At 35.8% G+C, this 115,343-nt stretch carries 115 protein-coding genes, 2 riboswitches and 1 other annotated feature (2 of these 118 running past the window's edge); of the genes, 47 read left to right on the forward strand and 68 right to left on the reverse strand.

Translation table 11 applies throughout. The annotated features are described in order from the left end of the window. Together opp3b and ABWU86_RS02015 are read right to left on the reverse strand one after the other, a co-directional pair. Positions 1–625, reverse strand: the 5' portion of a protein-coding gene (gene opp3b, locus ABWU86_RS02010) for an oligopeptide ABC transporter permease (RefSeq protein ID WP_293793236.1). The gene continues 305 nt to the left of window position 1, outside the view; the window shows 625 of its 930 coding nt (coding positions 1–625); its start codon is at positions 623–625; its stop codon lies off the left edge, out of view. A gap of 133 nt (positions 626–758) precedes the next feature. Further along, a complete protein-coding gene (locus ABWU86_RS02015; RefSeq protein WP_293793238.1) occupies positions 759–2,384 on the reverse strand; it encodes a peptide ABC transporter substrate-binding protein in 1,626 nt (541 codons plus the stop codon). 319 nt (positions 2,385–2,703) lie between these two features. Between ABWU86_RS02015 and hflX the strand changes: the two genes are divergently transcribed. From hflX to ABWU86_RS02030, 3 genes are all read left to right on the forward strand, one after another. Beyond that, positions 2,704–3,978 (forward strand): GTPase HflX, encoded by a 1,275-nt coding sequence (hflX, locus tag ABWU86_RS02020; protein ID WP_353321138.1) that lies wholly within the window; start codon positions 2,704–2,706, stop codon positions 3,976–3,978. Between the two features lie 72 nt (positions 3,979–4,050). Further along, positions 4,051–4,707, forward strand: coding sequence for an AzlC family ABC transporter permease (locus ABWU86_RS02025; protein WP_435370529.1), 657 nt, complete (start codon positions 4,051–4,053; stop codon positions 4,705–4,707). Further along, positions 4,694–5,017 carry an AzlD domain-containing protein gene (locus ABWU86_RS02030; RefSeq protein ID WP_353321140.1) on the forward strand — a complete coding sequence of 108 codons (324 nt, stop codon included), beginning with the start codon at positions 4,694–4,696 and terminating at the stop codon, positions 5,015–5,017. Before ABWU86_RS02025 ends, ABWU86_RS02030 begins: the two co-directional genes overlap by 14 nt. A gap of 33 nt (positions 5,018–5,050) precedes the next feature. Here the strand turns inward: ABWU86_RS02030 and ABWU86_RS02035 are convergent, their stop codons facing one another. Beyond that, complete coding sequence (locus ABWU86_RS02035; RefSeq protein ID WP_353321142.1) at positions 5,051–5,596, reverse strand: guanylate kinase; 546 nt, start codon at positions 5,594–5,596, stop codon at positions 5,051–5,053. A gap of 3 nt (positions 5,597–5,599) precedes the next feature. Beyond that, positions 5,600–6,016 carry a bis(5'-nucleosyl)-tetraphosphatase gene (locus ABWU86_RS02040; RefSeq protein WP_053950374.1) on the reverse strand — a complete coding sequence of 139 codons (417 nt, stop codon included), beginning with the start codon at positions 6,014–6,016 and terminating at the stop codon, positions 5,600–5,602. A gap of 135 nt (positions 6,017–6,151) precedes the next feature. Here ABWU86_RS02040 and ABWU86_RS02045 point away from each other — a divergent pair, with 135 nt between their 5' ends. The 3 genes from ABWU86_RS02045 to ABWU86_RS02055 all read left to right on the forward strand — a co-directional run bounded on the left by ABWU86_RS02045 (position 6,152) and on the right by ABWU86_RS02055 (position 10,433). Continuing rightward, positions 6,152–8,569 (forward strand): Xaa-Pro dipeptidyl-peptidase, encoded by a 2,418-nt coding sequence (locus ABWU86_RS02045; protein WP_353321145.1) that lies wholly within the window; start codon positions 6,152–6,154, stop codon positions 8,567–8,569. A gap of 36 nt (positions 8,570–8,605) precedes the next feature. Further along, positions 8,606–9,517 carry a proline iminopeptidase-family hydrolase gene (locus ABWU86_RS02050; RefSeq protein WP_353321147.1) on the forward strand — a complete coding sequence of 304 codons (912 nt, stop codon included), beginning with the start codon at positions 8,606–8,608 and terminating at the stop codon, positions 9,515–9,517. Between the two features lie 106 nt (positions 9,518–9,623). Next, positions 9,624–10,433: a hypothetical protein gene (locus ABWU86_RS02055; protein WP_293793248.1), complete on the forward strand. Its 810-nt coding sequence runs from the start codon at positions 9,624–9,626 to the stop codon at positions 10,431–10,433. 40 nt (positions 10,434–10,473) lie between these two features. On the opposite strand, the gene ABWU86_RS02060 is transcribed toward ABWU86_RS02055, so the two are convergent. Further along, positions 10,474–12,027: an ABC-F family ATP-binding cassette domain-containing protein gene (locus ABWU86_RS02060; protein ID WP_053950668.1), complete on the reverse strand. Its 1,554-nt coding sequence runs from the start codon at positions 12,025–12,027 to the stop codon at positions 10,474–10,476. 191 nt (positions 12,028–12,218) lie between these two features. Between ABWU86_RS02060 and ABWU86_RS02065 the strand changes: the two genes are divergently transcribed. The 5 genes from ABWU86_RS02065 to ABWU86_RS02085 all read left to right on the forward strand — a co-directional run bounded on the left by ABWU86_RS02065 (position 12,219) and on the right by ABWU86_RS02085 (position 17,416). Beyond that, positions 12,219–12,593, forward strand: a complete 375-nt coding sequence (locus ABWU86_RS02065; protein WP_353321150.1) for a VOC family protein — start codon at positions 12,219–12,221, stop codon at positions 12,591–12,593. Between the two features lie 166 nt (positions 12,594–12,759). Beyond that, positions 12,760–14,400 carry an APC family permease gene (locus tag ABWU86_RS02070; protein ID WP_053950379.1) on the forward strand — a complete coding sequence of 547 codons (1,641 nt, stop codon included), beginning with the start codon at positions 12,760–12,762 and terminating at the stop codon, positions 14,398–14,400. Positions 14,401–14,764: 364 nt separating this feature from the next. After that, positions 14,765–15,760, forward strand: coding sequence for a tryptophan ABC transporter substrate-binding protein (trpX, locus tag ABWU86_RS02075; protein WP_353321152.1), 996 nt, complete (start codon positions 14,765–14,767; stop codon positions 15,758–15,760). Continuing rightward, positions 15,757–16,653 carry an ABC transporter permease gene (locus ABWU86_RS02080; protein ID WP_053950381.1) on the forward strand — a complete coding sequence of 299 codons (897 nt, stop codon included), beginning with the start codon at positions 15,757–15,759 and terminating at the stop codon, positions 16,651–16,653. The genes trpX and ABWU86_RS02080 overlap by 4 nt, the downstream gene beginning before the upstream one ends. Then, positions 16,646–17,416: an ABC transporter ATP-binding protein gene (locus ABWU86_RS02085; protein ID WP_353321154.1), complete on the forward strand. Its 771-nt coding sequence runs from the start codon at positions 16,646–16,648 to the stop codon at positions 17,414–17,416. Before ABWU86_RS02080 ends, ABWU86_RS02085 begins: the two co-directional genes overlap by 8 nt. A 39-nt stretch (positions 17,417–17,455) precedes the next feature. On the opposite strand, the gene ABWU86_RS02090 is transcribed toward ABWU86_RS02085, so the two are convergent. Continuing rightward, complete coding sequence (locus tag ABWU86_RS02090; protein WP_353321156.1) at positions 17,456–18,319, reverse strand: NAD(P)-dependent oxidoreductase; 864 nt, start codon at positions 18,317–18,319, stop codon at positions 17,456–17,458. Between the two features lie 133 nt (positions 18,320–18,452). Here ABWU86_RS02090 and ABWU86_RS02095 point away from each other — a divergent pair, with 133 nt between their 5' ends. Both ABWU86_RS02095 and ABWU86_RS02100 read left to right on the forward strand, forming a co-directional pair. Continuing rightward, positions 18,453–18,905 carry a hypothetical protein gene (locus ABWU86_RS02095; protein ID WP_293793256.1) on the forward strand — a complete coding sequence of 151 codons (453 nt, stop codon included), beginning with the start codon at positions 18,453–18,455 and terminating at the stop codon, positions 18,903–18,905. Between the two features lie 12 nt (positions 18,906–18,917). Beyond that, positions 18,918–19,430 carry a YbhB/YbcL family Raf kinase inhibitor-like protein gene (locus ABWU86_RS02100; RefSeq protein ID WP_353321159.1) on the forward strand — a complete coding sequence of 171 codons (513 nt, stop codon included), beginning with the start codon at positions 18,918–18,920 and terminating at the stop codon, positions 19,428–19,430. Positions 19,431–19,459: 29 nt separating this feature from the next. On the opposite strand, the gene ABWU86_RS02105 is transcribed toward ABWU86_RS02100, so the two are convergent. Beyond that, positions 19,460–19,783, reverse strand: coding sequence for a hypothetical protein (locus tag ABWU86_RS02105; protein ID WP_053950389.1), 324 nt, complete (start codon positions 19,781–19,783; stop codon positions 19,460–19,462). A gap of 122 nt (positions 19,784–19,905) precedes the next feature. Between ABWU86_RS02105 and ABWU86_RS02110 the strand changes: the two genes are divergently transcribed. After that, positions 19,906–21,762 (forward strand): FAD/NAD(P)-binding protein, encoded by a 1,857-nt coding sequence (locus tag ABWU86_RS02110; RefSeq protein ID WP_353321161.1) that lies wholly within the window; start codon positions 19,906–19,908, stop codon positions 21,760–21,762. A gap of 46 nt (positions 21,763–21,808) precedes the next feature. Here the strand turns inward: ABWU86_RS02110 and ABWU86_RS02115 are convergent, their stop codons facing one another. Further along, positions 21,809–22,678 (reverse strand): LysR family transcriptional regulator, encoded by an 870-nt coding sequence (locus ABWU86_RS02115; protein ID WP_353321163.1) that lies wholly within the window; start codon positions 22,676–22,678, stop codon positions 21,809–21,811. Positions 22,679–22,776: 98 nt separating this feature from the next. Between ABWU86_RS02115 and ABWU86_RS02120 the strand changes: the two genes are divergently transcribed. Beyond that, on the forward strand, positions 22,777–24,186 hold the full coding sequence (locus ABWU86_RS02120) for an APC family permease (protein ID WP_353321165.1): 1,410 nt from the start codon (positions 22,777–22,779) through the stop codon (positions 24,184–24,186). Positions 24,187–24,219: 33 nt separating this feature from the next. Here the strand turns inward: ABWU86_RS02120 and ABWU86_RS02125 are convergent, their stop codons facing one another. From ABWU86_RS02125 to ABWU86_RS02135, 3 genes are all read right to left on the reverse strand, one after another. After that, positions 24,220–25,587, reverse strand: coding sequence for an MFS transporter (locus ABWU86_RS02125; protein ID WP_353321167.1), 1,368 nt, complete (start codon positions 25,585–25,587; stop codon positions 24,220–24,222). A 130-nt stretch (positions 25,588–25,717) separates the two neighbouring features. Further along, a complete protein-coding gene (locus ABWU86_RS02130) occupies positions 25,718–26,344 on the reverse strand; it encodes an LVIS_2131 family protein (protein WP_237756934.1) in 627 nt (208 codons plus the stop codon). An 83-nt stretch (positions 26,345–26,427) separates the two neighbouring features. Continuing rightward, a complete protein-coding gene (locus tag ABWU86_RS02135) occupies positions 26,428–27,438 on the reverse strand; it encodes a D-alanyl-D-alanine carboxypeptidase family protein (RefSeq protein WP_353321170.1) in 1,011 nt (336 codons plus the stop codon). Positions 27,439–27,562: 124 nt separating this feature from the next. After that, a riboswitch (TPP riboswitch) is annotated at positions 27,563–27,654 on the forward strand. Positions 27,655–27,720: 66 nt separating this feature from the next. Here ABWU86_RS02135 and ABWU86_RS02140 point away from each other — a divergent pair. The 4 genes from ABWU86_RS02140 to ABWU86_RS02155 all read left to right on the forward strand — a co-directional run bounded on the left by ABWU86_RS02140 (position 27,721) and on the right by ABWU86_RS02155 (position 30,597). Continuing rightward, entirely contained in the window at positions 27,721–28,275 is a 555-nt protein-coding gene (locus ABWU86_RS02140; protein ID WP_353321172.1) for an ECF transporter S component, read from the forward strand. 18 nt (positions 28,276–28,293) lie between these two features. Next, the gene (locus ABWU86_RS02145; RefSeq protein ID WP_353321174.1) at positions 28,294–29,706 is read left to right on the forward strand and encodes an ABC transporter ATP-binding protein; all 1,413 of its coding nucleotides are present in this window, start codon (positions 28,294–28,296) and stop codon (positions 29,704–29,706) included. After that, complete coding sequence (locus tag ABWU86_RS02150) at positions 29,706–30,341, forward strand: energy-coupling factor transporter transmembrane component T family protein (protein WP_353321176.1); 636 nt, start codon at positions 29,706–29,708, stop codon at positions 30,339–30,341. The genes ABWU86_RS02145 and ABWU86_RS02150 overlap by 1 nt, the downstream gene beginning before the upstream one ends. 73 nt (positions 30,342–30,414) lie before the next feature. Next, the gene (locus ABWU86_RS02155) at positions 30,415–30,597 is read left to right on the forward strand and encodes an LBP_cg2779 family protein (protein ID WP_293793271.1); all 183 of its coding nucleotides are present in this window, start codon (positions 30,415–30,417) and stop codon (positions 30,595–30,597) included. Positions 30,598–30,633: 36 nt separating this feature from the next. Here ABWU86_RS02155 and ABWU86_RS02160 read toward each other — a convergent pair whose 3' ends face one another. Next, positions 30,634–31,794 carry a hypothetical protein gene (locus ABWU86_RS02160; RefSeq protein WP_353321178.1) on the reverse strand — a complete coding sequence of 387 codons (1,161 nt, stop codon included), beginning with the start codon at positions 31,792–31,794 and terminating at the stop codon, positions 30,634–30,636. Between the two features lie 14 nt (positions 31,795–31,808). Continuing rightward, positions 31,809–32,789 (reverse strand): asparaginase, encoded by a 981-nt coding sequence (locus ABWU86_RS02165; protein WP_353321292.1) that lies wholly within the window; start codon positions 32,787–32,789, stop codon positions 31,809–31,811. A 120-nt stretch (positions 32,790–32,909) separates the two neighbouring features. Further along, positions 32,910–33,009, forward strand: a riboswitch (purine riboswitch). Positions 33,010–33,077: 68 nt separating this feature from the next. Between ABWU86_RS02165 and ABWU86_RS02170 the strand changes: the two genes are divergently transcribed. Then, positions 33,078–34,385, forward strand: coding sequence for a nucleobase:cation symporter-2 family protein (locus tag ABWU86_RS02170; protein WP_353321180.1), 1,308 nt, complete (start codon positions 33,078–33,080; stop codon positions 34,383–34,385). Positions 34,386–34,447: 62 nt separating this feature from the next. Next, positions 34,448–34,819 carry a hypothetical protein gene (locus ABWU86_RS02175; protein WP_293793275.1) on the forward strand — a complete coding sequence of 124 codons (372 nt, stop codon included), beginning with the start codon at positions 34,448–34,450 and terminating at the stop codon, positions 34,817–34,819. A 27-nt stretch (positions 34,820–34,846) separates the two neighbouring features. Here ABWU86_RS02175 and ABWU86_RS02180 read toward each other — a convergent pair whose 3' ends face one another. After that, the gene (locus ABWU86_RS02180) at positions 34,847–36,343 is read right to left on the reverse strand and encodes an MFS transporter (protein WP_293793276.1); all 1,497 of its coding nucleotides are present in this window, start codon (positions 36,341–36,343) and stop codon (positions 34,847–34,849) included. A gap of 215 nt (positions 36,344–36,558) precedes the next feature. Here ABWU86_RS02180 and ABWU86_RS02185 point away from each other — a divergent pair, with 215 nt between their 5' ends. Continuing rightward, entirely contained in the window at positions 36,559–36,819 is a 261-nt protein-coding gene (locus ABWU86_RS02185) for a hypothetical protein (RefSeq protein ID WP_293793277.1), read from the forward strand. A 101-nt stretch (positions 36,820–36,920) separates the two neighbouring features. Beyond that, positions 36,921–37,631, forward strand: a complete 711-nt coding sequence (locus ABWU86_RS02190) for an MIP/aquaporin family protein (RefSeq protein WP_293793279.1) — start codon at positions 36,921–36,923, stop codon at positions 37,629–37,631. On the opposite strand, the gene ABWU86_RS02195 is transcribed toward ABWU86_RS02190, so the two are convergent. After that, entirely contained in the window at positions 37,606–38,454 is an 849-nt protein-coding gene (locus ABWU86_RS02195) for a DegV family protein (protein WP_293793281.1), read from the reverse strand. The genes ABWU86_RS02190 and ABWU86_RS02195 overlap by 26 nt on opposite strands. 137 nt (positions 38,455–38,591) lie before the next feature. After that, the gene (locus tag ABWU86_RS02200) at positions 38,592–39,062 is read right to left on the reverse strand and encodes a DUF2798 domain-containing protein (protein ID WP_293793282.1); all 471 of its coding nucleotides are present in this window, start codon (positions 39,060–39,062) and stop codon (positions 38,592–38,594) included. A 70-nt stretch (positions 39,063–39,132) separates the two neighbouring features. On the opposite strand from ABWU86_RS02200, the gene ABWU86_RS02205 reads away from it, so the two are divergent. Next, complete coding sequence (locus tag ABWU86_RS02205; protein WP_353321185.1) at positions 39,133–41,532, forward strand: ATP-dependent DNA helicase; 2,400 nt, start codon at positions 39,133–39,135, stop codon at positions 41,530–41,532. A 23-nt stretch (positions 41,533–41,555) separates the two neighbouring features. On the opposite strand, the gene ABWU86_RS02210 is transcribed toward ABWU86_RS02205, so the two are convergent. From ABWU86_RS02210 to ABWU86_RS02220, 3 genes are all read right to left on the reverse strand, one after another. Continuing rightward, positions 41,556–41,846, reverse strand: coding sequence for a hypothetical protein (locus ABWU86_RS02210; protein WP_293793284.1), 291 nt, complete (start codon positions 41,844–41,846; stop codon positions 41,556–41,558). A gap of 15 nt (positions 41,847–41,861) precedes the next feature. Continuing rightward, entirely contained in the window at positions 41,862–43,430 is a 1,569-nt protein-coding gene (locus ABWU86_RS02215) for an ABC transporter ATP-binding protein (RefSeq protein WP_353321187.1), read from the reverse strand. Between the two features lie 131 nt (positions 43,431–43,561). After that, the gene (locus ABWU86_RS02220; RefSeq protein WP_353321294.1) at positions 43,562–44,596 is read right to left on the reverse strand and encodes a lactonase family protein; all 1,035 of its coding nucleotides are present in this window, start codon (positions 44,594–44,596) and stop codon (positions 43,562–43,564) included. 141 nt (positions 44,597–44,737) lie between these two features. After that, positions 44,738–44,979, forward strand: a binding site (T-box leader). 48 nt (positions 44,980–45,027) lie between these two features. On the opposite strand from ABWU86_RS02220, the gene ABWU86_RS02225 reads away from it, so the two are divergent. From ABWU86_RS02225 to ABWU86_RS02240, 4 genes are all read left to right on the forward strand, one after another. Continuing rightward, a complete protein-coding gene (locus ABWU86_RS02225) occupies positions 45,028–46,392 on the forward strand; it encodes an amino acid permease (RefSeq protein WP_293793288.1) in 1,365 nt (454 codons plus the stop codon). A gap of 1 nt (position 46,393) precedes the next feature. Then, the gene (mmuM, locus tag ABWU86_RS02230) at positions 46,394–47,320 is read left to right on the forward strand and encodes a homocysteine S-methyltransferase (protein WP_293793289.1); all 927 of its coding nucleotides are present in this window, start codon (positions 46,394–46,396) and stop codon (positions 47,318–47,320) included. A 68-nt stretch (positions 47,321–47,388) separates the two neighbouring features. Beyond that, positions 47,389–47,814, forward strand: coding sequence for a hypothetical protein (locus tag ABWU86_RS02235; RefSeq protein ID WP_293793290.1), 426 nt, complete (start codon positions 47,389–47,391; stop codon positions 47,812–47,814). A gap of 75 nt (positions 47,815–47,889) precedes the next feature. Further along, the gene (locus ABWU86_RS02240; RefSeq protein ID WP_237756936.1) at positions 47,890–48,348 is read left to right on the forward strand and encodes a Fur family transcriptional regulator; all 459 of its coding nucleotides are present in this window, start codon (positions 47,890–47,892) and stop codon (positions 48,346–48,348) included. Between the two features lie 26 nt (positions 48,349–48,374). Here ABWU86_RS02240 and ABWU86_RS02245 read toward each other — a convergent pair whose 3' ends face one another. Beyond that, the gene (locus tag ABWU86_RS02245; RefSeq protein WP_053950414.1) at positions 48,375–48,950 is read right to left on the reverse strand and encodes a hypothetical protein; all 576 of its coding nucleotides are present in this window, start codon (positions 48,948–48,950) and stop codon (positions 48,375–48,377) included. Positions 48,951–49,060: 110 nt separating this feature from the next. Between ABWU86_RS02245 and ABWU86_RS02250 the strand changes: the two genes are divergently transcribed. Further along, complete coding sequence (locus ABWU86_RS02250; protein WP_353321191.1) at positions 49,061–50,458, forward strand: MFS transporter; 1,398 nt, start codon at positions 49,061–49,063, stop codon at positions 50,456–50,458. A gap of 36 nt (positions 50,459–50,494) precedes the next feature. Here the strand turns inward: ABWU86_RS02250 and ppcA are convergent, their stop codons facing one another. Further along, positions 50,495–52,006, reverse strand: coding sequence for a phosphoenolpyruvate carboxylase (gene ppcA, locus ABWU86_RS02255; protein WP_053950416.1), 1,512 nt, complete (start codon positions 52,004–52,006; stop codon positions 50,495–50,497). A 13-nt stretch (positions 52,007–52,019) separates the two neighbouring features. Further along, the gene (locus ABWU86_RS02260; protein ID WP_293793295.1) at positions 52,020–53,195 is read right to left on the reverse strand and encodes an aminotransferase class I/II-fold pyridoxal phosphate-dependent enzyme; all 1,176 of its coding nucleotides are present in this window, start codon (positions 53,193–53,195) and stop codon (positions 52,020–52,022) included. A 299-nt stretch (positions 53,196–53,494) separates the two neighbouring features. On the opposite strand from ABWU86_RS02260, the gene ABWU86_RS02265 reads away from it, so the two are divergent. Both ABWU86_RS02265 and ABWU86_RS02270 read left to right on the forward strand, forming a co-directional pair. Continuing rightward, complete coding sequence (locus ABWU86_RS02265) at positions 53,495–54,181, forward strand: VIT1/CCC1 transporter family protein (RefSeq protein WP_353321296.1); 687 nt, start codon at positions 53,495–53,497, stop codon at positions 54,179–54,181. 11 nt (positions 54,182–54,192) lie between these two features. Beyond that, positions 54,193–54,885: a VIT1/CCC1 transporter family protein gene (locus ABWU86_RS02270; RefSeq protein WP_053950419.1), complete on the forward strand. Its 693-nt coding sequence runs from the start codon at positions 54,193–54,195 to the stop codon at positions 54,883–54,885. A gap of 25 nt (positions 54,886–54,910) precedes the next feature. On the opposite strand, the gene ABWU86_RS02275 is transcribed toward ABWU86_RS02270, so the two are convergent. The 5 genes from ABWU86_RS02275 to ABWU86_RS02295 form a co-directional block, all read right to left on the reverse strand. Further along, positions 54,911–56,074: an ArgE/DapE family deacylase gene (locus ABWU86_RS02275; RefSeq protein WP_353321196.1), complete on the reverse strand. Its 1,164-nt coding sequence runs from the start codon at positions 56,072–56,074 to the stop codon at positions 54,911–54,913. Positions 56,075–56,137: 63 nt separating this feature from the next. Then, positions 56,138–56,629, reverse strand: coding sequence for a hypothetical protein (locus ABWU86_RS02280; protein WP_353321198.1), 492 nt, complete (start codon positions 56,627–56,629; stop codon positions 56,138–56,140). A 93-nt stretch (positions 56,630–56,722) separates the two neighbouring features. Beyond that, positions 56,723–58,648: an alpha/beta hydrolase family protein gene (locus ABWU86_RS02285; protein WP_353321200.1), complete on the reverse strand. Its 1,926-nt coding sequence runs from the start codon at positions 58,646–58,648 to the stop codon at positions 56,723–56,725. Positions 58,649–58,720: 72 nt separating this feature from the next. Further along, positions 58,721–59,485, reverse strand: a complete 765-nt coding sequence (locus ABWU86_RS02290) for a YibE/F family protein (RefSeq protein ID WP_293793304.1) — start codon at positions 59,483–59,485, stop codon at positions 58,721–58,723. Then, the gene (locus ABWU86_RS02295; RefSeq protein ID WP_435370527.1) at positions 59,485–60,591 is read right to left on the reverse strand and encodes a YibE/F family protein; all 1,107 of its coding nucleotides are present in this window, start codon (positions 60,589–60,591) and stop codon (positions 59,485–59,487) included. Before ABWU86_RS02295 ends, ABWU86_RS02290 begins: the two co-directional genes overlap by 1 nt. 222 nt (positions 60,592–60,813) lie before the next feature. Here ABWU86_RS02295 and ABWU86_RS02300 point away from each other — a divergent pair, with 222 nt between their 5' ends. From ABWU86_RS02300 to ABWU86_RS02315, 4 genes are all read left to right on the forward strand, one after another. Beyond that, on the forward strand, positions 60,814–62,013 hold the full coding sequence (locus ABWU86_RS02300; RefSeq protein WP_053950425.1) for a quaternary amine ABC transporter ATP-binding protein: 1,200 nt from the start codon (positions 60,814–60,816) through the stop codon (positions 62,011–62,013). Further along, positions 62,006–62,866 carry an ABC transporter permease gene (locus ABWU86_RS02305; protein ID WP_293793305.1) on the forward strand — a complete coding sequence of 287 codons (861 nt, stop codon included), beginning with the start codon at positions 62,006–62,008 and terminating at the stop codon, positions 62,864–62,866. Before ABWU86_RS02300 ends, ABWU86_RS02305 begins: the two co-directional genes overlap by 8 nt. A 14-nt stretch (positions 62,867–62,880) precedes the next feature. Further along, positions 62,881–63,789, forward strand: a complete 909-nt coding sequence (locus ABWU86_RS02310; protein WP_293793306.1) for a glycine betaine ABC transporter substrate-binding protein — start codon at positions 62,881–62,883, stop codon at positions 63,787–63,789. An 88-nt stretch (positions 63,790–63,877) separates the two neighbouring features. Beyond that, positions 63,878–65,800 carry a M13 family metallopeptidase gene (locus ABWU86_RS02315; RefSeq protein WP_293793307.1) on the forward strand — a complete coding sequence of 641 codons (1,923 nt, stop codon included), beginning with the start codon at positions 63,878–63,880 and terminating at the stop codon, positions 65,798–65,800. A gap of 21 nt (positions 65,801–65,821) precedes the next feature. On the opposite strand, the gene ABWU86_RS02320 is transcribed toward ABWU86_RS02315, so the two are convergent. Further along, entirely contained in the window at positions 65,822–66,244 is a 423-nt protein-coding gene (locus ABWU86_RS02320) for a MerR family transcriptional regulator (protein WP_293793308.1), read from the reverse strand. 157 nt (positions 66,245–66,401) lie between these two features. On the opposite strand from ABWU86_RS02320, the gene ABWU86_RS02325 reads away from it, so the two are divergent. Beyond that, positions 66,402–66,935 (forward strand): NAD(P)H-dependent oxidoreductase, encoded by a 534-nt coding sequence (locus ABWU86_RS02325; protein WP_293793310.1) that lies wholly within the window; start codon positions 66,402–66,404, stop codon positions 66,933–66,935. A 4-nt stretch (positions 66,936–66,939) separates the two neighbouring features. Next, entirely contained in the window at positions 66,940–67,224 is a 285-nt protein-coding gene (locus ABWU86_RS02330; protein ID WP_293793312.1) for a YciI family protein, read from the forward strand. Positions 67,225–67,263: 39 nt separating this feature from the next. On the opposite strand, the gene ABWU86_RS02335 is transcribed toward ABWU86_RS02330, so the two are convergent. Together ABWU86_RS02335 and ABWU86_RS02340 are read right to left on the reverse strand one after the other, a co-directional pair. Then, a complete protein-coding gene (locus tag ABWU86_RS02335) occupies positions 67,264–68,673 on the reverse strand; it encodes an MFS transporter (RefSeq protein ID WP_353321205.1) in 1,410 nt (469 codons plus the stop codon). A gap of 80 nt (positions 68,674–68,753) precedes the next feature. Next, the gene (locus ABWU86_RS02340) at positions 68,754–69,629 is read right to left on the reverse strand and encodes an alpha/beta hydrolase (protein WP_353321207.1); all 876 of its coding nucleotides are present in this window, start codon (positions 69,627–69,629) and stop codon (positions 68,754–68,756) included. 153 nt (positions 69,630–69,782) lie between these two features. On the opposite strand from ABWU86_RS02340, the gene map reads away from it, so the two are divergent. Further along, positions 69,783–70,577, forward strand: a complete 795-nt coding sequence (map, locus tag ABWU86_RS02345; protein WP_293793315.1) for a type I methionyl aminopeptidase — start codon at positions 69,783–69,785, stop codon at positions 70,575–70,577. A 46-nt stretch (positions 70,578–70,623) separates the two neighbouring features. On the opposite strand, the gene ABWU86_RS02350 is transcribed toward map, so the two are convergent. From ABWU86_RS02350 to ABWU86_RS02370, 5 genes are all read right to left on the reverse strand, one after another. After that, positions 70,624–71,559: a 2-hydroxyacid dehydrogenase gene (locus ABWU86_RS02350; protein ID WP_353321210.1), complete on the reverse strand. Its 936-nt coding sequence runs from the start codon at positions 71,557–71,559 to the stop codon at positions 70,624–70,626. A 94-nt stretch (positions 71,560–71,653) separates the two neighbouring features. Beyond that, a complete protein-coding gene (locus ABWU86_RS02355; RefSeq protein ID WP_353321298.1) occupies positions 71,654–73,243 on the reverse strand; it encodes a BCCT family transporter in 1,590 nt (529 codons plus the stop codon). Positions 73,244–73,466: 223 nt separating this feature from the next. Continuing rightward, the gene (locus ABWU86_RS02360) at positions 73,467–74,021 is read right to left on the reverse strand and encodes a sugar O-acetyltransferase (protein ID WP_293794241.1); all 555 of its coding nucleotides are present in this window, start codon (positions 74,019–74,021) and stop codon (positions 73,467–73,469) included. 46 nt (positions 74,022–74,067) lie between these two features. Beyond that, entirely contained in the window at positions 74,068–74,967 is a 900-nt protein-coding gene (locus ABWU86_RS02365; RefSeq protein WP_353321212.1) for a ribonuclease H family protein, read from the reverse strand. 54 nt (positions 74,968–75,021) lie between these two features. Continuing rightward, the gene (locus ABWU86_RS02370) at positions 75,022–75,144 is read right to left on the reverse strand and encodes a hypothetical protein (RefSeq protein WP_263505221.1); all 123 of its coding nucleotides are present in this window, start codon (positions 75,142–75,144) and stop codon (positions 75,022–75,024) included. Positions 75,145–75,311: 167 nt separating this feature from the next. Here ABWU86_RS02370 and thiD point away from each other — a divergent pair, with 167 nt between their 5' ends. Next, on the forward strand, positions 75,312–76,112 hold the full coding sequence (gene thiD / locus ABWU86_RS02375; protein WP_293794190.1) for a bifunctional hydroxymethylpyrimidine kinase/phosphomethylpyrimidine kinase: 801 nt from the start codon (positions 75,312–75,314) through the stop codon (positions 76,110–76,112). A gap of 33 nt (positions 76,113–76,145) precedes the next feature. Here the strand turns inward: thiD and ABWU86_RS02380 are convergent, their stop codons facing one another. The 7 genes from ABWU86_RS02380 to ABWU86_RS02410 form a co-directional block, all read right to left on the reverse strand. Continuing rightward, positions 76,146–76,325 (reverse strand): hypothetical protein, encoded by a 180-nt coding sequence (locus tag ABWU86_RS02380; protein WP_293794191.1) that lies wholly within the window; start codon positions 76,323–76,325, stop codon positions 76,146–76,148. Beyond that, positions 76,325–77,029 (reverse strand): NAD(P)H-dependent oxidoreductase, encoded by a 705-nt coding sequence (locus ABWU86_RS02385; RefSeq protein WP_353321215.1) that lies wholly within the window; start codon positions 77,027–77,029, stop codon positions 76,325–76,327. Before ABWU86_RS02385 ends, ABWU86_RS02380 begins: the two co-directional genes overlap by 1 nt. Before the next feature lie 174 nt (positions 77,030–77,203). Beyond that, positions 77,204–78,994, reverse strand: a complete 1,791-nt coding sequence (locus ABWU86_RS02390; RefSeq protein ID WP_353321217.1) for an oligopeptide ABC transporter substrate-binding protein — start codon at positions 78,992–78,994, stop codon at positions 77,204–77,206. Positions 78,995–79,067: 73 nt separating this feature from the next. Further along, positions 79,068–79,991, reverse strand: coding sequence for an ABC transporter permease (locus ABWU86_RS02395; RefSeq protein WP_293794196.1), 924 nt, complete (start codon positions 79,989–79,991; stop codon positions 79,068–79,070). 11 nt (positions 79,992–80,002) lie between these two features. Further along, complete coding sequence (locus tag ABWU86_RS02400) at positions 80,003–80,962, reverse strand: ABC transporter permease (RefSeq protein ID WP_293794198.1); 960 nt, start codon at positions 80,960–80,962, stop codon at positions 80,003–80,005. A gap of 1 nt (position 80,963) precedes the next feature. Next, the gene (locus tag ABWU86_RS02405; protein WP_293794199.1) at positions 80,964–81,929 is read right to left on the reverse strand and encodes an ATP-binding cassette domain-containing protein; all 966 of its coding nucleotides are present in this window, start codon (positions 81,927–81,929) and stop codon (positions 80,964–80,966) included. Then, on the reverse strand, positions 81,919–82,938 hold the full coding sequence (locus tag ABWU86_RS02410; RefSeq protein ID WP_293794200.1) for an ABC transporter ATP-binding protein: 1,020 nt from the start codon (positions 82,936–82,938) through the stop codon (positions 81,919–81,921). The genes ABWU86_RS02405 and ABWU86_RS02410 overlap by 11 nt, the downstream gene beginning before the upstream one ends. 390 nt (positions 82,939–83,328) lie before the next feature. On the opposite strand from ABWU86_RS02410, the gene ABWU86_RS02415 reads away from it, so the two are divergent. Further along, positions 83,329–83,526 (forward strand): cold-shock protein, encoded by a 198-nt coding sequence (locus ABWU86_RS02415; RefSeq protein ID WP_034530568.1) that lies wholly within the window; start codon positions 83,329–83,331, stop codon positions 83,524–83,526. 82 nt (positions 83,527–83,608) lie between these two features. On the opposite strand, the gene ABWU86_RS02420 is transcribed toward ABWU86_RS02415, so the two are convergent. Next, the gene (locus ABWU86_RS02420; protein ID WP_053950444.1) at positions 83,609–84,133 is read right to left on the reverse strand and encodes a TetR/AcrR family transcriptional regulator; all 525 of its coding nucleotides are present in this window, start codon (positions 84,131–84,133) and stop codon (positions 83,609–83,611) included. Positions 84,134–84,820: 687 nt separating this feature from the next. Here ABWU86_RS02420 and ABWU86_RS02425 point away from each other — a divergent pair. Together ABWU86_RS02425 and ABWU86_RS02430 are read left to right on the forward strand one after the other, a co-directional pair. Beyond that, complete coding sequence (locus ABWU86_RS02425) at positions 84,821–85,099, forward strand: hypothetical protein (RefSeq protein ID WP_353321221.1); 279 nt, start codon at positions 84,821–84,823, stop codon at positions 85,097–85,099. 126 nt (positions 85,100–85,225) lie between these two features. Continuing rightward, positions 85,226–85,459 carry a P8 family protein gene (locus ABWU86_RS02430; protein WP_293794235.1) on the forward strand — a complete coding sequence of 78 codons (234 nt, stop codon included), beginning with the start codon at positions 85,226–85,228 and terminating at the stop codon, positions 85,457–85,459. Positions 85,460–85,548: 89 nt separating this feature from the next. Here ABWU86_RS02430 and ABWU86_RS02435 read toward each other — a convergent pair whose 3' ends face one another. Next, positions 85,549–85,860 carry a DUF7671 family protein gene (locus tag ABWU86_RS02435; protein WP_293794236.1) on the reverse strand — a complete coding sequence of 104 codons (312 nt, stop codon included), beginning with the start codon at positions 85,858–85,860 and terminating at the stop codon, positions 85,549–85,551. Positions 85,861–85,946: 86 nt separating this feature from the next. Here ABWU86_RS02435 and ABWU86_RS02440 point away from each other — a divergent pair, with 86 nt between their 5' ends. After that, complete coding sequence (locus ABWU86_RS02440) at positions 85,947–86,639, forward strand: hypothetical protein (protein ID WP_293794237.1); 693 nt, start codon at positions 85,947–85,949, stop codon at positions 86,637–86,639. Position 86,640: 1 nt separating this feature from the next. Here the strand turns inward: ABWU86_RS02440 and ABWU86_RS02445 are convergent, their stop codons facing one another. The 24 genes from ABWU86_RS02445 to ABWU86_RS02560 all read right to left on the reverse strand — a co-directional run bounded on the left by ABWU86_RS02445 (position 86,641) and on the right by ABWU86_RS02560 (position 110,950). Continuing rightward, entirely contained in the window at positions 86,641–88,365 is a 1,725-nt protein-coding gene (locus ABWU86_RS02445) for a hypothetical protein (protein ID WP_353321224.1), read from the reverse strand. Positions 88,366–88,456: 91 nt separating this feature from the next. After that, the gene (locus ABWU86_RS02450; RefSeq protein WP_053950448.1) at positions 88,457–89,398 is read right to left on the reverse strand and encodes a DMT family transporter; all 942 of its coding nucleotides are present in this window, start codon (positions 89,396–89,398) and stop codon (positions 88,457–88,459) included. Between the two features lie 144 nt (positions 89,399–89,542). Next, a complete protein-coding gene (locus tag ABWU86_RS02455) occupies positions 89,543–90,481 on the reverse strand; it encodes a DMT family transporter (RefSeq protein ID WP_053950449.1) in 939 nt (312 codons plus the stop codon). A gap of 40 nt (positions 90,482–90,521) precedes the next feature. Further along, positions 90,522–91,910: an amino acid permease gene (locus ABWU86_RS02460; RefSeq protein WP_353321226.1), complete on the reverse strand. Its 1,389-nt coding sequence runs from the start codon at positions 91,908–91,910 to the stop codon at positions 90,522–90,524. A gap of 301 nt (positions 91,911–92,211) precedes the next feature. Then, positions 92,212–93,135, reverse strand: a complete 924-nt coding sequence (locus ABWU86_RS02465) for a YczE/YyaS/YitT family protein (protein ID WP_353321228.1) — start codon at positions 93,133–93,135, stop codon at positions 92,212–92,214. 103 nt (positions 93,136–93,238) lie between these two features. Then, positions 93,239–95,941 (reverse strand): MMPL family transporter, encoded by a 2,703-nt coding sequence (locus tag ABWU86_RS02470; RefSeq protein WP_293794375.1) that lies wholly within the window; start codon positions 95,939–95,941, stop codon positions 93,239–93,241. Positions 95,942–95,953: 12 nt separating this feature from the next. Then, the gene (locus tag ABWU86_RS02475; RefSeq protein WP_353321231.1) at positions 95,954–96,565 is read right to left on the reverse strand and encodes a TetR/AcrR family transcriptional regulator; all 612 of its coding nucleotides are present in this window, start codon (positions 96,563–96,565) and stop codon (positions 95,954–95,956) included. A 98-nt stretch (positions 96,566–96,663) separates the two neighbouring features. Then, the gene (locus ABWU86_RS02480) at positions 96,664–97,578 is read right to left on the reverse strand and encodes a DMT family transporter (protein WP_353321233.1); all 915 of its coding nucleotides are present in this window, start codon (positions 97,576–97,578) and stop codon (positions 96,664–96,666) included. An 81-nt stretch (positions 97,579–97,659) separates the two neighbouring features. Then, the gene (locus ABWU86_RS02485) at positions 97,660–98,568 is read right to left on the reverse strand and encodes an aldo/keto reductase (protein WP_293794382.1); all 909 of its coding nucleotides are present in this window, start codon (positions 98,566–98,568) and stop codon (positions 97,660–97,662) included. 92 nt (positions 98,569–98,660) lie between these two features. Then, positions 98,661–99,650, reverse strand: a complete 990-nt coding sequence (galE, locus tag ABWU86_RS02490) for a UDP-glucose 4-epimerase GalE (protein ID WP_293794383.1) — start codon at positions 99,648–99,650, stop codon at positions 98,661–98,663. Between the two features lie 139 nt (positions 99,651–99,789). After that, the gene (gene fabF / locus ABWU86_RS02495; RefSeq protein ID WP_053950456.1) at positions 99,790–101,028 is read right to left on the reverse strand and encodes a beta-ketoacyl-ACP synthase II; all 1,239 of its coding nucleotides are present in this window, start codon (positions 101,026–101,028) and stop codon (positions 99,790–99,792) included. Between the two features lie 13 nt (positions 101,029–101,041). Then, positions 101,042–101,485, reverse strand: a complete 444-nt coding sequence (gene fabZ, locus ABWU86_RS02500) for a 3-hydroxyacyl-ACP dehydratase FabZ (RefSeq protein ID WP_053950457.1) — start codon at positions 101,483–101,485, stop codon at positions 101,042–101,044. 349 nt (positions 101,486–101,834) lie between these two features. Further along, on the reverse strand, positions 101,835–102,425 hold the full coding sequence (locus ABWU86_RS02505) for a 4'-phosphopantetheinyl transferase family protein (protein WP_293794487.1): 591 nt from the start codon (positions 102,423–102,425) through the stop codon (positions 101,835–101,837). After that, complete coding sequence (gene fabI, locus ABWU86_RS02510; protein WP_041153065.1) at positions 102,418–103,179, reverse strand: enoyl-ACP reductase FabI; 762 nt, start codon at positions 103,177–103,179, stop codon at positions 102,418–102,420. Before fabI ends, ABWU86_RS02505 begins: the two co-directional genes overlap by 8 nt. A 40-nt stretch (positions 103,180–103,219) precedes the next feature. Beyond that, entirely contained in the window at positions 103,220–103,987 is a 768-nt protein-coding gene (accA, locus tag ABWU86_RS02515; protein WP_293794490.1) for a carboxyltransferase subunit alpha, read from the reverse strand. Between the two features lie 9 nt (positions 103,988–103,996). Next, complete coding sequence (locus ABWU86_RS02520) at positions 103,997–104,815, reverse strand: acetyl-CoA carboxylase carboxyltransferase subunit beta (RefSeq protein ID WP_293794492.1); 819 nt, start codon at positions 104,813–104,815, stop codon at positions 103,997–103,999. Next, positions 104,805–106,178: an acetyl-CoA carboxylase biotin carboxylase subunit gene (locus tag ABWU86_RS02525; RefSeq protein ID WP_293794495.1), complete on the reverse strand. Its 1,374-nt coding sequence runs from the start codon at positions 106,176–106,178 to the stop codon at positions 104,805–104,807. Before ABWU86_RS02525 ends, ABWU86_RS02520 begins: the two co-directional genes overlap by 11 nt. Positions 106,179–106,198: 20 nt before the next feature. Beyond that, entirely contained in the window at positions 106,199–106,564 is a 366-nt protein-coding gene (locus ABWU86_RS02530; protein WP_053950676.1) for a 3-hydroxyacyl-ACP dehydratase FabZ family protein, read from the reverse strand. 50 nt (positions 106,565–106,614) lie between these two features. After that, a complete protein-coding gene (locus tag ABWU86_RS02535; protein WP_353321239.1) occupies positions 106,615–107,052 on the reverse strand; it encodes an acetyl-CoA carboxylase biotin carboxyl carrier protein in 438 nt (145 codons plus the stop codon). A gap of 46 nt (positions 107,053–107,098) precedes the next feature. Next, positions 107,099–107,839 carry a 3-oxoacyl-ACP reductase FabG gene (gene fabG, locus ABWU86_RS02540; protein WP_293794557.1) on the reverse strand — a complete coding sequence of 247 codons (741 nt, stop codon included), beginning with the start codon at positions 107,837–107,839 and terminating at the stop codon, positions 107,099–107,101. A gap of 2 nt (positions 107,840–107,841) precedes the next feature. Next, positions 107,842–108,741: an ACP S-malonyltransferase gene (gene fabD, locus ABWU86_RS02545; RefSeq protein WP_353321241.1), complete on the reverse strand. Its 900-nt coding sequence runs from the start codon at positions 108,739–108,741 to the stop codon at positions 107,842–107,844. Between the two features lie 34 nt (positions 108,742–108,775). Continuing rightward, positions 108,776–109,018, reverse strand: coding sequence for an acyl carrier protein (locus tag ABWU86_RS02550; RefSeq protein ID WP_053950465.1), 243 nt, complete (start codon positions 109,016–109,018; stop codon positions 108,776–108,778). 37 nt (positions 109,019–109,055) lie between these two features. Continuing rightward, a complete protein-coding gene (locus tag ABWU86_RS02555; RefSeq protein ID WP_353321243.1) occupies positions 109,056–110,027 on the reverse strand; it encodes a beta-ketoacyl-ACP synthase III in 972 nt (323 codons plus the stop codon). A gap of 266 nt (positions 110,028–110,293) precedes the next feature. Beyond that, positions 110,294–110,950 (reverse strand): NAD(P)H-dependent oxidoreductase, encoded by a 657-nt coding sequence (locus ABWU86_RS02560; RefSeq protein ID WP_353321245.1) that lies wholly within the window; start codon positions 110,948–110,950, stop codon positions 110,294–110,296. 166 nt (positions 110,951–111,116) lie between these two features. Between ABWU86_RS02560 and ABWU86_RS02565 the strand changes: the two genes are divergently transcribed. From ABWU86_RS02565 to ABWU86_RS02580, 4 genes are all read left to right on the forward strand, one after another. Continuing rightward, positions 111,117–112,850, forward strand: coding sequence for a phospho-sugar mutase (locus tag ABWU86_RS02565; protein WP_293794275.1), 1,734 nt, complete (start codon positions 111,117–111,119; stop codon positions 112,848–112,850). A 95-nt stretch (positions 112,851–112,945) separates the two neighbouring features. Then, a complete protein-coding gene (locus tag ABWU86_RS02570; protein WP_293794278.1) occupies positions 112,946–113,746 on the forward strand; it encodes a methylenetetrahydrofolate reductase in 801 nt (266 codons plus the stop codon). Between the two features lie 17 nt (positions 113,747–113,763). Further along, the gene (locus tag ABWU86_RS02575; protein ID WP_293794280.1) at positions 113,764–114,975 is read left to right on the forward strand and encodes a DUF2075 domain-containing protein; all 1,212 of its coding nucleotides are present in this window, start codon (positions 113,764–113,766) and stop codon (positions 114,973–114,975) included. Between the two features lie 84 nt (positions 114,976–115,059). Beyond that, positions 115,060–115,343, forward strand: partial view of a M3 family oligoendopeptidase gene (locus tag ABWU86_RS02580; protein WP_353321248.1) — the 5' portion only. The gene runs 1,522 nt beyond the window's last position; the window shows 284 of its 1,806 coding nt (coding positions 1–284); the start codon lies at positions 115,060–115,062; the stop codon falls past the right edge of the window.

A 115,343-nucleotide genomic window follows, 5' to 3' on the forward strand; every position in this document is an offset into this window, starting at 1 on the left:
CACGTGCTAATTCAATATAGTCTGAACTTAATACGTCCACCATTTCAGTTCTCATAAAACGAGCTGATTCGGCTAAAGGCATTGCGGCAAGCGCAAGTGTAGGTAGAATTGTGTATGCAAATCCACCCCAACCCGCGATTGGTAGTAGTCCCCACTTCAAAGCAATTACATATTGCAATAGAACTGAGAACACGAATGAGGGAATTGAAATTCCTAGAATTGAAATAATTGTAGTTGATGTGTCAACCCAAGTACTCTTCTTGATGGCACCAATAGCACCAACAACAATCCCTGCTAACACACCCACAACCATAGCTTGTAAACCAATAATTAGTGATGGTCCCATACGACTAGTAATCAAGTATGAAACTGGTTGGTCACTAAATTGGAATGAAGTCCCAAAGTTACCTTGAACAGCATTAACGATGTAACTAATGTATTGTTGCCATAGTGGTTTATCTAGACCATATTGCTTCAATACCATATTACGTTCTGCTACAGACAATTTAGCTTCATTAGCTAAAGGTGTTCCTGGCATGATCTTCATTAAGAAGAACGTAACGGTCACAACGATAAATAGTGTCAATATAAGATAAAAAATTCTTTTTGACAGATACTTAACCATATTTTTATTCCTCGCAATCTTAGGAGTGGTTTTCTCCTTTTATGTACGGAAGAGTTTTAAGTCCGACTAATATTATTATAGTCAAAACCTAAAACTCTCCTCAATTATATTTCAAAAATTATAAAATATTTAACTATTTGTTTGTGATTTTAGCATCTCTAAAGTCGTATGGAGACCCTGTAGGGAAGAATTGAACACCACTTACACGAGATTTGATAACACGTGATTGTACTGAGTGGTATAGAGGAATAATTCCTTGGTCGCTCATAAGAACTTGTTCTGCTTTAACCATGTCATCCCAACGTTTAGCTGCATCGTTTGCATCTTTACCGTCAGCGTTCTTGATTAGTTCGTCATACTTAGCGTTTGACCATTTACCATTGTTGTATGAACCATCAGTAGTAAATAATTCTAAGAATGAGATTGGATCTGGGAAGTCAGCGCCCCACGCACTTACTACCATGTCAAATTGACCAGATTGTGAATGAGCTAATCTTAGCTTGAATGGAATGTTTTGTGATGAAATCTTTAGACCAGGTAATTTTTCTAAAGCAGTTTGTAGGAATTCAGTAGTCTTCTTACCGTTATCAGTGTCATCTGATAGGATTGATAGGCTTACAGACTTCTTACCAACTTCTTTTAGACCCTTAGCCCATAACTTCTTAGCTTCTGCTAAGTTGTATGAAACGCCAGTTGTAGTACCAGCGTCAGCAGTGAAATCTTTACCATTTCTTTCTGACATACCTGGTGATACGTAACCTACAGCAGGAATTGAACCGTCACCTAAAGTGCTACCAGTGTATTCTTTACGGTCAATTGCTAGTGAGATAGCTTTTCTGATGTTAGCGTTCTTAAACATTGGATCTTTCTTTTCATTTAATTCAATGTAGAAAGTTGATGCTTGTTTCAATGCATGGTATTCGCTAGTACCCTTGTACTTACCAACTTGTTGTGCACCTGATAGAACTGCTTCGTCTAATGAACCAGTTTCGTATTGGTTTACAGAAGTGTTTGAATCGTTTTGAGCATTGAACTTAATACCAGCAACTTTAATCTTGCTTGCATTGTAGTAGTCTTTGTTCTTAACTAAAGTCCATGAGTTGTTTGTACCAGTCCATCCTTCAATCTTGAATGGTCCGTTGTAAACCATGTCTTTACTTGTAGTACCGTAAGCTGAACCGAATTTCTTAACGGCTGCTTCGCTTTGTGGCAAGAATGGTGCCATAGTTACTAAGTACTTGAAGTAGTTTTGTGGTTTGTCTAATGTAACAACAACCTTGTAGTCACCGTCGGCTTTAATACCTAATGATGATACTGGAGCTTGACCCTTACCAATTGCATCAGCATTCTTAACATCTGAGAATAGGTATGAGTATTGTGATGCAGTCTTAGGATTTACAGTTCTTTGCCAACCATAAACGAAATCTTTAGCAGTAACAGCTTTACCGTCGCTCCATTTTGAATGTCTTAGGTTGAAAGTGTAAGTCTTTCCATCTTTTGAAACAGTGTAGCTTTCAGCTACCCCAGGCTTAACCTTGTTGTCAGCTGCATTGATTAATAGTCCTTCATTACTATTGTTTAATGCACCAAAACTAACAGTGTCGGTTGCCTTTGAGGCATCCAAAGTAGGCAATTGTGAATTTTCTTGCCAGTTAATATACTTGCTTGTAGATTCCTTTGATGAGTTACCACAAGCTGCTAATAGGAATGCAGATGCTGCACCTACAATCCCTAGCTTTACTACGGATCTAAATTTCATTTCCAATACCCCCAATTTCAATTAATAAGAAATGATTATTCTTAATAAGGATTGTGAAAATAATACCACCCTTTTATGATAAATTGCAAGACTTTTTCTAATTTAATTTTAATTTAGTTGAAAAAAAGTACACAATAATTAAATAAAGAGCATTGATATCACTGATTTTGGTTTATACTTAACATATTTTAATAATGCTCATTTTATACAATTGGAGTTTATTAAAATAAATCTAATATTTCATATAACTTCTTATTAAAGATTCCAGATAAGACCTTCATTAATGTTATAATGAATGAAATGAATTGGAGGGACGCGAATGGATACAGAAAACTTAAAAGTCATTATCATTGGTTTGAACTTAGATAATGAACAATTCGAATATTCTATGACTGAATTGGCCGCTCTAGCGGAAGCTAACAATTTAGATGTAGTAGATCGTTTGGTTCAAAAGTTAGACCATCCAGACAGGGCTACTTACTTTGGAAAAGGTAAAGTTGAAGAATTACGACTAAGTGTTTTAGAACACGATGCAGACATGGTAATCGTTAATGATGAATTATCACCTAGTCAAATTAGAAACTTAGAAAAAGCTGTCGAAACTAAAATCATCGATAGAACTGGTTTAATTCTAGAAATCTTCGCTAACCGTGCCAGAACACATGAAGCCAAACTACAAGTACAGCTTGCTAAATTGCAATATCAACTACCCCGCTTACATACCAGCGCTAGTCAACGACTAGACCAACAAACTGGTAGTGGTGGTGGTGGATTTACCAGTAGAGGTTCTGGTGAATCTAAAATCGAATTAAACCGTCGTGTAATTGAAAAAGATATCGCGCATATCAAACAAGAGTTAAAAGATATTCAAAAGTCTGACTTAACTCAACGTAAACAACGTGATTCTAAATCAATTCCGACCGTTGCCTTAGTTGGATATACCAACGCTGGTAAATCCACTATTATGAATCAACTAGTTAATCGTTACGGTGAAAATAACGAAAAACAAGTCATGGTTAAAAACATGTTATTCGCGACTCTAGATACGAGTGTTCGTAAGCTAATTTTCGAAGATAATAAGACGATGTTACTATCTGATACTGTTGGTTTCGTAAGTAAGTTACCGCATCAATTGGTGCAAGCATTCAGATCAACATTAGCTGAAGCAGCTAACGCCGACTTATTAGTCCAAGTAGTTGATGAATCTGACGAAAATAAAGAATTAATGATGAAGACAACTGAACAAACATTAAAAGAAATTGGTGTTGAAAACATCCCAATGATTACCGTCTTCAACAAAGCTGATATCTTGGATGAGCCTCGTCCTCAACGTGCCGGTGATAACTTAGTCATTGCTGCATTAGAAGATGATTCCATTGACGAACTTGTAAATGTGATTAAAGAAAATAGTTACAATGATTACGTGATTAACGAATTTTTAATTCCTTTTAATAAAGGTGAAATTGTCAATTACTTAAACACTAACGCTAATGTGATTAGCACTGAATATGTCGCTGACGGAACCCAAATCCAAGCTGAATTAACAGCTGTCGACAGTGATCGTTTTAAAGATTTTATCGTTACCAACGAATAATATATAAAGGATGTGTACAGTATTAATAATCAACTGACTGTTAAAACTGCAATTTTCGAAAGCATCCCCACGATGTTTGGCTACATCGGAATTGGTTTGGCTTTCGGGATTATCGGAAAAGCGCTCGGATTTAATCCATTGTGGGTGACTATCATGTCACTAACCGTTTATGCTGGATCAGCGCAATTTATCTTAGTTTCGATGTTAGCCCTAAAAAGTCCAATTTTCTCAATCATTCTGACGATTTTCTTAGTTAATTCCAGAATGATATTAATGAGTATTACGACTGCACCATATTTCAAACAAGATTCAATGTTGAAAAATATTTTAATTGGTTCCTTTTTAACCGACGAAAGTTTTGCATTAGGTATGAATAAACTAAACTACACAAACCATCAATTATCATTTGAATGGTTCAATGCCGCCAACATCGTTTCTTACTTTACCTGGGCTGCTGCTTCAGGCGTCGGTGCATTGTTAGGTAGCTTTATTCATAATCCTTATGCGATTGGGTTAGACTTTGCGATTATCGCGATGTTCATCGGGTTGTTATATTTACAATTTACTGCAGACAATAATATGGATAAAAAATTAAAATTAGTTATGATTATTCTCACCCTATTAATGGTTTACTTAGGCTTAATCTTTATTCCAAGTAGTCTATTAATCTTAATCGTGACATTAATTACTTGTGCGATGGGAGTGATTATCAAACATGCCTTCTTTTAATTTCGTATTATTAACCATCATCGGTTGTACCATTGTTACTTGGTTATCTCGAGTAATTCCATTTGTACTATTAAAGAAATTCCAACTATCTAAACCAGTTGAAGAATACTTAAGCTTTGTACCAATTGTCATCATGGCAAGTCTATGGTTCACTTCATTATTTCACCAACATTTAGGTAGTCTTCCCACCATTAACTGGGAAAATTTCTTAGCATCAATTCCAAGTGTACTGGCTGCATTTATTTCTAAAAGTTTATTAGTGGTAGTGATTGTGGGAATTATTTCACTAGCGATTATCAGATTAATATAAAAGAAAAAGACCTAACGTTTTGTTAGGTCTTTTTTACATCAATTTATCGACTTGAGCTTGAGCTTGTTGCCAGTCGTTATTTTCAATAATAATTGCAAAATCTTTTAGTTCATCTGGAATTTGAATATCTCGTTTGTATTCATTGCTGGCAATTCTTTGTTCCACCTTAGTAATGTCATCACCACGGTCAATCATACGTTGTTTTAAGATGATTGGATCATTAACTTGTACGAACCACACATCAACGCAATCACCCAATTGCTTCTTATAAGTGGCTGCCCCTAGGGTATCTAATACAATGGTTGCAATCGGTGCCTTTTGCCATGCTTCATTTACCCCTTCTAATGAAGACCCATAATGGGCATGTGAATATTCCACCTGTTCTAATAGGTGGAGCTTTTGAAATGATTCTGGAGTTTCAAAATAATAATCGATTCCGTTTTGTTCATTACAACGTGGTTTACGAGTAGTATGTGTAATCACTTTCCCCGCATGATATTTTTCAATCACATAATCCCGAATGGAAGTCTTCCCACTTCCCGCGGGACCGGTTATCACAATTAGCTTCTGTTCATTCATTGGCTATCCCAGCTTTTCTACAATATATTGATTAGTCTTGTCTAAAACTTGTTTTAGGTTATCGTACGTAATTACGTTTCTTGCCTCTTCATAAGGTGCCCAGACATAATCGCTAATTTCTTCTGGTTGTAGCGTTACTTTATCACTATTAACTTCAGAAGTATAGAAAGTGATAACTTTATGATGACCATTTTTCATGTCATACTCGGCATCGATGCTAAATGTTGTATCAATTTGCGCATCAATCCCGGTTTCTTCTTTAATTTCACGAATGGCCGCTCGTTCCAATGTTTCACTACCTTCAACGTGGCCCTTAGGAAAACCCCAAAAGTCACTAGTAGCACTTTTTTCTAATAAATAAACCGGTTGATTATCGACAACGCGATAAACAATTGCCCCACCATCAATTTCTGTTGTCATAATAATCCCTCCACAATAATTTGTAATTATTATAGCACCTTGCAGGGACAATATTAAGTTTTTCATCAATCACTTTCTTGATTTTATTTGGAATCTGATATAATGAAGCCATACATATACGTTAGGAGGATGATTATGAAAAATCACCAATATGCAATTGCCAAATACAATTTAAAAATTGCACAAAAAGAATTACGTTCTATTCATTTCTTAGACGAAGAAACTGACAAGATCGACAATCCATCCGCTTTATTAAAGCACTTCTTAATGACTGCTTTTCTAGATTCACAAAGCATCGCTATTAGAGGCCAAAAGATTTCTCAAATGATGGCTAGTTTTGAAGAAGATGCTCTAACATATTTAGATAAAAACGCACCACTATCAAAAATTGCTTTCTATAATATTGCCCTTCAATTACTTCACTTTGAAGTTGGCGAAGACTTTTTAATTGATAACTCAATTACTAAGATGAAAACTTTAAGCCTACCAATCGCTGACGTTAACGATCCGATGAATCTATACGACGTTACTTGTGCTTGGTACCTACTATTAAATACTAGAACTAAGCATGGTATTACTTTGATTGATGATTTAGCTAACGAAGGTTACTTCGCGCAAAACTACAATTCATTTGATAAGCCATTAATTTTCAATGGTAAATCCATGCCTGTTTACGATACTAGTAACTTAATTCGTGAAGTGGTCTATGTTGAAGCACCGCTAGACACTGATCATGACGGCAAACTAGACTTACTAAAAGCCGAAATTATCCGTCCAAAAGAAAGTAATAAACAAAAAGTACCAGCCATCTTAACTGCTAGTCCTTACAACCAAGGAACTAATGATGCTGACGGTGAAAAATTAACTCATAACGTTAATTATGGATTAAAACATAAGACTCCTAACCAAACTTCTCTTTCTGAATTAAGTACGAAAGAAAGCGTTGATTTACCAGCACCTCGTGAAGTCGAAGGTAAAACTAGAAAAGCTGAACAAACTTTTAGCCGTGAACAATCATACACTTTAAATGATTACTTACTAGCTCGTGGTTTTGCAATCGTCTACTCTGCAGGTGTCGGCACTTACGAATCTGATGGTGTTAGAACTACTGGTGATGCTAGCGAAACTATTTCAGCTACTGCTGTGATCGAATGGTTAGCTGGTAATCGCGTTGCTTTTACTAATAAATTCGATAACAACCAAATTGAAGCTTACTGGTCAAACGGCAACGTTGCCATGTCTGGAAGATCATACCTAGGTACCCTTCAAATTGCTGCAGCCACCACTGGTGTCGAAGGCCTAAAAGCCTGCCTAGTTGAAGCGGCAATTTCTAATTGGTACGACTACTACCGTGAAAATGGTCTAGTGATGGCTCCCGGTGGTTTCCAAGGTGAAGATGCTGACGTCTTAGCTGTTGAAACTTACAGTCGTCAAAAATCAGCAGCAGAAGCCATCAAGAATAAGGAAGTTTGGGATAAGCAACTAAAAGCTATTACTGAAGGACAAGACCGTGAAACTGGTGATTACAATGCCTTTTGGGACGCTCGTAATTACTTAAATGATGCCAAGAAGATTAAGGCTGATATGTTCTTCATCCATGGACTAAATGACGAAAACGTTAAACCAATCAACGTTGCTAATATTTGGAAAGCAGTAGCCCCACTTAAGATCAGCAAAAAAATGATTTTACACCAAGGCCAACACATCTACATCAATGCTTTTCAATCAATTGATTTCTCTGAAATGGTGAACTTGTGGTTTACCAACAAATTATTAGAAGTCGAAAATGATGCCGACAACTTAATTCCAAATATCTTAGTTCAAGATAACGCTTCAGAACAAAGCTGGTATGAAGTAGACGATTTTGACGGTCGTGAAAACGTTGAATCAGTTAGCTTAGGTACTCCTGAAGACGGTACTAGAGTTGAAAATAACCAAGTATCATTCAAAGATAATCTATCCGACGATGACTTTAACAAGTACTGTCAGAATGCTAAACAATGGCAACATGACTTAGTACTAGGTGATAGTCAATCTACAATGACTGATAATCGTGTTATCTTCAAGTTAGACAAACTAGACAACGATATCACCTTAAACGGAAGCGCGCGTATTAAAATCAACGCCGCTTCTTCTCAAAACTTTGGAATGTTAAGTGCCCAATTAGTTGATCTAGGTGAAGACTATCGTCTAAGTGCTAACCCACTTCCAGTTGATAACAAACGAATTAGTTTAGGATACCTATGGCGTGAAGATTACCTTCGTGAATTTAAATTTGAAAAAGCAAAGTCACCATTCAAGAAAGTAGCCGAAGGTCATATCAATATGCAAAATAGAAATAATGCTTACCAAGTATCAGAATTGGAAGCTGGTCATTTCTATGACATCGAATTTGATTTACAACCAAATGTATATCGTGTCAAAGCTGGTCATCAACTAGCTGTAATCATCTATGCAACAGACTTTGATAAGAGTATTCGTGGTAATCAAGATGTTCAATACACCATTAATTTGGAAAATTCTACTATTGAACTACCAGTCAATAAAGATTAATATTAGAATATGATTAAAATGAAATGAGGTATTGAGATGAAGCAACAAACAAAAATTATTACTTTAGATAACGGATACCATTTATGGACTCACACTTCTGGAGAAGGTAAGATCAACCTACTAGCATTACATGGTGGCCCTGGTGGAAACCACGAATACTGGGAAGATGCTGCAGATCAATTAAAGAAACAAGGACTAGACGTTGCCGTATCATACTATGACCAATTAGGTTCATGGTACTCAGATACTCCTGACTTCTCAGATCCTGAAGTTGCTAAAAAAATCCTAACTTACGACTACTACGTAGACGAAGTTGAAGAAGTTCGTCAAAAGCTTGGCTTAGACGACTTCTACTTAATTGGTCAATCATGGGGTGGTGTATTAGTTCAACTATACGCCCAAAAATATGGTGACCATCTAAAGGGTGCCATCATTTCTTCAATGGTTGATGAAATCGATGACTACACTAAGCATTTAGATGAAATTCGTGAAAAAGAATTCTCACCTGAAGAATTAGCATTCATGAAGGAATGTGAAGCTAGCAACGATTACGATAACGAACGTTACCAAAACGATGTTGACCAACTAAACAAGGGATACATTGATAGGAAGCAACCTTCAAAACTAGAACATTTAATCAGCGTTTCAAACACTGACATCTACAATGAATTCCAAGGTGACAATGAATTTGTTATCACTGGTAAGTTAGGTGAATGGCACAACACTGATCATTTATCAGAAAACCATGTCCCTACCCTAGTTACTTTCGGTGAACATGAATCAATGCCTGTTGAAACTGGTAAACGTATGGCTGAAATGATTCCAAACGCCCAATTCGTTTCAACTCCAAACGCTGGTCATCACCACATGATTGATAACGCGCCAGTTTACTACGATCACCTAGCAACTTTCATTCGTGAAGTTGAAAGCGATACTTTTAACAAATAATGATTGTTTAAGAATCTATTAAAAAAGACCCAATGGGTCTTTTTTTTATATCTTTTTAAGTTTTTCGTGGTATAAATAAGGTATTGAATAAAGGAGTTCAAATACTATGCAAAATGTTTATAATATCGTCATGAATCGAACCAACAGTAATAGCGTGGAACGATTCATCAATCTATTCAGAGAAGGCGCAATTATCCTTGTTGTCCTTGAAGTATTTGGGTATCGTGTCCCATCATTTCTAACCCCTGCTATGAACAACTTCTTATTAAGTGTTTTCTACTTAATTACTAGTTATAAAATCCCACTAATTTGTTTAATTACTGTTATTATCTTATTCTTAGTATCTGAAGCATCAATGCATCATCGCTATTTAGATAATTTACACCGCAATTTTTTCAGGCAGTTAATTAAACTATACAAATATGTATGGATTATCGTATTCACAGTTTGTTTATTAGCTACGAACCTAGAAAGTTTAATCGACTTCAAATTCATTATGGATGCCAAAGCGCTAAGTACACAATCAGTGTTTTGGCCAACATTATTTAGAAATTGTTTCGCCTTAGCACTATTCTTATTAAACGTTTATTGGTTTGCGGTTTACTTCTGTCAAAACGACAATGCATTGGCGGAAAAACATCCTCGTCAATCACAACTTAATTCTAAGAACTACATTAAGTTAGCGAAACGTGAACTGGTCTTTTCAGATCAACACATTTACCTACAACTATATGTCCGTAATAACGAAGAAAAGCCATTAGACGAAATCAAAGAATACTTTTTAGTTAAACAAGTAACCCACCGCAGCGACCGTTCGCATCGCCCTGACATCTCCATCGTCAGTCAATTCGCAACCTATGGTGATGCCAAAAACTTCTTAGAAGATTATGCTGACGAACCAGGTAACTTTATATAGTAAAAAAAGACTAGTTGATAATCAACTAGTCTTTTTTGTTTTAGTTATTAACTTGACCTTGGGCTTTGGCAATCTCATCGGCATCTCTTAGACTAAGTTTTTCAACATCTAAGACCTTATCGACTAGTCCATTATAGAAACTAGTTTCATGGGAGACGATAATTGCGTTTCCTGGGAAATTATTAATTGCATGCTTTAATGATTCTTTGGTTTCATCATCCAAATGGTTGGTAGGTTCGTCCATGATTAAGAAATTAGATGGTGTAAATTCTAGCATCGCTAACTTAACCTTGGTTTGTTCTCCCCCAGATAGTTCGCCAATTGGCTTAGAAGCGTTAGCAGCGTCTAAGCCACACTTAGCTAACTTAGTTCTAATTTCTTTTTGTTCCAATTTAGGGAACTTATTTTGGATAATTTGCATTGGTGTTTCATTATTGTTGCTCCAAACTAAATCTTGACTGAAGTAGCTGACTTTAGCTGATGGTGAGAATGTTGCTTTTCCACCCTTTGGTTTTAATAAACCTAAAATCGACTTGATTAGAGTAGATTTACCCACCCCATTAAATCCTTGGAAACCAACCTTTTCATCAGTATTCACTGAGAAACTAACTGGTTTTAATAATGGTTTATCATAACCAACTGATAGTTCATCAACCACCAATGCATTTTGTGAACCAGTATCTTCGTATGGGAAATTAAATGATGCATGAATATTAGTCGAAGGTGGATCAACCAATTCCATATGTGATAACATCTTTTCTCTTGATTTAGCCATGGTAGATTTTGAACCAGCCTTATTCTTACGAATAAACGCTTTGGCTTTTTCAATTTCTACTTGTTGCTTATCGTATTCTCTTTGTTGAACCATTTCACGTTCAGCACGTTGTCTCATAGCTGACTTAAAGTCACCACGATACTTGGTAATCTTACCGAATGCGATGTTGACGATACAGTTCGTAACATTTTCCAAGAAATCATAATCATGGGAAATTACCATGACTGCACCTTCGAACCCATTGATGTAATCTTCTAGCCACGCAATGTGTGCCACATCAAGGTAGTTAGTAGGTTCATCCAAAAGAATTACATCTGGATTTTCCAAGATCAATTTCGCAAGGATAATCTTTGAACGTTGCCCACCAGACATGTTAGTGATTTGTTGATCTCTTTTGACATCATCTAAACCTAAACCAGTGATTACTCGTTCAATTTCAGTTTCAATGTCATAGAAGTTATTAGCTTCTAATTCTTCTTGAATCCGTCCAGCTTGCGTTAATAACTTATCATCAAAGTTTTCTGCGTATTGTTCATATAGTTCTTGCATGTGCTTAGATTTATCATATAAATCTTGGTAAGCAGTATGTAAGAAATCAATCAATGTCATTCCTTCTGGAATATCAGCGTATTGATCCAAGTATCCAACGCTGACGTTGTTTTGCCATTTAACTGAACCGGAAATTGGTAATTCCACTCCAGTGATAATCTTAATTAGAGTTGATTTACCCACTCCATTTTGGCCAACGATTCCCATGTGTTCACCCTTATTCAAAGTGAAACTTGCTTCATCGTATAGCATCTTATCAGCAAAGCCCATGCTTATATCTTTTACATCTAATAAGGCCAATTCATATTCTCCTCTTTCTACCGTACTTATATATAATTATAAAATTAACATATTTTTGCCATCAACGTCAATTTTTCGGCGTCTTTAGAGATATTTAAACAATATTTTATTTCGACAATGGTATAATTAATTAGATAAATAAAAACAAAGGAATGATCATAATGAAGGTAAAAGATATTGATAATATAACCATCTTTGCCGCTGATTTAAAACTTTGCATGCGTTTTTACCATGAAGTTTTAGATTTACCTATCATTGAAATGACTGACACTAAGTTAGAATTTCAATTAGGAAAACAAAAACTAATCTTCCTTCAAAATGATAGCGATGATAACGTCCCGGAAAATCCTACTGCGGGTTCAGCTAAATTCTGCATCATTGTGAAGGATTCATTAAATGATTTAAGCTCACATCTTGCCAATTATGGGGTCAAAATCATTGACTGTCCGAAAAAAATTAAGGGCGCTAACGGTATGATGAACTCAATTTTCATAAATGATCCAGAAAACAATGTGATTGAAATTTGCGAATATTAATCAAAAATTATCAACAATATCACACTTTTTTTAATAAATTTTAAGTGCTAACAAACGCTATTATTATGCCCGATAAGCACCAAAAGCTTTGCCATGACAGGTCTTTAAACATTTTACATGCAAAGTGTTTTTTGTTAGTATACTCAAAGACCATGAAAGGAGTTTTATGAAAAAAAATAAGAAATCAAGAAAAGTAGGTTTATTTCAAATTGTAATGTTAGGACTTAGTTCCATTATTGGTTCTGGTTGGTTGTTCGGTTCATGGGAGGCTTCTCGTGTTGCTGGACCAGCTGCCATTATCTCATGGGTTATCGGTGCCATTGTTATTGCTTCAATCGCCTTTAACTACATCGAATTAGGTTCAATGTTCCCCGAAAGTGGTGGAATGAGTAAGTATGCTCAATACACCCACGGGTCATTATTAGGATTTATTGCTGCCTGGTCAAACTGGGTTTCATTAGTTACTTTGATCCCAATTGAAGCCGTTGCGGCTACTCAATACATGGGTTCATGGCCTTGGAAATGGGCTCACTGGACTCACGGATTCCTAATTAATGGAGAAATTTCTAATCTAGGTTTATTTGTCGTTTTTCTTTTCATATTAGTCTTCACGCTATTAAATTATTGGTCTGTTAATTTACTAGCCAGATTCACTAGTTTTATTTCAATTTTCAAACTAGGAATTCCGCTACTTACTATCATTATGTTAATCTTGTCAGGTTTCCACAGTGGAAACTTCACTTCACAAGGTTTCATGCCTTATGGTAGTGCCGCTATTTTCTCAGCAACTACTGCATCCGGGATCATCTTCTCATACAATGCATTCCAAGTAGTTATTAACATGGGAAAAGAAATCAAGAACCCTAAGCGAAACATCGCATTAGGTATTACAATCTCACTTGCAATCAGTATCGTTATCTACGTTGCACTACAATTCACATTTATTAGTGCCGTTGAACCATCAGTGCTAGCCAAAGTTGGTTGGCATGGAATTAACTTTGAATCTCCATTTGCCGACTTAGCGATTATGTTAGGTCTACACTGGTTAGCTGTATTGCTATACTTTGATGCATTCATTTCACCATTCGGTACTGGGGTATCATTCGTTGCTCAAACAAGTCGTACTCTTGCTGCAATGGTTGAAAATGAACATATGCCTAAATTCTTAGGTAAAATTAATTCTCGTTGGGGTATCCCTCGAATTGCGATGGTCGTTAACATGATTATCAGTGTGCTATTAGTTGCTTTATTTAGAAGTTGGGGTACACTCGCTAGTGTTATCTCTACTTCTACTTTGATTGCTTACTTAACAGGTCCTGTTACTGTAACATCATTGAGAAAGATGGCACCTAACTTTAAGCGTCCAATCCGTATGAGAATGCTACAATTTATGGCACCATTTGCTTTTGTATTAGCTAGTTTAGCTGCTTACTGGGCAATGTGGCCTACAACTGTAAAGGTTATTATCGTAATTCTATTGGGTCTACCATTCTACTTCTACTTCGAATGGAAAACTAACTGGAGCAAGACTAAGAACCAATTTGCCGGAAGTTTCTGGATGATTGGTTACCTAATCTTTATCTCAGTGATGTCATACGTAGGTTCTACCCCATTTGGTGGTCAAAACTGGATTCCATATCCTTTAGACTTCGTTGTTATCATCATTGTTTCTCTAATCTTCTACAGATGGGGAATCTCCAGTTCAATGGTAAGTACTGATCTTCACAATGCAAAAATGGTCAATGACCAAATCAACTTGGATGCATATGAAGATGAACCAACTAACGAAAATAAAGAAGACAAATAAAGCAAAAGAACACCATTTGGTGTTCTTTTTTATTTTATTTCTTGACAATTAAATTTGATAAACTTAAAATGAACTTAACTTAATTGAAAGGAGAAAGAAACCAATGAAGAATATGTTATCATCAAGTTTAAGTTCTCGTTGGCAAAGCTGGTGCTTATAAGTCGCATGCCCTATCACAGATGCGACTTATATGATGCAATCATTAAGCGCATCTGTACCGGCTTCTTTCTCACGAAATAATAAGCCTGTGCGGATATGATTCAGACACCACAGGCCAAAAATGTATCGGATAACCTGTTGTGTTTTGGGTTATCCGTTTTTTTATTGCATTAATAACCATCTTAACCAAAAAGGAGAATCTATTATGAAGAGACTATATACAGTCATTTGTATCCTAGTTGTACTATTAGGATTTGGTTTTTACCAAGAAAAACAACCACATAAAATTAACACTAATCACATTCCTACTGTTGGAATTCTACAATTAACAGAACACCCTGCCCTAGACGCGATTCATGCTGGAATCATTGCTGGTCTAAAACAATCTGGTTACACACCAGGTAAGAACATCAACATTGATTTCCAAAACGCTGAAGGTGATCAAGGCAACCTAAAGACAATGAGTTCTAAGTTTGCGACTGAAAATGTTGATTTATCAATCGGAATTACCACACCGTCAGCACAAGTCTTAGCAAACACTGTTAAGAACACTCCACTAATCTTAGGTGCCATTACAGACCCTAAATCAGCTGGATTGGTTAAATCAAACGAACACCCTGGTGGCCTAGTTACTGGTGTGTCCGATTTCCCACCAATGAAAGAAGAACTAGAGCTAATCAAAAAAATTATGCCTAACCTACATACTTTAGGGGTAATCTACACATCAAGTGATGATTCAGCAACTTCTCAATACCATCAATTCGTTGCATTATGTAAAAAAGAACATGTTAACGTTAAAGGTTACTCAATCTCTAACACTAACGACTTGAACCAAGTAGCAACTCAAATGGTGCAAAATGTTGACGCAGTCTACGTACCAAATGACAACACTGTTGCATCAGCAATCCAAACATTAGTTAACGTTGCTAACACAAAGAACGTGCCTGTCTTCCCTACTGCATCAACTGTTGTTAAACAAGGTGCGCTAGCTACAATTGGTTTAAACCAATACAAACTAGGTGTTCAAACTGGTAAGATGGCTGCTAAAGTTCTAAAGGGTGCTAACCCAGCAACTATGCCAATCGAAAAATTAGCTCACGGTGACTTAGCAATCAACCTAGCACAGGCTAAACGCTTGGGTATTAAAATTCCTGATTCACTAATCAAAGAAGCCAAAAGAAATGGAGTGATCTACAAATGAGTTTAATTATATCTGCAATCGGACAAGGCCTATTATGGGCTGTCATTGGAATTGGACTATATCTAACATTTAGAATTCTTGATTTCCCTGATATGACTGTTGAAGGAACTTTCCCAATGGGAGCTGCCACTGCGGTAACTGCCATCGCTCATGGTATCAATCCACTCTTGGCAACACTACTAGCCTTTGTGGTTGGTTGTCTTGCTGGTCTAGTAACCGGATTACTTTACACTAAAGCTAAGATTCCTGTTCTATTAGCCGGAATTCTAGTAATGACTGCTTCTTACTCAATTGATCTTCGTATCATGGGTAAACCAAACTTATCATTATTAAACCTACCTACTTTATTAAGTGGTAAATTCCTAAAATCACTTCCTGCCTACTTTGATGGTGTTGTGTTAGGACTAATTGTTATTACAGTTGTGACTGTCATTTTAATCTACTTCCTACAAACTGATTTAGGACAAGCTTTCATCGCCACTGGGGATAACGAAAACATGGCTGAATCACTAGGAATTAACACCGATAACATGAAAATCATGGGTGTCAGTGTTTCTAACGGATTAATCGCCCTAGGTGGTGCCCTAGTTGCTCAAAACAACGGTTACTCTGACGTTAATATGGGAATTGGAATTATCGTTGTTGCCCTAGCTTCTATCATTATCGGTGAAGTTATCTTCGGTGATTTAACTATGAATCAACGTCTAGTCGCTGTCATTGTGGGTAGTATTTTGTACCGTTTAGTATTACTACTAGTGCTTCAACTAGGCTTTAACGCCAACGACTTGAACTTAATTTCATCAATCTTATTAGCTATTTTCATGGGAGTACCTGCTTTCGAATCACGCTTCCATCTAAAACATGTTTTAAAAAGGGGGCTAAAAAATGACTAAGACAATCTTTCAATTAAAAGATGTGGTTAAAACTGTTAACCCTGATACTCCTGAAGAATTAAACATTTTAGATTACGTCAATTTAAACATTCATGAAGGTGACTTCATTACCATTTTAGGTTCTAACGGTGCTGGTAAGTCAACTTTATTTAATACCATTGGTGGTAACCTTCGCCCTACTTCCGGCCAAGTTATCTACAAGGATAAAGACATCACTAATATGTCAGTCGTAAAACGCACTTCATTTCTAAGTCGCGTCTTCCAAGACCCTAAATTAGGGACTGCCCCTCGTATGACCGTTGCCGAAAACTTATTACTAGCTGAAAAACGTGGTGGTCATCATCACCTTATTCCTCGTCGTTTGAAGACCCAAATGAAACACTTTGCGGAAATTACTGCTAAAATGAATAATAACCTAAATCATCGTTTAAACACCGCCACTGGTAGCTTATCTGGTGGTCAACGCCAAGCATTGAGTTTCTTAATGGCTACCATCAATCGTCCTGGCATCTTATTATTAGATGAACATACCGCTGCATTGGATCCTAAAACTTCTCAAAAGTTAATGGACATCACCGATGAAACCATCAAAGAACAAAAACTAACTTGTCTAATGATTACTCATCACCTAGAAGATGCCTTAAAATATGGAAACCGCCTATTGGTATTACACCAAGGTAAAATCTCATATGACATCTCTGGAGAAGAAAAAGCCAAGTTAACAAAAGAACAACTAATGACTTTCTTTAATGAAATTCAATAAACAAAAAACACCTTTGAATTAATCAAAGGTGTTTTTATTTTACTTCTTATAAATTTTCACTAGTCCTTGTGTTCCATCATCGCCTAAATGGTATTCATCAACCATCTTTTCGTACAGTTCTTTTGCTAGCTTAGTCGCGGGCAAATCAATTTGCATTTCTTCTGCTCCTTGAAGAGCAATGCGTAGATCCTTTAAGAAGTGCTTAGCTGAAAAACCAGGTTTAAAATCACCCGCTAATACTCTAGGTCCATAGTTGTCGAGACTCCAATTATCAGCGCTCCCGCTAGAAACAGTATCCATCATCGAAGCCAAATCCAGCCCTGCGGCTTTGCCATATTCGAACATTTCAACCATCCCCGTCATCGTCCCAGCAATCATGATTTGGTTCGCCATCTTAGTATGTTGACCTTTTCCAGGACCACCAAATAATTTAACTTGGCTTCCCATTACTTCTAAAACGGATTTGACTTGATTAAAGGTCGCTTCATCACCACCGACCATAATGGTAAGTGTGCCATTCCTAGCTCCGACATCCCCACCAGAAACTGGTGCATCTAATGTTTGAATCCCGCGTTTTTGTCCTTCTGCATAAATTTCTTCATCTATTTTAGGAGTACTTGTCGTCGAATCAATTAAAATGGTCTGATCATCAGCTCCAGCAAATAATCCGTGGTCGCCAAAGTAAATTTCTTTAACGTCATCTGGAAAACCAGCAATAGTAATCACCACTGATGAATTTTTAGCCACTTCTTCTGGTGTATCATACCATTTAGCTCCATCATCTAAAACCGTTTGTGCATGCGCCTTAGTACGGTTAAATACGTTCACCTCGTGGTTAGCTTTCAATAAGTTTTGAATCATTGAAGAACCCATTACTCCGGTTCCAATAAAACCAATTTTCATAGTTGATTCCTCCTTTTCTTATAGCCTATAACTATTATCACTTTCTCGCAAACTTTCTGCTTAATTCCTATCGCAGGCAATTTTTGTTATAATAGATAAGTAATACTATTTTTCCGAATGGAGGATTATTTGTATGAATAATGGTGATAACGACAGTAGAATCCGTAAATACACGTTTGATGATACTGTTACAAATGCTAATAAAAGTCGCCAAAACAATAACCGCATTTGGCCGATCATAATTTTTATCGTCGTAGTGGCTGGATTAATTCTAGCTGGTGTTAAAACCATCACCTACTTTACTTCTAATAGCCACTCAAACCAGTCAACCGAGATGAGTTCACAAGTTCGAAATAAACAATCTCAAACCGATTCACAGAATCAAAATGATAGAAATCAATATGCCATGCCAACTAAGAAATCTGGCAAGAAAACGATGTTTGATCGTACCCATATTTTCAGTTCCGTTGCTGATGCTCAAAACTATGCAAAGGCAACCCAAGACCAATGGTTAAAAGCTGGTTATACCAACTATACCGTGTCGGCTGATTCACAAGGTTATTATATTTTGAAATTTATTAAATAGGAGGTTTGTACTATGAAGATTGAAGTTAACTTAGATAATAATCGTCTTCCAGATAAATATACTAGACACGCTGCTGTTGAATATATGGAACATGATTTTCCAGTGGTATCATTCCCATTTTCAATCAAAGATGTCCCTGCAGGCACCAAAGAAATTGCCTTTGCATTAACTGATTTAGATTCAATTCCAGTATGTGGTTTTGAATGGATTCACTGGTTAGTCGCTGGTTTAGACGGCCACGATGTTGACGTCCCAGAAGACTCTAGTCGTAACAACCCATTAAATTGGACACAAGGTTACAACAGTTCCGCTGGTCACATCTATGACATGAAAGACCAACCTATCAGTCAACATTACATGGGACCCAAACCACCTAGTGGTGTTCATGACTACACATTAACTGTCTATGCATTAAACACCAAATTAAATTTCAATGATGGCTTTTGGTACAACGAACTAATTCATAATATGGCTGGTCATATTATTGAAAAAGTCAAAATCGACTTACCTGTTGAAAACAACTAAAAAAAGAACCGATATTAATCGGTTCTTTTTTATAGTCTTGCGATGCGTTGGGCTTCATCTTCTAATCTGAAACAAAGCTCTAATGCATCATGACGAAAGTCTTCGACAAAATTTTCTTTTGTCGATTTAAATTCTGCGATTTGACTACCGCTAATCCCAGTGACAGTAAATGTATCTCCATTTAAATGAGAAGTGTCATAGTGGCCTTCTTCTGCTTCTTCTAGGTAATCTTGGAATAAATCAGCAACCGCTTGATAGATTACTTCTTCTTCAGTGACTTGATGACCGTCAATTAGCATACGTGCCATTTTTAATTTTACTTCGTCCATGTTTTCAGGAATTAATTCACTCATTATTAACACCATCCTTATGCATTAATTTTATCATATCCGTAAAAAATTTTGATAATTTTATGCGTCAAACCCAAATCAGTTTTTCAATCATGTTATTATCTTATTATAAAGGAGTGTTCGACATGCAAATTGGAATTATAGGTGCTGGCCCTCGTGGCCTATTAATGTTAAATAACCTTATTTTAAATCATGATGCTAATCATCTAGAAGATATTACAATTCACTTATTCGACCGCTACATTCAAGGTGGCCGTGTGTGGAAAGTTAATCAACCCATCAGTCTAATCATGAATACCCCGGCAAATGAATTATCACTTTTCAATGATAATCAAGCCGATGCTTACTCCATTTCAGAATGGTGTCAATCAGATGAATCAATTAAATTCATCAAACAATTAGATGTTGATAACCGCGATGAACTACTTGAAGCGGTCCAAAAAATTAACGACCGTTCATACGTTCCTCGTGCAATCTGTGGTGCGTATTGTCAATGGTTCTTCTCTCTTTTAGAAGATCAAATCAATCAAAATGACCATATTAATTTAGAACTACACTTCAATCAAAATGTAGATGAAGTCAAAGCAAATGACGATGATACATACTCAGTCTTCGCCAACCAACAACAATACAATGTTGACCGTTTAGTATTTAGTTTAGGCCAACAAGAAAATAAATTAACTAAGGATCAAGAATCACTACTAAAGTATTCCAAAGATTACGACCTAACTTACATTTTACCTGGTGAAGCCGATGAAGCTGACTTAAGCCATATTCAAGCTGACCATAACGTCATTATTCGTGGAATGGGCCTTAGCTTTAATGATTTCGTATCACGTTTAACCGAAGGTCGTGGTGGAACTTTCACTGATAATGGTGATAATACCCTAACTTATCATCCAAGTGGCAAGGAACCAACCATTTATGCTGGTTCAAGACGTGGTGTCCCATATTATCCAAAAGCGATTAGTCAAAAGGCATTTAACGAAAATTATTCAGCTGTCTTTTTAACTAACGAAAATGTGGATAAACATGTGCATAACGGCCACATTAGTTTTGAAGATTTCCACAAACTACTTCGTTTGGATATTGAATACAGATACTATTCTTTCTTATTCGCTTTAAAACATCCCGAAATCAACGTGGAAGAATTCCAACAAGCTTTTATTGATGCAGATGATCACGATTCATTAATCGCTAGTTATCACCTAAATGACGATGAAATCTTTAACTGGGACTTAATTTTAAACCCCGTCGCTGGAATTAAAATCTCAACACTAGATGATTACCAAGGCCATGTTAAAAAATGGTTACAACTAATTGTTGACGATGCTCTATTAGGTTCTAAAACTTCTCCAATTACTGGTGCAATTGAAATGCTAAGGGATTTAAGAGACAATATTCGCTACATTTTATCTAACCACCTATTTACTAACGATGACTTTGCTAACAAGTACCAAGGTCAATTCTCTGCTAACATGAAGTTCCTATCACAAGGTGCTCCCGCTGTGCGTAGTCAAGAAATCATCGCACTAATGAACGCTGGTGTTGTGAAGATTATTGGCCCTCAAATGCAAGTGATTGGTGCTAACCATAAGTTTATTACTCGTTCTGCTTTCTACGGTGAAGAAATTATTCAAGCCGATGCTTTAATTGAAGCCAGAACCAACGCTCCTGTTACTAACGTTTCAGCTAATCCGGTATTAACTAGTATGTTGGATAGTGGAATTGTGTCTGCTGAACAAATTACTTTATCAGATGGTAAAGTCGTAGCTAACTCTTCAGTTGATATCGACTTAGCTACTGATCGTGTCGTTGGTGAAAAGAACTTATACACATGGGGATTAAATACTGAAGGAGTTTACTTTGTGACTTCAGCGATTCCTCGTCCTGGTGTAAATGATTCCATTTACGCTGCTGCTGATAAAATTGCCAAAGAAATCTTTGATATCAAAGTGGATAACCCCACTATTTATATGTAAAAAACGATAATACTACAAAATAAAAACGTCCCTCTGGGACGTTTTTTTAATACAGTTCTTCTTTATGATCGACGATGAAGTCGACAAAATATTGACTCGCAATTGGTAGTTCTTCTTTATTTTTATACACAATTGCGACCGGTCTAGTTACATCTGGGACAATTGGCTTACTAACAACCTTAAAGTCGGTTCTTTCAAACACTAATTCAGATAGAATACTAATGCCCAGTCCGGCTTCAACCATCGCCATGATTGTATAGTCATCTTGAATGATATATCTGACATCTGGAGTTAATCCAGCTTTTTTAAAGGCCTCAAGTGGTTCACTGTAGCCACCACCTTCAACTAATATGAATGGATCATCCACAAGTTTTTCAATCGGAATTTGCTCCAATTGAGCTAATGGGTGATTTTCCGGTAAGAATGCATGCATGCTGGTCTTATGTATTAGTGTCTTATTAAAACCAGTTCCAAATTCAGCTGTCATGATGGCAAAATCAATTTGATCATTTTTAAGCCATTCTAGAATGGTGCCGTAATCACCTTGATTTAAAATGAAGTTAATTTTAGGGAACTGGGTTTTAAATTCTTTGAATAATTGTGGTAACCAATAACAACTAACACTGGTAATCGCACCGATTCTAATTGTACCGGATTGCAGCCCATTAATTGATTCAGCCGTATCCAATAATGAACGATATTGTTTTAAAGTTTGACGAATAAATGGGTATAGCTTTTCCCCATCAGGTGTTAATTCAACTCCCGAACGTGATCTTTTTAAGATATGCATATTGAATTCTTTTTCTAGACTAGCCATCATCTGACTTACTGATGACTGTGTATAGCCTAGTTGTTCTGCTGCTTTAGTAAAGCTTTTATTTTGCAGCACTGCTTCTAAAACCAAAAAGCGGTTCATTTAATATCACCTTTTCTAATGTAAACATTTTAAATATTAATTTTACTTATATTTGTTTTCATTATATAGTGTTAACAATTCATAAACAAGAAAAGGTGATGATACTTATGCAAATTTTTAAGAAAGAATCGGTTAGCAATTATTTAGAGGCTGACTCACGATTAGCAAAGTCATTAAACGCAAAAGACTTAGTTGCATTGGGTATCGGTGCTGTAATCGGAACTGGGATTTTTATTCTTCCTGGTCATGAAGCTGCCAGTCATGCTGGTCCAGCTGTCGCAATTGCCTTCTTGATGGCTGCCATTGTTTCTGGTTTAGTTGGAATGGCCTACGCTGAATTTTCATCAGCGATGCCAATCGCTGGATCAGCATATTCATTTGGTTCAGTTGTCTATGGTGAAATTATTGGTTGGATTTTAGGTTGGGCATTGATTCTAGAATACTTCTTAGCGGTTTCCGCTGAAGCAACCGGTTTTGCTGCTTACTTTAACAATAATATTTTAGCCGCTTTTGGGATCAATATTCCAAAGTCCTTCCAAGCCAGCCCCATGGAAGGTGGCGTGATTAATATCACTGCCGTTATCATTGTGTTAATTATAGCAGGAGTACTTCTAAAAGGAACCGAAATGTCCAAGAAAGTTGAAAACTTCGCAGTAATTGTTAAGGTCGTTATTATTATCGCATTTATTGTTATTGGCGCATTCTACGTTAAAACTAGCAATTATGTTCCATTCTACCCTTCACAATTCCACTCAACTCCATTTGGTATGGGTGGTATCTTTACTGCAGCTGCTACTGTATTCTTTGCTTTCATAGGATTTGATGCACTAGCATCTAACTCAGCTGAAACTATTAACCCAGGTAAAAACGTTATTAAGGGAATTTTAGGAACTGTTATCTTCGCAGTAGTTCTATATGTAGCATTTTCATTTGTATTAACAGGAATCGTTAACTACAAGGAACTAAACGTTGATGACCCCGCTGCTTATGCCCTACAAATTATTCACTTAACAGCATTTAACAAACTAATTACTATCGGTGCTTTGTTTGGTATCTTTACCGCTATGGTAACCATGTTCATCGGTGGATCAAGACTTGTTTATGCATTGGGTCGTGATGGATTGCTTCCTAAATTTATCGGACGCGTTAATGAAAAACACTCAGTTCCAAGAAATGCGATTATTATCGCTACTATCATTCAAGCTGTTTTCGCTGGTTTAGTTCCCCTATCTGAACTAGCTTCACTTATTAACGCCGGGACATTGATTGCCTTCGCATTTATCTCATTTGGTGTTATCAAGCTACGTCATCGTAAAGACATCCAAAATGATGGTTTTAAAATGCCATGGTACCCATTCCTACCTATTATTGCCGGAGTATTCAGTATTTTCTTTATTGTAATGCTTCCAGATATCACTAAAATTTTCGTAGCCATTTGGATTGTGATCGGATTTATCTTCTACTTTGCTTATGGTGTTCACCATTCCAAACTACAAAATCAAAAATAAGAAAAAGCCTTCACTTTAAAGTGAAGGCTTTTTTTAGTCTTTATTAAACAAAATAACGATAAATTGAATTGCAGTAATAATTGATAAAAATAATATCGCCACCGCAAAACCAACAACTGGTTGATGAATATTAACTAGATTGACCTTAGTAATAATCGTTGCCACAATTACAGTTCCAATTGCTCCTGCGAATTGTTGAACCGTTGTCAAAATCGCGTTTCCATCTGCTTTTCGTTCATTTTTTAAATAGCTTAGTGCTTTAGTCATGATGTTTCCATATGATAAGCCAATTCCAATCATAATCAATGTATATGTGATGATAAAGAATAAGTCACTCACATGCGCTGAATTGATTGTTAACGCAATTAATGATATCAAGATTAAACCTGATCCAGATAAAATCGGTTTCTTTGCGCCGACTTTATCCAATAAAATACCGGATAGCGGTGAAATAATTGCACCTAATACAGCACCAGGTAATAAAATTAATCCAGCAACACTGGAGTCACTATGGTTAATAATTTGCACGTAGTTTGGCACTACAAACGCTAACCCTAAAATGATTAATTGGTTGATAAAAAACGCTAGTAAAAAGCGACTGTATGAGTGATTTTTCAAAATCGATACGTTTAAAATTGGATTAGCCAATTTATTTTGTCTGGCCATAAATGATATTAAGGCGATAATCCCAATTACTAATGGTAACCAGACATTCACGTTTAAGAATTGATTAGTACTAATATTACTAATTCCGATAATTAAACCGGAAAAGGTAAATACGATAAATACAAAACTAACAAAGTCAAAGCGACTAGGTTTTAACTCTGGTTGGCTTAATTTAGGAATGGTAATCATCCCTAAAATCATTGCCAATATTAGTACTGGAATTAAAAAGATAAAAATATAACGCCAGCCAAGTGTATGCACAATAATTCCACCAAATGTGGGTCCTACTGCCGAAGCAGCAGCTGTAATCAATGATCCAAATCCCATCATAAAGCCGAGTCGACTAAGTGGGACGTTATCTAAAATCAAGTTAAACATTAATGGTAATGATATCCCCGTTCCAATCCCTTGCACTAGTCTACCAATAATTAAAAAGGTAAAGCTGGGGGCAAATGCATCGATTAACAAACCAATCAAAAACATTAACCCGGAAAAGATAAACAAGTGCGTAGTCTTGAAGTTCTCTTTTAAGAACTTAGATAACGGAATCACACTGGATAAAACTAATAGATAAATTGTAGTAATCCATTGAACCACATTCAGTCCAATATGGAACTCGCTAATTAACGTAGGAAAGGTAATATTCATTGATGTTTCAACGATTACCCCACTAAAAGTCATCACGCCAACTGCGATAATTGATAATAATACACTTCTCGAAATTCTTTCTTTCATTAAATAAACATTATATTTCGTCTCCTATAAAATTTGGTATTAAGATACGAAGTAAAATTATATAGATTTTAAAAATTCCTCGCAAACGAAACGACTTACAAAATAAAAAAGTGCTGAACTATTCAGCACTTTAATTATCGTTATATATAAATGAACTATCTGGAATTCTAATTAATGTGTAGCTAGTATATTGTCTACCTGCACGCATCCCAATGCCGTTCAATAAATTGTCTTTATACGTTGCGGTTACCTTAGCAACCCACGCTTTTTGGTATCTTTGATCTAACTTATTAGCTTGACGATCATTCCATCTAACAGCTGACTTTTGCACATTAATCTCATTGTTAGTCCCTACTAACACACTAGATTGTGAACTAGAGACTGAAAGTCGGCGTCCGTTAACCAAATATGAATAAGACTGATTCAATGATGGATTGCTTTCACTTTTGACTTTCACATAGTATGAACTATTCCCATTAGTATCTAATATTAGTGGTTGATAATCGCGCTTAATGTTAACATTTTCCCCGTCAGCACTAACATTTGTATGGAAAGATTCAAATGACATAAATCCCACCCCAATGAACAAGATCACAATCTGGATCGTGGTCTTAACAAGATGGCTAAGTGAAAAGTCGTAGTGCCCATTTATGATTAACCTACTTCTTCGAACCGCGATGTTATAAATAATAAAAATAGCATATGCTAGTAATATAATCCAAAGAAGGAGGCCAACTATATTCCAGGCCGATTTCATAAATCTACTCCTTTTTATAGTAATCCAATATATTATCTATCATACACTATTGTAACACATCTACCAAATTCTTATAGAAACCATTAATTAAAGTACTTTGACTTACTATTAACTAATTTAATTAGTGCTGCTGTATCAGAAAATTCGGTGTAATCATTAACGGTTACTGTCACTAGTCGATCTTTACCAGGCTTTTGCGCAGTGGCCACTAAACATAGTCCCGCTGCAACCGTATAACCAGTCTTTAAGCCATCAACATGTAAGCTTGGGTCATAGAACGGTTTATTTGGTAATAAGCTATTTTCATTGATTAAAGTCTGACCATCAACAGTTTCAGTGGTTTGTTTGGCATCATCCACTACTTGTGGGTAGACACTTAAGACGTGATCAGCGATTTCGGCTAAACTTCTAGCAGAAACCATGTTAGCGGCATCACTACCGCCTACTTGAGCGTAACCGAATTTTTTCAAATCACTATTTTCTAGTCCCGATGAAGAAACGAAAGTAGCGTTTAGGTGCCATGCTTTGGCTTGCTCATTCATCATCTTGATAAACTTAACATTATTCCCTGCAACCCAATTACCTAGCGCGATTGCTGAATTATTGGATGATTCAACCAACGCCGCCTTATATAAATCTCTAACAGTATACTTGTGGCCCTTCTTAAATCTAAAACCGCCTAATTCACTATCTTCCCCTAAACGGCGTAGGCCATCATCGTCAGTGTTTACAATTTGATTCCAGCCCTTCGTCTTTTCAGCTTTTTGAATTGTTAGATACAATGTCATCAACTTCGCTAATGATGCGACTTTAATTTTTTGATCTGCATTTTGCATGTAGACGAATTTATTGTTAGTCGCATCCAGCGCCACTACAGCACTGGCATTACCGAATTGGTTGTTACTTGCCTTAATTAAATCTTTGCTATAAGTTTGTTTATCTGTATTGTAGTTAGGTTGATATTCTTCTTTTTTAGTTTCATATTTTTCGTAAACTTGCTTTACTGCGTAGAATGGATTCCCGAATTGTTCATAAATGCCGATTCCAATCGCTGCTACGAAAATGATTGTTAATCTTTTTACTGATTTTTTCATTTAAATAATACTTCCAGTCTAATTATGTACCCTATTAAAGTACCATGAAATCACGGATTCAACAACACTTTAAAATTGAACTTGCTTTTAATTTTGGATAATAGTATAGTTGTGGTAAATTGATAATTAATGTTTGGGGTGCCGTTATGGCTGAGAAAACACCCATTGTACCTGATTCAGGATAATCCCTGCGAAGGAAAACAACCCTTTTATTTTTTAAACATAAAATAAATTGGACTCCAGACTAATAATAGTTTGGGGTCTTTTTTTCTGGAGGAAACTATGAAAAACACATGGTCACTTAGAAACATCATTTTACTTACATTAATCTCAATTATCTGTGGAATTATCTTCTTTGCCACAGGATTCCTATACAACGCACTAAGCCTAGCACTTACTCCATCTGGATTAGCACCATTAGCTAACGACTTACTTCTTGGTCTTTGGATTATGGCTGCTCCTTTAGCTGGCTTCATCTTTAAACGCCCTGGTGCACCTTTCTTAGCTGAAGTTATTGGTGCAATCGTGGAAATGTTCTTAGGTGGACAATGGGGTGTCGGTGCTGTCATCTCAGGAATCGAACAAGGTATCGCTACAGAAGTTGGTTTCGTAGCAACAAAATACAAACATTTTGACTGGATTGGGGTTTCCGCAACTACTATCTCAACTACTGTTATTACATTTATCTGGGACTGGTTCAAGAGTGGTTACAACGCATATTCAGTTAACATGCTCATCCTATTATTCTTTGCACGCCTATTATCAATCTTCATCTTTGGTGGCGTTTTATCAAAATTAGTAGCAAACATGCTAGAAAAAAGTCACGTTATCAAGTAATCATCAGGAGTGTCAATTTTGAATACTTTAAACATAAATCATTTGGCTTATCAGTACGCTGATGCACAAAACCCAACTTTTAAAGGGGTTAGTTTGGATTTTAATGCTGGTCAAATGAGCTTGATTTATAGTCCGTCTGGATCCGGTAAATCAACTCTTTTAAAAACTATCGCAGGTTTTTATCCACAATATAACAACGGTACAATCGAAGGCTTTATCAATTTTAACGAACACAATCTTTTTGATTTATCTCAACGTGAGTTAAGACAAACAATCGCAATGATGTTCCAAGATCCATCACAACAATTTTGTATGGCAACGGTTTTAGATGAATTTATCTTCACCCTCGAAAATCTTCAACTAAAGCCGGAAGAAATGGAACAAAGAATTGATGAAGCGTTATCTTTTACTAACTCGAGCCATCTAAAGAATAGAAGTTTTAAAACGCTATCAGGTGGAGAAAAGCAAAAGGTGGCGCTAAGTATTGTTGTCGCAATTGATGCGCCGGTCATTTTGTTAGATGAACCGTTTGCCAATGTTGATATTGATTCTCGATTTGAACTAATCAAACTACTGAACCAATTAAAACAACAAGATAAAATTATCATTGGAATTGATCATGATTTATCTGGGTATGAACATTTTGTAGATCAATTTATTGGTTTTAATGAAACTAACCAGGAATTTGCGCCAATGGATAAAGCACTAGTCACTAAATTGTTTGAACAATTTAACCAAGCTAGTAAACGTCCATGCAAGCATCATCCAGTTGGTGGAGAAATCTTAAAACTACAATCTGTTTCTATCCACAATCATGACATGGAACTAATTGATAATTTAACCTTACCAATTGACAAACAAGCCACTACTTTAATTACCGGCCCTAATGGTTGTGGTAAATCTAGTTTATTTAAAACATTAATCAAGCAACATCAATTTACTGGTGATATTTTATTCAACGATAAATCAATTAATAAGATTCGTTTGAATAAGTATTTAACCCAAGTTGGTTTAATTTTCCAAGAATCCAACAAACAATTTATTAAAATTACTGTCGAAGATGAGATTAACCTATCGATCAAAAATGCGATTAACCAATTTTTAACAGAAGATGAAATTAATCATTATCTACAAGAATTAGGCTTAGCTGATTTGAAAGACCGCGTCATTTACTCATTAAGTGATGGCCAAAAGAAACGTCTTCAAATTATCTCAATGGTCTTGATGGGTCATTCATTATTATTATTAGATGAACCATTTAATGGTATTAACATTGAATATATCAATGTGGTTTGTGATTTATTACAACAAGCTAAACAAGCTGGTCAAACTCAAATCATGATTTCTCATCAAACCAACGGGATCGATAATCTAATTGATTATCACTTGGCATTTGAAAATCATCAACTAACTTATCAGGAGGCGTTTTAATGAATCCAGTTCTTAAACTATTGATGATGTTAGTAATCGCTTTAGAAATCTCGTTTACTACATCTATTCAACTAAACGTCGTCATCTTTGTAGTTAGTTTGCTTTATCTAATCTTTTTTGCAACTTGGAAGCGAATCCTATACCTGCTACTAGTTACCCTAGTTCCTGCTTTAGGTATTTATTTTGCCCAAAAAATTAACGGAAGCTATCAATACGGAATCTTATTAGTAACGCGTCTATATGCGTTTGTATCACTTGGTGCAACCTACACTTGTAAGACTACGATTGAAGAACTAGCCGCTAGTTTAGAACAAAACTTCCATGTTCCAAGTAAGTTTGCTTACGGTGTCATGGGTGCTTTTAATTTAGTTGATACCATTAAACAAGAAGTAGTTGATATTAAGTTAGCTGCGAAAATGCGCAGTGTTCATCTATCTTATACATCCCCCACCCTGTATTTCAAAGCAATCTTGGCAGCCATGAATTGGTCAACGCTATTGGCCCAAGGCATGAACTCCCATGTCTTTGTCGACAATGAAGCACGCACTCATTTTGAACATATCTCAATTAGAGCCATTGACTATGTGATTTTGATTGCCACAATTATCGCAATTCAACTAATTTTAATTTATTAGTAAAATATCGTTCTCCTAATAGTAAAATAAGTTATAATGTAGATGTCGGATGGATTTTGTTAGGAGGGTTCTTATGAATCGTAATTTAAATAAGATTGCTGAAGAAATTGTCAATTATCAAAAAGATCATGACATGCCTGATACACAATTGGCATTCAACTTGCACTTCACGGTAGAGGAACTACACGATATTAAAAGTATGCGTCGTTCCCCTAATCCAGAAGAAGTAAACATTATCAAAAAAACTTTAGGATAAACAAAAAGCTCCGTTATGAAAATAACGGGGCTTTTTTTACATATCGCCATTGGCTTTCAATCTTTGTTCATCCAAATAAGCGTAAATATATTCAAATCCGATTTCAACAACATCGCTTAATGCAATTTCCTTCCCGTAGATAAAGAAGGTAGTTGTTTCATCTAATAGGTTAAATTTCATGGTTTCATCCAAAATCTTACTTGGATAACCTAGGTAACTGGTACCGGATTTTAATTGAATTCTGATAAGTTGTTTTTTACTCATTGATTGTGATAATACAGCAATCATATTGTCTTCAGTACTATCGAATTCACGTGAATCGTTCAATACCGGTTGGGCAATACGGTGATCATCAACATTTTGTTGTCGCATCAATTCAACTAATTCTAAGTAATCATTGCCGATAGTAACGCGTTCAATCCCATTCATCTTAATGTAGACATAGCCACCAAATTGACCAGACATATCAACGACTTTTAGGATAATCCCATCATCATTTAACATTATTACTTCGCCAACATAGAAGAAATGATCATTGTAGCGGCAACGAACTTCAATCAATTGGTGATGATGATATGAAGTCGCTAGAATATCAACAATGTTATTGAATGATTCCGCAGTATGAGCGATATTATTTTCGCTCACCTTATCGACGACCTTACTCATCACGCTTAGTTCGCGTCCTTGGAATTCAATAATCATGCTTTGATTAAAGCCCATGGTAGCGACTTGATTATCGATGAAGTTGAATTTATCTAAGCGATAAAAATCAAATGATTCATTATTAATCTTTTGGACGATTCCAGTGTAGAAACGACTTTCATCATTATCATGAATTAAAATAATTTCATGGTTAATGTAAGCTTGAATAATAATTTGTGGAAACAAGTTAATATCACTATCGAATTGTAAATCAGTTGGTCTTGATTCGAATAATCCGACCTGATTAGCGATTGCCATCTTTTCTTCGATACTACTTAAATCATCACTTGATGTTTCGACGATTTCAATTAAACTAGTTTTTATTGCGACATAGCCATCTGCTAACCCACTTGATTCATAGGTTGCGATCACTAATTCGTCATTATTTACTTTTTGAACATAACCAGTGTAGAAAATATCTCCTGAATTTAAGTAGATATTCACTAATTGGTTTTTATCTTGTGCTGCACTCAACTGTGCAATAACAGAGTTCATAAACATCCCTCACTCTATGATATTGCATTGCTCATAAATCGTTGTAATTCTTCTCCTGATTTATTGGCACTCAATGCAATGATTAATTTTATACGTGCCTTTTGTCCGTTCAATCCATGACAAAATGTTAATCCCATTTCTTCTAATTGAATTCCGCCACCTTCATAGGCGTAAATATCTTGGGCAACCCCACTTAAACAGCGTGATACCAAAACAATCGGAATATTACGATCTACTAAACGTTGAACTGAAGCTAATGTTTCTGGTGGTAAGTTCCCAGCACCAAGTCCTTCAATAACTAAACCGTTCGTTTTATCATTGTCCAATGCATCAAATAAAGTACCGTCCATTCCAGCAAACGCTTTAATTAAGTAAACATTTTCAACGATTGAATCAATATCAACCACTTCACTTTGAATTAATTCTTGGAAGAACGTTGGTTGGTGCTTGGAAATAATTCCAATTGGACCAAATGTTGGGGTTCTAAAAGTCGCCACGTTAGTGGTGTGGGTTTTAGTAACGTATCTAGCGGTATGAATTTCATCATTCATTGCCACTAAGACCCCTTTATTAATCGCTTGTGGACTAGCAGCAGTTGCCGCTGCATTTAATAAATTATATAGTCCATCTGAACCAATTTCATTTGATGAACGCATTGCTCCAGTCACTACCACTGGAAAATCGTTGGTTAATGTTAAATCCAAGAAATAAGCTGTTTCTTCCAATGTATCAGTTCCGTGAGTAACAACGACACCATCGTATCCTTGTTCACGTGCTTTTTTAATGCGATTGGCCACTTGAAGCATTCTTTCTGGGGTCATATGAGGTGATGGTAAGTTGAAAATCTCCTCATTCACAATTTCGATACCTTGATTTAATAAATTATCTTTTTGAACAGCAATTGGATTCTGCTCATTTTGGACCACTTCGCCACTTTCGTCCTGTGACATGGAAATGGTTCCACCTGTATGAATCGCTAATATTTGTTTCAAGATAATTCCCCCTCAGTTCATAAATAGTACCTTTTATTGTACCTTATATTCGACATAGATAACAATTATATTCACGATAAGGATTGCTTTTTTTATCAAATCCGGCTAAAATTGAGTATACAAAATTTTTAAAACGTTATTGCCTATATATTTACCATAATAAGGTTGGTAAGTTTCTACCCGGAACCGTAAACTTCGGACTATAAGCAAAAAGATAATTTGTCTCTTTGCTTTTTGCATTGGGACTTTTTTTATTTTTCAGGTAATAATTAGTTTAGGAGGAATTATAAATTGGATAATCACGAAAGCAGTTTAAAGCAAGTTTCTCAATTTAAAGCTGCCATTTTAGGTTTTCAACATTTATTAGCAATGTATTCTGGTGACGTTATTGTTCCGTTACTAATTGGTGCATTTCTACATTTTAACGCAGCTCAAATGACTTACTTGGTTTCTGCTGATATCTTTATGTGTGGAATCGCAACTTTATTACAATTAAAGAGGACCCCACTAACTGGGATTGGTCTTCCCGTTGTTTTAGGTTGTGCGGTACAAGTTATTACCCCACTTCAAACAATCGGTGGTACTTTGGGAGTCGCTTACATTTATGGTGCAATTATTTGTTCAGGATTATTTGTTTTCTTAATCTCTGGCCTATTTGCCAAACTACGTAAGTTCTTCCCACCCGTTGTTACTGGTTCATTAATTACCATTATTGGTTTTTCATTAGTACCAGTGGCCGTGCAAAACTTGGGTGGTGGTAACGCTACTGCTAAGAACTTTGCTGATCCAAAGGACTTAATCGTTGGTTTAATTACCATGGCAATTATTATTTTAATTAACGTTTTTGGAAAAGGTTTCTTCCGTTCAATTTCAGTACTTGTTGGTATGGTTATCGGAACTATCATTGCTTATGCAATGGGTATGATTTCATTCGCATCAGTTGCTCAAGCTAGCTGGTTCCACTTACCACAGCCATTCTACTTCGGTACTCCTCACTTTAGTTGGTCAGCTATTATTACTATGATTTTAGTATCACTAACTACCATGGTCGAATCAACTGGGGTTTTCTTAGCTTTAGCTGATTTAACTGGTCGTAAACTAAACGAAAAAGACTTAGCTAAAGGTTATCGTGCTGAAGGTATTGCTGCCATGTTAGGTGGATTATTCAATACCTTCCCATACTCAACTTTTTCAGAAAATGTGGGTGTGGTTCAACTTTCAGGAATTAAAACTAAACGTCCAATTTACTACGCTGGAGTCTTCCTATTAATCTTAGGACTACTTCCTAAGGCTGGTGCAATCGCTACTGTTATTCCAAGTTCAGTTCTTGGTGGTGCCATGGTTGTGATGTTTGGTATGGTTGGAGTTCAAGGTATACGTATCTTGCAAACCGTTGACTTTAATAAAAACGCTAACTTACTAATCGTTGCTCTATCTGTTGGTACTGGTATCGGTGTTACCGTATACCCTCAAATCTTCAGATCATTACCACAAGCTGCTCAAATCATCTTAGACAACGGAATCGTTGTTGGTGGTTTCCTAGCGGTGCTACTAAGTTTCTTATTTAACTTAAGTGGTCAAATCGATTTAGACGATTAATTATGAAACTCAATAACCCTCATGTATAATATACGTGAGGGTTATTTTTTATGGAGGTCATTATGGATAACAAAGAACGTTTTTATGAACCAAAGAATTCAAAGGACGCCATGCGTTTTATTGAACGTCTATTTAATTCTTATAAAGATTCACCACTTACCCAATCTTTATTGGTTTACCACCAAAAATTAATCAATCAACTTCGTGATAATATCGAACCAGCTGCCAAAACAGAAGGAATTGAAAGCCGTGTTAAAGCAGCGCAAAATATGCAACGCATTATGAAGGACTGGGTTCAAATCAAGATGGCAGGAAAACCATACAATGGTCGCATGCACCATTTTAATTTCCAACCTGATAGTGCCCAACAAAAATTCAAACGTAACAACATTAAACTTTCGAATAATGGTGGCCATCAATCAAGTCGCCACTAAAAAAAGCCGTTTAATAACGGCTTTTTATTATGCTTGCTTTTCCTTCATGCATAGGAAGATATAACATAAGATTCCAGCAGCAATAAAGATAAATCCATTGGTAATCGCTAAGTGATCAATTCCTGAGTAAAAGGCACTGTGAACGATGGATGCAATCCAATCACTGTGCATCTTAGCTGTGATGTCACTAGCTGAGAATGGACCGGCATTTTCAAATAAATGCATTAACTTATCTGGTAGTTTGGAAACCACTAAGTGGTCGTTATATGAAGATGTTAGTGCTAAACCTAGTACAACAACCCCTAAACTAGTTCCAAATTGTTTACCAACATTTAACAATCCAGATGTCATCCCGATTTCCTTTGGTTCGACAGAACTAACGGCAATGTTAGATGATAATGGATTTACAAATGCATTTGCTAATCCAAGTGTGATAAAGGTAGGAATTAAGCCAAACCAGTGGTTAGAGCTTCCTAAGAACACTGGTAAAACAAACATCCCAAGACCAGCCAAGATAAAGACCAAACTAATGATTAATCCCGGATTAATCTTAGTGGCAATCTTACCTGAAACCGGGCCTATTACTAATGAAAAGGCACTAATGAGCATTAACTGCGCCCCACTTTGTAGTGCAGAGTATCCCATGTAATTTTGCGATAAAATAATAATATAGCTAAATGCTGAATAAATAGATACTCCTAAAGTTAAATTAGAAATGGCGCTACCGACTACGTAACGATTAGTTAGTAGTTTTAAATCTAACATTGGACTTGAGAAATGATGTTCCCAAAGGACAAACACGAGGATCAATACCACTCCGATTGCTAACAATGCAAAGACATGGTAGTTGAACCATGAGTATTCATAATGAGTTTCTTTTTGAATTAAACCTAAGATAATACTGAACATAAATGCGAATGATAATACCATCCCCAAGAAGTCAATCTTACCTGAATTAAAGGTCTTAGAAGTTGGAATATATTTACCACTCATGAATAAAGCAATCACTCCAATTGGAATATTCATTAAGAAAATTGATTCCCAACTAAAGAAACTTAGTAGGATTCCACCGAATAATGGTCCTAGTGCAGTTGATAATCCAGCGACACTTCCCCAGATACCAAGCGCTAAACCTCTTTGAGGCCCTTCAAAAATATCAGCGATAATGCTCATGGAAAGACTTAACATTCCGGCTCCACCAATACCTTGAATTCCTCTAAAAATGATTAACCAAGTAATACTTGGCGCTAAGCTACAAGCAAGTGAGAAAACAGAAAATAATACCAATGAGAGGATAAAAATTCTTTTTCTCCCTATTAAGTCCCCTAATTTAGAAATTAGGAACAATACTGCAGCAAACATTAAAGTATAAGCATTAATCACCCATTGTAATTGGCTAAAACTACTGTTAAAGCTACTTTGAATGGTTGGTAATGCGACGTTTACAACGGTTACATCTAGTAATCCCATAAAGAAACCTAGACAGACGGCAACCAATGCAAACCATTTATTACGACTTTGCATAAAAAAGTCTCCTTCGTCTAAATATTTCCTCCGTGCCTATCTAACACGAGACCCACCTGCTGACTATGCAATCAGCTTTTACCCGCCAAGGAAATAATTTTAAACACTAATTTTCAACTATACTATTTAAAAAAATAAAAGCAAGTAAAATCATTTTGCTTGAATTAGAAATCATATATTAAGTATAATTCAAATGACTAAAAGAGGTGGTATTTTTGAACTACAGTAAATACTTAGACGACTTAACATACGAAAGTCCAGATACAGTTTTAGGCAGTATTATGAGCCAAGCTGGTTTCCCCGAACTAGATGACATCAAAGATGCCTGTGACATTTTATATTTGACCGATGATCCAGATGATCATGAAATCATTAATCAACACCAACCAATGTTTTATAACGTGAAAGAACACCGTTTAGTAAACAAACAAGACATTATCGATATCATTGCACAACTAGAAAAAACAAAAAAGTGAAGTCATCTAAAATGATTTCACTTTTTTATATTTATAATTTTAATTTTTAGATAATCAGTGGTAGGCTACTACTTGTATACATTAACTAGGGAGGGTTGGCTGTGAAAATATTATTAGGAGAATTAATTGGTACATATTTAATGCTATCACTAGGTTTAGTTACCAGTGTCATCATTAATTACTTCCTATTTCCCAATGGGCAAAACCGCTTTTTAACTGGGTTTTACTGGGGAATTAGTATTTTAATTCCATCCCTGCTAACTAACTTCTTTTTTGGTACTGCCGAGTATAATCCGGTTGTATCTTTGACATTGGCGATCAACCATCAAATCAATTGGCTATTAATGATTGGTGCAATCATCACCCAAATTTTAGGAGCCTGGTTAGCTTCTCTAACCGTTAAATCAGTCTGGTCGAAATGGCTAGCTAGCCTTCCATTGAATTTGAACTTCTATGCGACCGTCCCTCGTGACGTTAACAATTGGAAGCGTAACTTCACATGGGAAATTATCGGAACCTTCTTAATTATCGTTAATACTGAAATGCAAAGTAACATTCATGCCGCTTGGTGGATTAAAACGATGTTTTCATCACTATTAATGATGGTCATCATCAGCATCGTTGCTCCGATTACTGGAGCTGCATTTAACCCCACCCGCGACTTAGTCCCTCGTTTCTTCTTCTCGAGAACCTACGACAAGCGATTATCACAATGGCAATATGCGATTGTTCCTTTTTTAGGCCCCATCATCGGTGCTACTTTAGGAATTATTTTTACCCTATTATTTAATCAACTTGTTTACAAGTCATAATCGCAAAGGCGTTTTCACCTGTGTGAACTGACACAATTGATGAAGTGTATTGAACTGCAACTGTAACGTTTGGGAATTCTGTTTCCAAACGTTTTTTTAGTTCATTTGGATATTCATCGCTACCGGTGTAACTAATTCCAATAAACTTGAATTGGTTACCCTTATTTTCTTCTAGGTATTGGTCAAACCATTTTGAGATAGTCTTCTTACCGCGACCTTTTAGTTGTAACTTCAAGTCATCTGGAAGCAATTTGAAAACAACGTGTAAGTTCATCATCTTAGAAATGATTCCTGTCGCCTTACTAATACGACCACCCTTCATTAAGTTTTCTAGAGTGGACACACCGATGTATAATTCTGAGTTTTGAATGTCTTTATTAATTTGGTCAATAATTTGATCACGGGTAAAATCACCTGATTGAGCCATCTTAGCTGCTTGCACAACTAAGAATCCCAAACTTTGGTCGATGTAGTGAGTATTAACTACTTTAATATCACCATCAGCGATTTCACTTGCTTGCGTTGCTGCATGCACTGTTCCGCTTAATAGGTCAGTCATGTGTAGTGATAAAACAGTGTCGCCATTTTGAGTTAATTCATTGTAAACCTCAACAAATTGGCCAATTGAAGGTTGACTCGTGGTTGGAAAATCACCTTTTGGATTGTCCTTAATGTATCGGATTAATTTATTACCGTCCATATCAATGCCATCTTTGTAGGCATCGGTACCAATATTGACGTTTAATGGAATTACCTTGATATCAAATTCTTTTAATACAGCATCAGTTAATAATGCAGTTGAATCTGTCACAATTTTGATCATGTTATATCTCCTCAAATGGTATTTTCTATCTCAATAATAACGGTATTTATCTTATTTTTCACTAATTATTTATAATAAATTATAATTATTCGAAGAAAATAAAAAAACAGCCATCTAAATGACTGTTTTATCAACTATTATGCGTCTTGGTTAGTTTGAAATTTCATCAACAAAAAGCGACAAATTGGACCAACTATCACTAATTGAAGTGGTAGTGCTACAATCAGATTCATCAACCATGCGTGTCCATATAGCCCAAATGACAGGTTATTAAAACCAAAAGTTACGATAATCCCAAAAACTGACATTAAAGTTACCATTCCTAACACCATCATAGTAGAAATACTTAGCGCAATTTTGATTGGTGTTTGTTTCCATTCCGGCTTAAATATATAATTAAAAAAGATAAACTTAACGAGTGGTCCAACTAGGGCCAAATCTAAAATCGCAGCAACCATTAACGCAAGTGGATATCCCTTTAGGATTTCCATTACTAATCCAACTTTGATTCCGCTTGCTAATACGATATTATAAGTTTCCATTACGATCACCATTAAACCAGCCATCATTGCTGTAAATAGTAATTCTTCTTTTAAATTTCTAGGCATATTAATTCTCCATTTCTTTAATCTACATATTTTAGCCTAGCATATTCAAAATTTTTTCATAAGTTACAATTTGATTACAAATTCAATCACATCAGGAGGTGATCATATCAATCATATCGGCATTCGTGACTTAGTCGAATTCACCCTAAGAAGTGGTGATTTAAACGCTAAGTTAAACAGTAATAATACCGCGAAACAAGGTGCTAAAATTCATCGCAAGTTACAAAACAGTAAGTATAAGGCTTTTGAAAACGAATATTATCTGGACAACACTTTAAAAATTAATGATATTGATTTTAAAATCGAAGGACGTGCTGATGGTGTCTTAGTGCAAGGTAAGGATGCTGAAATCATCGAAATTAAGACCTCTGACGTTCAATACGATCAACTTTCCGAAAGCATGACGACGCTTTATTGGGCACAAGCAAAGGTCTATGCCCACTTCTTGATGTTAAAAGAACCTATTTTAAGGAGCGTTAAATTAACTCTGTGCTATGTCCAAACTCCTGACGAAGATATTACAACTGAATCAATTACGATTAGTAAAGACGATGCGAAAACCTTTTTCAATGAGTTAATTAGTGAATACGAAGAATGGCTGAAGTTAAGAACCGACATTATCAAGCAACGTAATCAAACTGCGAACCAAATGCCATTTCCGTTTGAACAATTTAGAGATGGCCAACGTCAATTTAGCGCGGTCGTGTACAAAACGATTGTTAACCATAAGCACTTATTTGCTCAAGCTCCTACTGGAACCGGAAAAACGATTTCGACTCTCTTTCCAGCAATTAAATCAATGGGAGAAAATATTGCTAACCGCATCTTTTACTTAACCGCCAAGCAAAGCACTCGTGTGGTCGCTAGTGAAGCGGTTGATTTGATGATGGCTAAGGGATTATTCATTAAAACGATTACCTTAACCGCAAAAGATGCCATCACATTTGATGCTGAAAGAAACTTAAAACCAGAAGATAATCCGTATATGATTGGCTATTACGATCGACTCAAACCAGCCATCAAGGATATCTTAACCAATCACAATCAAATTACTCGTGCGGTTATTGAAGAATACGCTGAAAAATATCAAATTGATCCATTTGAATTTTCATTAGACGTTAGTCAATTCTGCGATATTATCATCTGTGATTATAATTATCTCTTCGACCCCCAAGTCCATCTACAACGTTTCTTTACCGCCGAAGATCCAGATAATATTTTCTTGATTGATGAAGCCCACAACTTAGTTAGTCGTTCTCGCGATATGTATTCGGCCGCAGTTTCAAATGAAAAATTAGACGAATTAATTGAAGAAACTGATGATAATGAAGAAATTGAACGCTTGCACAAGGCCTTTAAAAACTTTAAACAGTCATTTACCCTTAACGCTAAAATTCTCACTGACAGCGCCGAAGAATACGTCCATTTAGATAATCCGTTAAGTGCTTTTGGAAAACAGGTTAATAAACTGTGTGACGTCATCAACGACTGGTTAGGTCGTAATGACCGTGACGAAGACCTAAGTGATTTAGTCGTCGATTTTTACTTCTCGTTATTAAGTTATCAACGCATCGCTGAACTGTACGATGATACATTTAAGACCAGATTATTTTATGACCGTAATCACAATGTCATTATCAAATTATTTTGTATGGATCCAAGTCCATTTATTGGTGAGTCACTACAATTAGGTGGGAGTGCAATATTGTTTTCAGCCACGCTATCACCAATGGATTATTACCAACGCGTCTTAGGTGATGAAGAAGACAGTATCACCTATGAAATTCCATCGCCTTTTAATCCATCTAACCAACAAGTGATTGTGACCAATTATATTGAAACGACTTATGCCAAACGCCCTGCTAGCATTCAACCAATCATTAATACGATTGATGCAATGATTGAAAGTAAACCCGGTCATTATTTAATCTTCTTTCCTTCTAATCGTTATCTATCAGACGTAGTCGAGGAATTCCAAAAGCAACATCCTTTAGTAGAAACTGCGATTCAAACTGCTGATATGACCCCTGAGGAGCGCCGAGATTATATTGAGAAGTTCAAAGATAATCCGGATAAGACCTTAGTTGGTTTTGCACTCCTCGGTGGTATTTTCTGTGAAGGAATCGATTTGAAATACGATCAATTAATCGGTGTCGGCATCGTTTCAGTCGGCCTTCCTGGTTTAAATCCAGAAAACAATTTAATTCGTTACTTTTTTGATGCAGAAAACGGCCATGGCTTTGATTTTGCATATCAATTACCTGGTCTAAACAACGTCTTTCAAGCTGCCGGGAGATTAATCCGCACCAATCATGATAGCGGAAACGTCATCTTAATGGATCAACGTTTTAGCCAAAATAGATATCAAAAATTGTTCCCTGCTAATTGGCATGCGGGCAATCTAATTAAATCATTTAACCAAAGCCAAACTAAACACGCATTAGCTAATTTCTGGAAAATGCACAAATAAAAAAGAGCCGAACGGCTCTTTTTTTATTTAATCTGCATCCCTTTTTTCATCTTATCGATAATTTCGTCAATTTCTTCATCGCTCAAAGGTTCTTCTTTTTTGCGACTAAAAAATGCTTTAATGCAGCTTTTTAAATTCTTTGGTGATTGAGATGTATTAAAATGAACATTCCCTTTACGGTTTTCCTTTTTAATATACCCCCTCAATCCTTCTGCAATGTTGTCTAATTTATCTTGAACATGATCTGTTACTTCATCTTGAATTTTTTCACTAAAGATTTTTCCCATGTCTTTACCGATTTTGTTTTCTGACATATATACCACTCCTCTTTAATTGAATGTATCAAAATTAATAACTTGGTTATAACGTTTCAAATCTTGGTCTGTATAATGATGAATAATTTCGATTAATGTTAGTTTTGATTCCAATAAGTAATCATGCACTTTTTGGGCGGTCGCCTTATCTAAGGAAGCCGTAATTTCATCTAACACTAAGATTGGTCTGCTTGAAAGAATCGTTCGGGCTAAGTTAATTCGTTCCAATTGGCCTCCGGATAAATTACCGTTATCATCGGATAACACATAATCTAATCCTTTTTCATCAACCACATCGTCAATTCCTAAGACTGTCGCAACCTCGTTAATTTGTTCATCTGTAATTTCTGTATTACCAAGGGTTAAATTAAAACGAATCGAGTCATTGAAAATGATGGGTTTTTGGTTGGCGTAACCATACAGATTTTTGACATCTTGATTACTTTCATCTTTCCCGTTAATCAGAATCTTTTGTGAACTACCGTTTAACTTATAGATTAGGTATTCAATCAAGGTAGACTTACCACTTCCAGATTGACCAATCATTGCAATTTTATTGCCGATATTAATATCAACGTCTAATTTATCTACCAAAGTCTTTTGATCACGCACTAATTGAATTCCTTGATATTTGACTTCATTAAAGTCTTTAACATCATCATTGATCGCTTGTTGTGCTTCAGTAATATATTCTTTTGTTTTCTGCATGATATTTTTAGTAGTTGATAAATTACTACGTTGTTGCAACATATTAATTATCGGATTGATAAATGAATTTGCTAATTGCACAATCGCAATCAGGGTTCCCACCGTGGTTTGACCAATAGAAATTAAATAAGTTCCTAATACTAATGGGAAAATTAAAGTGAAAGTATCAGCAATCATGTTAACGAAAGTATTTACATTTGCTGTAAATAAATTCATTTTGAATAGACTTTGTTCTAGCTTATTAACAAATGACAAATTACTTTGCGTTGCTTCTTCCTGACGGTTATACAAGAAGACATCCTTTTTCCCATTTAAAATACTCTTAGTGTGGTTCAAATATTGATCATTTTTAGTTGACCAATCTTTTGATGCTTCTTGAATTGGCTTTTGCACCATTCCAGAAAGAACCATTGGAAACGCACTTCCCAATAGGAAGATGATGGTTAATAACCAGTTCAGATATAGCGCATAGGATAACGCAAACACAAAAGTGTAAGCTGATGAGATAATTGTGATTTGGGCTTTAAAGCGGTTGGTTTCCAACAATTTGACATCATTAACCAAGAAACCTAACTCAGTGCTATCATCGTCACGCTTATTTAGCATCCCTTGTAGAACTTTTGACCTAACTTGCGTATTAATACTTCTAACTACGTCTGTTTTGAAGTAGTTAAAAATATATTGAGAACCAAAAGTTACTAATAATAGCACAATCCCGAATAATAAGAATTGCACCATGTGGCTTAATGACTTACTAACCGCCATATTAATTAAATTTGATAACACATATGCTGCTACCAAATCACTTAAACTAGCTAATATCGCGAATACGTTTAACAAGACTAATTTAACTTTCGAATAATATTTTAATAGCATATTATCCCCCCTATATGTACTTGAATTGAACCTTATGTATAATCGATTCTAATTGAATTATAACCTATTCTTAATGTTATTAAAAGAAATAAAAAAGCCGTTACTAAAATAGTAACGGCTTAATAGTTAAATTATTTTTCTAAAGTAACGCAAACCCCTTCTGGAACAAAGAAATCTTTTTGGACAACTGATAACTTGCCAGTCTTAACATCTCTTTCATATAAGGTGGCATCATTTGTATTTTGGTTAACCACAACGACAAAAGTTTCGTCTTCGTTGAAGTTAAAGTCACGTGGGAAGTCTCCTTCAGTACTAATCAATTGGATTAATTCGACTGAACCATCATCGGCAACTTCAAATGCTGCGATTGAGTTGTTACCACGGTTAGATACATATAAAAACTTGCCATCATTAGATAAACGAATTGCGGCAGCTCCGTTATGGGCTTCCCAATCATGTGGAATAGTATCAACGATGTGTTTTACATCCATGTGAGCAGTCTTTTCATCATAATTTAGAACAGCTAATTTACTGCTTAATTCACCAACAACAAAAGCAACGTGTTTTTGAGCATCAAAGACGATATGACGAGGTCCAAATCCAGCTTCCATTTTAATAGTAGAAGCTTGAGTTAAACTACCATCATCTGCAATATCATAAATGTATACACGATCTTGACCTAAATCAACAACCGCTAGACGACCATCTGGAGTTAAATCAGCATAATGAGGGTGGGCACCGTTTTCTTGTTCTGGTCTAGGACCAACGTCTCCGGAGTGCACCACTTTATTTTGGTAAGCTAGCGAACCATCAGATTCAATCTTGTAAACCATCACTTCACCAGTGTGATAGTTAGCAGTGTAAACAAATTGTCTGCCTTCATCAACTGTAATGTATGCTGGGTTAGTATCTTCATTCAAGCATAGGTTAATTTCAGTTGCTGGACGAGAACTATTATCCAGTGCCATTGCGCCACCTTTACCGTCTGCACCCTTGTCGACAGCATATAAGCGATTAGCTTTTGAAACAGCAACATAAGTTGGGTTGCCTGCTTTAGCAACTAATTGTAAATTTTGTAATTGTTTTTGGTCTTTATCCAATTCGATTTCATAAATTCCTTCACTTGCATCTCTGGTATAAGTACCAACTAAGAATTTTTCAGTCATCATTAAATCTCACTTTCGTTTAAAATTTAATATTTCCCTTCTATTATTACACACTTTACCATCAATACTAAATAATTAATTTGTCTTTTTTACGGGTTGCAAAAAATAATTATATCGATATAATTAAGACAGCATGATAATAATTAAGTTTTGATGAGAAAAGTACATGATGGAGATTGCAAAGAGAGCTCATGATTGGTGAAAATGAGTGAATTAAAGTCATCGAAAATGGTCTCTGAACTTTCCAAAGTGATTTAATTTAGCCTTGGACGTTAGTGTACGTTACAACACGAAGGAATCAACAGGTTCCGGATAAGATAGTTGATGATGAAGTATCATCTTACTATGAACTAAGGTGGTACAGCGAAGCATTCGCCCTTTTTGCAGGGGGTGGATGCTTTTTTTATTTACATAAAAGGAGGATTTATCTTATGAGCAAGCACCATTTTTCCAAAAATTTAAAAACCAGTAATTTAATTACCATGTCACTTGGGGGTGTCATTGGTACTGGTATCTTTATGAGTACCGGTTATTCAATTCAAACCGCCGGACCAATTGGTACCGTCTTAGCATACGTAATTGGATCGATTTTAGTCTGTATGGTCATGGCCTGTTTAGGCGAATTATCAGTGCATGACCCTAATACCGGAGCATTTCATACATACGCTAGCAAATACATTAACTCCGGTGTCGGTTTTGTTACCGCCTGGATGTATTGGTTAACCTGGACAATTGCGCTGGGTTCTGAATTCATTGCCTTAGCAACGATTGGTCAACAATATTTCCCGTCTATTCCAGTTTGGGGATTCAGCTTAATTTTCACTGTTGTCATCTTATTATTAAACATTATTAACATGCAGTTATTCTCATCTAGTGAGTTCTGGATGTCATTAATCAAAGTATTGGCATTAGCAGTCTTCTTGGTGATTGGAATCTTTATCATCTTTAAAATCATCCCTATCCACCATACTCATTTCACACCATATTTTGGTCAATTAACTAAAAACGGGATTTTTCCCAACGGATTATTACCTGTGATTTCAATTGTTTTATCCGCCAACTTTGCCTTCTCTGGAACTGAAATGATCGCGGTCGGTGCTGGTGAAAGTCAAAATCCAGAAAAAACGGTTCCCCAATCAATCAAACATACTTTAATTATCTTAGTAATCTTATTCATCGGAACTATCATTGCATTAGGTTCAATCTTGCCACAAAGTGATTCATCACTAGCGCAAAGTCCATTTGTTACCATCTTACAAAATATCAACGTTCCTTACGCTGCTGACATCATGAACTTAATCTTATTCATCACCATTTTCTCTGGTGCTAACTCTGGGGTATATGCAGCTTCAAGAATGCTTTGGTCGCTAGCTGATAAGAAGACCTTGCCACAAGGATTGGCTAAATTATCTAAAAACGGAATCCCCGTTTACGGACTAATTTTGACCATCGCTGGTGGATTATTATCACTATTTTCCAGCATCTATGCTCCTAACACCGTTTATCTGGCATTAACTGCCATTTCAGCATTTGCGGTGGTATTTGTTTGGCTCGTGATTGGTTGGGCGCAATTAAACTTCCGCCGCCAATATTTACGTGCTGGTCATCAATTAAGCGATTTAAAATACAAGACACCACTATACCCACTCTTACCAATCTTGGTAATCATAATTTGTATCTTGTCACTATTCGGAATCGCGTTTGATCCAAACCAACGCATCGCGATTATCATCGGAATTCCATTTGCCATTATTTGCTATATTTGGCACGAATTAATTTACAGAAAGAAGGATTAATATGACTGAATTAAAAAATTGGCTAAACAATCAACAACACATTTTAATCGATAGTTCGATGTCAACCGGACTAGAAGAACGCGGATTAAATTTAAATTCTAAACTATGGACAGCAGCTGTAATTGAAAGTCACCCTGACTTAATTGTGGATGTGCACAAAAAATATTTTGATGCTGGATCTAGCATTACCACTACCAACACTTATCAAGCTAGCGTAGCTGGTTTAACTAGTAATGGATACAGTCATGATGAAGCAATTACGTTAATTCAAAAAGCGGTCCAACTAGCTGACGATGGTCGTAAACAATCCAGTAACTCTAATCCCAAATGGATTGCTGCTGGAATTGGCCCTTACGGCGCCTTTTTAGCCAATGGTGCTGAATATACTGGCGATTATGATTTATCTGAAGAAGAATACATCGACTTTCACCGCGAACGCATTGAAGCAGTAATTGACGCCGGTGCTGACATTTTATTATTAGAAACGCTACCTAATTTAAATGAATTAAAGGCACTACTTAATTTTGTTAAACCACTATCAATTCCGGTAATTGTTGCTTTATCGCTAAAAGATGAACACCATTTAGCTGATGGATCAGATTTAGCATCTGCAACCCAATTACTGGAAGCTAGCGATAACGTGATTGCATATGGTTTAAACTGTACTCACCCTAATCTGGTTACGCCAGCTTTAAAATATTTAATTCAAAACCATCCCAACCATAAGCCATTTATCGCATTCCCTAATTCTGGTGCATCATATAATCCAGAGATTAAAGAATGGAATCACGATGACTTATCTTTTGAAGAATTCGATGCGTTGATTCAAGAGTGGTTCGATTTAGATTTGAAGTATGTTGGTGGTTGTTGCTGTATGACTGAAGCGCAAGAAGAACACATCCATCAACATTTCTTCTCCCAAGTTTAAGTCAATTTCTTTCATCTTATTCTGATTTTCTCTATAATAGAGGAATTAAGTGTTAAAGGAGAGTAGTTATGCATAGTTTTGAAGGATTACGTCCAATTATCACTAATCATTTCTACTTTGATTGGTTAACCAAGTTCCCAGTCAAAGATGTGATTGCATTCCAACAACGACAAGATCGAGATGCTGATCTTGATAACACTAGTCAATTTATCAATGCGACGATGAATGATGTTATGAGTCAAAAAGGCCTTTTATGGGGAATCAGTAACAAGAATGATAACCAATTCATTGGAGTCGCTGGGATTGCTAACCTAAATGATGAGACTGTCACAATCTATGTCAACGTCAAGGAATTGGATGATAACGAAGAACTAGAAATCATTAAACGCATGGTGCAAATGAAGGAAAATTACTTTGCTGACAAGCCTCATAGTTTTATGATTAAACCACTTTCTGATAGTTTAGATAAGCAAATTAATAATCTTAAGGCATAATTTATTTGCTTTATTCGATTTTTAACCTTATTATTAGGATAGAATAATTATAAACTAGGGCGAGGAGGAACTTAATTGTCTGAACAAATGTATGAAAAAGCATTATCTACCTTACGAGAAAATAATATTAGAATTACTCCACAAAGACAAATTATCCTGAAGTATCTAATTAACCATGATAATCACCCTTCTGTCGAAACAATTTACGAGGCGTTAAAAAAAGAATTCTCAAACTTAAGTATTGCTACTATCTATAACAGCTTACAGTTGTTTGAAAAGTTAGATATTATCATCGCATTGCCGGCAGAAGATGGCGGAATTAGATATGACTTTTTCGGTTCACCCCATTTCCATGCGATTTGCGAAAATTGCGGTGAAATTGAAGACATTGAGTTTCCTAACTACAAAAAATTAGAAAAGCAATTAGCCAAAGCAGCAATGCAACAAGCTGGCTTTCAAACTAGTAAAACCCATATCGAAGTTTTTGGGTTATGCAAAGACTGTATTGAAAAAAGAAAAAACGAAGACAAATAAAAAAAGAGAGCAAGAGCTCTCTTTTTTTATTTGCGTAAATATTGTTCATACATGTAGTTATTTTTACTTAAAAAGTTAATTTCCATAATGTTATTAATTCGCATCGTTTTATTCGGATTTTGTTCTTCGTTTAAACCAGACAAATATTCTGAATCATTTAATGTCATCACATGCTCGGTTAATAAGACAATCTTGCCATGTTCAATATAATCATCATCAATTGGCCCGACGCTAATTACTTTTTCTTTTTGAAAGCATTTTAATAAAATCTGGCTCATGCTGTCGGCGTCCAAAGCTTTCCATTGGATTAACAAGTCATACGGATCATATAAGTGATTCAGCTTATTTTGTTCGATATAGTAATCTAACATTTGCGTATATTCGGTTTCAAAACGGACTTCTAAAATATCAGCTTTCAAAAAAGCACTAACCGTATCTAATGAACCATTTAAATCAATCGTTAACACTTCAACAAAGTCGCCAATATCACGCAGAAAATACCCTAGCGAAAAACTATCTAAGTCGTATCCATCCCGGGTTTTAGAATACCATTCACCTAAACGTTGATCTCCAATATATTGGTCGTTAGTTACTATATCCATATTGGCACCTTCTTTATCGTCATTCTTTTTTGCTAACTATACTCCATAATTTGGCATTTGTAATTCATCTGATACAATTAAATATGATAAATAATATAGGGAGTGCTTAAATGAACCGCAAACAATTTTTCATCGTCATGTCAATCGCGTTAGTATCCTTTTTGGCTACCGTTGATATGAGTATCGTGAATACCGCTTTACCGCAAATCTCAAACGACTTACATATTCCAATGAACAAAGCCGAATGGATTTCATCAGCATACTTAATTTTAATTTGTATGTCATTAATCTTATTTGGTAAATTGGGAGATCAAGTTAGCAAATCACGTATTTTCCAACTAGGAACACTTTTATTCACAGTTAGTTCCCTAGTTTGTGGATTATCACAAAATCTGGTCGTACTATTAATCGCCAGATGTTTTCAAGGATTAGGGGCTTCTATGACAATGGCTACTAATCTTGGAATTATTACTGAAACGGTCCCATTTTCACTTCGTGGCCGCGCTTTAGGAATTAATACCACTATTGGACAAGTCGGCTATATCGCAGGACCTGCGATGGCTGGAATCATTTTATCTTTTGCTAATTGGAACTGGATTTTTCTATTCAATGTTCCAATCGGAATCTTCGCCTACTTCTTTGGTGAATTCGTCTATGATAAGACTAAAATCAAGCCTGAAAAAATTTATATCGATTGGCCTGGTTTTAGTTCATTAGCAGTTTTAATCGGCTTGTTCTTCATCGGTATTTTCATGGGGCAAGAAACTGGTTTTAACAATCCGTTAGTAATCGGCTGCTTTATCTTAAGTGCCATCTTATTAATTCTTTTCATTTACATCGAACAACATGTTGAAGAACCAATCTTAGCGTTGAGCTTATTTAGAAACATTGGTTTCACCATTAGTATTATTGCTTTGATGTTAATGTACATCATTATTTACTTTAATAATGTACTCCTACCATTTTATATCCAAGATACGCTCAAATTTAGCCCGTCTCACACTGGTTTATTAATGAGTGTTCTTCCGGTAGTCAATGTCTTTACCGCTTATCTAGGTGGGGTTTTATGTGATAAATACGGTGCTGTCTTTATGTCAATTCGTGCTTCCATTATTTTCGTGATTGCTGAATTAATTTTCGCGCTAATGCAACCAAATCACACCTTGATGTTAATGCTATTAGGATTCGTAGTTTTCTCCACCGCGAATGGTTTGTTCCAAAACAACCCAATGGTGATGGAAAACGCCAGCAAGGATCAACAAGGAATTGCCGGTTCAATTTTAGCATTAAGTAGAAACGTCGGATTTACCTTAGGATTATCAATTTCGACTTCAATTTTATACACAGCCATGAGTGTAAAAAATGGGCATAAAATTACCACATACCCTACCGGAAACGACCAACTATTCGTTTTCGGAATGCACTTCACTTACATGATTGCTGCTGTCATCATGGTGGGGGTTACCATCATGTTATTGTGGTTACAGCGTAATAAAAAACAAGCATAGAAAAAAGCTAGTGATTTAAAATCACTAGCTTTTTTATTAACCTAAGAAATGTCTTAGTTTACCCATTTTTTCGATTAGAATCATACGAACTTCAGTATCATCAATACGAACTAAGTCGTTTGCTAATTTAGCATGTTCTTTTTCGTCTTCGTTAGTAGGGCCTGCTTGAATGTCAAAAGCACTTTCAATTGCTTCAACATCTTCTTGGACACCCCTCCAGGCTGGATTCTTTTCAATTAATGATTCAATCGCATCATGGCTGTAGTACTTCAAGACATGTGCGAAATCGTGTTTCATATTTGGATAGTATTGTTTTAATGCTCTGATTTCATCATCAGTTAATTCCTTCAAGACACGACCAGTTCCTAATACTTCAGGTGGGACCCCAACTGAATATAGTGACCCAGTAAATGTAATCGCACGTGGCATCTTGTAGCCATCAACATCACGTGAGTATCCAATGATACCAACGTGTTGATGTCTATCACGACGTTTAGGGAATGAATCAAAGACTGATTGTAAGTCATTTATTAGTGGATCTAGAGTTTCATGATATTGTTTAGCAGCTTTATCAGCGATTGATAATAATGTTTCTTGGTCATCATCGTTAATAATCTTGAATGCGTTGCGTTGTAAACCATCGCGTAACTTAGCAACTGCTGGTTTAACCACTGTTTCTAAATCAAAATCATATCTGAATGCTGATTGAATTGTCGCAGTCTTTAATCCTGGGAATTCTTCTAGGTAACGGTCAACCATTTCAGGTGATAGTCCCCCTCTAAAGATAGCACTACCAGTCCCGGCGATTGGATAAATATCGATACCACTTTCGTGTTCGAATTCACCTAACTTAGTTAGCGCTAACTTGTTCCCAATAATACTGTTCAAGAATCCGTTAGATAAAGCAGAATCGGAACCGGCTAAGAAAACACGTAAGTATTTTATGTCTTCACCGAATTCTTCTTTATAAAGTTCAACGTATTTAGCTAAAATCTTTGGTGCATTATATTGAGCTTCAAAACTTTCGAATAATGGAATCATTCTTAAACGGTCGTTGTTCGCATGACCATTTTCAAATTCCTTTGATTTAAAGTGAGCTAAACTAGAGAACTTTTCTTCCATGTTAACTAATTGTTCAGCGGTTCTAGCCATTGGTAGAATTGCTTCAAACAATGGACGGTCTTTAAATCCTAAGTCTTGCGCAAAATCCTCTGCTAATAAGATGGTCGTCATCGCTTGCATTAAACTATAACCAGTTTCTTCCCAAATATTAGGTAAACGGAAAGTTAGGAACTTATCGTTACCTAGTGGGTGCTTGCTGAAGTAATCGTAATGTTCAGAATATAGTCGATCAATTACAGAAGCATCAGCGTGTTTTCCTTCCCAATCCCACATGTATTCATCAGCATCTAGTTGGGAGTAGTTTTGATATGCTTCATTAATTTCGTTGAATGCAGACACAAACTTATCATTGTCACCCTTAAAGAAAGGCACGTTCGCGTTATCTGGATGTTGTGTCCCCATGATGTTCGGTATTCTTCTGTCCATAATAATTACCTCGCTATTTCAAAAATTTTTCAATTCGTTTTAGTGCTTCTTCAATTACTTCTTTAGAAGATGCGTATGAAAGACGGATGTAGCCTTCCCCACCAGGGCCAAACGCATTTCCTGGAATTACACCAACTTTAGCTTCGTATGCTAAATCTAAAGCAAACTTTTCGTCATCCAAACCATATTCAGCAGGGATTTTAGCAAACATGTAAAATGCCCCTTTGGGTTCTGGCATGCTGAAACCAAGTTTAGTAAGACCATCGCGTAAAATATCTCGTCTTTCTTGGTAAATCTTAGCCATTTCGACTGGATCGTTTTCACCATTTTTAAGTGCTTCTGCCGCAGCTACTTGTGCTGAATTAGTTACTGATGTAACTACAAAGGCATGCACCATTCCGATTTTTTTAATAATTTCTTGTGGACCACAGATGTATCCAACACGGTAACCGGTCATCGCATGCGATTTTGATAATCCACTGATATAAATTGTTTGTTCAGGAAGCATGCTAGCAATTGAGTGATGTTCAACACCGTAAGTTAAATCACTGTATATTTCATCTGATAAAACATACATTGGGTGTTCTTTGATAATCGCTGCTAACTTGCTTAAGTCATCTTTTGAGTATTCTACTCCAGTTGGATTACTTGGGTAGTTCAATAAAATTGCCTTTACTGATTCGCCATGTTCATCTAAGACAGCTTGTAGTTTTTCAGGTTGTAAAACAAAACCATCATCTGAAGTATCTACTTTAATTACTTCTCCACCTAAAATGCTAATAATTGGGAAGTATAGAGCAAATGTTGGGGTTGGGACAATTACTTTGTCGCCCTTATTTAAGATAGAAGCAAATGTTGAATATAGTGCTTCAGTAGCTCCAACAGTCACAATTACCTCACTATCAGCATCATATTTTAAATCGTACTTATTGGCTAGATGATTTACAATAGCATCTCGTAATTCCTTCTTACCGGTTTGATCCGCATAATGAGAATCATTATTTAAGATACTATCGACACTGGCTTGTTTTACGTGTTCAGGTGTATCTAAATCTGGTTCACCAATTGTTAATTTAATTAAGCCATCAACACTAGAAATCTTCTTATCGAAGCCTCTAATTCCTGATGGTGCTAGTACGTTTAGTTGCTGGTTATGCAGTCCAGCAAGGGATGAAGATAAGTTGGGCATTGTGTTTCCTCCTAAATATGCAAAATTGGACCTATCGAAAATAAATTCAATAGGTCCAATTGTCAAAGTGCATCATATTGATAATTATCATAATATAAAAGCGCTAGAATTACAACGTCTTTTTAATGTTTCTCTAATTAAAATCAAATTTTACGGGGTTAAAATTTAAGCGAAGATATGCTTATTTCATCTATCAATTAAATGATTTTTTCGCGGTTTTAAATTCGACTTTACAAGTTTATTTTTATGGATTATAGTAATTCTTAATTAATAATCATTATAAAGTAAGGAAGTGTTCAATCTTGAGAAAACAAAGTTTAGCACAAAAAATCAATATCATTAGAGCTGGTGTTATGGGTTCTAACGACGGAATTTTATCTGTGGCCGGAATCGTTATTGGGGTGGCTGGAGCCACCAGTAATACTTTCGCTATTTTCATTTCCGGGATTGCGGGGATGATTGCCGGAACGGTTTCAATGGCAATGGGTGAATATGTCTCAGTTAATACTGAAAGTGATTCACAAAAGAAAGCTGTTGAACGTCAAGAGTATCTGTTGACTCATAATTACAACCAAGAATTTGCCTTAGTCCAACAAAAATACATTGATAGTGGGATTTCTTCAGAACTAGCCCATCAAGCAACCACCGAAATGATGAATAAAGATGCTTTAGTGACCACAGTGCGTGAAAAGTACGGCTTTAACGTTAACCAATTCACTAGTCCATATGCGGCAGCGATTGCTTCCATGCTCTCATTTCCGACTGGTTCAGTCTTACCCTTAGTGGCAATTACACTATTTCCATCCCGCATCAAAGTAATCGCTACCTTCGTTGCCGTTATTATTGCCCTATCCATCACTGGATATGCAGCAGCGGCGTTAAGTAATGCTAACAAGCCCAAATCAACCATTAGAAATATTGCATCTGGTGTGATTACGATGATTGTTACTTATTTAATTGGACTATTAGTCGGTAGTTTAGCCTAGGAGGAACTATAATGAAGAAAACCAAACAAAAACCTACCATGGACGAAAAACTAAACACACTAAGAGCCGGTGTCTTAGGTTCTAACGACGGGATCTTAACCGTCGTAGGAGTGCTATTTTCCGTTGCGGTAGCAACACCAAATATCTTTACCATTTTCATTGCTGGTCTATCTGACTTATTAGCTTGTGCCTTTTCAATGGCTTCTGGCGAATATGCATCGGTTAGTTCCCAACGTGATGCTGAAAGTGCTTCCGTCGAAAAGGAACGTCAACTTTTAAAAACTAACTTCGTAGGTGAAAAACAAGCTGTCATCGATTTTTATATGCAACGTGGTATCACTGAAGGCACTGCGATTCAAATTGCCGATGAACTAATGGCCAAAAAACCACTGGAAACCTTAGTTAACATTAAATACAACATGGAATTAGGTCGCTACATGAACCCTTGGTCAGCAGCATTTTCATCCCTCTTCTCCGCCGCGTTAGGAGGACTCTTCCCATTATTGGCAATGAGTTTAACTAGTGGTGCTTATAGATGGCCTGCCACAATCTTAGCAGTAATTTTTTCCGTTGGCTTGACTGGCTTTTTGAGCGCTAAATTGGGTGATGGGAAAGTTAAAACCGCGGTTATTAGAAACATTATAATTGGGATATTGACCATGATCATTCACTACATGACTGGAGAAATTATGAATCAATTCTAAAAAAGAGACTACTTGGTAGTCTCTTTTATTTTAAGTAACCTTTGGCTACTTCCTTATATAAATCAATAAATTGATAATATGATTTTAAATCAATGTTTTCATCTGCCCGGTGTGCGGTATCATTCCCTGGTCCTAAGATAAAGACATTCAAATCTGGTTTTTCAGTTTGGTATTGTGAGGCATCGGTACCCATCGATAACACCCCGGTCTCCAATTGCGTACCTAATTGATCTATCGAAGCTGTTTGAATAACATCTACTACTTCAGTATCTAATGGACTGGATACCGGGTTACCACTAAAGTTCACTTCTAGTGATAATTGATAGTTACTATCTTGATTAAACTTGGCGATAATCGAATTTAAATCATCGACGATTTGTTGATTAGGTAATTGTGGAATCGTTCTAACCATCACTTGTTCAAACGCAAAATCAGGAATCGAATTAACCTGCTTACCACCTTGGAAAATGTCGGGAGTATAAATGGTAGTTCCTAGGTCATCGTCGGATTGCATTTTCTCAGCAAAATATTTCTTTTCGGCGCTTCGATAATTAATTAAATTATCAATCGCATCAATCCCTAATTCTGGGGTGGAACTATGCGCTGCTTTTCCGACACTTTTGACGGTGTAAATTAAGGCTCCCTTATGCGCGTAAATCAACTTATGTTGGTTTTCACCCGCTTTTTGAATTCCGGTTGGTTCACCGATAATCATTGAATCCACGTCATCAACTAACCCGTGTTGACACAAATAATGTGCTCCGCCTTGGGTTAACTCTTCTGAAATCGTAGCCATAAATTTCAAGCGGCCATTTAATTTAACCTTCGCTTCCTGGAGTTCAATGATGGCAATCGCCATTGCGGCTAAACCAGCTTTCATATCGGTGACACCACGACCGTACATTTTATCATTAATCACTGTGGCTTCAAACGGATCCTTGGTCCATTCTGATCGATTATTTTCATGAACTGTATCTTCATGACCCGCAAAGGCTAAAACCTTACCACTATCATGCCCGATTTCTGCAACAATATTACTGCGCTTTTCAAACTGATCAATGACTTCATTTTTAACATGATGTTTATCAAATAAATCAGCTAAATAATTCGCAATTTGTTCTTCGTTATCGTTTACCGTGTTTATCGATATTAAGTCCTTTAGTATCGATAATTTTTCTGCTTCTTGCATTATGTCACCTCACATCAAACTAATTTTGATAATAAAAAAGTAGAGAATCATCTCTACTAAAAACTATAATAATCTAAAATTTTGTGAATAAAGCAATTGAACAATTAATAATAAAACATCAACCGCAACAAAGAATCCAACAGCGGAGAAGAAAGTTAATCTAACCACTTGTAATTTCTTGTGGGTAACTTCTTTGCTTAAGGTATTTAATTTCTTTTCGATGGTTGGTAATTGTAGTGCTGAATAAATATAGAAAGCTTCTACAATAAACATAATAATTAGGACATAACTATTTGCCATTTCTGGAAAAATAATACTAAAAATAAATATCGTAATCACGATTGCTAAAACTGCAATTTGACTCATCATCAAAAATTGTTTTCTTTGTGATAACTTAATTTGGTTAAGCTGCGTTTTATCATTAGCGACTAACGCTTGAGTTTCTTTATTAACCGCTTTATTCAATTTCATAATTTTAGGTAATGTTTCATAGGCACCAAATAGTAATAATCCAATGACTACGAAAAATAGAATTAAATAGATTAGTGTATTCATATCATTTCCTACTTTCTGTATGTAATATTTTTATTATTACACCAAATCTTTCGGAACAAAAGAGAATTACTCACTAAATGGCGTTTCTTAATACTATTTTAAATATTTGTCGAACCATTCATAAATATCTTTAAAACGTTTCATTCTTAAACTAGGTAACCCGTTTCTAGAGAAACCATGGAATGATTGCGGATATCTAATGTAGTCAACATCTGTTCCGGTTTGTTTAATCGCGGTAAATAATGCTTCACTTTGGTTAACCGGACAACGCATGTCCCATTCACCATGTTGAATTCTAGTTGGTGTTTTAACGTTAGGCGCATACTTTAATGGTGAGCGGTCCCAGTAGTATTCCAAGCCGCCTTCATCGTATAAGTCCATCCCTAATTCAGTGCGAATAAAACGAACACCAATATCGGATGTGCCATATAATGAATGCCAATCAGAAACCGGACGTTGAACAATCGCTGCATTAAATCGATCAGTATGACCAACTGCCCATCCCGACATAAATCCACCATATGAACCACCAGCAATAAAGGTATTTTGATTGTCTAAATCAGCGAATTGCGTTAACGCAGCATCTAAACCACTTAAGACATCATCGTAATCTTCATCCCCGTAATGGCCAATCACTGCAGCTTCAAAGTATTGTCCGTAACTAGTGGAACCCCTTGGGTTAACGTATACAATCGCATAACCACGACTAGCTAATGCTTGGAATTCATGGAAGAAGGTTTCACCATAATTAGCTTGTGGTCCCCCGTGAACGTATAAGATGACTGGCAAATGATTACTGCTGCCGGTGTATTTTAATACCCATCCTTCAACGGTCGCTTTCCCATCTTTAGATGGTGTTGAAAATGGTGTTACATCAGCATAGTCGTGTTGAGTGCTGAAGTTTTCATTTGGATCGTATTTAACCGCTAGTTGTTGGCCCACCAATTGCACTAATTGACTTGGTACTTCTGGAGTAGAAACGTCCAAGAAAATTTGATCATCAATGACGGTTAAATCAACAATGTGGCAATGACCTTCATATACCTTCGTTAAGGTGTCGCCAGCTTTTTGCCAAACTTGACTGTGACCATGCCAAGTAGTGGTAAAGACGGCTTCGCCATTATCTTTCCAGACAAAATGCTTCCCTGGATTTTGAATAAAGTCGCCGGTAATGCTACCAAAGACTTCACTTTCTTCTTGTGATAATTTAACTAATTTATCTGCGCTCACTTTATAGCTATATAAGGCGTTCACAGTCGCATTTGGGAATTGGTAATCGTTTCCGGCAACCACGATTTCTTCATTATTAGGCGCATATATGGCAAAACTGAAAATTCCATTGGCAATCGCTTTAGTGATATTGGTTTCAGTATCTTTAGTTAAATCAATTTCATAAACCGCTTCGGTATGGTCTGATTTGGTTTTTAAAGTCGGATTAGTTTGTTTAATTACTAACAGATGATTATGCTTGGCATCCCCATCTTGTAAGCTTAAATCATATTTGGAAATATAAACCTGATTACCTTGGTTTAATTTCACGTTAAAACGATAAATTAGGTTATCGGCCTCATCATCGACCCAACCGATTCCATCGTGGCGATTATCAAATCGTCTAACGTGTCTGGTATCTGGGAATTGACTAGTCTTAAATTTAGCAGGCACCTTACTATTTGTTCCTTGATAGAAAACAGTTTGATTGTCTTTTCCACTCACAATTTTACTAATCTTTTGATCTTGGGTTAATTGTTGCGCACTTCCACCATCAAGTGGCATGCGCATCAAATCACCATTATGTACATATACTAAGTAATTACCCACGGCGATTGGCGAGGTATTCTTACCGCCATCAGTCCATTTGATAATCTCATTATTTTGGTTAATGCTTATGATATCTGAATAATATTCATTATCGCCCTCATCAACGCGATTTAAGACCGCAAAGATTTGGCCATTAATATTACTTACTTGTGTTACTGATTTTAATTGAAATAAATCAGTGGCTTTAATTTTTTCACTCATAAATAACACCCCTTTCAATTTACTATAGTATCTTTTTTTACCAGTTTAATTGCAATAAAAAAGCCCTAATAATTAGGACTTTTTTTGCTTATTTAATTTATATTGTTCAGTAATCACTAATGATGTAATCGGAATCGTGATGATGACACCGATTAGTGAGAATAAAATGATAATAAATTCGGCATCAAAAACCTTATCATTTAAAATCGCACCAAATGAATAATTCAATCCATAGAACCAAACAAATAGTGATAGTGAGCCACCAAATAACCCGAAGAAAAGCGTATTTAATGTGGTTCCAATAATTTGTTTACCGACTAAAACCCCATCAAAGAATAATCGATCTGGTTTAATTTCTGGATGTTGTTCTTTAATTTCATCTAAGCCGGATGCAATCGCCATTGTCGCTTCAGCAATCGCGCCAAGCGTACTTAAAATCGCTGTTGATATTGCCACATCTAAGAAACTAATCCCAATTGGTAACGATAAACCTTCTAAGTCATCACTATCTTCTAGGCCAAACCCTTGGACTTGCGCCCAGTGTTCGACTGGAATAATTAAAACAACCAATCCTAATAAGACTAAAACTGAAGCGATGAAAGCTAGGCGACTTGTTTCATCATCAGTTCCACTAAGAAAAATCGTTAACGCTAATAAAATGATTCCCGCAATCACGGTTACAATGATGGGTGGAAAATGAAATGCCATTAAGACAATCGCGAAAAATAAGAAGCAAAAGTTAAAAATTAAACCGACGAATGATTGGAAACCTTGTTTACCACCTACTAGGACCATCAAGACGAATAACACTAATCCTAAAACAATAATTGCACTCATTATTTCGCCCTTCTTTCTGCGAATAAACTAGTCAAACCACTAGCTACTGGAACCGCTAAAACGATTCCGATCCCACTGATTAGACTTTGTACCATCCCTAATGACATATTCATTGAAAATGAGTAGCCCCAACTATTTCCATTTTTAAGGAATAATAGTGTCATTGATAACGTTTCTCCCATAAAAATAAAGAATAAAACGTTGATTAAGGGTCCCATAATTGCTTTTCCGATATTTCGACCGGATAAGAATAATTGGCGACGGGAAATTTCTGGACGTTCCATTTTTAATGCAAATAATGATGAAATAATATCTGTAGATTCATCCATCACCGCCCCCAGTGATCCAATGATAGTTTCAGCTAAGAACAATGGACGTGGTGGTTGGGTAACATATTGCATCGATTCATAGAAAATTCCCTTTTCATGCGTAAAGTGAAAGACAATTAAACTAATAACAATCGATAAAAATGTACAGCCAATCGTTGACCCTAATGTCACAAACATCTGACGATTCCAACCAATTACTAACCATAATGTAATTGCTGAAAATAGGACCGCTAAAATAGAGAAAATCCATAAGACATTTGACCCATTATTAAAGCCATCAAAATATAAGGCGACAAAGAATAAAATCGTATTAATTATAATACTTCCAATTGCGGTAATCCCCGCCATCTTTAAGAAAATAAACATTAACGCAATCGCTAAATAAACCAAAAAGACTACTGCCGTGTCGCGTTTGGCATCCTTAATCGTGGCGCTTAATATGCCATCTTCTTTATGAATGACGACAAAGGCCTTTTGCCCGACTGAATATTTCTTATCCATCGCCTTAGAATCTGTGTATGTATTATTGAAGGTGATTTGGCGGTTTTTATACTTCCCATTGGTAATTTTACCGGTAATTTGTTGAACATAACTATGATCAACATTTTGGAAACTATCCACTTCTTTATTAGCGCTAATCGCTTTTACTTTTTGAACTTGTAAAATAGGTTGTTGGTACAAAAAGTCATCGTGTGAGACGAAAAACATCAATCCTGACCCAATCACCAAGAAAATGGCGACCAATTTAAGTGGAAATTTCTTCCATAATTTTGTCAAAATAATTCCTTCTTAATTTATAAAATTTGATTAAAAATCCATGATGGAGTCATTTTACCACACAATTATTAAATTTTTCTTAAATCGCTATATCGGGCATGCTTATGCGATTAAAGCCGGCAAATCGGCATTTTGTCGATGTAACTTATTTGACACACATCATTTTTCTTTGTAATAATAATACCTATGCTTTACAATACTACAATTTCAAGGAGGAAGATCATGACCAAAAAAGTTGAAGTTAAACATCTAACCAAGATTTTCGGTCGTCATGTTGGTCGCGCCAAAGAAATGATCAACGAAGGAAAATCCAAAGATGAAATTTTAGCTAAAACTAACAGCGTAGTTGGTGTTCATGACGCCAATTTCGATGTTAACGAAAATGAAATCTTTGTTATCATGGGACTTTCCGGAAGTGGTAAGTCAACTTTAATTAGAATGCTTAACCGTTTATACGAACCCACTGATGGTGAAATTCTACTAGACGGGGAAAGTATTACTAAGTACGATAAGAAAGAATTGCGTGATTTCAGACGTAAAAAGATGAGCATGGTATTTCAAAACTTTGCTCTATTCCCTAACAGAACCATTATTGAAAACACCGCTTACGGTTTAGAAATCCAAGGTGTTGATAAAGAAACTAGACATAAGAAAGCTCATGAATGTCTAGAACTAGTTGGCCTACACGGCTACGATGATAGATATCCTAACGAATTATCTGGAGGACAACAACAACGTGTTGGATTAGCTCGTGGATTAGCTAATGACCCAGAAATTCTATTGATGGATGAAGCATTCTCAGCATTAGATCCACTTAACAGAAAAGAAATGCAAGACGAATTGCTTGATCTACAAGCTCACCTAAAGAAGACTATCATCTTCATCTCACATGATTTAAATGAATCACTACGTATTGGTGACCGTATCATGATTATGCGTGATGGTGAAATCGTTCAAATCGGTTCACCTGAAGACATCTTACAACATCCTAAGAATGAATATGTTGAAAGATTTATCGAAGGTGTTGATAGAACTAAGATCCTTACTGCTAGTCGCGTAATGATCAGACCTGATGTTATCAACATTGAAAAGGATGGTCCAAGAACTGCCCTTAGATTAATGAAAGATAATCACAACTCAAGTGTCTACGTTGTTGATTCAAAACACCGTTTCAAGGGATTAATTGATGCCAAGGACGTTATCAACCAAATTGAAAACGACCAACGCGATTTAGAATCAATCCTAAAGACCGATGTGCCAACAACATCACCCGACACACCAATTAAGTCACTATTAAATGACATTTCCAAGACTTCAGTACCATTTGCGGTATTGGACGAAGAAAGTCGACTACTAGGAATTATCATTAGAAGTTCCGTACTAGGCGCAATTTCTGGAAACGAGGTGCAACATAATGACTAGTCTATTTGCTCTAACAATGCAACCAATCCCTTTTGCTGATTGGATTAATAAATTTGTTAACTGGTTAACTCAATTCGTTGGTTTCTTTAATGGTATCACTGATTTTATCGGTGCCATCGTTACCTCATTCCAATGGGTATTTGATTTATTACCAGTTTGGTTATTCATTGTCTTAGTACTAGGTATTACCTACTGGGCACTACATGACGCTAAACATTGGGGATTAATGTTATTCGAATTAATCGGATTATTATTAATCTACAATCAAGGTTACTGGCGTGATATGACTCAAACATTAACACTAGTTTTAACTTCAAGTTTAATCATTGTCGTTATCGGTATTCCTCTAGGAATCTGGATGGCAAAGAGTCACACTGTTAAAGTAATCGTTAAACCAATCCTTGACTTTATGCAAACTATGCCTGCTTTCGTTTACCTAATCCCAGCCGTAGCATTATTTGGAATTGGGATGGTCCCAGGGGTAATTGCTTCAGTTATCTTCTCACTACCTCCAGTAGTTAGAATGACTAACCTAGGGATTGAACAAGTTCCAACTGACCTAATCGAAGCTGCTGACTCATTTGGTTCAACTGGTTGGCAAAAACTAATCAAAGTGGAATTACCAATCGCTAAGAATACATTAATGTCTGGTGTGAACCAAGGAATGATGTTAGCTCTATCAATGGTAGTTATCGCTTCAATGATTGGTGCCGTTGGTTTAGGTTCAGAAGTTTACTTTGCCGTGGGTAGAAATAATGCTGGTTCAGGATTTACTGCTGGTTTTGCAATTGTAATTCTTGCAATCATCCTAGACCGCATTACCCAAGCATTTAACAAAAACAAAGACCACTAATTAGGAGGATTAAGATGCGAAAGAAAGTTAGATATGTTCTTGCAACATTAACGATGTTTCTTCTTGCAACAGTTTTAACTGCTTGTAGTAGTTTAACTTCACCTTACAATCCTAATAAGAAGTTAGGTCCTCAAATTAACTACACAATTACGGGGATCGATGCTGGTGCCGGAATCATGGCATCAACTCAAAACGCGCTAAAGGAATACCCATTAGCTGAAAACAAATGGCAACTACAAACTAGTTCAACTGCTGCAATGACTTCGACTCTTGCAAAAGCAATTAAATTTAAACAACCTATCGTGGTAACTGGTTGGCAACCACACTGGATGTTCAAAAAGTTCCCACTTAAGTTCTTAAAGGATCCTAAGAATGTTTACGGTTCTTCTGAAGAAATTCACACTATTGCTCGAAAAGGTTTAGCAAAAGACAATCCTGGTGCCTACAAGATTTTGAAACAATTCAAATGGAATCCAGCTGAAATGTCTGACGTAATGCTTCAAACCAACGCTGGTGTTGATCCTAAGGTCGCAGCTGATAACTTTATTAAGAAAAATCCTAAGTTATACGCTGAATGGACTAAAGATGCACCTCGAGGCAACGGTAAGGCTGTTAAGTTAACTTACGTTGCTTGGGACTCAGAAATTGCTTCAACTAACGTTATGGCTGAAGTATTAAACAAGATGGGTTACAAGGCAACTATTCAAGCTCTTGAAATGCAACCAATGTGGGCATCAATTGCTACTAACGCTGCTGATGCTTCACTATCAGCTTGGTTACCAAACACTGCTGGTCTATATATGAAACAATATAAAGACAAGATTGAAGATGTTGGACCAAACTTATACGGTGCTAAAGTTGGATTAGCTGTTCCTAAATATATGAAGAACATTAATACAATTGAAGACTTAGTTAACAAATAAATAGAAAAGACCTACTCATATATCTTGTGATTAGGTCTTTTTTATATTATGATAAATGATATATTAATTAGAAATTGAGGTGTTTTTTATGAGAAAAGATAATATTGATGAATCATTAATCAAAGATGATTTATATCAAGCAGTTAACGGAGAATGGATTAAGAACGCTACCATTCCTGGCGATCACTCATCAACTGGTGGTTTCATGGACTTAGTTGATAATATTGATAAAACATTAATGAGTGATTTCGATGATTTATTAAAAGGCACCATGACTCCAGTAAATGACGACATGGCTGAATTTAAGAAGTTATATGATTTAGCAACCGACTTTGCAAAACGTGATGCTGATGGCGCAGAACCATTAAAGAAAGACTTACAACGAATTGAAGACGTTAAATCATTTGACGATTTAAATGCTCAATTAGCTGATTGGACTATTTCTGGTTTACCACTGCCATTTGGATTTGGTGTTGAAGCAGATATGAAAAATGCTAAATTTAACGCTTTATACGCAAGTAGCCCAAGTACTTTCTTACCTGACAAAACTTACTACGACAAACAAAATCCTGCCGGTGCGAAGTTAATGCCAATCTTCCGTGATATGGTACGACAATTATTAACCATGGTGGGTTACGAAGAAGATCAAGCAAAGAACATCGTTGATTCTGCTGAAGAATTTGACCGTTCAATTGCCCCACACGTGAACTCAGCTGAAGAAAATGCTGACTTTACTAAAATGTACAATCCTAAAACATATGCTGAACTAGCAGCTAAAATTGATAAATTTGACTTAGTTAGTTACATAAATGAATTAGTGGGCACTACTCCTGATCAAGTAATTGTAACTGAACCTAAATTCTTCGATGCTTTCAATGATATCGTCAACGACGATACATTTGCTAAGATGAAGAACTGGATGATTGTTCGTACTGTCAAGGGTTCTGCTGGTTTGTTATCAGAAGAATTCAGACAAATCGGTGGGATCTTCTCTCGTGCCCTCTCAGGTAAGAAGGAAGCTACTAAACCAGAAAAAGCTGCTTACTACTTAGCTTCCGGATTATTCGACCAAGTTGTTGGTGACTACTATGGTCGCAAATACTTCGGTGAAAAAGCTAAGCAAGACGTTCATGATATGGTCGTTAAGATGATTAACGTCTATGAAAAACGCATCCAAAGTAACGACTGGTTAGGTGATGACACTAAGAAGATGGCCATCACTAAGTTAAACTCATTAGCCATTCACGTCGGTTATCCTGACGAAATCAACCCACTTTACCACCAATTTAAGGTTATTGGTAAAGAAGATGGCGGTGACCTATACTCAAACGTTGAAGCTATCGACAGAATCGTTACTAAGCACAACTTCAGTAAGTGGAACAAACCAGTTGATAAGAGCATCTGGGATATGTCTGCAAACACTGTAAACGCTTATTACTCACCACTAGAAAACGTGATTGTCTTCCCTGCTGCTATTTTACAAGCACCTTTCTACAGTTTAGAACAATCATCAAGTCAAAACTTCGGTGGAATTGGTGCTGTTATCGCGCATGAAATTTCCCATGCTTTTGATAACAACGGTAGTCAATTTGACCAAGATGGTAACTTAAACAACTGGTGGAGCGATGAAGACCACAAGCACTTTGATCAATTAGCACAAAATATGATTAAAGAATTTGATGGTTTAGATTTCGCCGGTCAAAAGGTAAATGGTAAGTTAACCGTTTCGGAAAACATTGCTGATGCTGGTGGTTTAAGCTGTGCTTTAGAAGCTGCCAAAGGTGAAGATGATGTTAACCTAACAGACTTCTTCGTTAACTGGGCAACCATCTGGCGTACTAAAGCAACTGAAGAATACCAACAACTATTATTATCAATTGACGTTCATGCTCCAGCAGAATTAAGAGCGCAAGTTCAAGTTAAGAACTTAGAAGATTTCTATAAGACCTTCGATGTTAAAGAAGGCGACGGTATGTATATGGACGAAGATAAACGAGTAAATATTTGGTAATAAAAAAATGCCTGACAGACGTCAGGCATTTTTATTTATGATATCTTTTTCAATCTCGTATTCTTCGTAATAGCTTTTATTATTTTTAATTTCGCCAGTTTCATACAGGTTTATTTTATGCTTTAAACGATTAATTGATATATCCAGGTTTTTCTTATTTTCACTCAATTTACGTTCTTGTTCTTGAAGAAGTTCTTTCCTAGCTTCTAGGGTTTCATCACCCTTTTTTATTAAATCAACATATTCTATTAAACTTTTGACTTCGACTCCTGAATGTCTTAAACAAACAATCATTTCAATCCATTTTTGTAGTTTTTCATCATAGAAACGATTTCCATTTGCTCTCCTAGGAACCACTGGTATCAATCCGATTCTTTCATAGTATCTAAGGGTTTCAACGTTTAAACTATATTGTTTTGCTAATTGAGTAATAGAAAGATCCATACAATCACTCCTTTTTAAAAAATTATACTGGTTGTAGTTAACTATAGCACAAATTATATTAATTCAGATGTTTTTATTTGCGGTTTAGTTAACTACAGGTGTTTTAATATTGATTATCGATATTAGATATCAATATTTATAGCGGAGGAATTTATAGATGAAAACACTAGTATTATTATTTCATCCAAACATCACACAATCTCGAGTAAACAAAGCGTTTATTCAGAAACTGGAGGAACAAAAAAATTCAGATATAACCATTAGAGATGAATACGCAATCTATCCTGATGGCAAAATCGATGTTAAGGCAGAGCAACAATTAATGGAAAAACATGATAAAGTTATTTTTCAATTTCCAATGTATTGGTATAGTTCACCAAGTCTGCTAAAAGAATGGGAAGATCAAGTTCTAGAATACGGTTGGGCCTATGGCTCTAGTGGTAATAAACTTAAAGGCAAGCAATTAACGCTTGCCGTAACTACCGGTGCGGTATCCGAAAATTATTTAAAGACTGGTCAATTTGGTCACACCATTGACGAAATTCTATCCCCATTTAAATCTACAAGTAAACTGATTGGAACAAATTACACAACTCCATTCATTACACATGGGGTTGCTAAACATCTAAGCGATTCAGAACTACAATCTCGTTCAGAAGAGTTTGTATCATTCGTCAATAAAGGAGAATAAAACGATGGCTAAATTTATTGAGTTTGCAACTCCAAGAAAAAATCCGGTCGACTTATCATCTGGTTCAGCAAAAAAAATCTTAGAAGAGCACGTTCAATTCTTAAAACATCAAGCAAAAGATGGGAAGATATCATACGCTGGTTCTACTTTAGATAATGTCGGCGGTTTGATTGTATATGAAGCTGAAACAAAGGAAGAAGCATTGGAATTAATCAATCAAGATCCTTTAACCATCAATAACCTAATGGAAATTTCAGTGCACCTTTTCAAAACTCTAGATGAAATCTAAAAAAAGACCTGACAGACGTCAGGCCTTTTTATTTAGTTTTTATTTTTTAGTGTTTCTTAGCATTAATGCCATTGCTAAACCAACTAATTCAATGATGAAGAAAGTAATGAAGACAACATGGAAACCACCCATTTGTGCAACCATATGACTCATCCCTTTTGCAACATTGTTATCCATTACGTTAGATAGAATCAAAGTGGCAACAAGTACCCCAGTTGATCCTAAGATTTGTCTGAATGTGGAAATCACAGCAGTTCCATCAGAAATTAAATCCTTAGGCAATGAGTTAGCACCCATTGTTACAGATGGCATCATCACAAATGCATTTCCACCTTCAATGATGGCTGCAATAATCATCATTGGGACTAATCCTAAAGTTGCCCCTGTGACACTTAATACTAACCATCCTGATAAAATCATGAACATTCCAGTTAGCATGGTTGATTTAAAACCAATCTTATCAGCTAACTTACCAGTTAGTGGGTTCAATAGACTTAAAACAATTGCTCCAGGTGCTAGCGCTAATCCAGAAACTGTCTTACTTACCCCTAATACATCTTGGTAGTATAGTGGGAAAATAATTGTTACCACGATTAAGGCAATGTATGATGCCCCAGTTAAACCAACTGATAAATCATAGTTAAAGTCTTTTAATACTCGTAGTTGTAGTAATGGTTGATCCATCTTAAATTGACGAATCGCAAACAATGCGACCATTAGCACACTGACAATCAAGACAATGATTGCTAGTGTCATATCAATGTTGGCCTTACCAATCATGTTAACAACATATAAAATCCCGATTAGCCCAATTGATAATATTACTGATGGGAAGTCTAAATGGCTTTCCTTTTCAGGCATAACGTTTCTAATTGCGAATAGTGAAATCACAAATAAGATTGAAATAATTACCGCAAAAACGATAAATAGTCCGCGCCATGCTGAGAAATGTAATACGATTGCTGATAAAATTGGTCCACATGCTAATGCTGAACCCATAATCAAACCAGCGAATCCCATGGTAGTCCCACGTTTTTCTTCTGGTGTGATGTATAGAAGCACTGATTGATAAGATGGGAATAAAATCCCAACAGCAATGGCTTCCATTGCACGACCTAACATCATTACTGAGAAGTTAGGTGCTAGTACAACGATAATTGTACCGATATCAAAAATTGCTAGAATCATTAAGAATAATTGCTTAAATTTAACGTTGTTCAATAACCATGGACTTACTGGCATCATGACACACATGATTAACATAAAGCCAGTGGTTAACCATTGAACAGTTGATGCGTCAATTCCAAAGGAACTCATTAAAGTTGGGTACGCAGTTGAAATTGATGATTGACTCATTGACATCGTAAAGCTTCCTAAAAGCATTACCATGACGAATAAGAATCGATTATATGGTTTTCCATTTAAATCGACATTTTGCAAAATAGTCATCCCCTAATTTAGAATCATTATAAACTAACACTTTTAAATTCTATCTTTTTAGCGGAAATAAGTAAACTATTTTGACTTGATTAATTCTCGTCAAATAAGAAGCGCGCAATTATGTGATCAACAAAAATATTATGGTGTAAACGACTGTGTTGCCCACTATTTCCAGTAACCGGAATTTCATCATAGTTCTTAACACGATGAGCAACTAGATATTTTAGTGATTTCGCTGATGCGACACTAACGACACCATCAGAATCAGTCTTTTTGTTGTCATCCCCGTAGATATTTAATACTGAAACATTCTTAGGGAAGTTCTTACAATCATTAATTAGTGTTTGATATGAAGGGAACCACTTATTTTCTTCTGAATAAATAGATGGTTGCCCTTTTGAGTTAACGTAGTTATCAATCCCGTTGTTAGATAGTTTCATAATTCCGTCATATGGTCCGGCAATTGAAACAAATTTTTGTAATTTCGGCATATCTGAATCACTATTGTATTTCGCTGCAGTATCTAATGCTGTTACAGCACCGGTGGAATGTCCAACGACATTGTAAGTAGTAAAGCCGTACTGTGCCCTCAGAATTTGTAAAATTTCACGGAACCAACTAACTTGTTTGTTCACTGATGTAAATTTACGCTGAAAAATAACTTGAATGATGGGTTTTCTAGCGCTTGATTTAATTTTTCCTTTATGTTGAATATTACCATCTTTATCAACATAGATAACTAATGAACGTTGTCCACCATCACGAGATGCAATAGTAGCAAGATGATCAGTCGATTTCATTGATCCACCTAGTCCATGCACAAAAAGTGTTGGTGTATTCACTACACTTTTATCAGATTTTGACAATAATAAATTGTCACTTCTAATTGCAAAAAAGATTGCAAAGAAAGCCACAATCACAGTCGCAATAATTAAAATCACATTGGTTTTAGCAGTTTTACTCAAGATGATTCTCCTCTCAATTCTTCTATGTCCTATGATACTAGAAAATCGATAAAAATACAGTAATAATTATAGTCATTAATTAGCCAAAATCACTAATTTGTAGTAGATTATAGGTATAGAATAAAATTTGGACTGAACAAAGGAGAACTTATTTTGATTACATTAAAATCACCACGCGAAATCGAGATGATGGCTAAATCTGGTGAAGTTTTAGCCGGTGTTCATTTGGGATTACGTAAAATGATTAAACCAGGATTAGATACTTGGGAAATCGAAGAATTTGCTGACAAATACATTCAAGATCACGGTGCTACCGCTTCTGAAAAGGGTTTTGAAGGTTACAAATTTGCTACTTGTATCTCCGTAAACGATGAAGTTGCCCACGGAATTCCTCGTAAAGGATTAATTCTAAAAGATGGCGACATCGTTAAAGTTGATTTAACAGTTAACAAAGATGGCTTCGAAAGTGATTCATGCTGGACATATGCTGTTGGTAACATTTCTGAAGAAAACCAAAAATTAATGGACGTATGTAAAGAAGCACTATACCGTGGAATCGACCAAGCCGTTGTTGGTAACCGCTTAGGTGATATTGGTTTTGCTTGCCAAGACTTTATTGAAAATCAAAACCACATGGGAGACGTACGTGAACTAATTGGTCACGGAATCCAACCTACCATGCATGAACAACCAAACGTTCCTGCATACGGTGAACCAGGTAAAGGTCTTCGTCTAAAAGAAGGAATGACAATTACGATTGAACCAATGGTTAACTTAGGAACTTGGGAAATCTCAGATCGTTATGATGCCAAAGATGATTGGACTTATTACGTATCTTCAGATGGTACTAATTCTGCTCAATATGAACACACCATCGCTATCACTAAGGATGGTCCTAAAATCCTTACTTCTCAAGGCGACGAAATCGACGATAAATACAAACTATAAAATAAAAAAACATCATGAGAAAATCTCATGATGTTTTTTTATTATTTTATAGACCGTTAACACAGTGTTCTGGTTTTTCACCTTTTAGAACCAGGTTAACTTCACTACTAGACATGTCTGAAATCTTAGTGAATGATTCCACTGAGAATCCTGAGTTATGTGGTGTCATAAAGACATTCTTTAATGATCTCAATTCACTATCCATTGGAAGTGGTTCTTTTTCGAATACATCTAGACCGGCACCGGCAATGTCACCATTCTTAAGTGCTTCAATTAAGTCAGATTCGTTGATAACTGCTCCACGCGCAAAGTTAACGATGAATGCTGAATCCTTCATCATCTTGAATGTTTCCTTATTTACTGAACCGATAGTTCCCTTAACAGCTGGTAAATGTAGAGATACAAAATCTGAACGCTTGAATAGTTCATCCCATTCTACAAATTCACCATATTCTGAAGTACGAGGACTTCTGTTCCAGATTAATGTCTTTACGCCAAAACCAGATAGCATTTTGGCAACTTGTTGACCAATGTTTCCGTAACCAACGATACCGATGGTCTTACCTTTAATATCATGTGATGGGTGATGGAATGCAAATGAGTCATCACCTTCGTGCATTTTCTTAGAAACAGTGTAAAGATTCTTAGATAAAATTAGAATATCTGTAACTGCACATTCAGCGACGGCAACTTCATTACCCCCGGGAGTGTTAGTAACGTATATACCACGTTCCTTACAGTGTTGTAAGTCGACGTTGTCGTATCCCACACCAAAACGTGCAATGACCTTTAAATTAGTCATTTGATCAATAGTTTCATTATCTAATGGAGTGGCGTTTAATACCATTCCATCAGCATCTTTGTGTTGTAGTAAAGTATCAGAATATTGATCTTCTACTTCAACTACATCATAGCCATAATTTCTTAAAGGTTCTGCCAAATAATGAGCAAATTCTTTAGGAATAATTACTTTTTGTGCCATATTCTATTCATCTCCTAATAATTTATATAATAAATATTATCACAAAAAAAGATGACAAACGGACTTTTTACATCCATTTATCATCTTTTTTAATTTAATGACGATTAATTGTCGTCTTTGGCCATAATATTAGCTTTCCTTTAATCGCACTACGACGTTCAACGGTTGGCTTCTTCTTGGTTCTTCTTTGGGTCCATCGTGGATTTCTAATTATTGTTGGATCATTTTTAATCATCTTAAATACTGACATGATAATTAAAATACATACAAACATTAATGGGAACCCAGCTAAAGTACAGAATGTTTGAACCGTTTCAAAACCACCAACGACCACTAAACTAAATGAGAATAGGATAAAGACAACTACCCATGTCATTTTGTTTAAACGACTTGGTTCTTTTCCCGGTCTTAATGGCAAACTGGTGAATGAAGCAAGTACGAATGCGGATGATGAAATTGTTGTCGCTAAAAAGATAAAACAGGAGATAAAGTAAAATGCGAACATCACGTACTTCATCGGTAAGGTTGCTAATACTGCCGAAATAACGGCGGCATTTCCTTGCGTATTAAGAATGTGAGTTAGATTAATTGCGCCAGTCTTTTGTAGCCATAATGAATAGCCACCAAAAACAGCATAAAAACTCATACACCCTAATGCACCATATGTGAGCATCCCCATAATCACCTGTTTGATGGTACGCCCGCGGGAAATCTTAGCAATGAATATCCCCATAAATGGCATGTATGACAACCACCAACCCCAATAGAAAATGGTTTCTTGTTGGGCGACTGGTGGGCGACCATTTGGCACTGTGTTCATACTCATTGAAATAAACTTCTGTAGTAACAAACCAACACTATTGGTTTCAGAGTTTAAAATATATACCGTTGGTCCAACTAGTAAAACAATGATTAAAAAGATAATGGCTGTCCAAATATGAGCATTACTTAGTTTATCAATTCCACCATTCAAGCCTTTAAAGACGGTAACAGCAAAAATGACAAATAAAACTAAAAACAAACCTAGCTTCATGTAGAGATTATCTGGTAAATGGGTCAATGAGCTGAGGACTTTAGAAATAATTGGAATTTCTAATCCCACGGATGCACCGACCCCACCCATAATTCCTAGCACAACTAGTAAATTAACAATTTTCTTGGCAATCACTTTCCATAATTGATCACCATCTAAAATTGTAATCGCATCACTTAGTGACTGAATTTTGCGTTTCTTGTTATACATCATATAACCAATAGCAATCGTGGGTGCAGCGAACATCAACCATGCCATTGGCCCCCAGTCATATTGACCATACATATGCGCTAAATTGTATGCAGTCGCAGAATATGGTTTGACGGAGCCTTCCGGATGTTGAACATACATCAATGGGTCGACCATGCTAAGCATTAAGATGCTGGCATCAATTGCGGTCGCAAAGACCATTGAGCCCCATTGAAAGTTCTTATACACCGGCTTATCATCTGGTTCTCCCAGACGAATATTGCCATACTTTGATAACATCAAATATACAAAAAACAAAAAATTGATGATATAAATCCACATGTATCCCCAACCCATATTGCTGGTAACCCAGTTCAATATTTGATTGAGAAATCCTTGTAGTGATGATCCACCAATTATCAAAAAGACAGATACACAAATGAATAAAACAACAGTAGGAATAAAGACGAGCTTGTCGATATTTTTACTTTTAAAAATAATAATCCTCCTCTTAGATTAAACACAAAAAGCCGCACATAAAAGTGATTCGTATATAACGAATGACTATCTGCACAGCTCTTTTTTAGTTATACAAATTCAATTCGAATTATTTTGTATTTCATTTATATTATACACAAATAACTATTTATGTAAAATACCGTTTTACCGGGAATATACAACCTAATTATTCAACATTTTTAATTACTCTTGCGGGATTGCCAACTAACACAACGTTATCACCGAATGATTTCGTTACAACCGATCCAGCACCAACAACAACGTTATTACCTAATGTAACCCCAGGTAGGATGGTCACGTGGCCACCAAACCAGCAGTTATCACCGACTGTGATTGGTTTACCTAGTTCAACATCAGCAAGGCGTTCTTTCGGGTCAATGGGATGAACTGGCGTATAAAGTCCCACATCTGGGCCAAAGTAACAGTGATTACCAATCGTAATCGGACATGTATCCAATAGAGTTAAATGATAATTGGCGTAAAAATCATCCCCAACATGAATGTTGTAACCATAATCAAATTGGACACCCGTTTCGATCCATAAATTTTTACCCGCATCACCAAACAATTGAGATAATCGACGATTTTGTTCTTGGTTATCATCTAGTGAATTAATACTGTTCAGTTCTTTTCTTATCTCACGACGACGTTGTTGTAGTTCTTCGTCATATTGTTGATAAGGTTCTCCTGCAGTCATTTTTTCACGTTCAGTTTTCATAATTTGCCAGCTTTCGTTAATTATTCATATTTTATTGTAACATATGATTTTATTTATCAAAGAAACCTAAGTCACGTAAGCTCTTTTCAATGTCAGAAACAGATTTATCTGGGTCGATATACTCAGAAACCGTTTCCTTGGTTGAATTATCTGATTTAGTTTCTGCAACTGGTTGTGGTTTTTCTTTACGTTCAACTGGTTGCACTTTTTTCTTTGGTTGATAATCAGGCTCAGTATAAGTGATTGTGACCGGATTTTCTTTAACTGGACTCACTGGTGTTTTACCTTCCATTTTATCCATGGTTTGGTTCAATAATTGATCAACGAAGTTGTTACCATCATTGGTAGCATGCCCCTTAGTCCAACTGAAAGATAATCTACTAAATTGAGGCAACAATTGATCCAATTCTTTAAATTCAGCCAAATTTTTAATTACGGTACCGTCACTTTTCTTCCAACCACGGCGTTTCCATGAGGTTAGACATCCCTTAGTAACCGCATCTAATACATATTTAGAATCTAAAATGACATCGATGGCTTGATCTTGGCAACCGGTTTGAATTAACTTTTTAAGTCCGTTAACTAACCCTAGTACTTCCATTTTGTTGTTGGTAGCACCTAGTTCACCAGCTGAATCAAAATCTTTTTGGCCATGATTAATAATCAAATATGCCCAAGCAGCCTTATCATCTTTTTTCACGTGCTGGCCTAATTTGTTGCCGTGATTTCTAGATCCACCATCGGAAAATAATTGAATTGCGTTAGATGAAGCAGTGGTTCGACTAGTTGATGTGGTTTTTTCACCCATATAAATAAGCGCTTCGTTTTTAGTTTTAAAACTTTTATATTCAGCACCGGGAAAACCATTAACTTGTTTTTGACAATCTGGCCATGTGTTATAAATACCTGGTTTCTTACCTTTTTTGACCGCATAAAATTTATTTGCCATAATTATTACCCCTTTATGTACAAAAAAAGACCCAGTAAACTGAGTCTAAAAGAATTATTTAGCAGGCTTTGACTTTAGGAATTTTTGTAAGTCAGCAATTTCTTTTTGTTTTTTGTTACGTTTGTTGTTGTTGATTGGACGACGTCCTTGAACACCATTTGGATGACAAATTCTCATTGGATGACAACCCCTCTCTATATCAATAAATTAATTAGTACCATTATAATATAAATATGGTACTTAACGCAAATTAGAATTCTTCACTCATTATTATATCTATATTGTTTACAAATGACAAGTTTGTGTTAAAATTACTTACAATTTCATATTAAGAGGTGGCCATAATGACTAATGATTTTCCCCAAGTACTAACTATTGCAGGTTCAGATAGTGATGGTAGTGCTGGTATGCAAGCCGATTTACATACATTTTTCATGCACCATACATACGGAGCATCAGTAATTACTGCATGCGTCGCAGGTAACTCCTTTGGTATTCACGATAGTGTTTCAATGCCTGTTTCATTTATTGATAATGAATTTAAGGACTTAGCTGAGGACTTTAAAATCCTTGCTTCTAAAACTGGAATGTTAGCCGATGCCGAATTAATCAATACTGTGGTCAAAAATTATAAGCAATATGATTTTGGTCCACTAGTAGTAGATCCTGTAATCATGACTAAACACGGTAACATGTTATTAGAACAAGCCGCCTATGATACTTTAAAAACGGAATTAATTCCGTTAGCAACTGTCTTAACCCCTAACTTCTATGAAGCGCAAAAACTCGCCGACATGGAAATCAACAGTGATGATGACACAATCGAAGCCGCTAAGCGTCTTCGTGCCTTAGGAGCTAAAAATGTCATCATTAAAGGTAAACACGTTGCTGGCGAAACAGACGTTGTAAAAGATTACGTTCTTCTAGAATCTGGTAAAGACTTCTGGATTGAAGGACCTTACTACCATACTGAACATAAAAATGGGACAGGTGATTCCCTATCTGCAGCCATTACTGCTGAAATTGCTAAAGGCACATCCATCGAAGATGCTATTCGTATCGCCGATGATTACGTTGATAAAGCAATCAAAAATGAAATTGAAGTTGCCCATAAATTTGGTCCAATTAACCACTGGGCTAAGTAATAAAAAAGGCTCGCAAATTTGCGAGCCTTTTCTCTACCATTTATCAGGACTCCACATACGCCCATCTAATTCGTCTTGGGCTTGTTGGAGTCTTTTTTGTTGTTCCTCCACGATAGTTTTACTTTGATTTAAAAATGCAATCAATTTAAAACTGGTCTCATCTTTTTTCAATTCATCTAATTGTTGGTCTAACCATGAATTATCTTCGTTCATTATCCATCGTCTTCCTTTTTAATTAATTCGATTTCCCATTTCAATTCATCTAATTGATCAATGTTTCCTTGAATATAATCGATTAGAACTGCCATTTTGGCTTGCTTATTAGAAGATAAAGTTTCTTTTAGAGCTGTTAGTTGGTCCACGTACCATGATTGTTTACTAGCAAAACTATCAAAATTATCATTAGTTAAATAATTACAATAATCTACTAACAATTTTTCTTTTTGAATATCCGTCATGTATGCGAACTGTTCAATCACAAACGGTTTTAAAAAATGCATCTTTGCCTTTTGCGCGATTGCTTGATATGGCTTTAATAATTCAGAAATGCTAAAACCTTCGCTACCACCAACTTGATAATCTTTTAGCGGATCACCTAAGGTCATCACAACACCAAATTCTTTTCCATTTAACCAGCCTTGTTCATCAGCGTAAATAAAATTTCTAGTAAAAACATCATCTTGATACTTCTTCATTAAAGCGGGAGCACTGTACCAATACATTGGGAATTGAAATATAATTCGGTCGTAATTTTTTAATCTATTTTGTTCCACATCTTTATCAAACGTAAATTGGTTTTGAATTTGATCTAATACAACCCAATCGACGGAATCAATATTCGATTGACATTGCTTTAAAAATGCTTCAGTCATCGAATTATCATATTCTGGATGTGAAACTAATACCAATGTTTTCATAATCTGCTCCCCTTTTTATTTTAATATCATTATTTTAAATGATTTTAGACAAAAAAGACACCATTACGAATTATTCGTAATGGTGTCTTATTGCGAGGATAAATCTCCTTGTAACCCAGGTATTGGGGGTACCTGAATTACAAGGTCAAACTATGAAAACTTTGTCTAAGAATCTTATTCTGGGTTCTTAGCAGTAAGTTGTAGGCTGCTCCAGAATTCTGTAGCAGTTGGTCTTGCATCGTAACCTTTAACACGAGTGTTAACAGGAGTCCATGATAGAGACATTGAAGTTGGAATGTATGCAGCTTGTTCTTGCATGTATGTTTGCCATTCCTTGAATTGTTTTTGTCTGTACTTATCATCCCATGCTTTAGCATTGTTCATGTTTGATAGAAGTTCAGTGTTCTTATCAGTAACAAAGTGAGCCATATTGAAGGCTGCACCAGCACCGAAGATACCAGTTGGTGTTGGTTCTGAGTTAACACCGAATGCACCGGCAAAGACATCCATTTGAGTTTGTTTTGGTTGTTCTAGGATTGAGTAGAACTTGTTCATTTCCATTGGACGACCGCCAGCAAATTCAACATCTAGACCGATCTTACGCCATTGTTGTAGGTAGTAGTTGTATTGAGCTTCGTTAGCTGGTGTACTTGTCATAGCACCGAAGTAAATCTTAAGAGGTTTACCGTTTGGTTGAACTCTGTACTTACCTTTCTTCTTGTAACCTGCGTCATCAAGTAGTTTTTCAGCTTTCTTGATGTCTAGAGTGTAACGAGGAGATTTAGCGTTGTAGTAAGTCTTGTAGTATGGAGAAATTAATGAGTTAGGGTACCAAGCCAAACCATTGTTAAATTTCTTTCTCAAAGCACCAATATCTAGTGCGTACATCATAGCTTTTCTCAAGTTAGGGTTGTACATTTTTGAGCTCTTGTCCATAACATTAACTTGTTTCTTAGTGTCATAGTGACCTAAGTCAAATGCTAGGTAACTGAAACTTGTACCCATAGTACCAACAACCTTGTAATCTTTAAGTTGTTTTACTTGTGGGTATTCAGTTGAGATACCACCACTAATAGCAAAGTCATATTGTTTTGCTTTTAGAGCACTAGTGAAGTTGTTTTCACTAACAACTTGGATAGTGATGTGTTGGATCTTAGCTTTCTTACCGTAGTAGTACTTGTTAGGAACCCATGAAGTTGATTCACCAGTAACTTGCTTAGCTAGTTTGTAAGGACCAGCGAAGATTGGGTCTTTACGAACTTGTTTTGATGCAGCAAGTTTTGAAATTGGAACACCCTTGAAGTATTCGTATGGTTCAACTCCTGACCACATGATTGAGTTTCCACCAAATTGTAAAGCTGGTGCGAAACGACTGAAGTGGATAACAACTTCGTTTCCACTTTCACCCTTAGGCATTGTAATACCTGAGATAGTCTTAGCTTTACCAGCATGAAATTCTGCCATACCTTTAATAGCTGTCATATCGTCTGAGTATTGTTGTGAAGTGGTGTCAGGTGCGGCGATGATTTCGTATGGATATTCAACGTCTTTGGCAGTAACTTTAGCACCGTTTGACCACTTAGCCTTAGGGTTAATGGTAATAGTAGCTGTCATAGCTTTCTTATCCAATTTAAGGTTAGCTAAACCACCGTCAATAATACGGTTGTTAGCATCAGTATTGAATAATCCCACTGAACCTGGTGAGTATACGTCACCATCTTCAGCATTAGCTTGTAATGTTGGTGAAGTAATACCAGCGAATGGTGCACTATTGAATTCAGCTACCTTCAATGTACCATTGTTGTATGTAGTTGAACTTGTATTATCATAGTATTCTGCTAGCTTAGCAGATGGTTTAAATCCAGATTTAACTTCTGAATTATCTCCGCTGTTTGAACACGCGGCTAGGGCAAGTGCTGAAAACATTGTTAGTCCAGCAACGACCCATTTTTTATACACTTTCATATAAGATCCCTCCATTTTATAAATAAAACTTAATACTTAATCAAAACTCACCTCCTTAAAGTGCAAACTTTGATTAATCTTCGCTACGACGTTGTGTTGAATTAGTAGCACGTCTTAAGGCAGCTCCAACGTAACTGATAGCTAAACATAAAACGATAATTTCAATTGTTGCAGGTAGCCAAGTCCACCAGTAAGTAGTGATGTTATCAGCATCATTGGCATTGGCAATCAATGTACCAAGTGATGGGGTTCCGTTTGGAAGGCCAAAACCTAAGTATGATAGACCTGTTTCAACCCCGATATTTTCAGCAAATGAGATGGTAGTATCAACCACGATTAATGATGATAAGTTTGGCATAATTTGCTTGAAAATAATTTTTAAAGTACCAGTTCCGGAAGCTTTTGAAGCTGATACGTAATCCTTGTTCACTTCAGATAATGTTTGGGCACGAATTAAACGAGAAGTTCCCATCCAGTAAAATAGTGAAAGGATAAGTGTTAATGTAATTGCGTTGTATGATGGAATGATGTTAACGATTTCAATAATGATCATAAAAGCTGGAATAATCATCATGAAATCGTAAACTCTTTGCATTGATAAATCAGCGATTCCACCAAAATATCCTGAGAATAATCCGTAACATACACCAAAGGTAGATGAGATAATCGTTAGTCCAATGGCAATTAAGATAGAGTTTCGAGACCCTACGATAATTTGACTGGCAATTGATCGACCTCCAGCATCCCCTCCTAGAAAGTATCCAGGGGTGAATGGTTTAGCAAAATAACCCATGATATTTGTTTCCATTTCTTTACCAACATTGATAAACATAGAAGCAATAACAACATATAGGATGAAGGCAATAATTGCGATTAATGAAATCATTGCCATCTTATCAGCCTTAAATTCGTTAAACATCAAACGTAGTGATGATGGTGCTGAATTTTCTTTGGCTTCTTTTTCTAATCTTTCTAAAGTAGCGTCTGTTTCGTTCATTATTACCCCTCCTATTCCACTCTAATTCTTGGATCAATAACACTTAGTGCGATATCAGATAATAAAGTTCCTAATAAACTTAATAATCCGTATAACAATACTAAGGCGGTCATAACCGTATAATCTCTAAAGTTAACAGCGTTTAAGAATAATAGTCCCATCCCTGGATATGAGAAGATTTGTTCAGTGAACAATGATCCACCTAATAAACCAGTGATTGAGTATCCGGCGAAAGCCGCGATTGGTAGTAAGGCATTTCTTAAAATATGGTGTTGATAGATATTGTCCATTGAAACCCCTTTAGCTTGAGCAGTTTTTACATAGTTAGAGTTTCTTGCATCAATAACACCTGAACGTAAGTATTGAGTAATCCCTGAGGTAGCAAATAACGCTCCAAGAGTTGCTGGTAAAATCATGTGATAGATTCGAGAGAAGAAGACCCCAAAGAATCCACTCGCCTGTGGCGAAACGGAACCTGCCGTTGGGAATAAACTTAAATCGTATCCAAAAATCCAACAACCTAAGACCAAGACAACGAAGAAAGGAACCGACATAGTTACGTATGAGTAAATACGAACTAAAGTATCTTGTAACTTTCCTTCGTGACGACCAGCGTATAGTCCTAAAGGAATACCAATTACGTATGTCATAATCATCGTTACTAGTGATAACCAGAATGTGTTAATCGCTCTTGAAGCAATGATGGCACTAACTGGTTCTTGGTATTCATAACTGTTACCTAAATCACCGTGGAATAAATGAATTACCCAGTTCCAATATTGTTGATACCATGGGTCGTATAGCCCATTAATTTCCATCAAATGATGTAATTGACCTGGTGATGACTTAGGATTGATTGATCCAGTAAATGGATCACCTGGTAATTGTTTTGATAGGATGAAAACCAAAACACTTAAGATGATTAATTCTGGAATCATAATTAAGACTCTTCGTAAAATTGTTTTCCACATATTAATCGTCCCCCTTTACTGCACTTTCAGGAACAGCTGCTAAGTGCGTTTCTGAAACTTGAATCAAAGGAAGCGGTGCTCCATTTTCATCATAGTAATCTTTCTTGTTTTCTTCGAAGAACTTTTCGACTTCGATTCTATTTTGTCTATGCGCTTCTCTGTTGTTAACGTCAGCTTCAGGAATTGAAGCTAATAATCTCTTCGTATAAATATGTAGTGGATGATTGTAAATATCATCTTTAGTCCCCACTTCAACGATTCGACCTCGATTCATGATCGCAATATGATTACACATATGTTGAACAACTCCCAAGTCATGGGAGATGAATAAGTATGAAATGTTAAATTCTTTTTGAATTTTCTTCATAAAGTTTAAGACTTGTGCTTGAACTGATAAATCCAAAGCAGATACCGGTTCATCAGCAACAATTAACTTAGGATTAGTTGCTACGGCTCTTGCAACCCCAATTCTTTGACGTTGACCACCAGAGAATTGATGTGGGTACTTGTATAAAGAATCTGGACCTAATCCAACGATGTCTAACAAGTTAATCACGCGCATCTTTTCTTTTTCTTTAGATAACTTTTCAAAGTTTCTAAGTGGTTCAGCGATAATATCGTAAATGCGTTTTTCAGGATTTAAACTTAATTCTGGATCTTGGAAAATCATTTGAATTTCTCGGTTGTAATTAATCTTCTTTCTAGTCTTTTTGTCAGTAACATCTAGACCTTGATAGAGCATCTTACCTGAAGTCGCTTCTTGCAAACCAACAACTACCTTACCGGTGGTTGATTTACCAGAACCTGATTCTCCGATTAATCCGTATGTATCACCACGATGAATTTTTAATGAAACTCCATCAACAGCTTTTACATTATCAACAATGCGGTTCCAAAAACCACCGCGAATTGGAAAGTGAACTTTTAAGTTCTTAACTTCCAAGATAACTGGTTTCTCATTCGCCATAAGTTTGTCCTCCTTCATCTGGGAATTGGAAATTTTGGTAGCAAGTACAACGAACAAAGTGTCCGTCTTCTACTTCATGCATTGCAGGATTTTCTTCGTGTTCTTCATCCTTAACCCATGGAATACGTGGGGCAAATAAATCACCATGATCCGGCATTTTTACTAATGAAGGAACACTTCCTTGAATGACATAAAGATCGTCACCATGGTTACTCTTTTGTGGCATCGCGCGTAATAGTGAACGTGTATATGGATGCTTTGGAGTATTAAAAACTTGTTTGGAAGTTCCTAATTCAACAATTTGACCAGCATACATAACCGCGACTCGATCAGCTGTTTCAGCAACAACTCCTAAATCATGAGTAATTAAAACAATTCCACAATGATTTCTAATTTGAATGTCTTTTAATAAGTCCAAGATTTGAGCTTGGATAGTAACATCCAACGCAGTGGTTGGTTCGTCAGCAATAATTAAGTCTGGTTCACATGCAATTGCCATCGCAATCACAACTCTTTGTCGCATTCCACCAGATAATTGATGAGGAAATTCATGGAAAATTAATTCCGGATTATGAATTCCAACTTGATCTAATAATGAGATAACTCGTTTTTTTCGTTTGTCAGCATTGTCATTTGTATGATATACGAGCGTTTCAGCAACTTGTTCACCGATACGCTTTAATGGATCTAAGGCAGATAATGGATCTTGGAAAATCATTCCAATCTTTAATCCACGGAACTTGTTTAATTCAGCTTCTTTTAAGTTGATTAAATCTGTCCCCTCAAAATCGGCAGTTCCAGAAACTTTTGAATCTTTGGGGTTTAATAATCCCATTACCGTTTGGGCTAATGTTGATTTACCACATCCAGATTCACCAACGACAGCTAGGATTTCATCTCGGTTGACGTTTAAGTCAACGTTTCTGATCGCTGAGTAAAAGTTTGTGCCAATTTTGAAATATGTATTTAAATTTTCAATCTTTAGCAATGAAGACCTTAATGCGTCCATATTCGTTTCCCCCAATTTCTTATTGATTGTTTTCAATTCTAATCATTTTCTAATAATAGTCAAGGTAATATTTAAAATTTTATTAATATTTTCATTACTTTTTACTACAATCTTTGTTTTATAAGCATTTTAAAGGCGAAAAAGATTCACATTTTAGAATGAACTATTTATCTAAAAATGAGATTTCTATCATTTTATATTTTGATTTTATTATTATTTTTTCATCAGTTGACATAAGGACCAATATCGGGTATATTATTATCAATGTGTTACATAGTTTCGATTCTTAGGTTCACTTGTTTTATATTCATATGAAATAACTTCCTTGATTCAGGCTTTATGATACATTAGATTTTAATACGCACGATATGTGCAAGGAGGTTTCATATTATGAAACAAGGTACTGTTAAATGGTTTAACGCTGATAAAGGATACGGTTTCATCACTACTGAAGATGGTGACGTATTCGTTCACTTCTCAGCTATCAACAAAGAAGGTTTCAAGACTCTAGAAGAAGGCGAAAAGGTTACACTAGACGTTGAAGACGGCGACCGTGGACCACAAGCTGCTAACGTTACTCCTGCTTAAGGATAACTTCTAGTAAACTTTTAGTTTAAGAGATCAAAAAAGAGCTATCAGATTAAATCTGATAGCTCTTTTTTTAATATTATTAATTAATTTTAAAGTGCATGTACTTAGAAACAAAGATTACAAGTGATTGAATTGGTTCTTTCATCCCATCTTCAGTCCAAGTAATAATAATTTCAGTTAGTCCCCCTGCAATTAATGAAACTAACATCTTAGAAGACTCTTCACGAGTTTCTAAAACATTTTCATCAATTAAATCAGAAATGTAGTATTTTAGTCGTTCTAATAGAATCATGGATAAGTCATTTTTCATGATCATTTCCATCATATCTTGATCTTCTTTTACTAGTTCAAAAAAGATCGTCGCAATATCATTTAAATTATGAGAATGACTAGATGCTAATCTTTGTATGAAAGTAGTGAAAGAACTATCAAAACGATAAATGATGATGTCTTTCTTATTGTGGAAATTTCGATAATACGTCATTCGTGAAACATCAGCTTGAGCACAGATATCTTTCACATTAATTTCATCGAATGGTGTTGTTTTTAATAGTTCGAACATTCCATTAACAATTTTATTTTTTGTCGCAAATTTATCTCTCATAAACTTATGCCTCACTTCAGTATAGTTATGAATATAAACGAAATTGACCTGAAATGCAAGTTAAGTCAACTTTACCACTCTTAAATATATTAGGAACACACCTGCAATAAAATACTATCAACAAACAAATGAGATAATCACCTCATTCAATAATGATATATCACCTTTGAAAAGTTAATAGTCATAATCAATAATTCCTATTTTTACGATTTTATCCTTCTTAATTTTAACGTGAATATAATTTAATTTATTGTTAAATAAAAAGTTGTTTTTCTAACGCATTTTCATTTTCTTATAAGTGCAGTATAATTAAATCATAATTTTTATTAGGAGGTTTTTTAATGAAATTAAAACACAACAAATTTAGCGATATTTATATATATAGTAATCTTGATACTATTATTCACTGATAATACTAGACTGAGTATGATTGGATACATAGTTGTAAGTATAATTCTAATAACATCGATTGTATTGTCTTTTATAAAAAACAAAACTATAAATTTAGAAAATGGTACTTCTATAGTTATATTAATAGGAGTAATTATGTTAATGTATTCTGTACTAAACTGATAAGATTTTGATGCAGAACTAATCATAAGCGATAAATATAACTCATTAAAAATAAAGTTAATCTACAAATGTTTGTTTTTTATTTTAATGGCTAATTAGATAAAGGGGCATATTATGAACATTATCAAAAAGAATAACCTTGTTCTTGTAATTCAATTTGTATCTTTTATTTATATGTCAGCTTTCCTTTGGTTTGCAGACCCCTATTCCCAAAAATCACTATTCTTTATATGTGTTATCTTTCTATCTGGTGCACTATCTAGATTTTATAAGTTCAAAAGAGGTGCATCTGATGGAGATAGTGTAAAAATTAATAAAGAACTTAATAAGTTAATCATTACATGTATTTTGGCACCTATCGCTTTAACTGTCTTTGTAGTTCTTTTCGAATAAAGATCTATGTACTCCTTAAGAAACCCTACAAGAAAAGAAGGGTTAAAAATTCGAGCATAACTATTAACAAATAAAAGAATAAGAACTAGAATGTAGTTGAGCTTTAAATATAAGGAGGAATTCATTATGACAATGACTGCAGAACAAAAGGTTGACGAAAGAGAAAGAGTATTAGATACACCAATGAACAAGCAATTCACTTGGTCAACTGATGCAACACCCGTTCGTGATGCCATATGGAATTACTATATGGAACATGATGGAAAGGATACTATGGCTACCGAAGCTAAGATGCATCCTTATCTAGACATGAGCAATGAAGAAGTTGCTCAACATGCAGAAGAATTACTCAAAAAATAATTCCATATATTTAGACGCTTAACCACGCTAAACTTACTTATAATCTAAGCTCAACTAGTTATAACAACGCCACAAAAAAGACTTGATGTTTAATCAAGTCTTTTTTTAGCTTCTAATACTTGTTCATCACTTAAACTCTCACTGGTAAATCTTTGTAGTGGTGTATATTGATGACGATTATTAAATTTAACTGGTTCTGTTTTGATCACAGCTACTAACAAGTTATTCTCAGTTAGAAACAATTGACCAATCTTTTTAAACTTACCCTTAGTGTGTTTTCCTGTTCGCCAGTCGTGAAGTTTAAATTCACCATTTTCATCTTTTTTTATTATGTAATTTCCTGATTGATCTGTATCAACCGGAACCCCAATATATCTAGTCACTTCATATTTATCTTTCATATCTGACTCCTTCTATATTACTTTATCATATTTTCCATTTTTATAAATACTTATATGATATGATGGATATAGAAACAACCGAGGAGATGTTATTTATTAAATCTGCTAATTCACTGAAAACTAGAATTATTGCGCTAGTTTTTGGACTAGTGCTTAATTCATTAGGAAACGCCCTTACAATCGTTTCCGGATGCGGTTCAGGTATCTGGACTGCTGCTTCCGTTAATATTCATCAATTAATTGGAATTGATGTCGGAATTATGATTTTTATTTTTGGAATTATCAATGCACTAACTAACCAAATCCTAATTAAACACATTGACGTATTAAGATTCATTGAAGAAATCATCTTCATTTCATTCTTTAGTTCATTCATTCAAATTTTTACCGATTTTTTTGAATCACTAGGTTGGAATAATTTATCACTATTCTTCAGAATTCCAATGGCTTTAATAGGTGTGTGCTTCTTCTGTACAGCCATCTCATTGTACCAACGTGCAAACATCTTTATGCACCCTAATGATGATACCACCAACATTTTAAGATTTGATTACCTAAAAGGTAGCGCTGTTAAATCTCAATTACTTGATTTTACCCCACCCATTGTAATCATCTTAATCTGTTCTATCTTCTTACACCAAATCTATTCAGTCGGTATTGGAACCATCTTTTCCATTATCTTCAACGGTATCTTAATTCAAAACGCTGATAAATTTGTCTTTCCAAGTTTAAAACACAATCCAAATATTAATGATCAAATCCAAAATAAAAAAGAGTAGCTTATTTGCTACTCTTTTTTGTTTTTACTATTTTGTATACAAAATATAAAATTAATAATACCCAACTAACAATGGTTATCCATAGCATGATTCTAAGCATCATGGTTGGTTGATAGTAAATTTCTAACTTGTTTTTACCAGGTTTGGCATTCACAATCACACTCCCGATTTGTGTTTGCTTTACCTTACCTAAATGATTTCCATTAAGAATTAATTTAGTATCACTATACTTAACAACCGGTAATTGAGTTGCTTTAGTATCATCAGAAGTATTATGCCAAATCAATTCCAAATGGCCATTTGATTTAACAATCTTTTTAACGTTTCCAGAGTAATTAATGACTTGATTGCCATAATTACCATATGGATGATAATCAAAGTAATTATATGCGGTCATCTTATATTGAACCGGTAAGTAATCAGGAGTAGCTTTAGTCAACATCTTTAGCACTTCTCCTGGATTATTGATGGTTAAGCTCTTTCGGATTAAATTAGTATTGTTTATTTGATATTTTAGATTATAGGTATTTTGAACAACTTGTGGTGAGAAGAAGTCTTTTGCCCCACCTTGGACAGTCATCCCAGCACTTAAAATCATAATAAAAGTAATTACCATTAGGCAGTATACCTTAATCGTATTTAGCATTTCTTTTTTGAAACTATCATTAATCATAATCCCAAAACAAATTAATAATAAAACAAATGCAATGACAACGAATCTTCGTGGCATTTGAATTAAATAAGAAATACTTGGGAATTGCTTATCTAGTGGTCCCCATGGGAACCATACTGATGAGATCCAAAGGAATAACATCCCCGTGATAAAAATAACTCTTCTGTCAGTCGATAATTTTTTGAAATGATAAATGAAATAACCGGTAACGATAATAAACCCGATGGAATAAATTGGTGGTAATACAAAGACGTTGTTACCGAAGAAGGCAATTGAGTCTTCGTACATATTCAATTGTGGCGCCACTCCTAATGCATGGTTGGTAAATGAAATTTGGAACATTCCATACCATACGTTAGCAGTTAAACCGAGTGTTATTAAAACAGCGAAAACAGCGTTCTTTAACATCTGTTTGCGGTTAGGATTATGCATCATTCCGGCGATAAACATTGGTACTAGTGCTAATGCTCCGGTCAAACTACTCAATAAATGAGTTTGCAACATAATCGTCATGGGTAGTGCTAACTTGATAACATTGATTTCTTTATTATCAATCATGTCAAAGCCGGCTGCCATCAACCATGGTAGTATAGCCGCTCCCCAACCGGTGAACTGCATGCCGACAACCCATCCCATAATTAAATAAGATGACATATATGCAATCCCAATAAAGACCGCATAAATTTGCTTGATTCTAGTTCTAATTGCAAGATTGTACATAGTAACACCACTAACGGTTAACGTTAATAATGATGTTACGATTTGGAATCTAACCCAACTTCCAGTGATCAATAGTAAAAAGCCACTGAAGTAGGCGGTTAAAGGTCCGTACAACGCATTAATAATTCGTCCTGATTGTTGATATCCAAATATGGAAATGAAATAGTTTAAATGACCTTTCTTTAATTGCATCATTGCATCGTAAAAACGATTCATATGAAAAATTGAGTCGACTCCTAAAATATAAGAACCGGTCACAATTTGTGGCAATAAGATTAATACTGCGGTTATAAAAATCGTAATATATGGCCAGTATTTTGATACTTTTTGCATTGCGATTTCTTCCTTAAAAAATATTTTTCCCCATTAGATATCTTACCACAAAAAAAGAAGCACTTTTCTATCAAAGTGCTTCTTAGTAGTTTTATTCTTCGCTATGTTTATCGATTGTTAATTTACGATGTGACTTTTGCAAAATAAAGATGGCTAAAATCACAAGTAATGCTCCGACAATTTCAATAAAGCTAATTGAAATTGAGAAGAAGATGACACTTAGAATAAATGTCACGATTGGTTGAGTCGCATCGACTAAACTTACCACTTCTGATGGCGCGAAGTTCAATGCGTGTAGTAATAACATGAATGGTAGGATGGTTCCGAAAAGAATAATTCCACCGACTCCGAATACGATTCCAGGTGTCATGTGAGGCATGTTAACCCAAATTGGTTGTTTGATGTTGAAAACAATTCCAGCAATCAAAGTACCCCAACCTAGAATAACCATTGGAGAACTTTGACCAACGATTGGTCTTGGTAAGACAACGTAGAACGCTGCGGTTACCCCAGATAAAATTCCCCAGATCAATGAACCAGTACTAATTGATAGTTGTGAAAAATCACCCTTAGTTAGGGATAACACAACCCCAGCTAGTGCGATTACAAAAACCATAACGTCAATTGGTAATGGTTTTCTGTGTTGAAAAATAATTGAACCTAATAAAATAAATAGTGGTGCTAAGTATTGTAGGATGGTTGATGCATTTGCATTTCCCGTTTGCACACTCATATAGAAAGTATATAAGTTTGCACCTAGTCCAAAAATACCGTATGCCACAATACAAATGAATGATTTCCAAGATTTGAAGACATTAAAAATGTGTCCTTTATAAACAATTGCTGAAATCAATAATAATACAATTCCTGAAATCATTGTTCTGGTTGATAAAAACCAGTTAGCTTCTAGGTGTTCTTGTTGTGATACGAATTGTAAAATTGTACCTGAAACACCCCAAAGCGCTGACGCAACGAATGCCCAAAAAATACCTTTCATGACATTAGTTTCTAAAACGCCCTTTTCGTTTTCCATATTTTCACCCCATAAATCTCTATAATCCAAGTAAATGTTAACTTTTCTTACTTGAAAACCTATCTTAAAAGGATATCATAACTAAGCATCTTTTAAAATAAAAAAAGCCAATTTAACTAGTAAATTGGCTTTTTTAGGTTTTAATTATCTAATATCTGGATCGTTTTTACCCATCTTTTGGTGAGATCTTTGTAGGAAGTAAATTGATACAATAATGATAATTGCACCGATTGCTTCGATTGGTGTTGGAATCAAGTGGAATACAATCATACTTAAGATGATTGTAACAACTGGTTCAACAGCATCAACGATACTTGATACTTCTGATGGAGCAAACTTCAAACTGTATAGCACAGCTGAGAATGCGAAGATAGTACCAACTAAGATAACTCCCCCGATACCTAAAACGATACCTGGTGTAATCTTAGGAGCGTCAGTCCAGAATGGGTGGTATGCATTAAAACATACACCGGCAATCAAAGTACCCCAACCTAGAACAACGAATGGTGAGTTTTCCTTTGATAGTGGCTTTGGAACTGAGTAATAAACAGCAGCTGAAACAGCTGATAGTAAACCAAAGATAACAGCAGTCAATGGAACTGATAGTTCACCAATGTGACCGTTAGTAATGATTAAGAATACCCCAACTAATGCTAATAAGAATGAAATAACATCAGCTTTAAGTGGCTTCTTCTTCATGAATACTAAACCGTATAATACAATAAAGATTGGTGCTAAGTATTGTAGGATAGTTGCAGTAGCAGCGTTACCTTGTTGAATACTTACGTAGAAAGTTGACATGTTAACAGCTAAACCAAAAATTGCATAAATGAATAATCTAATGATTGATTCTTTTGATTTCCAAACATCAAAAACATGTTTACCAACGTGAATTGAACCAATGATTAATAATAAAATACCGGCAAATAAAGTACGAACTGAAATGAACCATTGTGTAGGAACGGCTTCGTTCTTAGCAACGAATTGCATGATAACTCCTGAGAAACCCCATAGGGTTGAAGCCATCGCGGACCAAAAGATCCCTTTCATGACGTTTTCCGTCGTAGTGTGTTTCTTGTCCATAATAAAACTCCCCAATTTTTAATAGTCATCGCGACTATTATTATTTGTTTGAACGGCTATGTTTGACCCCATAACCGAAGTAAATTGCTAAACCAATTGCAAACCAGATAGCCGCAGTAATCCATGTATCTAATGGTAATTGTAATAGCAAGTAGATACATGCAATCACTGAAACGATTGGCAAGAATGGGTATAGCGGAACTTTGAATCCATCGTTTTTAATATCTTTACGACGACGAAGGAAAATAACTCCGATTGACATAAAGGTAAATGCAATCAATGTTCCAATGTTAACTAAACTAGCTAACTTATCTAATGAGAACAATCCACCCATTGCTGCGATGACGATTGTTACAAAGATAATACTGTGCTTGGGCACATTGCGTTTATCATCAATTTTGCTTAAGCCTTTTGGCAATAAGCCATCACGTCCAATTGAGTAGATCAAACGTGAACTACTGAAGATCATGTTTACCATCATAGTAAACATTCCGGCCAGTGCACCTAATGAAATTAACATTCCTAATTTGTCCAAGTGAATCAATTGAAGTGCAAATGTCACTGGGTCTGAAACGTTTAAATCTTTATAGGAAACAATTCCAGTTAGAACTACTGATACTAAGATGTACAAGATTGTACATACGACCAAACTACCAATGATTCCAATAGGCATTGTTTTTTTAGGATTTTTTACTTCACCTGCTGAGGCAGCAATAACATCAAAACCTAAATATGCAAAGAATACTAAGGACGCTCCATGGAACACTCCACTTACACCAAAAGGCATAAATGGATTCCAGTTCGATGGTTTAACGAAGAATGCTCCTGCAACCACAAACACGATGATAATCGCAATTTTCACAAGTACCATTATATCATTAAGTTTAGCGGATGATTGAACACCTCTTGTTAATATCCAAGAAATCAAAACAACAACTAAGATTGCGATGATATTAACATATGTTCCATGACTTGGATCGTAATTAGCAGAAAGTGCTTTTGGTATATGAATACCAAAGTTTGCTAAGAACGATTGTAAGTATGCAGACCACCCTGTCGAAACAGTGGCCACTGAAAGCATATATTCAAGCACTAGTCCCCATCCGATAATCCATCCTGTAATTTCACCAAAGATGATATTACCAAATGTGTATGCACTTCCGGCAACTGGCAATGCTGAAGAGAATTCAGCATAACACATTGCACAAAGTGAACATACAATCGTTGCGATGATAAACGAAACGATAATTCCAGGACCAGCGGTAGTTGCAGCAACAGTACCAGGAAGAATAAAAATTCCAGCACCAATAACAGCTCCAATTCCCATCATAGTTAAATCTTTAGTTCCGATAGTTCTTTCAAGGTTCTTATCCCTATCAATGAATTTAGCCAACGATGTCTTACGATTCACCTTAGACAGTATATTCATAAAAATCCCCCTATCATATGAGCAATAAAAAAATCGCACTAGTTCTAACTAGTGCGATTTTACCATAGCACCAGAAAGAATAACTGTTACCAGCTATTTTTCTAGTGCTTCGAAGTTTTCATAGTGAAATAATTTCTTCTCGATACTATACTAAATAGCTAGTTCAAAATTAAAGAAGAAATTATTATTATCTTGTTGTAATGTCAATTTATAACAAGTCACCATGATGAAACCTCCGTTTTTTATTTGTTCATTTATTTGTAATTATCTTACCGAAAAATTTGGAATAATGCAAGCTTTTTTATTTATTGCTTAATGCCCTTTGCTTTAACTCCACGTTTAGTGACTCTAAACGTTTATTAAGAATTAATTGGACCTGTTCGTTTTTTCTAATATTATCGTTGGTTCTTTTAATTAATTCCTCAATTTCGGTGTTAGTATATCCCGACATTTGTTTTTGCATAATGTAAGTATCTTGGTAAGCGCTACTTACAATATCGTATCCACGACGACCTAATTCAAACAATCCACCAGCGGCATTTTGCAAACTAGGCTTCATACTGAAATGGTCAATATGAAGCATTAACTCACGGCTGATAGTGTTGTTCCAAAAACTAATTAATGAACCAGCAAAGAACGCTGTGAAAATAGTCATAAAGCCAAATGGCCCTGCCACGACAACCGCAGCTATCATGAATAAAATATCTTGCGCACTTCTAATTTTTTGGTACTTAATATGAGTATTATCAGCAATAATCGGTGCAATTGCATCGTAAGGAGATACTCCTAATTTAGTCGACATGTAAATTGAAGTTCCTAATGTAAACACTAAAATCCCCACGATAGCATCAAAAATCATCATTGGAATACTAATTGCTTTGGGAAAGAAGGCTATGTAAACTGAACTGAAATATTCAATTTCAAAACCAACTAACACCATGTTGAAAATAGTCCCAATGCCAATTTGTTTACGATCAAAAATTAACACGATAATGAATAAAACTAAGTTTGCTAATAATTGAAATAAACCTAGTGAAATCCCTAATTTATTAGACATCCCTATATTCATCGCTGTAAAAGGATCAATCCCTACTTTTCCTGAACGCATAAAAGCCGCACCCAATGCGATAAGTGAAACTCCCACTAATGACATTACGGCACGCAAGAAAAAGTCTAGCGGTTTATTGATTACGTTTTTTGAATTGTCATAAGAAATATTTTCCATTGTTTTAACCTTCTTGTCTAAAAATGAATACGCTTACATTATATACCTTTCAATGTTTTTAGCAAATAAAAAAGCTATGGAATTTAATCCATAGCTTTTTATTTTATTCTTGATTATCTTGATCTGAAGTTACTTCAGGGTAAGTTAATTTGATTAATGCAGAAATTAACATTGGTATGATGAATACTAAAATAATCAGACCAACGATAACCCCGATTGCAACTTGAATAAGGGTTAACACTCCTGATGGCATCAATGCCGCAAAAGTACCACCTAGAATAATCGCTGCAGAAATCACAACAGTTCCAATTACAGATGCAGCATGTTCAATTTGTTTAGCTGGTGTGCTATCCACCTTGCCAAATTCACGATACTTCATCATTAGGAAAATACTGTAATCAACACCTAATGCAATTAACATTACAAATGTGAAGAATGGTGTATTCCATGTAAGTGTCTTTTGTCCTAAGAATACTGCACTAATTAGCTTAGTGATACTTAATGAAGTTACGTAAGCGATAATTAGAGTTCCTAGAATGTAGAATGGTTGTAATATTGATCTAGTGATAATCATTAAAGCAATCATAATTCCGACTACCATTATAACGGCAGTTCTAAAGAAGTCTGAACTAGCGATATGGTGAGTGTCAGAAGTAGTAGCAGTTTGACCACCGATAGCGACTTGACTTCCATCTAAACTAGTTCCTTTAATGTTATCTTGAATTTGAGTTTGTAGCTTATCAACTTGATCCATAGCTGCTTCTGAATTAGGGTCTTTATCTAATACAACAGTAATCTTAGCAACCTTCTTGTCAGATGATAAGTAGTTAGCAACTGATTGTTTGAATGTCTTACTCTTTAAGACACTTGCTGGAATATAGAATTGGTCGGCTGCCTTAGAATTAGTTAGTTGAGCTAAGTAATCATTAGCAGTTCCCATCCCTTTATCAATCTTATCCAAACCTTCACTAGCCTTCTTTAGCTTAGTTTGAGTTTCTTTCAATTGAGTTGCTAGAGCTTGAGTATTGTTACCAATTCCTTGAGTATTAGAAGCAATTGCTTGAAGTTGTGATTGTAATTGTGACATAACACTTTGTTGTTTTGCTGATGATTGTTGTAGCAATGCACCAACAATTTGTAATTGTGTTTGGCTCAATGGTTGCTTAGCTGCAACCATTTGTTTTTGTAATTGTTCTAAGACTTGTTTGCCATTAGAACTGCTTGTTGAACTACTAATTGATTGGATGTTTCTTAAGTATTGACCAATGTTAGTAGCTGAGGTTGCAATATCTTGTAATGGTGTAGTGTTAAATGATGAACCTTTAGCACCGCTATTAATTTGTTTTAGCCCTTTGTTAGCAGTCTTCATCTTCGTATTTAAAGTTGATAATTGATCACTAACGTATAGTTGGTTAATTGGCATTCCACTTGGTTGAGTTACAGAAGCGACTGTCTTAATGCCATTTTGTTTACTTAGTTGTTGTGATAAACGATCGATTTCATTTAACGCTTTTTCATTATCTAACTTGTGGTCAGACTTAATGTAAATAGTTGATGGTTCAGCAGTTCCTTTTGAGAAGTGCTTTTGAACAGTTAATAGACCTTGTTTGGCTGGAACACTGTTTTGTAGTTCGACACCATTATCATAGTTCAACTTATTCTTGTATGAAGCCATGAATGGAACTGTTACCAATAGAACTAATACAATTGCTGGGATTGCGAACTTACCTGACTTGTTAGATAAGAAACGCCAGAATTTGTTTTCACCTTCACCAGCGAAGTTTTTGGATGGCCAGAAAATATGTTTACCCATTGTAGCCATGAAAAATGGATTTAGAGTAACTAGTACTACTAATAGTACCGCAACGCCAACCGCAACACCGACTGCAGATTGGTAAATTGAGAACTTGGCTAATGCCAAGGTTGCAAAACCAATTAGCACTGAAGTTCCAGAGTATAGGATGGTCTTTCCAGCCACTTTTCTAGCATCAATAGTAGCTTGGACATTATCCTTACCACGACTAAGTTCTTCTTTAAATTGGTTATATAACAAGATATTGTAATCAGTTCCAATTCCGAATAATACCACTACCATAAATACTCTTGTAAAGTTAGATAGTGGGAAACCGAAAGCTTGAACTAGGTTCATTACTATACTTAGTGACACGATGAATGAAACACCAACAGTTAGTAGTGATACTAGTGGAACAATTGGTGATCTAAAGACAATGATTAATACAATTAAAATGAATACAGCTGCGATTACTTCAGTCTTTTGAATTCCTTTTTCAGTAGAAACTCTAAAGTCATCGTTTAAGATATCACCACCGGTAACATATGTTTTCACACCTGTAGTCCTAGCAGCTTTTTGTAAATCAGTGTTTACTGATTGAATTGAACGAGACTTAGTAACATGAACTTGAACTAGTTCAGTCGTCTTATCTTTTGAAATTAATTGCTTCTTAGTGGCGTCATTATCCATTGGTGCGGTAATTCCTTTAACGCCATATTTATCTTCGTTATCTTTAATTTTTTGGATTGTTGCATTGATTTTAGTTTGTTGGTCAGCTGTAATCTTTTGATTACCATTGTTAAACACAATAACTGCGTCAGTGGTATTACCAATTCCGTGACCCCAGTTATCTTGAATCTTTTGGGCAATTTGGCTTTGTGAAGTTGATGGAATCTTAGTTTGTCCTTTTTGTGCTACCAGATTAGACATGTTTGGTAGGAAAACAACACTTAAGATAACAACAACTATCCATGCAATTAAGCTACCTGTGTATTTTTTTATAAATTTTGGCATCAAAATATCCCCCTATTTCTTGATGTAAACTAATTCGTTTGGTGAAACGTGTTGTGTTAACTTAATAATTTTCGCGATTTCTTCTGGTGACTCTAAATCTTCTTTACTCATCCAGTAAACCACGATACTCATTAGTCGATCCAAAATAATTTCCATAATGTAGTCCCTTGGTATATTGGGATTAAACTCAATATCATCTGAGGAGGCATGAAATGATTCTTTGATGAGGTTTCTAAACATATCTTTGATTTTATCAATCAGATAAGGATCTCCATCTGGGCTTAATAAAGCAGAGAGTAACTTAGAATTTTGGTAAAAATAATCTAGTGTTTTAATTAATAATTCAGAAGGAACTTCAGAATCTGCATTTGAATGAACACTTAATTCTTCAGGAATAACATTATTTAGAACTTGTTGAATTTCATCCATTAGTTGAGCTTCGATTTTATTTAATAAATCGAATTTATCTAAGTAATGAATGTAAAAAGTTCCCCGACCAATTCCTGCTGCGCGCGTTAAATCAGTGACGTTCAAATTATTAAAACCCTTTTCATGAATCAATTGAATCAAAGCATCAGTAATTTGTGCTTTGGTTTGAATTGTTCGACGATCTTGTTTAACCATAATCATCCCCCTCAAAAAATCATTTCCTCTTAGAAATTAACTCCATTATAAAAACAACGCATTAAAAAGTCAACACGTTGTTCATTATCTTTTTTATTTTATTCATTTCGACTGCCTAAAGCCAGGATAAAGACAGTACTTAAAACTAGTAATCCACCGATAACTTCAGCTCCATTAAAGGATGTATTTAGAAATACAATCGCACCAATCGTTGCTGATAGTGGTTCAAACGTATCTAGCATCCCTGCAACCGTAGGTGAAATAAAGCGCAAACTATTGATGAAACAGATAAATGACATCATCGTTCCAAATAAGACGATAAAAGTAACCCCTAAAAATGTTCCTAATGTCATTTTAGGTACATCCACCCAAAACGGATGAACGATTGTAAATAAGATTCCACCAATTAGCATTGCCCAACCAACCACTACCAGTGAACTAAATTTCTTTAATAAGTTCACTGGTAGCATGGTTTGGATAGATCCTGCTAGCGCTAATAATAATCCGGCGGTTAAAGCTGGTACTGAAATCGCTAATTGAGTTAATTGTCCCTTAGTCACCAATAGCCAAGTTCCAATTAATGCGACTAACACGGCTGTTGCTTCATATTTATTAGGTAATTGATGATAAAAAATCGCTGTAAAAATAACGATTAATACAGTTCCTAAACTTTGTAGCACGGTTGCTGTTCCAGCATTACTTAAATTAACAGTGACTAAGTATAGATATTGCACTGCGGCTAACCCAAAGATCGCATAAGCGATAAATACCCCAATATTTTTTGGTTGTTTCCATAGTGTCATCACCGATTCTTTTTTCCAAAATTTAGTGAATAATAGAATTAAAATTCCAGAAATTCCCATCTTAATTCCCATCAACCATTCTGGTGATAAGTGATTATCTTGGAATAAAAATTGTGATACTGGGCCTTGAATCCCCCAAAGAATAGCACCTGTGATTGCCAAAGTAGCACCCAACAATTTCTCTTGTAACCTTGTTCGCTTATTTTCCAAATCGATTCTCCATTCCGCTTAATTATTAACTCCATTATAGGACAAAACAAAAAGCGTTGTCATTAGACAACGCCTTTTTTATTAGTCTTTGTAATTTTCAGGAGAATCATCCCATTGGTCAACAGTATCTGTCATTTGACCAGTAGTGTGCCATTCAAAATCTGGGTACCATAGACTACGCTTAGCTTGGTCTAAAGCATCAATTGCTTGAATATCTTGATCTGATAATTCAAAGTCAAAGATATCTGAGTTTTGAATTATTCTTTCTTCATGAGATGACTTAGGAATTGTAACAACTCCTTTTTGCCAGTCCCAACGAAGAATTACTTGAGCTACTGATTTGTTGTACTTATCAGCGATTTGCTTAATGGTAGGATTATTTAGTGCTTCCCCACCGCCTAGTGGTGACCACGCTTCTAATTGAATTCCAGCATGGCTGTTAAAAGCCATAATGTCTTTTTCTTGGTTGATTGGATTGAATTCCATTTGGTTAACCGCTGGCACAATTTCACAGTGGTTAAGTAAATCTTGTAAACGCTCATTATCAAAGTTAGATACACCAATTGCTCTGACTTTACCTTGGTGGTATAACTTTTCCATTGCTTTCCAAGTATCTAAATATTTACCATCAACTGGCCAATGCATTAGATACAAGTCAATGTATGTTAAATCTAATCTTTTTAAAGTACCATTTAGAGCGTCTAACGTACTTTGATATCCTTGGTCACCATTAAATAGCTTGGTAGTAATAAACAAATCTTTACGGTTTTTACCTGTCGCTGCTAAACCTTCTTTGATTCCCTCACCAACACCAGTTTCGTTACCATATTGCTTAGCAGTATCAATTAAATGATAACCTTTGATGATGGATTCTTTTACTGATTCTTTCGCACTTGTATTATTAGTTTTCCAAACACCTAGACCTAAACGTGGCATTTCAACACCGTTGTTTAAAGTGGTAGTTTGAACAAGTCCTTCTAATCTGTTCATAGAAAATTCAGCCTCCATTTCTTTTAGTTCATATACATGGTAAAACTGAATCTTCTCTTTTTCAAGAATATAGGTGTTATTCTTATACGATTTTAATCTTCGAATCCATGAGGGTGTTGTTGAGTCCATTTCCATGCACTAGCAATAATATCTTCAACGTTATCATGTTGTGGTTCCCATCCTAACACTTGACGTGCTTTGGTAGAATCTGCGACCAAAGTACTTGGGTCTCCTGCTCTTCTTGGCGCGTCAACGGCGGGAATTTCTTTACCTGTCACTTTACGAGCTGTTTCTAGCATCTCACGGTTGGAAAATCCAGTAGATGAACCTAAGTTAAAGGCATCTGAGTCGCCACCATCTAATAATCGTTGTAACGCTAAAATATGAGCGTCTGCTAGGTCCATGACGTGAACGTAGTCTCTGACATTAGTTCCATCTTTAGTAGGGTAATCATTCCCAAAAATTTGTAATTGATCACGGGTTCCTTGAGCAACTTGTAAAATGATTGGGATTAAATGAGTTTCTGGACCATGATCTTCACCGATGCTACCATCCATAATTGCTCCACCAACGTTGAAGTAACGTAGTGCTGTATATTTAATGCCATAGGCGACATCTGCCCACTTCATCATCTTTTCCATCATTAACTTACTTTCACCATAAGGGTTAGTAGGTACTTGGGAATCAGTTTCCTTTACTGGAATACTTTCTGGTTCACCATAAGTAGCTGCTGTTGATGAGAAAATAATGTTGTTAACATCGTGGTCATGCATTGCTTCTAGTAAAGTAATCATTCCACCAGTGTTGTTATCAAAGTATTTAAGTGGTTTTTCCATTGATTCTGGAACAATTGAATTCGCAGCAAAATGAATAACACCATCGATTTTTTCCTTATCAAAAACTTGATCTAAAAATTCGCGATCGCGAATATCGCCTTGGTAAAATGTTGCTTTGGGATTAACACTTTGACGGTGACCAGTAGCTAAACTATCTACGACAACCACTTCAAAGCCTTTTTCGATTAATCTTTCGACTGTATGAGAACCAATGTATCCGGCTCCTCCTGGTACTAAAATAGCCATATTATTTCTCCTTTGGTATATCTAATACATATATTATCTAACAGCTACCTTAAAGTTTCAATAAAACCTCAAAATCGGTGTATTTTTTATTTATGTAAACAAAAAAGCTATGGAAATTCCATAGCTTTTTTAATATTAATTAGTCGTTTTCGTATTTCTTGAATACAAGAACTGCGTTGTGACCACCGAAACCAAATGAATTTGAGATTTCGTAGTTAACTGGTGACTTCTTGTTGTCTTCGTTAACTAGTTCAACTTCAACTTCTGGGTCGATGTTCTTAACACCGTAGTTAACAGGCATTTGTTGGCGTTGTAATGCACCAACCATGATAACTGCTTCAAGAGAACCAGCGGCACCTAGAGCATGACCAGTCATACCCTTAGTACTACTTACCTTGATGTGGTCGTTATCAGCGAATACCTTCTTAATTGCTTGTGATTCAGCTGAATCGTTAGCATGAGTACTTGTTCCGTGAGCGTTAACGTAGTCAACGTCCTTAGGATCAACGTTAGCATCTTTAAGAGCTAACTTCATAGCATCAACAGCACCTGAACCGTCAGGTCTTGGAGCAGTTAAGTGGTAAGCATCTGAGTTAGTACCGTAACCTACGATTTCACCCAAGATGTTAGCACCACGAGCTTTAGCGTGTTCTAGTTCTTCAAGAACTAAAGTACCAGCACCTTCACCCATAACGAATCCATTTCTATCCTTATCAAATGGAATTGAACCACCTTCAACAGTTTCTGAAGTTGAAAGAGCTGATAGAGCAGCGAAACCTGCAATACCTAATTCGTTAACTGAAGCTTCTGAACCACCGGTAATCATCATTTTGGCTTTACCAAAACGAATGTAATCAAATGCGTCACCAATAGCGTTAGTACCTGATGAACAAGCAGTAACGATTGCTTGAGAAGTGTTTCTAGCATTTAAGTTAATTGAAATGTTACCAGCAGCCATGTTAATGATTGAGTTAGGAACGAAGAATGGAGATACACGACCTGGACCCTTCTTTGACATCTTGATTGCTTGTTCTTGGATAGTTGTTAAACCACCAATACCTGAACCATAGATTACACCTAATTCATCTGGATCGAAGTTACCTTCTTTTAATCCAGCTTGTTCCATAGCTTCGTAAGCTGAGTATAAAGCGTAACGTGAAAAGTCATCCATACGCTTTGAAACTTTCTTGTCGATACGTTCTAGTGGATCAAAGTCTTTAACTTCACCGGCTAGTGAAACACCAGTTTCACTTGGATCAAACTTAGTGATTGGTCCGATACCAGTCTTTGAAGCAAAGATATTATCTAAAAATGTATTTGCGTCGTTACCTAATGGACTAACGGCACCAATACCTGTAATAACTACACGCTTTGTCATAGAGTTATCCTCCTTATTTACGTTTAACGTCTGGAACAATAAATGTTAGTTGAGCTGAACAAGCTTTCTTGTCGCCAACGTAAGCAGTACAGTCAACTTGTCCCATGTTCTTCTTTTGTTTACCCATAGTAACTTCGAATCTTACGACGTCACCTGGTTTAACCATTTTTCTGAATTTAGCACCCTTAATTTCACCTAAGTAAGCAGTCTTATCTTTGTATTGTTCACTCTTTAGAATTAAGATTGATGCAGTTTGTGCCATAGTTTCAATAATTAAAACACCAGGCATAACTGGGTTTCCAGGGAAGTGACCTTGGAAATAGTTTTCATTGATAGTAACGTTCTTAGTAGCTACGACTCTTTCGCCTGGTACTAATTCGTCAACTCTATCAATGTATAAAATTGGGTATCTGTTTGGAATTAAATCCATAATTTCGGTTGTATTTAAAACACTCACGATAAGCACTCCTTATTTAAATTCAAAATTTAACAATTAAACTTTTTTATTAATCTGATTTATAATTTTAATTTTTAAAATTATCATTAATTATATCATCTAGTTTCCATATCTAGATGTCCTAATCAACATCAATCAGTTTAACAATATCGATACTAAGTTACAACGTAGAAGCACTTATTTCATCTAAAAAAGATGAAATAAGTTGATATTACAACGTTTTCAATTTACTTCTTTATGTGACATATGCGACTAAGTATATTCATTTAGTTTCAACTCATTACAAGCGATGATTTCATTCGTCTACTAATTGTCCCATCGACCCCGGAAAAATCATCTACTAAATTTACTAGTCATCATAAGTAGCTAAGGTTCCAACGTAACCATCAGCAACCTCAATATCAGTTAGTTTAATTTTACGATCTAGTCTTGTTGCTGATTCTTTAGTATCAACATCAATATCCACACTTTTCACTTTACCAGCGAGACCTGTGCCCACGAGTTTTAAAGCTGCTTCTTTAATCGTCCATAATTTCAAAGTTTCATCCCCATCTTCTTCTGGTGATAATTGACTTAAATAATTTAATTCATTATCAGTGAAGGCTCTGGTGATGCGCTTGTATGTGAATGGACGAAGCTTTTCAATATCAATTCCAACTTCTTGATTAGAAACCGCTAAGATTACTAAATCATATGAGTTCGAAATATTATATTGAAATTGATTACTCTTTAAAGATGGTTTGCCGTGCTTACCATAATTAAAAAGATCACCATGTAATAGTTCATCGATACTAATTTCCATGTAATCCGCTAACATCAGATTTCCCACGATGGCTTGACGCTTATTATACTTAGTAAAATCAACATCAGCCTTCTTGAAAATGTCTTGATATTTTGGATTTTGGATTGAATCAATAAAAATTTTTGTGTTATTAGGCAAGTAAATGAACACCCTTATCAGCGTAAATCAAGTCACCAGTAACACCTGATGATAGGTTACTCATTAAGAATGTAGCAACATCACCAACTTGGTGAATATCAACAGCTTCGCCATCAACAGTTCTTGCTTCAGATTCTTTTAGTAGGTCACCGTGATTCTTGATACCAGTAACGGCAAGAGTCTTGATAGCACCTGCTGAGATAGCGTTAACACGGATCTTCTTAGGACCTAAGTCAGAAGCTAGGTATCTTACGTTAGCTTCTAGAGCAGCCTTAGCAACACCCATCATGTTGTATGAAGGAATTGCACGAGTTGAACCCATGTAAGTTAAAGTAGCGATACTACCTTGTGGGTTCATAACACGACTTGCGTAACGTGATACTGAAATTAGTGAGTATGCAGAAACGTCTTGAGCTAGGTTGTAACCATCTTTCTTAACGTCGATAACTCCACCTTCAAGAGTTTCCTTATCAGCATAAGCAATGGCATGAATAACACCATCGATGTTACCAAATTTAGCTTGAATGTCTTGGAAAGTTTTTTCAACGTTTGCATCTTCAGCAACATCACATTCAATCATTTCAGTTCCTTCTGGAACTAATTTATCTAATTGACGCTTTAGTCTTTCGTTTTGGTAAGTAATGATAACTTTAGCACCATTATCCATTAGTGACTTAGCGCATCCCCAGGCAATACTACGTTTGTTAGCAACACCCATAACAACAATTGTTTTTCCATCTAATAAGTTTGACATTTGATTTGACCTCCTAAATATACAAATCAATTAAATTACTTTAGTTGAATTTACGGTAACGTTCATGACGTTGTGCCAATAATTCTTCTTTAGGTAATTGTTTAAGTTCATTAATTTTTTGAATTAAAGCTTCTTTGAAGTTTTGCATTGATTTTGCATCTTTTACTTCAGGAATGATCTTATCAATGATTTCATTGTTTAATAATTCCTTAGGTGTAAGTTGCATTTGTTCAGCGGCTTGTGCTGCTTTACTTGAGTCTTTCCACAAGATTGTGGCATATCCTTCTGGAGATAATACAGAATAAATACTATCTTCAAAAGCCCAAACAGTATCACCAACAGCAAGTGCGATTGCACCACCACTACCACCTTCACCAACGATAACACTGATGTATGGAACTGATAACTTAAGTCCTTGTAAGATTGATTGAGCAATCATGTAACCTTGACCTTTGTATTCAGCATCCATACCGGGATAAGCACCCGGTGTGTTAATTAAGTTGATAATTGGGCGGTTAAACTTTTCCGCTTGTTTCATCAAACGTAAAGCTTTTCTGTATCCTGAAGGTTCTGCTGAACCAAAATGTCTTTCGATATTTTCGTCAGTGTTATCACCTTTTTGGATACTGGTAATTGTAACGGCTTGACCACCGATAGTTCCGATACCAGCGTAAACTGCTGGGTCATCACTATAAGCACGGTCACCGTGCAATTCGATAAAATCATCAGTTATTCCAGCAACTAGGTCTTGGATACTAATTTTATCAGCACTTCTAGCCGCAAGAACACGATCGTATGCTTTAGTCATAATATCCCCCTAATTCCAAGCCAATAATCTGGCTAAAACTGATTTCATATCTTGACGCTTAACAATGGCATCTAAGAAACCATTTTTAAGCAATGTTTCTGCACGTTGAAAATCCTTTGGTGGACGTTGTTGAATAGTGTTTTCAATTACTCGACGTCCAGCAAAACCGATTAATGTATGTGGTTCAGAGATATTAATATCTCCTTCCATCGCATAACTAGCTGTAACCCCACCAGTAGTTGGATCAGTTAATACTGAAATGTATAACAATCCTTTTTCTGCATGGTCTGAAACAGCTTGTGATACTTTGGCCATTTGCATTAATGAATGGATTCCTTCTTGCATTCTGGCACCACCAGAACAAGAGAAGACAACAACTGGTAGATTCTTTGCAGTTGCTTCTTCGAATAATAGTGCTAGTTTTTCACCAGTTGCAGTACCTAAACTTCCCATGATGAAACGTGAATCCATCACACCAAGTGCGAATTCAACATCACCGATTTTAGCAATTCCAGTTTGAACACTTTCGTTTAAGTCAGTTAGTTCTTTTGATTTTGCTAATTTACCAGCATATTTTTCATCGTCTAAGAAACGATTAGGAGCAGATACTTCGTTATTGATGGGTGTAAATTCATCAACAGTCATGTTGATTCTTTCGTTAGCACCTAATCTAAAACCGTATCCACAGTTAGGACATAACTTGTATGTACCTAACTTTTTGTTATAAAAATTTTCTTCACAAACAGGACATTTAATAAATAAATGATCTGGAACTTTGTCCATTAGTGCTTGTAAATCTTTAGTTTCTTCTGATTTATTATTCTTCAACGTTTTTCAACCACTCTTTCAAGAATGATTTTTCAATGTATAGATTATTGAAATCTGAATCATTGAAATGTTTGTCTTGTAACAAATCGTTTAGGAATTGACGGTTAGTCTTAACTCCATCAACCTTAAATTCATTGATTACTCGTTTCATTTTTACGACTGCTTGAGGTTTGTCAGGCATATGTACAATGATTTTAGCAATCATTGAATCGTAGAAAGGAGAAATGGTGTCTCCAGACTCAACTCCAGAATCAATACGAACACCCTTAGTACCAAATGGGAAACTAACATTTTTTAGTTTTCCTGGCGCTGGCAAGAAGCCATGAGCTGGGTCTTCAGCATTGATACGACATTCAATCGCATAACTGTTAACTTGAACATCTTCTTGAGTAAATGGTAATTCTTCACCGGCAGCTACTTGGATTTGCGCTTTGATTAATTGAACTCCAGCAACTTCTTCAGTAACTGTATGTTCAACTTGTAATCTAGTGTTCATTTCCATGAAGTAGAAGTTATTAGTCTTTTCATCTAATAAGAACTCGAAAGTTCCAGTGTTTTCATAACCAATTTCCTTTGTAGCCTTAGCTACTAATTGACCTAAGTAGTCACGTTGATCTTGAGAAACTTCAATACATGGAGTTTCTTCGATAATCTTTTGGTGACCTCTTTGAAGTGAACAATCACGTTCGGGGAAGTAAACAACATTTCCCTTTTGATCAGCAATCACTTGCATTTCAATGTGTTTAGCATCGCTTAAGTCTTTTTCCATATATAATGAGTCATCATCATACGAAATTCTTGCCTCACGCTTAGTAGTAGTAAAGATTTCCTTTAATGATTCAGCATCATCACATTCACGGATACCTTTTCCACCACCACCAGCGGCAGCTTTAAGCATGACCGGATAACCAATTTCATCAGCTAGCTTTAATGCTTCATCTAAACTTTCAATGGCTCCATCAGAGCCAGGGATAGTTGGGACTCCACTATTTTTCATTGCAGCTTTCGCATGAGATTTGTTTCCCATTAAATCAATTACTTTTGAACTTGGTCCAATGAACTTAATTGAACATTTTTCGCAAAGTTCAGCAAATTCAGCATTTTCAGATAAAAATCCGTAACCGGGGTGAATAGCTTCACTGTTGGTTAAAATTGCAGCATCGATAACCGCAGCCATATTTAAATATGATTCATTAGGTTGTGGTCCACCAATACATACTGATTCATCAGCTAATTTTACAAACATGCTATCCTTGTCGGCAGTTGAATAAACGGCAACAGCTTTAATGTCCATCTCATGAAGTGCTCTTATGATTTGCACCGCGATTTCACCACGGTTGGCAATTAATACCTTTTTAAACATTTCACTCATCCTTTATGAACTTATTCAATTGCAAAGATTAAAGTACCTTCACAAATTACTTCGCCATCACGTGTAACTGTTCCATGACCTTCACCAATGTTTCTCTTTAGTTTTGTCATTTCAACAGCTAATTCCAACTTGTCGCCGGGTCTAAAGCTGTCTTTGTATGTTGCTTCTTTGATACCACCAAAGAAAACATTTTTACCTTTGTATTCAGGCATTGAAAGCAATGCACAAACTCCAGTTTGTGCAAGCATTTCCATTGCGATAGGTCTTGGCATTCCGAATTCTAGATGTTGTTTTGAGAAGAACCATTCGTTAACTGTTAAAAGCTTTTCAGCCTTAGCACCAACTCCCGGATTAACTTCAACAATTTTATCTAGCATTTGGAATGGGAATCTTTGAGGAATGAAATCTTGTACATTATAGTCCAAAATTAATCCTCCTCAATTTCAAAAATTGGTTGATCATATTCAACCATGTCACCATTTTCAGCAACTTTTTTAGTGATAGTTCCAGAAACTGGACTTTTCACTTCGTTAATAACCTTCATAGCTTCAATCACACAAACTACATCGCCCTTTTTAACGTGGTCTCCAACTTTTTTAAAGACTGGTTTTTCAGGACTTGGTGCAAAGTAAACAATCCCAACAAGTGGAGCTTTAATCTTTGAACCTGCAGCAGTAACTGGAGCTTGTGTTCCATCAGTTGATGGAGCTGCTGATACTGGTGCAGCAGCGGGAGCAGCGGCAACAGCAGGATGTTCTAACTTAGAAAAGTATAAGTCAGTACCATCGTCAGCAGTGATTTTAAATTCTTTCATACTGGACTTATCAAACTTGTCCATTAAATTTTCAATGTCTTTTTGTTCCATGATTTATTATCTCCTGTTAATTAAGAATGTTCTTACTTAACTTTGATTACATAGTTAATCCACCGTCAACGGTGATTACTTGTCCATTCATGTATTCGTTCTTGATTAAGAATTCAACAACTTGCGCAACTTCGTCTGGAGTACCAAAACGTTTTGCAGGGATTTTTTCTTCCCAATCAGCAATGTAGCTGTCGCCTAACTTAGCAGTCATGGCAGTCTTAATCATACCTGGAGCAACCGCGTTACAACGGATTCCACGTAGAGCACCTTCTTGGGCTGTAGTCTTAGTTAAACCAACGATACCAGCTTTAGTTGATGAGTAGTTGGCTTGACCTAGGTTACCGTGAAGACCGGCAATACTTGAAAGGTTGATGATACAACCCTTACGAGCTTTTTGCATTTTCTTCATAGCAAATTTAGTCATGTTGAAGACACCGAATAAGTTAGTGTCTAGAACTTGCTTAAATGAGTCACCCTTCATTCTAGTTAATAGAGTATCTTGAGTGATACCAGCATTGTTAACTAACACATCAATCTTACCGTGTTTTTCAATAACGCTGTTAATCATTGCTTCAGCATCTTCTTCTGAAGCAACGTCTCCAACAAGCACTTCGATTTCTTTATCGAAGTTAGCTTCGAAGGCCTTTAGTTCTTCGTCACTTAATTGTCTGTGTGAGTTGGCAATTACGATGTTGTTTTCATCTTTAGCTAGACGAACAGCGTCAGCTAAACCCAATCCCTTGGTAGCACCAGTGATTAGAATTACTTGTTTTTCGTTATTTTCCATTATTATTCTCCTAACTTATCTAATAAGGCATCTAGAGTTTCGACGCTTTCTACATTGTATGTATCAGCCTTTAGTGTCTTTTTAGCAAGTTTACTTAGCGTATTTCCTGGACCAATTTCGATAAAAGCGTCGATGTTTTTGTCTTCTAGAGAAGCAACATCTTGCATAAAGTGTGTTGGATTGATTAGTTGGTTAACTAAAGTTTCCTTAATAGTGTCCAAAGCAAATGGTTTTACAGTAGTGTTACTGATAACATCAATTTCTGGTTCACTAAATTCAACACTTTCAAGACGTTTAGCTAATTGATCTGATGCCGGTTGCATCAATGGAGTATGTGAAGCCACTGCAACTTGTAGTGGAACTACACGTTTAGCACCCTTTTCAGTAAGTACTTCCATTGCTTTGGCAACCCCTTCCTTAGTACCACCAATAACAACTTGAGACTTGTTATTGTAGTTTGCGGGGTATACATCATCAATTTCATCACAAACGCTCTTCACAAAATCAGGGCTAAGACCCAATACAGCAGCCATAGAACCTGGATTTTGCTTACCTGCTTCATCCATGTAATGTGAGCGATCGTGTACTAGCTTTAGCCCTGATTGAAAAGATAGTGCTTTAGCAGCAACTAAAGCACTATATTCACCTAAACTCAATCCCATCATTGCAACGGGCTTAGCTATTTTATCTTCTAAAATACGATGAATAGCTACACTCATCGTTAAAATAGCAATTTGAGTATTATTAGGATTATCAAAAATTTCCGGATCAGCTAAGTTTAAATTCAATGTTTCTGAGGCCTCGTCAATTGTACGTTTGTACACAGGGTTTGCTTTATACAAATCCTGTCCCATTTCCTTAAATTGACTACCTTGGCCACTAAATAGATAACAAATATTCAAACTTAAACACTCCTAATTATTAACTAATTAAATATTAGTCTTCAACTTGGTTTGCAACGTAGTCAACAAGTTGTTGTACAGTTGCGATGTCGTTGTCAGTATCGATTTCGATGTCATATTCATCTTCTAGAGCATCGATGATTTCAAATAAGTCTAAACTGTCAAGGTCTAGTTCGTCCTTGAAGTTAGTTTCCATCTTGATGTCTTCAGCCTTAACGTCTGATTGATCTACAACGATTTCTTTTACCTTGTCAAAAATTGCGTTCTTGTCTGCCATAATATAATTCACTCCATAAATAAAATAATATAAAAAATTAATACCTTAAAATAATAGTTCCAGTGGTTAGGCCACCACCAAAACCTGAAAGGGCGATAATATCTCCCTTAGCTATTAAACCATTTTCCATCATTTCTGACAACAAAATTGGTTCGCTGGCTGCAGATGTGTTTCCATAAAGATTGATGTTAACAGGGAACTTATCGGCATTTTCGCCTAATTTGCGGGCTACAGATTTAATAATTCGTGCGTTCGCTTGATGTAACACAAAGTGATTTATGTCACTTAACTCGATTCCTGCTTGTTTTGCAGCTTCACGGATTGATGTGGGAACATTCTTAGTTGCGAAGTTAAATACTTCTCTCCCCTTCATATGGAGAAATTCGTCTGTATCATCATCGCTTTTTCCAAATGTACCACTACCTGTTAAATGACCTGCAAGTAGTGCCTTGTCTTCATCAGCATAGTTCTTTAAGTTGCTGGATAGCACTTCACCATCGCCTTGGTTTGAAACTAGCATTCCACCAGCTCCATCCCCAAATAAGACGGCGGTAGTTCTATCTTCCCAGTTAAGCAGGTTACTCATCTTTTCTGAACCAATTACCATCCCTAAAGCATTAGGCTTTAAGTTTAATAATGCGTTCATTGTATGAGTAGCATAAACAAATCCAGAACATGCAGCACTGATATCAAAAGCAACAGCATTCTTAGCTCCAATGATTCCTTGGACTGCGGCTGCAGTTGATGGCATTTGATAATCAGCAGACATTGTTGCGACGATAATGAAATCAATATCATCAGCATCAATATCGGCGTTCTTTAGTAATTGAGAAGCAACCTCAGCGCTTAAAGAAGTATTGGTTTCCTTTACAGCGATTCGGCGTTGTTTAATTCCTGTACGCTTACTGATCCATTCATCAGAAGTGTCCATGATCTTTGCCAAATCGTCATTGGTAACTATCTTTTCAGGAACGGCTTTAGCAGTAGCTAAAATTGAAAAACTGTTCATGATATCTCCTCTAAACCAATTTGGGTTATCTTTTTTGATAGTACTTGTTAATACCACTTATTAATTCTTAATTAATTTAGACTTTTTTTCAACTGCTATCAGTCATTTCAAAAATCTAATAATATAAAAAAATCGATTATAGCAACGTTTTAACAATGATTTTTAGGTGGAAATTAATAAGTTACTCATCATTTATTATGTAACGCTTATTAATTCGTATCTACCTTATTTAAATAAAAAGCCATCCTTTATGGATGGACTTTCTACTATTTAATTACACGATAAACTTCTTCCATTGGTTGGCGACGCTTAGGAGTAATATCTTGATCACGGTAACCGAAACCAGCCATTACAGACACTCCCCAATCTTTGGTATCTAAAATACCTTTTTCTGCAAGAATAGTTTCAATTTTTTCACGGTTGAAACCTTCTACTGCACAACTATCGATATCTAATTCGGCAGCTGCAGTCATCATGTTAGCAAGTGCAATATAAGTTTGTTTACATGCCCAATCAAATTTGGAACGATCATCTGTTAGTTTGAAATCATTTTGTTGGAAATCAGTGAATTTTTTTGAAAATGCTGAATCCGCTGAATATTCATGACCTGCCACATCTTCAGTAATATGTTGAATATATGGATGAGTAGCTGTGATTCCTTTTTTTGCCAAAATAATCATAAAGTGGCTAGCACCATTTAGACTGTTTTGACCACCCCAAGCATAATCATAAATTTCTTTCTTTAAATCATCACTTTGGATATCTAGAAATTGCCAAGGTGAAAAGCCAAAAGCACTAGGTGAAAGACGACCCACTTCTAGAATCGTGTCCCAGTCTTTTTCGCTAATTTGTTTATTAGCATCAAACTTCTTAGTCGCATAACGACGGTGCGCAGTTTGAATAATTTCTTCATTCTTATCCATAATAAATCCTCCTTACTTATTATTTAAAAGTAACTTACCACATTTTCCAAAGCAATGACAATTAATAAGCTTTATTTAAGCTCTCTCTTCTATTATAAATTGACTATCAATACAGCATTAACTATACTTAGAAACTGTAATGAAATAAGTTTATTGGAGACTTTATATGAACGCACAAGAATTATACAAAACTTGGGCTAACCAACCCAATTTAAACGAATCTGTAAAACATGATTTAAATACCATTAAAAATAATCCAAACGAAATCAACGATGCTTTTGGCACTAACATGTCATTTGGAACCGCTGGTATGCGTGGTTTAATCGGTGCCGGAATTAACCGTATGAACATCTACACCGTTAGACAAGCTACTGAAGGTCTTGCTTCATACATGGATACATTAAGTGATGAAGAAAAGAAACGCGGTGTGGCAATCAGTTTTGATTCTCGTTACCATTCAGAAGAATTCGCCTACGAAGCTGCTCGTGTTTTAGGACAACATAACATTAAATCATTTGTCTTTGATGATATCCGCCCTACTCCAGAACTATCATTTGCAATTAGACACTTACATACTTTTGCGGGTGTTATGATTACAGCTAGCCATAATCCAATGCAATACAATGGATACAAAATTTATGGTGAAGACGGTGGTCAAATGCCACCAAAGGCTTCAGATATGATTACTAGTTTTGTTCGCCAAGCCGAAGATGTATTCGCAATCGAGGTTGCCGACGTCAAAGAATTAAGAAACCAAAAGCTACTATCTGTTATTGGTGAAGATGTTGACGCTTCATACTTGGAAAATGTAAAAAATGTTAACGTTAACCACCAATTAATCCAAGAAGTTGGTAAAGACCTAAAATTCGTCTACACCCCGCTTCACGGAACTGGAAAAATCATTTGCCGTCGTGCTTTGGATAATGTTGGTTTTAAAAACTATTCATTAGTAAAGGAACAAGCAATCGCTGATCCAGAATTCCCAACTGTTGATTTCCCTAATCCAGAATTCGCTTCAGCCTTCAATCTAGCAATTCAATTAGGGAATCAAGAGGAAGCTGATGTCTTAATCGCAACTGACCCCGATGCTGATAGACTAGGTGCTGCCGTTCGTCAACCAGATGGTAATTATGAATTAATGACTGGTAATCAAATCGCATCAGTATTATTGGATTACATTTTAACTGCTAAACAAGACGCTAATGATTTACCCGAAAACGGTGCTGTGGTTAAATCAATCGTTTCAACTGAATTAGCTACTAAGATTGCTAACCATTACGGTGTTGAAATGCAAAACGTCTTAACTGGATTTAAATATATCGCTGAAAAGATTAAGGATTTTGAAGAAACTAACGAAAAAACTTTCTTATTTGGTTTTGAAGAAAGTTTTGGTTACTTAATCAAACCATTCGTACGTGATAAGGATGCTATTCAATCAACTGTCCTACTTGCTGAAGTAGCTGCTTACTACAAACAAAAAGGTCAAACCTTGTATGATGGACTTCAATCAATTTACCAACTTTATGGTTATCATGAAGAAAAGACCATTTCAAAATCATTTGAAGGTATTGAAGGTAAGGCTAAGATGGACAACATCATGAACGAATTGAGAGCAAATCCATTAACTGAATTCAACGGTCAAAGAGTAGAATCACTAGAAGATTTCAATAAATCAACTAAAACTAACAATGATGGTAACATTGAAAAAATCAAACTACCTCAAGCCAATGTTTTGAAATACTGGTTGGCTGACGGTACTTGGTTTGCTATCCGTCCTTCCGGAACAGAACCTAAAATCAAGTTCTACCTTGGAACTGTCGATGATAGTCAAGAGGCTGTTAACAACAAGCTTGAAAGCTACGTTAATGCAGTTGATACATTAATTGAACAATTAGTTTAAATATGAAAGTGTTATTAGCAAACGTTAATAACGCTTTTTTATATTTCATGTTAGAATGATAGTATTAAACTTATAAACTTTGAAAGGACGCTTCTATGAGAGATCAAACATTTTCAGTTGAAATCGAAGCCAACTCGCATGATCTTATTCAGATGAAACACTACATTAACAAGTGGAAACCTGACTTTGTATCCATCAGTAACTTAAGTCGCTACTCATACGAAGAAATGCTAAAATGTGCTAAGTACATTCAACGGGATTTGGGTGTTCCAGTAGTCCTTCACTTAACAGGACTATCGCACACGAAAGAAGAAATCAAAAAAGCCTACAACGAATTGCGTGAGTTAAATATCAAGAACTTATTATTAGTTCGTGGAAATCTCCATCATAACATGAAAGTTAAAGATGACTTTAGATTTGCCAGTGACTTAATCAAATATGTAAAACAACTCAACGAAGATGGCAGAACCAATATTGTTGCTGCTTGTTATCCGGACGTCCATTTTTTTGCCGAGTCACTAAAAGACGATGTTTTTTACCTCAAGCAAAAAGTCGACACTGGTGTTGACAGTCTTATTTCTTTAATGTGCTTTGATAATTATAAAATCTACAATTTCTTAAGGGAAGCTCACAAAAACAATATTGATATTCCAATAAGAATTGGAATCATGCCCATTACAGATTCATTTAAAAAACACTACTTACTACACAATGAAATTGAAGCGCCTGCATTTCTTGATAAAACCGAAGATATGTTAACGGATGGAATCGAATATGCAATTAATCAAATAAATGATTTATATAAAAATAATGTCAATGGAATCCATTTGTACACCCAAAACGATTGGGAAGTTTCAGATCGAATTTACACAGAAATAAAACATAATTTTGAATAAAAAAGGAGTCTTTGACAATGGCAAACAGCAACGCTGCCGATGACAAATTAGCTCCCAGCACACAATTGACCGCAGAGCAAGCAGAATTAGTTGAACGCATCAAACAATTCTCAATCAATCACATTAGTGATGATAAGCATGCGGTCTTTACTATTTATGGTGATGCTGGAACTGGTAAATCAGTAATTTTAAGTAAACTATTTTATGATATTCAACAACTAGCTCATGATAACCAAAGTCCGCTTTACAAAAGTCATAACTACTTCTTGGTTAACCATCCAGAAATTTTGAAGGTCTACAAAAAGATGGCTGGAAGTCAAAAGAATGTGTTGAAGAAAAACTTCAATCGTCCGACTTCATTTATCAACCAAAACGATAAGACCCACGAACCAGTTGATATTACAATCATTGATGAAGCCCACTTATTACTATCTCGTGGCGACCATTATAATAATTTCTACTATGATAACCAGTTAAGTGAAATCATCAAAAGATCACAAATCACAATTTTAGTATTCGACCATCGCCAAGTGCTTCGCACTAAATCATTCTGGAATCTAGAAAGATTGCATCATGTCATTGATCCATATACTAACGATGAGTATCACTTAACTCATCAGTTTAGAATGACCGCAAGCGATAGCTTGGTTCAATGGATTAACCGCTTTACTGACGGAAACCTAACCCCTCTTCCTAAGGACGCAAAGAATGATTACGACTTTAGAATTTTTGATAATGCTGAAGAGATGCGTAAGTTAATTGTCAAAAAGAATAACGAGGTCGGTCTATCACGAATTGTTTCCACTTCCGGCTATCCCTCAACTTTAGATGGTGGCAAACACTATGTCTTGGAACCAGATTTCAAAATGCCTTGGGATCAATATAACTATACGCAAACGCCATGGGCAGAAATTCCGGAAACAATTAACGAGGTTGGTTCAATGTTCACATGCCAAGGTTTTGATTTAAACTATGTTGGTGTTATCCTCGGTCCCATCATCCATGCTGACGGTGACCAAATCAAAGTCGACTTAGGCAAATTTACCGATGTTGAATCACTCAAAAAACGTGCTGATATCACTGATATTAATGAATTCAATCAAATCAAACAGGAGCTGGTATTAAATTCCGCAAACGTTTTATTAAAACGTGGTGTGAAAGGATTATATATTTTCGCATCCAACAAAAACTTACGTGACAAGCTTTTAAAAGATTATAACCAATTATAAAAACCGATAAAATGAGAATTTTATCGGTTTTTTATTAATTAACTGGTATAATTATCCACAACCATATTTTTAGGGGGATTACTCATGAAATATTCTTTAAATTGGGATTTAGATTCAATTTTCCCAGGCGGATTACACGGAAAAGTGTTAACTAACAAGTTGCAAGTAATCGCAGATTCAATTAACACCTTCCGCGATGCCATCAACGATTACCATTTCGTTGATGATGACGAACACTTTAGTCGTTTTACAGAATTAACTGACTTCATTCAAAAAATTCAAGCTGGAATCGTTCAAACCGGTATGTACATTAACGGTAAACATTCTGAAGATGTTAATAACGAAGAAGTAACTCCTTTGATTGATAA

Source organism: Apilactobacillus pseudapinorum (assembly GCF_040369555.1).
In the GTDB taxonomy this organism is placed as follows: domain Bacteria; phylum Bacillota; class Bacilli; order Lactobacillales; family Lactobacillaceae; genus Apilactobacillus.

Excerpts from the sequence above, each read along its gene's own strand:
- ABWU86_RS02015 (WP_293793238.1), bottom strand. The coding sequence starts at position 2,384 with ATGAAATTTAGATCCGTAGTAAAGCTAGGGATTGTAGGTGCAGCATCT.
- hflX (WP_353321138.1), top strand. The coding sequence starts at position 2,704 with ATGGATACAGAAAACTTAAAAGTCATTATCATTGGTTTGAACTTAGAT.
- ABWU86_RS02025 (WP_435370529.1), top strand. The coding sequence starts at position 4,051 with ATGTTTGGCTACATCGGAATTGGTTTGGCTTTCGGGATTATCGGAAAA.
- ABWU86_RS02030 (WP_353321140.1), top strand. The coding sequence starts at position 4,694 with ATGCCTTCTTTTAATTTCGTATTATTAACCATCATCGGTTGTACCATT.
- ABWU86_RS02035 (WP_353321142.1), bottom strand. The coding sequence starts at position 5,596 with ATGAATGAACAGAAGCTAATTGTGATAACCGGTCCCGCGGGAAGTGGG.
- ABWU86_RS02040 (WP_053950374.1), bottom strand. The coding sequence starts at position 6,016 with ATGACAACAGAAATTGATGGTGGGGCAATTGTTTATCGCGTTGTCGAT.
- ABWU86_RS02045 (WP_353321145.1), top strand. The coding sequence starts at position 6,152 with ATGAAAAATCACCAATATGCAATTGCCAAATACAATTTAAAAATTGCA.
- ABWU86_RS02050 (WP_353321147.1), top strand. The coding sequence starts at position 8,606 with ATGAAGCAACAAACAAAAATTATTACTTTAGATAACGGATACCATTTA.
- ABWU86_RS02055 (WP_293793248.1), top strand. The coding sequence starts at position 9,624 with ATGCAAAATGTTTATAATATCGTCATGAATCGAACCAACAGTAATAGC.
- ABWU86_RS02060 (WP_053950668.1), bottom strand. The coding sequence starts at position 12,027 with ATGGGCTTTGCTGATAAGATGCTATACGATGAAGCAAGTTTCACTTTG.
- ABWU86_RS02065 (WP_353321150.1), top strand. The coding sequence starts at position 12,219 with ATGAAGGTAAAAGATATTGATAATATAACCATCTTTGCCGCTGATTTA.
- ABWU86_RS02070 (WP_053950379.1), top strand. The coding sequence starts at position 12,760 with ATGAAAAAAAATAAGAAATCAAGAAAAGTAGGTTTATTTCAAATTGTA.
- trpX (WP_353321152.1), top strand. The coding sequence starts at position 14,765 with ATGAAGAGACTATATACAGTCATTTGTATCCTAGTTGTACTATTAGGA.
- ABWU86_RS02080 (WP_053950381.1), top strand. The coding sequence starts at position 15,757 with ATGAGTTTAATTATATCTGCAATCGGACAAGGCCTATTATGGGCTGTC.
- ABWU86_RS02085 (WP_353321154.1), top strand. The coding sequence starts at position 16,646 with ATGACTAAGACAATCTTTCAATTAAAAGATGTGGTTAAAACTGTTAAC.
- ABWU86_RS02090 (WP_353321156.1), bottom strand. The coding sequence starts at position 18,319 with ATGAAAATTGGTTTTATTGGAACCGGAGTAATGGGTTCTTCAATGATT.
- ABWU86_RS02095 (WP_293793256.1), top strand. The coding sequence starts at position 18,453 with ATGAATAATGGTGATAACGACAGTAGAATCCGTAAATACACGTTTGAT.
- ABWU86_RS02100 (WP_353321159.1), top strand. The coding sequence starts at position 18,918 with ATGAAGATTGAAGTTAACTTAGATAATAATCGTCTTCCAGATAAATAT.
- ABWU86_RS02105 (WP_053950389.1), bottom strand. The coding sequence starts at position 19,783 with ATGAGTGAATTAATTCCTGAAAACATGGACGAAGTAAAATTAAAAATG.
- ABWU86_RS02110 (WP_353321161.1), top strand. The coding sequence starts at position 19,906 with ATGCAAATTGGAATTATAGGTGCTGGCCCTCGTGGCCTATTAATGTTA.
- ABWU86_RS02115 (WP_353321163.1), bottom strand. The coding sequence starts at position 22,678 with ATGAACCGCTTTTTGGTTTTAGAAGCAGTGCTGCAAAATAAAAGCTTT.
- ABWU86_RS02120 (WP_353321165.1), top strand. The coding sequence starts at position 22,777 with ATGATACTTATGCAAATTTTTAAGAAAGAATCGGTTAGCAATTATTTA.
- ABWU86_RS02125 (WP_353321167.1), bottom strand. The coding sequence starts at position 25,587 with ATGAAAGAAAGAATTTCGAGAAGTGTATTATTATCAATTATCGCAGTT.
- ABWU86_RS02130 (WP_237756934.1), bottom strand. The coding sequence starts at position 26,344 with ATGAAATCGGCCTGGAATATAGTTGGCCTCCTTCTTTGGATTATATTA.
- ABWU86_RS02135 (WP_353321170.1), bottom strand. The coding sequence starts at position 27,438 with ATGAAAAAATCAGTAAAAAGATTAACAATCATTTTCGTAGCAGCGATT.
- ABWU86_RS02140 (WP_353321172.1), top strand. The coding sequence starts at position 27,721 with ATGAAAAACACATGGTCACTTAGAAACATCATTTTACTTACATTAATC.
- ABWU86_RS02150 (WP_353321176.1), top strand. The coding sequence starts at position 29,706 with ATGAATCCAGTTCTTAAACTATTGATGATGTTAGTAATCGCTTTAGAA.
- ABWU86_RS02155 (WP_293793271.1), top strand. The coding sequence starts at position 30,415 with ATGAATCGTAATTTAAATAAGATTGCTGAAGAAATTGTCAATTATCAA.
- ABWU86_RS02160 (WP_353321178.1), bottom strand. The coding sequence starts at position 31,794 with ATGAACTCTGTTATTGCACAGTTGAGTGCAGCACAAGATAAAAACCAA.
- ABWU86_RS02175 (WP_293793275.1), top strand. The coding sequence starts at position 34,448 with ATGGATAACAAAGAACGTTTTTATGAACCAAAGAATTCAAAGGACGCC.
- ABWU86_RS02180 (WP_293793276.1), bottom strand. The coding sequence starts at position 36,343 with ATGCAAAGTCGTAATAAATGGTTTGCATTGGTTGCCGTCTGTCTAGGT.
- ABWU86_RS02195 (WP_293793281.1), bottom strand. The coding sequence starts at position 38,454 with ATGATCAAAATTGTGACAGATTCAACTGCATTATTAACTGATGCTGTA.
- ABWU86_RS02200 (WP_293793282.1), bottom strand. The coding sequence starts at position 39,062 with ATGCCTAGAAATTTAAAAGAAGAATTACTATTTACAGCAATGATGGCT.
- ABWU86_RS02210 (WP_293793284.1), bottom strand. The coding sequence starts at position 41,846 with ATGTCAGAAAACAAAATCGGTAAAGACATGGGAAAAATCTTTAGTGAA.
- ABWU86_RS02215 (WP_353321187.1), bottom strand. The coding sequence starts at position 43,430 with ATGCTATTAAAATATTATTCGAAAGTTAAATTAGTCTTGTTAAACGTA.
- ABWU86_RS02220 (WP_353321294.1), bottom strand. The coding sequence starts at position 44,596 with ATGACTGAAAAATTCTTAGTTGGTACTTATACCAGAGATGCAAGTGAA.
- ABWU86_RS02225 (WP_293793288.1), top strand. The coding sequence starts at position 45,028 with ATGAGCAAGCACCATTTTTCCAAAAATTTAAAAACCAGTAATTTAATT.
- mmuM (WP_293793289.1), top strand. The coding sequence starts at position 46,394 with ATGACTGAATTAAAAAATTGGCTAAACAATCAACAACACATTTTAATC.
- ABWU86_RS02235 (WP_293793290.1), top strand. The coding sequence starts at position 47,389 with ATGCATAGTTTTGAAGGATTACGTCCAATTATCACTAATCATTTCTAC.
- ABWU86_RS02245 (WP_053950414.1), bottom strand. The coding sequence starts at position 48,950 with ATGGATATAGTAACTAACGACCAATATATTGGAGATCAACGTTTAGGT.
- ABWU86_RS02250 (WP_353321191.1), top strand. The coding sequence starts at position 49,061 with ATGAACCGCAAACAATTTTTCATCGTCATGTCAATCGCGTTAGTATCC.
- ppcA (WP_053950416.1), bottom strand. The coding sequence starts at position 52,006 with ATGGACAGAAGAATACCGAACATCATGGGGACACAACATCCAGATAAC.
- ABWU86_RS02260 (WP_293793295.1), bottom strand. The coding sequence starts at position 53,195 with ATGCCCAACTTATCTTCATCCCTTGCTGGACTGCATAACCAGCAACTA.
- ABWU86_RS02270 (WP_053950419.1), top strand. The coding sequence starts at position 54,193 with ATGAAGAAAACCAAACAAAAACCTACCATGGACGAAAAACTAAACACA.
- ABWU86_RS02275 (WP_353321196.1), bottom strand. The coding sequence starts at position 56,074 with ATGCAAGAAGCAGAAAAATTATCGATACTAAAGGACTTAATATCGATA.
- ABWU86_RS02280 (WP_353321198.1), bottom strand. The coding sequence starts at position 56,629 with ATGAATACACTAATCTATTTAATTCTATTTTTCGTAGTCATTGGATTA.
- ABWU86_RS02285 (WP_353321200.1), bottom strand. The coding sequence starts at position 58,648 with ATGAGTGAAAAAATTAAAGCCACTGATTTATTTCAATTAAAATCAGTA.
- ABWU86_RS02290 (WP_293793304.1), bottom strand. The coding sequence starts at position 59,485 with ATGAGTGCAATTATTGTTTTAGGATTAGTGTTATTCGTCTTGATGGTC.
- ABWU86_RS02300 (WP_053950425.1), top strand. The coding sequence starts at position 60,814 with ATGACCAAAAAAGTTGAAGTTAAACATCTAACCAAGATTTTCGGTCGT.
- ABWU86_RS02305 (WP_293793305.1), top strand. The coding sequence starts at position 62,006 with ATGACTAGTCTATTTGCTCTAACAATGCAACCAATCCCTTTTGCTGAT.
- ABWU86_RS02310 (WP_293793306.1), top strand. The coding sequence starts at position 62,881 with ATGCGAAAGAAAGTTAGATATGTTCTTGCAACATTAACGATGTTTCTT.
- ABWU86_RS02315 (WP_293793307.1), top strand. The coding sequence starts at position 63,878 with ATGAGAAAAGATAATATTGATGAATCATTAATCAAAGATGATTTATAT.
- ABWU86_RS02320 (WP_293793308.1), bottom strand. The coding sequence starts at position 66,244 with ATGGATCTTTCTATTACTCAATTAGCAAAACAATATAGTTTAAACGTT.
- ABWU86_RS02325 (WP_293793310.1), top strand. The coding sequence starts at position 66,402 with ATGAAAACACTAGTATTATTATTTCATCCAAACATCACACAATCTCGA.
- ABWU86_RS02330 (WP_293793312.1), top strand. The coding sequence starts at position 66,940 with ATGGCTAAATTTATTGAGTTTGCAACTCCAAGAAAAAATCCGGTCGAC.
- ABWU86_RS02335 (WP_353321205.1), bottom strand. The coding sequence starts at position 68,673 with ATGACTATTTTGCAAAATGTCGATTTAAATGGAAAACCATATAATCGA.
- ABWU86_RS02350 (WP_353321210.1), bottom strand. The coding sequence starts at position 71,559 with ATGGCACAAAAAGTAATTATTCCTAAAGAATTTGCTCATTATTTGGCA.
- ABWU86_RS02365 (WP_353321212.1), bottom strand. The coding sequence starts at position 74,967 with ATGGCAAATAAATTTTATGCGGTCAAAAAAGGTAAGAAACCAGGTATT.
- ABWU86_RS02370 (WP_263505221.1), bottom strand. The coding sequence starts at position 75,144 with ATGAGAATTTGTCATCCAAATGGTGTTCAAGGACGTCGTCCAATCAAC.
- thiD (WP_293794190.1), top strand. The coding sequence starts at position 75,312 with ATGACTAATGATTTTCCCCAAGTACTAACTATTGCAGGTTCAGATAGT.
- ABWU86_RS02380 (WP_293794191.1), bottom strand. The coding sequence starts at position 76,325 with ATGAACGAAGATAATTCATGGTTAGACCAACAATTAGATGAATTGAAA.
- ABWU86_RS02385 (WP_353321215.1), bottom strand. The coding sequence starts at position 77,029 with ATGAAAACATTGGTATTAGTTTCACATCCAGAATATGATAATTCGATG.
- ABWU86_RS02390 (WP_353321217.1), bottom strand. The coding sequence starts at position 78,994 with ATGAAAGTGTATAAAAAATGGGTCGTTGCTGGACTAACAATGTTTTCA.
- ABWU86_RS02395 (WP_293794196.1), bottom strand. The coding sequence starts at position 79,991 with ATGAACGAAACAGACGCTACTTTAGAAAGATTAGAAAAAGAAGCCAAA.
- ABWU86_RS02400 (WP_293794198.1), bottom strand. The coding sequence starts at position 80,962 with ATGTGGAAAACAATTTTACGAAGAGTCTTAATTATGATTCCAGAATTA.
- ABWU86_RS02405 (WP_293794199.1), bottom strand. The coding sequence starts at position 81,929 with ATGGCGAATGAGAAACCAGTTATCTTGGAAGTTAAGAACTTAAAAGTT.
- ABWU86_RS02410 (WP_293794200.1), bottom strand. The coding sequence starts at position 82,938 with ATGGACGCATTAAGGTCTTCATTGCTAAAGATTGAAAATTTAAATACA.
- ABWU86_RS02415 (WP_034530568.1), top strand. The coding sequence starts at position 83,329 with ATGAAACAAGGTACTGTTAAATGGTTTAACGCTGATAAAGGATACGGT.
- ABWU86_RS02420 (WP_053950444.1), bottom strand. The coding sequence starts at position 84,133 with ATGAGAGATAAATTTGCGACAAAAAATAAAATTGTTAATGGAATGTTC.
- ABWU86_RS02425 (WP_353321221.1), top strand. The coding sequence starts at position 84,821 with ATGAACATTATCAAAAAGAATAACCTTGTTCTTGTAATTCAATTTGTA.
- ABWU86_RS02430 (WP_293794235.1), top strand. The coding sequence starts at position 85,226 with ATGACAATGACTGCAGAACAAAAGGTTGACGAAAGAGAAAGAGTATTA.
- ABWU86_RS02435 (WP_293794236.1), bottom strand. The coding sequence starts at position 85,860 with ATGAAAGATAAATATGAAGTGACTAGATATATTGGGGTTCCGGTTGAT.
- ABWU86_RS02440 (WP_293794237.1), top strand. The coding sequence starts at position 85,947 with ATGTTATTTATTAAATCTGCTAATTCACTGAAAACTAGAATTATTGCG.
- ABWU86_RS02445 (WP_353321224.1), bottom strand. The coding sequence starts at position 88,365 with ATGCAAAAAGTATCAAAATACTGGCCATATATTACGATTTTTATAACC.
- ABWU86_RS02450 (WP_053950448.1), bottom strand. The coding sequence starts at position 89,398 with ATGGAAAACGAAAAGGGCGTTTTAGAAACTAATGTCATGAAAGGTATT.
- ABWU86_RS02455 (WP_053950449.1), bottom strand. The coding sequence starts at position 90,481 with ATGGACAAGAAACACACTACGACGGAAAACGTCATGAAAGGGATCTTT.
- ABWU86_RS02460 (WP_353321226.1), bottom strand. The coding sequence starts at position 91,910 with ATGAATATACTGTCTAAGGTGAATCGTAAGACATCGTTGGCTAAATTC.
- ABWU86_RS02465 (WP_353321228.1), bottom strand. The coding sequence starts at position 93,135 with ATGGAAAATATTTCTTATGACAATTCAAAAAACGTAATCAATAAACCG.
- ABWU86_RS02470 (WP_293794375.1), bottom strand. The coding sequence starts at position 95,941 with ATGCCAAAATTTATAAAAAAATACACAGGTAGCTTAATTGCATGGATA.
- ABWU86_RS02475 (WP_353321231.1), bottom strand. The coding sequence starts at position 96,565 with ATGGTTAAACAAGATCGTCGAACAATTCAAACCAAAGCACAAATTACT.
- ABWU86_RS02485 (WP_293794382.1), bottom strand. The coding sequence starts at position 98,568 with ATGAACAGATTAGAAGGACTTGTTCAAACTACCACTTTAAACAACGGT.
- galE (WP_293794383.1), bottom strand. The coding sequence starts at position 99,650 with ATGGCTATTTTAGTACCAGGAGGAGCCGGATACATTGGTTCTCATACA.
- fabF (WP_053950456.1), bottom strand. The coding sequence starts at position 101,028 with ATGACAAAGCGTGTAGTTATTACAGGTATTGGTGCCGTTAGTCCATTA.
- fabI (WP_041153065.1), bottom strand. The coding sequence starts at position 103,179 with ATGTCAAACTTATTAGATGGAAAAACAATTGTTGTTATGGGTGTTGCT.
- accA (WP_293794490.1), bottom strand. The coding sequence starts at position 103,987 with ATGACTAAAGCATACGATCGTGTTCTTGCGGCTAGAAGTGCTGATAAA.
- ABWU86_RS02525 (WP_293794495.1), bottom strand. The coding sequence starts at position 106,178 with ATGTTTAAAAAGGTATTAATTGCCAACCGTGGTGAAATCGCGGTGCAA.
- ABWU86_RS02530 (WP_053950676.1), bottom strand. The coding sequence starts at position 106,564 with ATGCTAGATAAAATTGTTGAAGTTAATCCGGGAGTTGGTGCTAAGGCT.
- ABWU86_RS02535 (WP_353321239.1), bottom strand. The coding sequence starts at position 107,052 with ATGGAACAAAAAGACATTGAAAATTTAATGGACAAGTTTGATAAGTCC.
- fabG (WP_293794557.1), bottom strand. The coding sequence starts at position 107,839 with ATGGAAAATAACGAAAAACAAGTAATTCTAATCACTGGTGCTACCAAG.
- ABWU86_RS02550 (WP_053950465.1), bottom strand. The coding sequence starts at position 109,018 with ATGGCAGACAAGAACGCAATTTTTGACAAGGTAAAAGAAATCGTTGTA.
- ABWU86_RS02555 (WP_353321243.1), bottom strand. The coding sequence starts at position 110,027 with ATGAACAGTTTTTCAATTTTAGCTACTGCTAAAGCCGTTCCTGAAAAG.
- ABWU86_RS02560 (WP_353321245.1), bottom strand. The coding sequence starts at position 110,950 with ATGGATAAGAATGAAGAAATTATTCAAACTGCGCACCGTCGTTATGCG.
- ABWU86_RS02565 (WP_293794275.1), top strand. The coding sequence starts at position 111,117 with ATGAACGCACAAGAATTATACAAAACTTGGGCTAACCAACCCAATTTA.
- ABWU86_RS02570 (WP_293794278.1), top strand. The coding sequence starts at position 112,946 with ATGAGAGATCAAACATTTTCAGTTGAAATCGAAGCCAACTCGCATGAT.
- ABWU86_RS02575 (WP_293794280.1), top strand. The coding sequence starts at position 113,764 with ATGGCAAACAGCAACGCTGCCGATGACAAATTAGCTCCCAGCACACAA.